Origin of the sequence: Pseudomonas phoenicis (assembly GCF_047302395.1) — a bacterium.
Taxonomy (GTDB): Bacteria; Pseudomonadota; Gammaproteobacteria; order Pseudomonadales; family Pseudomonadaceae; genus Aquipseudomonas.
Map to the genome: position 1 here is coordinate 4,619,089 of NZ_CP154852.1, position 115,343 is coordinate 4,734,431.

Below are 115,343 nucleotides of genomic sequence, written 5' to 3' on the forward strand. Positions count from 1 at the left end.
TACAACCAATAGAGACCACCGTGTTCGATAAAGCTCCGCGCAGTCAACCGGATTTTTTCGCAACATCTGGATGCGGTTACCAGAAATGATACTCCAGCGATGGGGCCTTTGCAGAGGGATGTAGGTATGGCGACCGGGAAAGTCAAGTGGTTCAACAACGAAAAGGGTTACGGCTTCATTAATGAAGACGGACGCACCGAGGACCTGTTCGTTCATTATTCGAAGATTCAGATGGACGGTTTCAAGACATTGCGGGCAGGCCAGCAAGTGAAATTCGACATCATTCAAGGACCCAAAGGCCTGCACGCCCAGAACATTCAGCTGAGCGTGAGTGATGCTGGCACCCCCGAACAAGCGAAATCCCCCGTTCGTTTACACTTCTTCGAGGTGTAAGGCTTTATGCCCCCTTGAGGGCAGGCCGATCTCCGGCGGTGCGCTCGTACCGCCCCCTTGCCGAGCGCCCTCAGCCCATGCGGCAATCGACCACATTGCCCCTACGTCTTTGGTCTTATATGCAGGCCGATAGCGCTTGGCCTTGCTGATTAGGCCGAAGGGTTTGATATACTCCGACGCTGACCGCAGGGTCACCGGGGCGAACCCTAGGAATATGCGGCTCGCTCCACCACCAGAGTCGGTCTGCAACGGCCGCATATCTGGCATAAGCCTGGCGTGTTACCGCCCGCCAGCATTGACACTCGATTGATGCATCCACCATCACCGCTCGCGGCCGCTCGACCACGCCTTTACTGGGCGCTGCGCCTACCCAGCGCATTTCGAGACTCGGGCTCGCGCAGCAACACAGAGAGTTAACCCGCATGCCCACCCGTTCCAAGATCATCTATACCTTCACCGACGAAGCGCCAGCCCTGGCCACCTACTCCTTGCTGCCGGTCGTCGAAGCATTCACCGCTTGCGCCGACATTGCTGTCGAAACCCGCGACATCTCCCTGGCAGGCCGTATCCTCGCGGCATTCCCGGAGCAGTTGGGCGCCGAGAAACAGGTAGGCGATCACCTGGCGGAACTGGGCCAACTGGCGACCACCCCCGAAGCCAACATCATCAAACTGCCGAACATCTCCGCTTCGGTACCCCAGCTCAAGGCCGCGATCAAGGAATTGCAGACCCAGGGCTACGACATTCCCGATTACGCCGACGAGCCCGCCACCGACGCCGAGCAGGAATCGCGCGCGCGCTACGACCGCATCAAGGGCAGCGCCGTGAATCCGGTGCTGCGCGAAGGCAACTCCGACCGCCGCGCGCCCCTGTCGGTCAAGAACTACGCCCGCAAGCACCCGCACAAGATGGGCGCCTGGGCCGCCGATTCGAAATCCCACGTCGCGCACATGAGCACGGGTGATTTCTACGGCAGTGAAAAAGCCGCACTGATCGAAGCCGACGGCAGCCTGCGCATCGAGCTGGTGGGTAAAGACGGCAACACCACCGTGCTCAAGGACAAGACCTCGGTCAAAGCCAAGGAAGTGATCGATTGCGCCACCATGAGCCGACAGGCGCTGCAAGCCTTCGTCGTCGAGCAGATCGCCGATGCCAAGGCCGCTGGCGTGCTGTTCTCGGTGCACCTCAAAGCCACCATGATGAAAGTCTCCGACCCGATCATGTTCGGCATCATCGTCGAAGCCTTTTACGGCGAAGTCCTGAAGAAATACGCCTCAGCCCTGAGCGAAGTCGGTTTCAACCCGAACAACGGCATCGGCGACCTTTACGCCCGCATCAAGGACCTGCAGGCCGATCAGCAAGCGCAGATCGAAGCCGATATCCAGGCCCTGTACGCCGATCGCCCGGCGCTGGCGATGGTCAACTCCGACAAAGGCATCACCAACCTGCACGTACCGAGCGACGTGATCGTCGACGCCTCCATGCCCGCGATGATTCGCGACTCGGGCAAGATGTGGAACGCTGCCGGCGAGCTGCAAGACGCCAAGGCCATCATTCCGGACCGTTGCTACGCCGGCATCTACCAGGCCACCATCGACGACTGCAAGGCCAACGGCGCCTTCGACCCCACCACCATGGGCAGCGTGCCGAACGTCGGTCTGATGGCGCAGAAAGCCGAAGAGTATGGCTCCCACGACAAGACCTTCCAGATCAAGGCTGACGGCGTGGTCCGCGTGACCGACGGCAATGGCCAGGTGATCCTGGAGCAGAACGTCGAAGCCGGTGACATCTTCCGCATGTGCCAGACCAAGGACGCGCCGATCCAGGATTGGGTGAAACTGGCCGTCAACCGCGCCCGCCTGAGCGACACCCCCGCGGTGTTCTGGCTCGACCCGGCCCGCGCTCACGACGCGGTGATGATCGAGAAGGTCGAACAGTACCTGAAGGACCACGACACCAACGGCCTGGACATCCGCATCCTCGCTCCGGTCGAGGCCATCAAGTTCTCTCTGGCCCGCATCCGCGAAGGCAAGGACACCATCTCGGTGACCGGCAACGTGCTGCGCGACTACCTGACCGACCTGTTCCCGATCATGGAGTTGGGCACCAGCGCCAAGATGCTGTCGATCGTACCGTTGATGAGCGGTGGCGGCCTGTTCGAAACCGGCGCTGGCGGCTCGGCGCCCAAGCACGTGCAGCAGTTGGTGGAAGAAAACTTCCTGCGCTGGGATTCGCTGGGTGAATTCCTCGCCCTCGCCGCTTCCCTGGAACACCTGGGCAATACCTATGACAACGCCCAGGCCAAGGTACTGGCCGACACCCTCGACCAGGCGACCGGCAAGTTCCTCGACACCAACAAGTCGCCTTCGCGCAAAGTCGGCGGTATCGACAACCGTGGCAGCCACTTCTACCTGACCCTGTACTGGGCCGAAGCACTGGCGGCGCAAACCCAGGACGCGGCGCTGCAAGCGCGCTTCGCTCCACTGGCCAAGGCCCTGGCCGACAACGAAGCGACCATCGTCGCCGAGTTGAACGCCGTGCAGGGCAAGCCGGCCGACATCGGCGGCTACTACGCGCCGAGCCCAGAGCTCACCGCCAAGGTGATGCGCCCGAGCCAGACCTTCAACGGCGCCATCGCCGCGCTGTAAGGGTTAGCTGAAGCGTTACCACGAACCCCGGCCACGCACCGGGGTTCGTGCTATCAGGCACTGGCCGAAAGCCTCGCCAGTCGTCCAAGCTGGGCTGGAAACAGTCAGGATGCCAGTTAAGACGCCGTACGCCTTCACAATGCCCACGCCTTACAGTAGCCCTTGCCCGTGCAGGCTGTTGAGCCTTTACTGACGTTCGGCTCAAAACTTTCCGGACGCCCCCGATAGGCACTTTCTTGCATTCGAGTGAACCAACACTCATATGAATGATATTTTGCCAACTGCAATACATGCGTCAAAAAACATTCATTATTTTTTTGCAGTCAATTGCGACTCACACTAAATAATTAATTGTCGCCTGGACGACCGCTCTAACAAGGGATCTGTCGTGCGTACGGCCGCCGCTCTCTAACTTTACCCGCCACACCGCACATACCTATTCCCGTCATGGCTCTTGCGCCGCCCGATAAAATGCTCCAGTCTCATTGCGCACTTCACGTCCGGCGAATGGAACAGCGGATCAGTTTTTGCCATGGAGGCAACACCATGCGGTATGTCGCAATCGTCGACCCTTATTCCAGCGGTCAATTCCTGGCAGCGGAATTCCTCAGCCGAGGTTTCAACTGCCTGGCCATACATAGTCACTCTCCCCTTCCGTCGGCCTACGCCAACTCTTATTATCCCGACAACTTCCAAGCCGAGTTCATTGCCCAGGGCGAGGCGCTGGCACCCCTGTTGGCCGCGCTGGGCGATTATGCGTGCGCTGCGGTCGTGGCGGGCACCGAGAGCGGTGTCACATTGGCCAACCGTCTGGCGCACGCGCTCGGTCTGCCGAGCTGTGATCCCGACAAGATTGGGATGCTGCGCGACAAGTTTCAAATGCAGGAGCAAATTCGACGCGACGGTCTGCGCGCCATCGGACAATTGCGCGCCACCTCCGTTGCTCAAGCGCTCGCGCAGGCCCCAAGCCTGGATAGCCAACGCATTGTGGTCAAGCCGATGAGCTCTTGCGGGACCGATGGAGTCAGTTTCTGCGAGCGGCCCGAACAGCTGCAAGCCGCTGTCGAGCGCGTCCTGAACCAGCCCAATTGCCTGGGTCAGCACAACGATGCCGTCCTGCTGCAAGCGTACATCGACGGTGTGGAATATGTGGTCGACAGCGTTTCGCTCGACGGTAAGCACTACGTGACCAACACCTCGCGCTACCAGAAGAAGGCCATGAACGGCTCGTTCGTTTATGAACAGGAAGACTTCATTCACCCTAGCGCCACGCACATGCAGGACCTGATCGACTATGCGATGAAGGTACTCGACAGCCTGGGCATTCGCTTTGGTGCGGCGCACATGGAGATCATGCTGGATCGCCACGGCCCGGTTCTGATCGAGGTGGGTGCGCGCCTGCATGGCGCCAAGGCACCGCGCAATGCGCAATTGTTCGCCAATGTCTCGCAAATCGATCTGCTGGTGGATGCGGCCATCGACCCGCAGCGGTTCGCGCTTCGCACGCAGCGCCCACCGGTGTACCACAAGCACTCGCGCGCCGTGTCTTTGATCAATGGGCAGCGTGGCACGGTCACAGCGCTGCCCGGCAAGGAATGGGCGACCACGCTGGCCAGTTACACCACGGCCTTCTGGAACATTGCCGAAGGCGATTCGATCGAGCCGACCCGCGGGCTGTTCGATAGCCCAGGCGGCATCTTCCTCGCCCACGAAAACGCCGAGGCGCTGGAATCGGATACGCGGCTGATCCGCAAGATGGAGCAGGAGGGCAAGTTGTGGACCGTGGCATGAGCAACGGGCTGCTGCTGGTAATGGTGTTCGACGTGCTTTCAGCGGCCCAGTCGGTCTGGTTGGGTCGGCTGCTGCAAGGCGTGACAGTGGAGCACTCGCTGCTGGCGATATTTTCTATAGTTGCGGTTTTTTTCCTGCTGGTCACGCTGTATCGCCGCGACCCGTGGCCGGTGCTCACCGTACGTAACGCGTTGCTGTTCGCTGGCCTCAACGTGGGTACGCTAGCGACCTGGCTGTTCCTGTACCAATCGTTACAGTTCATCGAACCGGCCATGACGGCAGCGGTGCTGTACGGGGTCAACCCCATCGCCACCCTGCTTCTGGGCCTCTTGTTGGCGGGTAGCCTGCAAGGCCTGAGCAAAGGCCGCGTACTGGTAGGTCTGGCAACGGTGGCCAGCATGTGGCTGGTCGCGCATACCGTTCTGCAAGGCAACTCCAGTCTGGGCACACAGCAGGGTGACAGCGGGCCGTACGGGTTGGCGATGGCGGTCATGACCGGCTGCGCCATGGCTGCGGTCAACCTGATTTCCAAACGGATCTACGAACAGGGCTATCAACTGCATCAACTGATGTCCATGCGCTTCTTCTTGCTCATCCTGGTCTGCGCGTTTCATGCCAGTGGCTTCGAGCAGAGTGCGCGCGACAACGGCGGTGCGTTCTTGATGATTGCCGTGCTCGGCAATATCGTCCCTTTATACTTCTTGCAAAAAGGCATTAGCCGCAGTGAGCCTTCGCAAGTGGCGTACGTCCTCTTGCTCACACCGATATTGGTCTTCGCCTTCCAACTGTTCGACCATCGACTTCAACTAAGTCTTTATTCGATTGCGGCGATCACCGTGGTATTGGGTTTTGCCATGCTGGGTTTGAAAATAGAACAAAGCGCCACCCGAAACTCATAATTCCCTCCATAGGAAACTCCGCCCTTTTCAAAAGGGCGATCCTAGGGGCGTGCCCCCGCTCATTGCAATCAGGAGCTAACATGGAAGTTTTCGAGCAGCACGAGTCGGTCGTGCGTGGTTATTGCCGTTCGTTTCCCGTCTTATTCGACACGGCGGACGGAAGTTACTTGAACAGCGCAGACGGCACCCGTTATCTGGACTTCTTCTGCGGTGCGGGGACCCTCAACTATGGGCATAACGATCCGGACATGGTCGAGGCGTGCATCGACTATCTACGTCGCGGAGGTCTGCTCCATTCGCTGGACCTGTATTCCCAGAGCAAGGCGCAATTTCTTCGAGCCTTCCACGCCCGCATCCTAGCGCCGCGCCAGTTCGACCACAAAATCCAGTTCACTGGCCCGACCGGCACCAATAGCATCGAGGCGGCCATCAAACTGGCCCGCAAAGTGACCGGCCGACATGCCATCGCCTGTTTCACCGGCGGCTACCACGGCATGTCTCTGGGCGCATTGGCCATCACCGCCAATCCGGCGAAGAAACAGTCCATGGGTGTTCAGGTGCCCGGCGTGATCCGCCTGCCCTACGACGGTGTGCACTTGCAGGATGTGGCGACGCAGTTACAGATGCTCGAAGACATGTTCTGCCGCCCCGGCTACGGCAACGATCTGCCCGCCGCATTCGTGCTCGAAGCGATTCAAGGCGAAGGCGGCATCAATTGCGCCAGTGACGAATGGCTGCAAGGGGTGGCTGCGCTGGCGCGCAAGGTCGGCGCCCTGCTCATCGTCGACGACATCCAGGCGGGCAATGGTCGCAGTGGGCCGTTCTTCAGCTTCGAATCGTCAGCCATCGTGCCTGACATCATCTGCCTGTCGAAATCCTTGAGCGGGCTGGGCCTGCCGTTTGCCGTCACCTTGTTGCGTCCTCAATACGACATATGGTCCCCGGCCGAGCACAACGGCACGTTTCGAGGCAACAACCTGGCCATGCTGACGGCAACCGTAGCGCTCGAAAAATTTTGGCAGAACGACGACTTGACCCAAGCGGTTCACGCCAAGGGCCAGCAATTGCGTCAGCAACTGCAGGAAGGCCTGTCGGGCCTGCCCATCGGCGCGCACATTCGCGGCCGCGGTCTGATGCTGGGCATCGCGTTCGACGACGACAGTTTTGCCAAGCGCCTGTCTGCCGCCCTGTTCGAGCGGCACATGGTCGCCGAAACCTGCGGTCCGGCCAGCCAAGTGCTCAAGTGCATGCCTGCCTTGACCATGGACACCCGCGATTTGCTCGAGGGTGGTGAACGGATCATCCAAGTCGCCCACGCACTTTCACGCTGAAGGAACAGCCTCATGAACGAAATCTTCGATGTCATCGGTGTCGGCTTCGGGCCGGCGAACATTGCCCTGGCGATTGCGCTTGAGGAAAAGACGCTGGGCGGTCGCTACCTGTTTCTGGAAAGCAATACCGCACCGGACTGGCAGCCCGAAACGCTGATCGACGGCTCGGACACCCAGCACAATCCGCTGCGCGACTTTGTCACTCCGCGCAACCCCGTGAGCCCCTATGGATTTCTCAGCTACCTGAAAGCCAAGGACCGCTTGTTCGACTACTTGAACCTGGGGCTGGAGTTTCCCTACCGCCTGGAATATGCCCGTTACGTGCGCTGGGTGGCGCGGCAGTTCGATCGCTGGGTCAGTTACGGCGAGCGGGTCACTGCCATCAGCCGGGCCGGCAGCGCCGGTGAACTGATCCAGGTGCGCACCTCGCTGGGGCGTACGCTCCTGGCGCGCACTCTGTCGTTCGGACCGGGACGCACACCGTTCGTGCCGGAAGTGTTCAGCGGCGAATTCGCCGGACGGGTCGCGCACTTCACCCAGTACCTGACCGCCAATGCGCGCTGGTGCAGCGAAGGCGAGCCTCGTTCCATCGCCGTGGTCGGCAGCAGCCAGAGCGCGGTGGAACTGACCCTCGACCTGTCGGCGCGCTACCCGAACGCACAGATCCACAATGTGTTCCGTAGCTTCTCCTATCAGCTCAAGGACACCAGCCCGTTCACCGAGGGCGTGTATTTCCCCGAGTTCGTCGACGACTTCCACGCCGCGCCCATCGAGCTGCAGAAGAGACTCACCGCCGAAGTGTTGCGCAGCAACTACAGCTCAGCCGACCTGGACGTCATCAAGACGCTCTATCACAAGCTTTACGTACAAAAGCTCGACGGTCGCGAGCGTATCCACCTATACAACATGAGCGAAATCAAGGAAGCCGTGCTCGACCAGGGCCAGGTTCGCCTGACGCTGCACAACGCCCTCAAGGGGCAGGACAAGCAGCTGAAGGTCGACAGCGTGGTATTGGCCACCGGTTTTCGCAACCTGGGCAACGCCAGCAACGATGAATTCCTCCCTGAGCTTCTGCGCGACGTGGCCGCCAAGGCCTGCCGACGCAGCGACGGCTCGGTGAAGGTCGAGCGGGACTACCTGATCGCTTCGCAGGATCCGAATTTTCCACCGATCTTCCTCAACGGCCTGTGCGAGTCGACCCACGGTTTCGGCGACGCAGGCTCGTTCAGCCTGCTTTCGCTGCGTTCCTGGATGATCGCCGAAAAGGTCGAGGCCCTGACCGCCGCGCCTACCCTGCGACTCGCCCCCCCTCTCCAGCACGAAGCGATCCTCTGATGAATGCCATTACCAAACCCAAAGCGTTGCCCATCGAATCGTACATTCGCCGATACGCGGACCTGACCTTCACCGACGAATACAACTGCAAGCTGCGCCGCTTGTTCCCGTGGGCCGGGCAAGTCAACACCAAGCGCCCGCTGACCGAGTTCGGCTGCATCTGGGTGCAGGTCGAACCGCATACCGATGTGGACCGCCACGCCCATGACGAAGAAGAGACATTCATCGTCGTCAGCGGTGAAGCCGAGCTGGCCATCGAGTCGCAGGTGACCACCATCGGCTTCGGCGATGTGGTCTATCTGCCACGCCACATGCACCACCAACTGCGCAACCGTAGTCACTTGCCCTTTGTGATGATCGACATCTATTGGGACTGGGGCGGCCAATCCGACAGTTCGCTGTGAACCGCCCCTGAACCGACCAAAAGGACATGGACATGCCTGCCACTCCCCGTTACGTCATTACGCTGCCGCCGCCCACACCCAATGGCGGTTTGCACCTGGGCCACCTGAGCGGCCCGTTCCTCGCCGGGGACATCCTGGCCCGTGCCGCGCGCCTGCAAGGCATCGACAGCTTCGTCACCTGCTACAGCGACGTTAACCAATCCTACGTGCGGGTGACCGCCGGGCGTCTGGGCGTCGAGCCGCAAGCATTGGCCGCGCAGTGGACGGAAAACATCGGTGCGACCCTGCAACGCTGCGCCATCGCCGTAGACGACTATTACGCGCCCGATGCCGAAGCCAATCGCTACGTGCGTCAGCTGTTTCTCGACCTCTACGAGCGTGGGGTGCTGGTGCGCAAGCCCTATCCCTTCATGCGCGACCGCAGCAGCCAGCAACTGCTCGACGAAGCCGGGGTCTCGGGTTACTGCCCCGCGTGCCTCGCCGCCTGCAAGTGCGGCATTTGCGAAGCCTGCGGCAAGCTGACCCATGCCCGTAATCTGCTCGATCCGCGCAACACCCTGAGCGGCTCACGGGACTTGGAGGTGGTCGAAGTGGAGGTCATGGTGGTGGAGCTCGAGCGCTGGCGCGCCGATATCGAACGCTTCTACGCGCAGGACCGACCCTGGCGCCAACGCTACTTATGGCTGGCACAGGATGCACTGGGCGGCGCGCTGCCCGACTACCCGGTCACTACGCCCTCCTCCTGGGGCATCGCTGTGGATCTGCCGGGATTCGAAGGGCAGATGTTCAACCCCTGGCCCGAAATCATGGCGCAGCTCATCCACTCCTACCGCCGGGCGCAGCGCTTGCAGCCGAGCGAGACGCAGAACCGCTACGTCAACTTCTTCGGTTTCGACAATTCGTACTTCTACGCCATCCTGCACATCGCTCTGCTGGGGCAGATCGACAACGGCCAATGGCTACCCTACGTCAGCCTGATCAACGAGTTCTACAACCTCGACCATGCCAAGTTTTCCACCAGCAATGGCCACGTGATCTGGGCCGACGACAGCATCGCACGCTTCAGCGCCGACGAACTGCGCTTCTATGCGGCCCTAAACTGCCCGGGCCTGGAAAAGGCCAACTACAACGAGCAGGCCATGGTGGCGGCCTTGGACGGCTCGCTGCATCGGGTTTGGCACAAGGTAGCGGGCAGGTTCAACGCGGCACTGGCCGAGCTGCCGGCCGGCCGCGGTGTGCTGGGTTGCAGTCAAAGCACGCGCGACGTCGCCGCCAGCGCTGCAGCGACGATCCTGCGCAGCATGTCGGTGGAACGTTTCCATGTGCGCCAGGCGGCCGAGGACTGCTTGCACCTGCTGGGCTGGATCGAGCATGGATTCGAGCAGCCAGGTGCCGAATTCGATGACCACGTGCATCTGCTGGCGACCTTCGCCCGAATGTGCTCGCCGCTGATGCCAGAGGCCTGCGAGCGGCTGCACCAGGCACTGTGCGGCACTTCACTGGCCCAGGGCGCGCCGCTGGAAGAAACCCGACCGCAACCGTTGGACACCGACCTGTTCCGTTTCGACGCGACGCACACAGGAGGTCGGCATGCCTAGAGTCTGCCTGATGACCTATTCGGTGCTGCGCGCGCCCTATGGCGACCCCTTGGTGCAGGACTTCGACGACCGCACGCCGGACGTGTTCGCCGAAGCCGAGGCCTCGCCGGGGTTCATCGCCCGCGCCAGGCAACAGGACGACCAGGAATGGCTCAGCAACCACCAGCGCGAATGGGGCCCCTGGGGGCCGTTCGCGGTGCCACGGTTCTACAACGACGGCATTCTCAACGGCCACTCCACCCAGGCCCAGACCGTGTCGGTCTGGGAAGACCTCAAGTCGGTGTTCGACTTCACCTACCGTGGGCCCATGCACCGGCAGGCCTTGCAACTGCGCAAAGGGTGGTTCCTCGACCAGCGCTGGCCGATCTATGTGGTCTGGTGGTCGCCCGACGACGTGCTGCCCACCTGGCGTCAGGCCTGCGAGCGCCTCGAGCATCTGCACGACCATGGCGCCACGGCCTACGCGTTCACCTTCCGGCGCCCGTTCGCTGCCGACGGGCAACCTGTGCAGATGAGCGACCTATGAAAGCACTGCACGTACCGCAGTGGTTGCTCGCAGCTGGCTGGCTTCGGCACAAAGGTGCGGTGAAGGTCGCAGCGTGCGAAAGCGCTGGCGAAAATGCCATCGACCTGTTCGCCGCGCTCTACCTGACCACCCGCCGCTATGCCATCGCCCTCGACCTCAGCTGTCATGACGACCGGCGCGACGCCGAAGTCGCCGCCCGCCTCGCGCGATCGCTCTGCGAGACCCAGCACGCAGTGGTGGTCGGGCATTTTGGCGCGGTCACCGCGTTGAGCGCTTGTGCGGTCTATGACCAACATCCGACGTTGTTTCTGGCGCCAGGTTGCTCGGACCCTCGCCTATGCTCGGGAAGCGGGCCGGGACGGCATGCCGTGCGTTTGTTCGGCAATGACGACGAGCAGGTCGATTGCCTGCTCGCCGGCATCGAGCCCGGTGCGCGCGTGAGCATCTTCGCCCAGCGTGCCAACTACGGTTACCGCCTGGGTAAGACCTTGCACCAGCGACTGATCGGCCAGGCGTCCACTGCGGCAGTCACCTTCCTGGCCTTGGGCGAGCGGCCAGGCCAGCAGCACTGCCGGGAAGGCGAGTTCGTCGTAATCGCCGGCTCGTGCGAGTTCGCCCAACGCCTGGCGCCTCAATTGGCATTACGCAGCGGCCAAAAGCTGCTGTTGAGTGACGATTGCCGGCCGGACAAAGCCGCCCAACTGGGCTTGCGCAACGAAATATCCGTCGCGTCCCTGGCATACGACTGGTCCGGCGCGCATTACGCGGAGCTGGCCGAACGGGTCGAACAGGCCCGGGTTCTCACGGGCCGGCCACCGGGGCCTTACTTTGTGAGCTGCCTGCTCGCCTGCCAGGCCCTGTGCCTGGCGCTACTGGCCCATCCTGGCGCAACGCCCGCACAGTTGCGCGCGCACATTCTCGGGCAACGGCTCGAATCACCGTTGGGCCGGCTGAGCTTCGATCCCGCCGGCGGCCTGCGCGGCCACCGCTGGGCGCTGAGCCCTGTACCCATGCCCGCCTGCCCCCCTCGGTCAGATTGCCATGCCCTATCCATCGTTTGACTTTTGCATACTGGGCAACGGCCCGTTGGGCGCGGCAGCGGCCGCCCATCTGGCAGGCCTCGGCGCAACGGTCTGTCTGGTGGGCGCTCGTCCTGCCGAGCGCTGGAGCGGCCATCAGGACCATTCGCGCCTGTACCGGACACTGCATCAGGACGCCTACTGGACGCGTCTCGCCCAAGCCAACCTGCCCTTGATGCAAGCGCTGGGCGCACGCACGGGCATCCACTTCCTTCGGCCGGCGCCGGTCTACTACGACCAGCGCGTCGCCGGCGCCTGCGCGCAGGGCCATCCGAGCACCAGCGAGTTGATCGCCACCGATCCCTGCGGTGGGGTCCTCGACCCCTTGGCCTACATCGCCGCGCTCAACCAGCAGGCCCAGGCCTGGGGCGCGGATCTGCGAGCCGACGTGGCGAGCATCGGGCGCTGGCTGGACGGGCAGCATGAAGTGGCCATGGCGGCGAATGGCACGATTCGCTGTCGCCATCTCATGGATTTTCGAGGGTTTTACGCCATGCCTACGCCAGGCGGAGCAACCATCGCGCGTACCACGTTGCTGGTGCGCCATCCTCCCCAGCATCGGTTGCACGGCTTCATCCGCACCGAGCTGGACAACCCTGACGTAGCGGAATTTTTCGCCTGCTGCGAACTGGAGGCAAACGACGAACTGCAGACCAGCAAGTTCGTCATTGCCGATGCGCGATCGGTGTTGCTGGAAAGTACGCAGGCGCTGCAGGACTGGTTCACCGGCGGCTTTAGCCAACATCCCCAGCTGCCGTGGGCGGTCGAAGAGATTCGCCGCATGGGCTATGACATCCACAGCCTGCACCTGGCGCCTTGCGCCTTCACCCGCACCCCCAGTGGGCGGCCTGAGGTGCGCGTGTCGCAGAACCATCTACGGTTCTATGGCTGCAACGGCTCGGCGGCCAAATGCGCCCAAAGCCTGGCGCGCGATGTGATCGAGCCCTATCTGGGCGCTTGCCAACCGTAAACCAAGGACGAGAACCATGACCGTTTCGGATTTTTTGAAACTCGACGAGCAGCAGGCCGCGGCGCGCCTCAAGGCCTCGGACGAGGTGTTTCATGTGCTGTTCGAGCGCGGCGATTTTTCCATGGAACTGTTCGCGCCATGCGAAGTGGACACGCAAACGCCCCATGCCCAAGACGAGGTGTACGTGATCAGTGGCGGTCACGCCTGGTTTCGGCGTGAGCAGGAAGTCGTCAGCGTGCGCGCCGGCGATGCGTTGTTCGTCCCGGCAGGTGTCGAGCACCGCTTTTTCGATTTCAGCGACGACTTCCGCACGTGGGTGATCTTCTTCGGTGAGCGCAAGCCGCTGTAAGGCCATGGCCTGCGCGGGCCACCCCATGTACACCGGGTGAAGAAATTCGGCTAGGGTGGGCCTCACAGCCCAAGCGCACGAGAGCACCGTCATGACCTGGCAACCCCACATCACCGTCGCCACCGTCGTCGAACACGCAGGCAAGTTCCTGTTCGTCGAGGAGTTCAAAGCCGGCAAGCACGTGTTCAACCAACCGGCCGGCCATCTGGAGCCGAACGAAAGCCTGCGCCAGGCGGCGCTGCGCGAAACCCTGGAAGAAACCGCCTGGGAAGTGGAGCTGACCGGCGTGGTGGGCATCTACCTGTACACCGCCCCCAGCAACGGCGTGACCTACCAGCGCGTCTGCTTCGCCGCCCGTGCGCTGCGCCACCACGCCGAGCGCCCGCTGGACAGCGACATCCAGCGGGCATTGTGGCTCAGCCGTGACGAACTGCTGGCCGACCCTGCACGCTGGCGCAGCGAACTGGTGCCGCGCTGCCTCGACGATTACCTGGCCGGCCCCTTGCACAGCCTGGACCTGCTGCGCGACTGACGCGCGGCCGGCAGCCTGATAGAATCGGCATTTTTTCCCTGATACACGCCGGTAATCATGACCAACCCAGCACGTAAAGACCCCGCCCAGACCCGCGTCATCGTCGGCATGTCCGGCGGCGTGGACTCGTCCGTTTCCGCCGTCCTGCTCATGCAGCAGGGCTATCAGGTGGAAGGGCTGTTCATGAAGAACTGGGAAGAGGACGACGGCACCGAGTACTGCACCGCCCGCGAAGACCTGGCCGACGCCCAGGCCGTGTGCGACCGCATCGGCATCAAGCTGCACACCGCCAACTTTGCAGCCGAGTACTGGGACAACGTGTTCGAGCACTTCCTCGAAGAGTACAAGGCCGGTCGCACGCCCAACCCGGACATCCTCTGCAACCGGGAAATCAAGTTCAAGGCCTTCCTCGACTATGCCCTGTCGTTGGGCGCCGACCTGATCGCCACCGGCCATTACGTACGCCGGCGCGACACCGGTGCCGTGACCGAGCTGCTCAAAGGCCTGGACCCGAACAAGGACCAGAGCTACTTCCTGCACGCGGTCGGCGGCAGCGAAATCGCCCGCACGCTGTTCCCGGTCGGCGAGCTGGAAAAACCGGCGGTACGCGCCATTGCCGAGCAGCATGGTCTGGCCACGGCGAAGAAGAAGGATTCCACCGGCATCTGTTTCATCGGCGAGCGACGCTTCAGCGATTTTCTCAAGCAATACCTGCCTGCCCAGCCGGGGGAGATCCAGACCACCGAGGGCGAGCTGATCGGCCGCCACCATGGCTTGATGTACCACACCATCGGCCAGCGTCAGGGCCTGGGCATCGGCGGCTTGAAAGACGCCGGCGACGAACCCTGGTACGTGCTGGAAAAAGACCTGGCGCGCAACGTGCTGGTGGTGGGCCAGGGCAATGAGCACCCATGGCTGTTCTCCCGCGCGCTGTTGGCATCGGAGATTTTCTGGGTCAACCCGGTCGACCTCGCGGCGCCACGCCGCCTGACCGCCAAGGTGCGCTATCGCCAGGGCGATCAAGGCTGCACCCTCGAGCGCAGCGAAGCCGGCTATCGCGCCGTGTTCGACGAGCCACAACGCGCCGTCACGCCCGGCCAGTCGGTGGTGTTCTACGACGGCGAGGTGTGCCTGGGCGGTGGCGTGATCGAAGCGGCCGAGCCCTGGAGCCCGCGTCCATGAGTACGCTCAAGGAGCAATTGATCGCATTGGGCGGGGTGTTCCAGGCGGCCGTACTGGTCGACCAACTGGCCCGCACCGGCCAGGCGAGCGAGGCGAATCTGGGCTGCATGTTGGGCAGCCTGCTGGTGCGCGACCCCAAGGACACCCTCGAGGTGTTCGGCGGCGACGACCTGAACCTGCGCGAGGGATACCGCGCGCTCGTCGGCGCCCTGGAGCGCGACCCGGCCATCCTGCAACGCGAACCGCTGCGCTACGCGCTGTCGATGCTGGGCCTGGAGCGGCAGTTGGCCAAACGCGGCGACATGCTCGAACTGATCGGCAAGCGCTTGCCGCAGATCCAGTCACAGGCCGACCACTTCGGCCTGGTGCACGACAACGTCATCGCATCCAGCGGCGCGCTGTACCAGGACACCCTCAGCACTTTGCGCCAACGCATCCAGGTGCATGGCGACTCGCGCTTCCTGCAACAGGCCAACAACGCCTCGAAGATCCGTGCACTGCTGCTGGCCGGCATCCGCGCAGCGCGCCTGTGGCGGCAGCTGGGTGGGCATCGCTGGCAACTGGTGTTCAGCCGTCGCAAGCTGCTCAACGAGCTGTATGACCTGATGCGTGCGCCTTGACCTCCTGAACACCCAAGCGCTGTGCAGAGGCCTGCAATGCCAGGCAATCCACAGCGCCGGCCGCCGGCTCGCAGCTGCATATCCGCTTCCAGCGCTGGGTCGGCCGCACCTGCTACCTTCGGTCCGCCACAAGACGCGGGGAGCAAATTCGTGTACGATGTGCGCCCTCCAAAAGCCCGACTGTCCGAGAACACCCCATGCAGCTCTCCTCGCTCACTGCGGTTTCCCCTGTAGACGGCCGCTACGCCGGCAAAACCCAGGCCTTGCGCCCCATCTTCAGCGAGTACGGCCTGATCCGTTTCCGCGCCCTGGTCGAGGTGCGCTGGCTCCAGCGCCTGGCCGCCCACCCGCAGATCGCTGAAGTCCCGGCCTTCTCCGCCGAAGCCAACGCCGTGCTCGACGCACTGGCCAACGACTTCCAGCTGGAGCACGCCGAGCGCGTCAAGGACATCGAGCGCACCACCAACCATGACGTCAAGGCCATCGAGTACCTGCTCAAGGAGCAGGCCGCGAAATTGCCGGAACTGGCCAAGGTCAGCGAATTCATCCACTTCGCCTGCACCAGCGAAGACATCAACAACCTCTCCCACGCCCTGATGCTGCGCGCCGGCCGGGACGAGGTGCTGCTGCCGCTGATGCGTCAGATCGCCGACGCCATCCGCGCCCAGGCCCACGCCCACGCCGAAGTGCCGATGCTGTCGCGCACCCATGGCCAACCGGCTTCGCCGACCACCCTGGGCAAAGAGCTGGCCAACGTCGTCTACCGCCTGGAGCGGCAGATCGCGCAAGTGGCCGCCGTGCCGCTGCTGGGCAAGATCAACGGCGCCGTGGGCAACTACAACGCCCACCTCTCGGCCTATTCGCAGATCGACTGGGAGGCCAACGCACGCGCCTTCATCGAAGACGAGCTGGGTCTGCAGTTCAACCCCTACACCACGCAGATCGAGCCGCACGACTACATCGCCGAGCTGTTCGACGCCATCGCGCGCTTCAACACCATCCTCATCGACTTCGACCGCGACGTCTGGGGCTACATCTCGCTGGGCTACTTCAAGCAGAAGACCGTAGCCGGCGAAATCGGCTCCTCGACCATGCCGCACAAGGTCAACCCGATCGACTTCGAGAACTCCGAAGGCAACCTGGGCATCGCCAACGCGCTGTTCCAGCACCTGGCCAGCAAGCTGCCGATCTCGCGCTGGCAGCGCGACCTGACCGACTCCACCGTGCTGCGCAACCTGGGCGTGGGCTTCGCCCATAGCGTCATCGCCTACGAAGCCAGCCTCAAGGGCATCGGCAAGCTGGAAATCAACACCGCGCGCATCGCCGCCGACCTGGACGCCTGCTGGGAAGTGCTGGCCGAGCCGATCCAGACGGTCATGCGCCGCTTCAACATCGAGAACCCCTACGAGAAGCTTAAAGAGCTGACCCGTGGCAAAGGCATCACCCCCGACGCCCTGCTGAGCTTCATCGACGGGCTGGACATGCCTGCCGAAGCCAAGGCCGAGCTCAAGCAACTGACCCCGGCCAGCTACATCGGCAATGCTGTGGCCCAGGCCAAACGCATCTAAGCGGCCCGTCGCGCCTAACGCCCGGCCTTGCCGGGCGTTTTTATTGGCGAACGAAAATCTTATTTTTTCAATAGGTTGAACATGAATTCTGATACTCCACTGCAGTTGCTGGGCGGCTTGACGGCGCGTGAATTTCTGCGCGATTACTGGCAGAAAAAGCCCTTGCTGGTGCGCCAGGCCTTCAGCGATTTCGAAAGCCCGATCGACCCGGACGAGTTGGCCGGCCTGGCCCTGGAAGATGAAGTCGAATCGCGCCTGGTGCTCGAACACGGCGAGCGCCCCTGGGAATTGCGCCGCGGTCCGTTCGCCGAAGAGGCCTTCGCCGATCTGCCCGAGCGCGACTGGACGCTGTTGGTGCAGGCAGTGGACCAGTTCGTGCCGGAAGTGGCCGAGCTGCTGGAGCACTTCCGCTTCCTGCCCAGCTGGCGCATCGACGATGTGATGATCAGCTATGCCGCCCCTGGCGGCAGCGTCGGCCCGCATTTCGACAATTACGATGTGTTCCTGCTGCAAGGCCATGGCAAGCGCAACTGGAAGCTGGGGCAGATGTGCGACAGCGACAGCGCCCTGCTCGACCATGCCGACCTGCGCATCCTGGCCGACTTCGAGCAGTCCGAGGAAATGGTGCTCGAACCCGGCGACATGCTTTACCTGCCGCCACGGCTAGCCCACTACGGCGTGGCCGAAGACGCCTGCCTGACCTACTCGGTCGGCTTCCGTGCGCCGAGCGCTGCAGAAGTGCTGACTCATTTCACCGACTTCCTCAGCCAGTTCCTGCCTGATGAAGCGCGCTACAGCGACGCCGACGCACAGCCGGTCAGCGATCCCCATCAGATCCAGCACGATGCGCTGGACCGCCTCAAAGCGCTGCTGGCCGAGCACATGGGCGACGAGCGTCTGCTGCTGACCTGGTTCGGCCAGTTCATGACCGAGCCGCGCTACCCTGAGCAGGTGATTGGCGAGGTGCTGAGCGTTACCGACCTGCTCGCCGCCCTGGAGCAAGGCGCGCTGCTGATTCGCAACCCCAGCGCACGCATGGCCTGGTCGGAAATGGACGCGGACCTGGTGCTGTTCGCCAGCGGCCAGAGCCGACTGCTGTCCGGTCACCTGCGCGAGCTGCTCAAGCTGATCTGCGCCGCCGACGCCCTGCACAGCGACAATCTGGGGCCATGGCTGCAAGACGAAGAAGCCGCGCAACTGCTGTGCCAGCTGGTCCAGCAAGGCAGCCTGGGGTTCGCCGATGAATAAGATCCGCGTGCGCACAGCCGACTGGCAGCAGGACAACGCCGAGCTGCGCCGTATCCGTGAGGCGGTATTCGTCGCAGAACAGCAGGTGCCGCCGGAGCTCGAATGGGACGCCGACGACCAGGGCGCCGTGCACTTCCTCGCGCTCGAGGGCGACTACCCAGTGGGCACGGCCCGCCTGCTGCCCGACGGCACGATCGGCCGCGTCGCGGTGCTCAAGGACTGGCGCGGCCTGAAGGTCGGCGACGCGCTGATGCAAGCGGTGATCCGCGAAGCCGAGGCGCGTCGACTCGCGCCGCAGAAGCTCAGTGCCCAGGTGCATGCCACGGCGTTCTACGAGCGCCTTGGCTTTCGCGTGGTGAGCGAGGAGTTCCTCGAAGCCGGCATTCCGCATGTGGACATGGTACGCGAGGCAGCCGAGCGAATCGGCTGAACGCCTCCAGGCGTGAGGGGCCGCCAAGCGGCCCCGATCCATGCGCCCTATTCCTGCCGCCACAAAAAGCTGTACATCCATCCAGATAAAACTTGCCTACGCGCTCTGGCTTGCGCATCCTAGCAGCCATGATTTCCTGACGAAGCGTTTCCGGTCATGCGCGTGTTTCTGTGTGAAAAACCCTCCCAGGCCAAGGACATCGCCAAGGTCCTCGGCGCCCACCGTCGTGGCGATGGCTACTGGCAAGGCACCGACCTGTGCGTCACCTGGTGCATCGGCCACCTGCTCGAAACCGCGCCGCCCGACACTTACGACGCCCGCTACAAGCGCTGGGTGCTCGACGACCTGCCGATCATTCCCGAACAATGGAAGATGCTGGTCAAGCCCAAGACCGCCAGCCAGTTCAAAGTGGTCAAGCAACTGCTCAAACAGGCCCGTGAACTGGTGATCGCGACCGACGCCGACCGCGAAGGCGAGATGATCGCCCGCGAACTGGTGGAGCACTGTCGCTACCGCGGTCCGATCAAGCGCTTGTGGCTGTCGGCGCTGGACGACGCCTCCATCCGCAAGGCCCTGGAGCGCCTGCTGCCTGGCGAGGAGACCTTCAATCTGTACCACTCTGCGCTGGGCCGTTCGCGGGCCGACTGGCTGATCGGCATGAACATGAGCCGTTTGTTCACGTTGCTGGGTCGTCAGTCCGGCTACCAGGGCGTGCTGCCGGTCGGTCGGGTGCAAACCCCGACGCTGCGCATGGTGGTCGACCGCGACCGCAGCATCACGCAATTCGTACCGGTGGAGTTCTGGGCCATCGAGGTGCAGCTGGGCCATGCCGGCCAGTTCTTCACCGCCCAGTGGCGCGCGCCGGAAGCAGTCAGCGACGACCAGGGCCGCTGCCTCGACAAGGCGGTCGCCCAAGCCGCGGCGCACGCCATGCAGGCCGCCGGCATCGCCCATGTCAGCAAGATCGACACCGAGCGGGTGCGCGAAGTGGCGCCCCTGCCCTTCGACCTGGGCACCTTGCAGGAGGTGTGCTCGAAAAAGCTCGGCCTGGGCGCTCAGGAAACCCTCGACATCGCCCAGGCGCTCTACGAAACCCACAAGCTGATCACCTACCCGCGCAGCGACTGCGGCTACCTGCCACTCAGCCAGCACAGCGAGGCGGCCGGCATCCTCGCCGCGCTGCAACGTGCCGACACCAGCCTCGCGCCGCTACGGCCTCACCTGGATGCCACACGCCGCTCGCGGGCCTGGAACGACGGCAAGGTCACCGCGCACCACGGCATCATCCCCACGGCCGTAGCCAGCGATCCGTCGCGTCTGCCGAGCAAGCACAAAGCGGTGTACACCCTGGTGCGCGCCCGCTACCTGGCGCAGTTCCTGCCCCACCATGAGTTCGACCGCACCCAGGCCGATTTCGATTGCGCGGGCCATTGCCTGCGCGCGGTGGGCAAGCAGATCGTCGAACTGGGCTGGCGTCGCGCTTTGCCCGAGGCGCTGACGCCGAGCAAAGGCCGCGAGCCGGCGCCTACCCAAGTGCTGCCGGTATTGCGCCAGGGGCAGGCGTGCAGTGTCGAGCAGGTGCAGTTGAAGAACCTCTGGACCCAACCCCCCAAGCCCCTGACCGAAGGCGACCTGATCAAGGCGATGAAAAACGTCGCCAAATTGGTCAGCGACCCTTTGCTCAAGCAAAAACTCAAGGACACCACCGGCATCGGCACCGAAGCGACGCGCGCCAGCATCATCCAGGGCCTGATCGACCGCGGCTACTTGAGCAAGCAAGGCAAGTCGCTGGCCGCCACACCTGCAGCCTACGGCCTGATCGACGCGGTCCCGCGCGCGATCGCCGACCCTGGCACCACCGCCATCTGGGAGCAGGCGCTGGAGATGGTGCAGAATGGCGAAATGACCCTGGAGGCGTTCGTCGAACGGCAATCGGCCTGGATGACCAAATTGGTGCAGCGTTGCGCAGGGTTGCGCGTGGTGATCAACGGCCCACCATTGGGTGCGGCCGGTCAGAGCCCGCGGTGGAAGAAAAAGCGCGGTGCCAAGAGCAAAAGCGCATCGACCGGCACACGCGGTTCATCAGCGCCCTCACGGCCACGCAAGCGCAAGCCGAATGGCGGGGCGTAAAGGGTCGGGGCGGGCATCCCAGGCGCTGGCATGTCGGCCGTGCCGCACCGAGGGGACGTCATCTGCCCAGGCCCGGTTGAGCCGCCTGATGCGCGATGGCTCCCTGATCAGCAGCGCTCGCGCTGGAGCAGACCGGCAACTCGCGACCGCAGTGAGGCTTGCACCTTACAGACCGAGCTCTTCAGGCGTGAGCATGTCGCACTCGAAGGCGATCCAGCCCCCTTCGAGTTCGGCATGGCCGTTGACGATAGGGCCGTAGTAGGCCAAGCCGTTTTCCAGCGTCACGCAGATGTGGGTCGGCGTTTCGGGGGCTGCCAGGGTGTCGACGAAGTGCACTTTCTTCAGGGTTTCGGTGACCGCCTCCAGCCCGATGCGGACATTGGGGTTTTCCGAAGCCTCGACATCACCGGCATAGTTTTCGGTGCTGACGGTGATGGTGGCGATGTGGGGATAAGTGCTCAAGCGGGTCGACCTCGGTGGCAATGGGAAAGCGCTACAGGGCGCGTAGGGTACGGCAGCGCCACGCACTTGTCTCTAGCCCGCCGATGGTCTCGCCTGCCGCGATCTGGTAGGGTGCCCGCCGATCGATGCACCACCTACGAGGACACCCGAGTGAGTACCGAACAACCCATGACCGCCGACTTGTTCGAGACCGACAAGCGCCTGACGCTCAAGCCCGTGGTGGAATTCAACGGCTATCTGCGCAGCGCCTTCGGCGATGGCCCCTGCACCTGCCACCGCTGCGCCGAGAACGGCGGCGAACAGCCTGACTACAGCCATCTGCATACCTTCACCTTCGACGGCAAAACCGTGCATCGGCGCTTCGCCAGCACTGCGGCCAGCGATGTGCTCAATCGCTTGAAGAAAGCCTGGCTGTCCTACACCCAGAAAGACCTGCAACCTTTGGGCGTGCTGGACTTGGACGTGCTCAAGACCTTCACCGAAAGCGCACTGCATGAGCGCGTGCTGACCCTGCTCAGCGCCAGCGGCCTAGCCATCGAAACGCAAGGCCAGTGGCACTTACAGGCTCTGGCGGACTGACCCGTTCGCCCGCAAGGTGCCCCCTAGCGCACCGTGCAGCGCAGTGATCAGTGCCGCTCGCCCGCGCGGTGCAGCAGCTTCTTGCAACGTTCGGACAGGTGTACGACGCGCAGATGCTTGCCGGCTTTGTCGTAGCGTTGGCGCAGGGTCTGCAAGGCCGCCACGGCCGAGTAGTCGACGAAACTCAGGTGTTGGCAGTCCAACGTCACCTGGGCCGGATCGCCTGCCGGATCGAACTGGTTAAGGAACGGTGTGGTAGAGGCGAAGAACAGCGTACCGCGCACGCGATAACGCTTGCTGCCGTCGGTCTCGAGCTGGCTGTCGGCGTACAGTTCGCGCGCATGTTGCCAGGCGAAGTTGATGGCGGCGATGACGATGCCGAACAGTACGGCGGCAGCAAGATCGGTCAGCACGGTCACCACCGTCACCGCAACGATGGCCAGCACGTCGCTGGCCGGCACCTTGTGCAGAACGCGCAGCGAGGCCCAGGCGAAGGTCTGCTGGGCCACCACGAACATCACGCCGACCAGTGCCGCCAGCGGAATGCGCTCGATCAACGGCGAGAGGAACAGCACGAACAGCAGGATCATCACCCCCGCCACGACCCCGGACAGCCGTCCGCGGCCACCCGAGCTCAAGTTGATCACCGTCTGCCCGATCATGGCGCAGCCGCCCATGCCACCGAACAGTCCAGAGACCATGTTGGCCGCACCGAGCGCTACGCACTCGCGGTCCGGAAAGCCACGGCTTTCGGTGATTTCATCGGTCAGGTTGAGGGTCAGCAGGGTTTCCAGCAGGCCGACCATGGCCATCAGCAGCGCATAGGGCGCGATGATCTGCAGCGTTTCCAGGCTCCATGGCACCTGCGGCCAGGCCAGCGCCGGCAGGCCGCCGGCGATCTGCGCCATGTCGCCCAAGGTACGTGTCGGCAAATCCAGCAGGTACACCAACAGGCCGACGCCAAGGATCGCCACCAGTGCTGGCGGCACGCTGCGGGTCAGCTTGGGCAGCACGTAGACCACCAGCATGGTCAAGGCGACCAAGCCTGCCATGAGGTACAACGGCGTACCGCTGAGCCACTGCTCGCCCGTCTTGAAATGCTCGAACTGGGCCATGGCGATGACGATAGCCAGACCATTGACGAAGCCAAGCATGACCGGGTACGGCACCAGGCGGATCAGCTTGCCCAGGCGCAAGAGGCCGAACAGCACCATCAGCGCGCCGCCCAGCAGTACGGTAGCGAGGAAATACTGCACCCCGTGCTGCACCACCAAGGCGATGATCACCACGGCCATGGAGCCGGCCGCGCCCGAGATCATGCCCGGGCGGCCACCGAACAGGGCGGTCAGCGTACAGATGATGAAGGCGCCATACAGGCCCATCAGGGGGTTGAGGTGGGCCACCAGGGCGAAAGCGATGCACTCGGGCACCAGGGCGAAAGCAGTGGTCAAGCCGGCCAGGAGGTCGGCGCGAAGTCGGGCGGGTTTCATGTAGGTCCTGTAATGGCGCAGTGGCGGTCGACGAGCGCGAAGGCCCGGACGCAGGTGCAACGAAGAGCCGCGATGTTACGGAATTTGTCAGCGAACGACCACTACATGCCTCCCTCGCAAGGGCGATGACGGGTCGCGCACGCTGTCGATAAGTTTGCCATCATGCAGCATCGCCCCTGGAGACTCGCGCCATGCCGCTACGACCCCGCCTCGCCCTTCTGCTTCTGGCCGTCAGCCTGTCCAGCCAGGCCGCCACCGAAGTGCTACCGCTGCAACACCGCACCAGCGCGCAACTGCTGCCGACGGCGCAGGCCTTCATCGGCAACGAAGGCAATGTCAGCGCTTTCGAAAACAAGTTGGTGGTCAATGCCAGTCAGACCCGCATCGATGAACTGCGCGCTCTGCTGCAACAGCTGGACACGGCCCCCAAGCGCTTGCTGATCAGCGTCGACACCAACGACAGCAACTACCAGGACAACCGCGGCACCGGCCAGGTCATTCGCTACGCCACGCAGAACCGCGAGGGCGGCCTGCAACAGATCCGCGCCAGCGAAGGGCAGCCGGCGCTGATCCAGGTGGGCCAGAGCATTCCGGTCACCAGCACCTCCAGCGACGCCTACGGGCGTGTGCAGAGCGACACCGAGTACCGCAACGTCACTCAGGGTTTCTATGTGACCCCCAGCATCAGTGGCAACAGCGTTCATCTGCAAATCAGCAACAATCATGACCGCATCAGCCAGGAACGTGCCGATGTAGTGAGAGTTCAGAGCAGCGACACGACGATCACAGGCAACCTCGGCGAATGGATCACCCTGGCCGGTTTCAACCAGCAAAGTCAGGCCGATCAGGGCACTTCGTCGCGCACCTACAGCACGCAACGTGGCGAAAACCTGACTGTACGGGTCAAAGTTGACTTGGCGGACTGAATCTGGCGTCCGTGATACTCGACCGAAGGCTCCGAAACTGACTGGAGAGTCGCATTAGACCAAAGATGTAGTGCACTCAAAAAACCACTACAAAGTCGTTGACAGCGGGTTTTTGCTCTAGGCATGATGGCCCCGCTCCCGCTGATCAGGGGCCTCTGACGGGGCCCTCGCGGCGTGCTTCCAGCATCCGGAAGGCGTCGCGTGTCCATCCAGCCCACAAGGCGGTTCGACGAGATTGTGACTGCACTGAAGAAGTTGTCCCGAGGGACGGAAGCGCACCACCGTAGCCACTGGCACCCACGTCGCGACCGCAGCACGGCATCCACGAGCCAACCTGCCCAGCACGCCAGCCAACCTGCCCTCCTTCCCGACCTCCGCTCAGTCAGCACAATGCCGCGAACGATGCGACCGCCATGCGCCTGAAATACGCGTCGAGCCCAGCACCTATTTCACATGACCGATGCGACGAGGTTTTTTCCATGGCACTGACACGCGAACAGCAAATTGCAGCCCTCGAGAAAGACTGGGCCGAGAACCCGCGCTGGAAAGGCGTGACCCGTACCTATACCGCCGCCGATGTCGTGCGCCTGCGCGGTTCGCTGCAACCGGAACACACCCTGGCCCGCGCTGGCGCGGAGAAGCTCTGGACATTGGTCACCCAGGGCGCCCACCCGTCCTTCCGCCCCGAGAAAGACTTCGTCAACTGCATGGGCGCGCTGACCGGTGGTCAGGCCGTGCAGCAGGTCAAGGCCGGTATCCAGGCGATCTACCTGTCGGGTTGGCAAGTGGCGGCCGACAACAACTCGGCCGAATCCATGTACCCCGACCAGTCGCTGTATCCGGTCGACTCGGTGCCCACCGTGGTCAAGCGCATCAACAACTCGTTCCGCCGCGCCGACCAGATCCAGTGGAAAGCCGGCAAGAACCCCGGCGACGACGGCTACATCGACTACTTCGCGCCGATCGTCGCCGACGCCGAGGCCGGCTTCGGAGGTGTGCTCAACGCCTACGAGCTGATGAAGAGCATGATCGAAGCCGGCGCTGCCGGGGTGCATTTCGAAGACCAGCTGGCCTCGGTGAAAAAATGCGGCCACATGGGTGGCAAAGTGCTGGTGCCCACCCAGGAAGCCGTACAGAAACTGGTGGCCGCGCGCCTGGCAGCGGACGTAGCCGGGGTGCCGACCATCATCCTGGCGCGCACCGACGCCAACGCCGCCGACCTGCTGACCAGCGATTGCGACCCGTACGACCAGCCGTTCGTGGTCGGCGAGCGCACCCGCGAAGGCTTCTATAAAGTGCGTGCCGGTCTCGACCAGGCCATTGCCCGCGGCCTGGCCTACGCGCCCTACGCCGACCTGATCTGGTGCGAGACGGCCAAGCCGGATCTGGACGAAGCCCGCCGCTTCGCCGAAGCGATCAAGAAGGAGTACCCGGACCAGCTGCTGTCCTATAACTGCTCGCCGTCGTTCAACTGGAAGAAGAACCTCGACGACGCCACCATCGCCAAATTCCAGCGCGAGCTGTCGGCCATGGGCTACAAGCACCAGTTCATCACCCTCGCCGGCATCCACAACATGTGGCACGGCATGTTCAACCTGGCCCACGACTACGCACGCAACGACATGACCGCCTACGTCAAATTGCAAGAGCAGGAGTTCGCCGACGCCAGCAAGGGCTACACCTTCGTGGCGCACCAGCAGGAAGTGGGCACCGGCTACTTCGACGATGTGACCACCGTGATCCAGGGGGGCGCCTCGTCGGTCACTGCCCTCACCGGCTCCACCGAGGAAGAGCAGTTCCACTGAGTGCCTGTGTTACACAAAGCCCGGACCGCGTGAGCGCTCCGGGCTTTTCCGTGCCTGGGCTGAGGCTCGACACTGAAGGCCGAGCCCTAGAACCCGCGCATACCCACCTTGGCCAGGCAGGCTTGCCAATAGCAGCTATGCTTGGTCCAGGTTGGTCGGGCGCAACGGGCCTCCCTCGAAACGATCGGTTGGTTGGAGCCTTGCGCTCAACCCCGTTCTATCAGCCCGTTCATTGATCTGAGGCGGGATGCCATCGAACGTTTTCCGCTAAAACGTGCGGTCGTCACACGAAACCGGATTATTCGATGAAACGAACTTACTCAGATAAAGACCAACTAAAACAATCAGGCTTGCACAGATGATATTAATTATCATTACAAATTAGCAAGTATTGCAACTGCCAAAAAAGATCATTGGCAAAAACACGGCCAATGCCCGCCACACAAGGGCTACAGCCCATCAAGAGTGATTTTTGTTCTTAATCCTACGAATAAATTTGCCGGGGTAAATTTACTTGCATAGGGTTTACCCATAAAATCAGCCGAATTGATCCAGCTGCGACATTTCGTCACTGCTTGCGCGACATCAAGTCGCCGCTTAACACGTCGCCGCTCACACTATTTTCAGTTTGCAGGGCCGAGGGCTCTGTATAAGGATTTCCAGCATGCCCGATTCGACAGGACTGATCGCCCACAACTGGGGCCTGGCCATCTTCCTTCTGGGTGTCGTCGGTCTGTGCGCCTTCATGCTGGGCCTGTCCAGCCTGCTGGGCAGCAAGGCCTGGGGCCGTGCCAAGAACGAGCCTTTCGAATCCGGCATGCTGCCTACCGGCAGCGCCCGTCTGCGCCTGTCGGCAAAATTCTATCTGGTCGCGATGCTCTTCGTGATCTTCGACATCGAAGCCCTCTTTCTCTTTGCCTGGTCTGTGTCCGTCCGTGAAAGCGGCTGGACCGGATTCGTCGAAGCACTCGTTTTCATAGCAATTCTGTTGGCAGGCCTTGTCTACCTTTGGCGCGTGGGGGCCCTTGACTGGGCACCGGAAGCGCGTCGCAAGCGGCAAGCGAAGCTGAAACAATGAGGCTTTGGCAATGCAATACAATCTCACCAGAATCGACCCGGATGCGCCCAACGAGCAGTATCCGGTCGGCGATCGGGCAACCGTCACCGACCAGCTGCTAGAGGATCAGGTCCACAAGAACATCTATATGGGGAAACTCGAAGATGTCTTGCGTGGTGCCGTCAACTGGGGTCGCAAGAACTCCCTTTGGCCGTACAACTTCGGCCTGTCCTGCTGCTACGTGGAAATGACCACGGCCTTCACGGCACCCCACGACATCGCCCGCTTCGGCGCCGAAGTCATCCGGGCCTCGCCGCGCCAGGCCGACTTCATGGTCATCGCCGGTACCTGCTTCATCAAGATGGCGCCGATCATCCAGCGTCTCTATGAGCAGATGCTCGAACCCAAGTGGGTCATCTCCATGGGTTCGTGCGCCAACTCCGGCGGCATGTACGACATCTACTCGGTCGTTCAGGGGGTCGACAAGTTCCTCCCCGTGGACGTCTACGTGCCGGGCTGCCCGCCTCGCCCCGAAGCGTTCCTGCAAGGCTTGATGCTGCTGCAGGAATCGATCGGCCAGGAGCGACGCCCGCTTTCCTGGGTCGTGGGCGACCAAGGTATCTACCGTGCCGAGATGCCGGCGCAGAAAGACCTGCGCCGCGAACAGCGCATCGCGGTAACCAACCTGCGCAGCCCCGACGAAGTCTGATCCAGCGACCTGCCGCCCGTTCCCCTTGGAGCCGGCGGCCTGGCTTCATTCTCTACGTTGACCGAAAGCGACCGAGACCATGACAGCGGACACCGCTATTTTCATTCCGCCTTACAAGGCTGACGACCAAGATGTGGTCGTCGAACTGCACAACCGTTTCGGCGCCGACGCCTTCGTCGCGCAGGAGACGCGCACCGGCATGCCGGTGCTATGGGTCAAGCGCGCCCAGCTCAAGGAGATCCTGAGCTTCCTGCGCGGCGTGGCCAAACCCTACAGCATGCTCTATGACCTGCACGGCGTGGACGAGCGCCTGCGCACCCAGCGCCGTGGCCTGCCCGCGGCCGACTTCAGCGTGTTCTACCACCTGCTGTCGATCGAGCGTAACAGCGACGTGATGATCAAGGTCTCGCTCAGCGAGGGCGATCTGAACCTGCCGTCGATCACCAGCATCTGGCCCAACGCCAACTGGTACGAGCGCGAAGTGTGGGACATGTTCGGCATCGATTTCGCCGGCCATCCGCATTTGAGCCGCATCATGATGCCCCCGACCTGGGAAGGTCACCCGCTGCGCAAGGACTACCCGGCGCGCGCCACCGAGTTCGACCCCTACAGCCTGACCCTGGCCAAGCAGCAGCTCGAGGAAGAGTCGGCGCGCTTCAACCCCGAAGCCTGGGGCATGAAGCGTCAGGGCGCCAACGAGGACTACATGTTCCTAAACCTGGGCCCGAACCACCCTTCGGCCCACGGCGCGTTCCGCATCGTGCTGCAACTGGACGGCGAAGAGATCGTCGACTGCGTCCCCGACATCGGCTACCACCACCGCGGCGCCGAGAAAATGGCCGAGCGCCAGTCCTGGCACAGCTTCATCCCCTACACCGACCGCATCGACTACCTGGGCGGGGTGATGAACAACCTGCCCTACGTGCTGGCGGTGGAGAAACTCGCCGGCATCCAGGTGCCGCAGAAGGTCGACGTGATCCGCATCATGCTCGCCGAGTTCTTCCGCATCACCAGTCACCTGCTGTTCCTGGGTACCTACATCCAGGACGTGGGCGCCATGACCCCGGTGTTCTTCACCTTCACCGACCGCCAGCGCGCCTACACCGTGATCGAGGCCATCACCGGCTTCCGTCTGCATCCGGCCTGGTACCGTATCGGCGGTGTGGCCCACGATCTGCCGCGCGGTTGGGACAAGCTGGTCAAGGACTTCGTCGACTGGCTGCCCAAGCGCCTCGACGAGTACACCAAGGCCGCCTTGCAGAACAGCATCCTCAAGGGCCGCACCATCGGCGTGGCGGCCTACAACACCCAGGAAGCGCTGGCGTGGGGCACCACCGGTGCCGGCCTGCGCTCCACCGGTTGCGACTTCGACCTGCGCAAGGCACGCCCCTACTCGGGCTATGAAAACTTCGAGTTCGAAGTGCCGCTGGCGCACAACGGCGATGCCTACGACCGCTGCATGGTGCGTGTGGAGGAGATGCGCCAGAGCATCCGCATCATCGACCAATGCCTGCGCAACATGCCCGAAGGCCCGTACAAGGCGGACCACCCGCTGACCACGCCGCCGCCCAAAGAGCGCACCCTGCAACACATCGAGACCCTGATCACGCACTTCCTGCAAGTGTCGTGGGGCCCGGTCATGCCGGCCAACGAGTCGTTCCAGATGATCGAAGCGACCAAGGGCATCAACAGTTACTACCTGACGAGCGACGGCGGCACCATGAGCTACCGCACCCGTATCCGCACCCCGAGCTACCCGCACCTGCAGCAGATCCCTTCGGTGATCAAAGGCAGCATGGTCGCCGACCTCATCGCGTATCTGGGCAGTATCGACTTCGTTATGGCTGACGTGGACCGCTAAGCATGAACAGCACGCTTATCCAGACTGACCGTTTCGCCCTGAGCGAAGCCGAGCGCTCGGCCATCGAGCACGAGATGCACCACTACGAGGACCCGCGCGCGGCGTCCATCGAAGCCTTGAAGATCGTGCAGAAGGCCCGTGGCTGGGTGCCCGACGGCGCCATCTATGCCATCGGCGAGGTGCTTGGCATTCCGGCCAGCGACGTCGAGGGTGTGGCCACCTTCTACAGCCAGATCTTCCGCCAGCCGGTCGGCCGCCACATCATCCGCGTCTGCGACAGCATGGTCTGCTACATCGGCGGCCATGAATCGGTCGTCGGCCAGATCCAGAGCGAACTGGGCATCGGCCTGGGCCAGACCACCGCAGACGGGCGCTTCACCCTGCTGCCGGTGTGCTGCCTGGGCAACTGCGACAAGGCCCCGGCGCTGATGATCGACGACGACACCTTTGGCGACGTGCAGCCTGCTGGCGTCTCCAAGCTGCTGGAGGGTTACGCATGACCATCACTTCCTTCGGCCCGGCCAACCGCATCGCGCGCAGTGCCGAGACCCATCCGCTGACCTGGCGCCTGCGCGACGACGGCGAACCGGTCTGGCTCAGCGAATACCAAAGCAAGAACGGCTATGCCGCCGCGCGCACCGCGCTGGCCCAGCTGTCGCCCGACGAGATCGTGCAGAACGTCAAGGACTCGGGCCTCAAGGGCCGCGGTGGCGCCGGCTTCCCCACCGGGGTGAAGTGGGGCCTGATGCCCAAAGACGAATCCATGAACATCCGCTACCTGCTGTGCAATGCGGACGAAATGGAACCCAACACCTGGAAAGACCGCATGTTGATGGAGCAACAGCCCCATCTGCTGATCGAAGGTATGTTGATCAGCGCCCGTGCGCTCAAGGCCTACCGCGGCTACATCTTCCTGCGCGGCGAATACACCACCGCAGCGAAGAACCTCAATCGCGCCATCGACGAAGCCAAGGCCGCCGGCCTGCTGGGCAAGAACATCCTCGGCTCGGGCTTCGACTTCGAGCTGTTCGTGCACACCGGTGCCGGGCGCTACATCTGCGGTGAAGAAACCGCGCTGATCAACTCCCTCGAAGGTCGCCGCGCCAACCCCCGCTCCAAGCCGCCCTTCCCCGCCGCCGTCGGCGTATGGGGAAAGCCGACCTGCGTGAACAACGTCGAGACCCTGTGCAACGTGCCGGCCATCGTCGCCAACGGCAACGACTGGTACAAGGCACTGGCACGCGCCGGTAGCGAAGACCACGGCACCAAGCTGATGGGCTTTTCCGGCAAGGTGAAGAATCCGGGCCTGTGGGAACTGCCGTTCGGCATCACTGCCCGCGAGTTGTTCGAAGACTACGCCGGCGGCATGCGCGACGGCTTCACGCTCAAATGCTGGCAGCCCGGCGGCGCCGGTACCGGCTTCCTGCTGCCCGAACACCTCGAAGCGCAGATGTACGCCGGCGGCATCGGCAAGGTCGGCACGCGTATGGGCACAGGCCTGGCCATGGCCGTGGACCACACCGTCAACATGGTCTCGCTGCTGCGCAACATGGAGGAGTTCTTCGCCCGCGAGTCGTGCGGCTGGTGCACCCCCTGCCGCGACGGCCTGCCCTGGAGCGTGAAGATGCTGCGTTCGCTGGAGCGTGGCCAAGGCCGCGCCGAAGACATCGAGACGCTGCTGGGCCTGGTCAACTTCCTCGGCCCTGGCCGGACCTTCTGCGCGCATGCACCCGGTGCCGTCGAGCCGTTGGGCAGTGCCATCAAATACTTCCGCGAAGAGTTCGAGGCCGGTGTCGCCCCTGCATCCCCAGGTGCCGCCTTGAGCCCGAACCTGGCCAAACCTCTGCCGGCTGGGCCGGTGGTGGTCGGCGCATAACAAGATGAAGTGCGGGCGGCCCGTGCCGTCCGCCTGCCCGTTGGCCGACCCGAACGATTCGCGGCAGGCCGCGGGCAAACCGATTTCCATTAGCCACGCCTGCTCACGCGGGCCAACGAAGAACTTTGAACCATGGCCACTATCCACGTAGACGGCAAAGCGCTCGAAGTCAACGGTGCGGACAACCTGTTACAGGCGTGTCTGTCGCTCGGCCTCGACATCCCCTATTTCTGCTGGCACCCGGCGCTCGGTAGCGTCGGCGCCTGCCGGCAATGCGCGGTCAAGCAGTACACCGACGAGAACGACACCCGCGGTCGTATCGTCATGTCCTGCATGACCCCCGCCTCCGACGGCACCTGGATCTCCATCGAAGACGATGAGTCCAAGGCGTTTCGCGCCAGCGTCGTCGAATGGCTGATGACCAACCACCCGCACGACTGCCCCGTGTGCGAAGAAGGCGGTCACTGCCACTTGCAGGACATGACCGTGATGACCGGTCACAACGAGCGCCGCTACCGTTTCACCAAGCGCACCCACCAGAACCAGGACCTCGGCCCGTTCATCGCCCACGAGATGAACCGCTGCATCGCCTGCTACCGCTGCGTACGCTATTACAAGGACTATGCAGGCGGCACCGACCTGGGTGTGTACGGCGCGCACGACAACGTGTACTTCGGCCGGGTCGAGGACGGTGTGCTGGAAAGCGAGTTCTCCGGCAACCTGACCGAGGTCTGCCCGACCGGGGTGTTCACCGACAAGACCCACTCCGAACGCTACAACCGCAAGTGGGACATGCAATTCGCGCCGAGCATCTGCCACGGTTGCTCGAGCGGCTGCAACATCAGCCCCGGCGAGCGCTACGGTGAACTGCGGCGCATCGAGAACCGTTTCAACGGCTCGGTGAACCAGTACTTCCTCTGCGACCGTGGCCGCTTCGGCTACGGCTACGTCAACCGCAAGGACCGGCCACGCCAGCCGCACCTGGCCGACGGCAGCAAGCTGTCGCTCGACGCGGCCCTCGACCAGGCCGCCGATCTGCTGCGCGGTCGCACCATCGTCGGCATCGGCTCGCCGCGCGCCAGCCTTGAGAGCAACTACGGCCTGCGCGAGCTGGTCGGGGCCGAGTACTTCTACTCGGGTATCGAGGCGGCCGAGCTCGAGCGCATCCGCCTGGTGCTGGACGTGCTGAACAACAGCCCCCTGCCCGTGCCGACCCTGCGCGACATCGAAGACCACGACGCCGTGTTCGTGCTCGGCGAAGACCTGACCCAAACCGCCGCCCGTGTGGCGCTGTCGGTGCGCCAGGCGACCAAGGGCAAGGCCGAGGCCATGGCCGAAGGGATGAAAGTGCAGCCGTGGCTCGACGCTGCGGTGAAGAACATCGGCCAGCACGCGCTGTATCCGCTGTTCATCGCCTCGCTGACCGACACCAAGCTGGACGACGTCGCCGAGGAATGCGTGCACGCCGCACCTGTCGACCTGGCCCGCCTGGGCTTTGCCGTGGCCCACGCCATCGACCCGAGCGCGCCTGCCGTCGCCAACCTCGACGAAGAGGCCTCGGCCCTGGCGCAACGCATCGCCGACGCCCTGGTCGCTGCGCAGCGCCCGCTGGTCATCGCCGGCACCTCGCTGGCCGAGCCTGCCCTGATCGAGGCCGCCGCCAACATCGCCAAGGCGCTGAAGCAGCGTGAGAAGAACGGCTCGCTGAGCCTGGTGGTGCCCGAGGCCAACAGCCTGGGCCTGGCCATGTTCGGTGGCGACAGCGCCGATGCCGCGCTGGACGCCGTGATCAGCGGCAAGGCCGACGCCATCGTGGTGCTGGAGAACGACCTGTACACCCGCCTGCCGGCTGCCAAGGTCGATGCCGCCCTGGCCGCTGCCAAGGTGGTGATCGTCGCCGACCACAGCAAGACCCCGACCACCGACCGCGCCCACCTGGTGCTGCCGGCCGCGTCCTTCGCCGAAGGCGACGGTACCCTGGTCAGCCTCGAAGGCCGCGCCCAGCGCTTCTTCCAGGTATTCGATCCGCAGTACCTGGACAGCAGCATCAAGGTCCACGAAGGCTGGCGCTGGATGCACGCGCTGCGTGCCACTTTGCTGAACAAGCCCATCGACTGGACGCAGTTGGACCACGTTACCGAGGCCTGTGCCCAGGTCGCTCCGCAACTGGCCGGCATCGTCGCCGCCGCGCCGAGCGCCGCCTTCCGCATCAAGGGCCTGAAACTGGCCCGCGAGCCGCTGCGCTACTCCGGTCGTACCGCCATGCGCGCCGACATCAGCGTGCACGAACCGCGTACCCCGCAAGACAAGGACACCGCCTTCGCCTTCTCCATGGAAGGCTACTCGGGTTCGGCCGAACCGCGCCAACAGGTGCCGTTCGCCTGGTCGCCGGGCTGGAACTCGCCACAGGCCTGGAACAAGTTCCAGGACGAGGTCGGCGGTCACCTGCGCGCTGGCGATCCGGGCGTACGCCTGATCGAATCCCAGGGCGACGGCCTGACCTGGTTCAGCGCCATCCCGGGCGCCTACAACCCGGCGCGTGGCACCTGGACGGCGGTGCCGCTGTTCCACCTGTTCGGCAGCGAAGAGAACTCTTCGCGCGCAGCCCCCGTACAGTCGCGCATTCCAGAAGCCTACGTGGCCTTGGCCAAGTCCGAAGCGGACCGCCTGGGCGTCAACGAGGGCGCCCTGCTCAGCTTGAGCGTGGGCGGTGTCGCGCTGCGTTTGCCGCTGCGTATCCATGAAGCGCTGGGCGCGGGCCTGGTCGCCCTGCCGAAAGGCCTGGCCGGCATTCCGCCGGCCATCTTCGGCGCCACCGTCGAAGGCCTGCAGGAGGCAGCACAATGAGTTGGTTCACCCCCGAAGTGATCGAGGTGATCCTCACGGTCGTGCGCGCCATCGTGGTGCTGCTGGCCGTGGTGGTCTGCGGCGCGCTGCTCAGTTTCGTCGAGCGGCGCCTGCTGGGCTGGTGGCAGGACCGCTACGGTCCGAACCGCGTCGGCCCGTTCGGCATGTTCCAGATCGCCGCCGACATGCTGAAGATGTTCTTCAAGGAGGACTGGAACCCACCGTTCGTGGACCGTTTCATCTTCACCCTGGCGCCGGTGGTGGCCATGAGCGCGCTGCTGATCGCCTTCGCGGTGATTCCGATCACCCCGGTGTGGGGCGTGGCGGACCTGAACATCGGCCTGCTGTTCTTCTTCGCCATGGCGGGGCTATCGGTGTATGCCGTGCTCTTCGCCGGCTGGTCGTCGAACAACAAGTATGCCCTGCTCGGCAGCCTGCGGGCCTCGGCGCAGACCGTGTCGTACGAAGTGTTCCTGGGCCTGGCGCTGATGGGCGTAGTGGTCCAGGTGGGCTCGTTCAACATGCGCGACATCGTCGAGTACCAGGCGCAGAACCTGTGGTTCATCATTCCGCAGTTCTTCGGCTTCTGTACCTTCTTCATCGCCGGCGTGGCCGTGACGCACCGTCACCCCTTCGACCAACCCGAAGCCGAGCAGGAACTGGCCGACGGTTACCACATCGAATATGCCGGCATGAAATGGGGCATGTTCTTCGTCGGCGAGTACATCGGCATCATCCTCGTGTCGGCGCTGCTGGTGACGCTGTTCTTCGGCGGCTGGCACGGCCCGTTCGATCTGCTGCCGCAAGTGCCGTTCCTGTGGTTCGCGCTCAAGACCGCGTTCTTCATCATGCTGTTCATCCTGCTGCGCGCCTCGATTCCGCGCCCACGCTATGACCAGGTGATGGATTTCAGCTGGAAATTCTGCCTGCCGCTGACCCTGATCAATTTGCTGGTGACCGCTGCGATCGTGCTCTACAACACGCCAGCCGTCGCGGCCCAGTGAGGATTTGACCCATGTTCAAATATATCGGCCACATCGTGAAAGGCACCGGCACCCAGCTGCGCAGCCTGGCGATGGTGTTCTCCCACGGGTTTCGCAAGCGCGATACCCTGCAGTACCCCGAAGAAGCCGTGTACCTGCCGCCGCGCTACCGCGGCCGCATCGTGCTCACCCGCGATCCGGACGGCGAAGAGCGTTGCGTCGCCTGCAACCTCTGCGCCGTGGCCTGCCCGGTCGGCTGCATCTCGCTGCAGAAAGCTGAGACCGACGACGGCCGCTGGTACCCCGAGTTCTTCCGCATCAACTTCTCACGCTGCATCTTCTGCGGCCTGTGCGAGGAAGCGTGCCCGACCACCGCGATCCAGCTCACCCCGGATTTCGAGATGGCCGAGTTCAAACGTCAGGACCTGGTCTACGAAAAGGAAGATCTGCTGATCTCCGGCCCCGGCAAGAACCCTGACTACAACTTCTACCGTGTTGCCGGGATGGCGATCGCAGGCAAGCCCAAGGGCGCCGCGCAGAACGAAGCCGAGCCGATCAACGTGAAGAGCTTGCTCCCATAAGGACAGAAAGATGGAATTCGCGTTCTACTTCGCATCCGGGATCGCCGTGGTCTCCACCCTTCGGGTGGTGACCGGGACCAATCCCGTGCACGCGCTGCTGTACCTGATCATCTCGCTGATTTCCGTGGCGATGATCTTCTTCTCCCTGGGCGCACCGTTCGCCGGCGCCCTGGAAGTGATCGCCTACGCCGGCGCCATCATGGTGCTGTTCGTCTTCGTGGTGATGATGCTCAACCTGGGGCCGGCCTCGGTCGCCCAGGAGCGTGGCTGGCTCACCCCGGGCATCTGGGCCGGCCCTGTGCTGCTGGGTGCGCTGCTGCTGATCGAGCTGCTCTACGTGCTGTTCGCCGCGCCGAGCGGTGCCGGCATCAGCGGCGCGACGGTCGATGCCAAAGCCGTAGGCGTGAGCCTGTTCGGCCCTTACCTGCTGGTGGTCGAGCTGGCGTCGATGCTGCTGCTGGCCGCGGCGGTCACCGCCTTCCACCTGGGCCGCAACGAGGCGAAGGAGTAAATCATGGGTGCTATCCCTCTCGAGCACGGTCTGGCGGTCGCCGGCGTGCTGTTCTGTCTAGGACTGGTCGGCCTCATGGTCCGGCGCAACATTCTCTTCGTGCTCATGAGCCTGGAAGTCATGATGAACGCGTCTGCCCTGGCGTTCATCGTCGCCGGGGCCCGTTGGGTGCAACCCGACGGCCAGATCATGTTCATCCTGGTGATCAGCCTGGCGGCCGCCGAGGCCAGTATTGGCCTGGCGATCCTGCTGCAGCTGTATCGCCGCTTCCACACCCTCGACATCGATGCTGCCAGTGAGATGCGCGGATGAACCTACTCTTTCTGACTTTCGTCTTCCCCCTGATCGGCTTCCTGCTGCTGTCGTTCTCCCGCGGGCGCTTCTCCGAAAACCTGTCGGCGCTGATCGGCGTCGGCTCGGTCGGCCTTTCGGCGGCCGTGGCCGCCTACGTGATCTGGCAGTTCAACGTCGCTCCGCCCGCCGGCGGCGCATACAGCCAATTGCTGTGGCAGTGGATGTCGGTGGACGGTTTCGCACCGAACTTCACCCTGTACCTGGATGGCCTTTCGGTCACCATGCTGGGCGTGGTCACCGGCGTGGGCTTCCTCATCCACCTGTTCGCCTCTTGGTACATGCGCGGCGACACCGGCTATTCGCGGTTCTTCTCCTACACCAACCTGTTCATCGCCAGCATGCTGTTCCTGATCCTGGGCGACAACCTGCTGTTCATCTACTTCGGCTGGGAAGGCGTGGGCCTATGCTCGTACCTGTTGATCGGTTTCTACTACAGCAACCGCAACAACGGTAACGCCGCGCTCAAGGCGTTCATCGTCACCCGCATCGGCGACGTGTTCATGGCCATCGGCCTGTTCATCCTGTTCGCCCAGCTGGGCACCTTGAACGTGCAGGAACTGCTGGTGCTGGCACCGCAGAAATTCCAGGCCGGCGATACCTGGATGGTGCTTGCCACACTGATGCTGCTTGGCGGTGCGGTCGGCAAGTCCGCGCAGTTGCCGCTGCAAACCTGGTTGGCCGACGCCATGGCCGGCCCGACGCCGGTCTCGGCACTGATCCACGCCGCGACCATGGTCACGGCCGGCGTCTACCTGATCGCCCGCACCAATGGCCTGTTCCTGCTGGCCCCGGACATCCTCCACCTGGTGGGTGTGGTCGGCGGTGTGACCCTGGTGCTGGCCGGCTTCGCCGCGCTGGTGCAGACCGACATCAAGCGTATCCTCGCCTACTCGACCATGAGCCAGATCGGCTACATGTTCCTGGCCCTGGGCGTCGGCGCCTGGCAGGCGGCGATCTTCCACCTGATGACCCACGCCTTCTTCAAGGCCTTGCTGTTCCTCGCTTCGGGCTCGGTGATCAACGCCTGCCACCACGAGCAGAACATCTTCAAGATGGGCGGCCTGTGGAAGAAGCTGCCGCTGGCCTACGCCAGCTTCCTGGTCGGTGGCGCGGCGCTGGCGGCCTTGCCGATCATCACCGTGGGCTTCTATTCCAAGGACGAAATCCTCTGGGAAGCGTTCGCCAGCGGCAACAGCGGTCTGCTGTATGCCGGTCTGGTCGGCGCATTCATGACCTCGCTGTATACCTTCCGCCTGATCTTCATCGCCTTCCACGGCGAAGCCAAGACCGAGGCCCATGCCGGTCACGGTCTGGCCCACGGTTTGCCGCTGGGTGTGCTGATCGTGCTGTCGACCTTCATCGGTGCCTGGATTCATCCGCCATTGGCAGGCGTCCTGCCGGAAAGCGCCGGGCATGCCGGTGGTGAAGCGCAACACAGCCTGGAAATCGCCTCGGGCGCCATCGCCATCGCCGGTATCCTGCTGGCGGCCATGCTCTTCCTCGGCAAACGCCGCCTGGTCACCGCCGTGGCCAACAGCGGCATCGGGCGCTTCCTCTCGGCCTGGTGGTACGCCGCGTGGGGCTTCGACTGGCTGTACGACAAGCTGTTCGTCAAACCCTACCTGTGGATCAGCCATGTCCTGCGCAAGGACCCGGTCGACCGCACCATCGGTCTGGTACCGCGCCTGGCGCGTGGCGGACACGTGGCCATGAGCAAGACCGAGACCGGCCAGCTGCGCTGGTACACCGCTTCCATCGCCGTGGGCGCCGTACTGGTGCTCGGCGCTATCCTGGCGGCGGCGGTATGACCCTGAATCTTGCGAACCTTGCGACTCTGCGAAAGGAAACGAACCCGTCATGATTCTGCCTTGGCTGATCCTGATCCCCTTCATCGGCGGCCTCCTGTGCTGGCTGGCTGAGCGCTTCGGCGCCACCCTGCCGCGCTGGATCGCGCTGCTGACCATGTCCCTGCTGCTCGGCATCGGCCTGTGGCTGTGGGCCCACGGCGACTACACGCTCGCCCCCGCCCCCGGCGCGGAACCGGCCTGGGCCCTGGAATTCAAGGTCCAGTGGATCCAGCGCTTCGGCATCAGCGTGCACCTGGCGCTCGATGGCCTGTCGCTGCTGATGATCCTGCTGACCGGTCTGCTCGGCCTGCTGTCGGTGTTGTGTTCCTGGAAAGAGATCCAGGCCCACGTCGGCTTCTTCCATCTCAACCTGATGTGGATCCTCGGCGGCGTGGTCGGCGTGTTCCTGGCCCTGGACCTGTTCCTGTTCTTCTTCTTCTGGGAAATGATGCTGGTGCCGATGTATTTCCTCATCGCGCTCTGGGGCCACAGCTCGGCGGACGGCAAGAAAACGCGCATCTACGCGGCGACCAAGTTCTTCATCTTCACCCAGGCCAGCGGCCTGATCATGCTGGTGGCGATCCTGGGCCTGGTGTTGTTCAACTACAACGCCACGGGCGTGCTGACCTTCAACTACAGCGACCTGCTCAAGGCCGAACTGCCATCCGGCGTCGAGTACCTGCTGATGCTGGGCTTCTTCATCGCCTTCGCGGTGAAGCTGCCAGTGGTGCCCTTCCACTCCTGGCTGCCCGACGCCCACGCCCAGGCGCCGACCGCAGGTTCCGTGGACCTGGCCGGTATCCTGCTCAAGACGGCGGCCTATGGCCTGCTGCGCTTCGCGCTGCCGCTGTTCCCCAACGCTTCGGCCGAGTTCGCGCCGATCGCCATGACCCTCGGCCTGATCGGCATCTTCTACGGCGCCTTCCTGGCCTTCGCACAGACCGACATCAAGCGCCTGATCGCCTTCTCCAGCGTCTCGCACATGGGCTTCGTGCTGATCGGCATTTACTCGGGCAGCCAGCAAGCGCTGCAAGGCGCGGTGATCCAGATGCTCGCCCACGGCCTGTCGGCGGCGGCGCTGTTCATCCTTTCCGGCCAGCTCTACGAGCGTTTGCACACCCGTGACATGCGCCAGATGGGTGGGCTGTGGCATCGCATCGCCTACCTGCCGGCCATTAGCCTGTTCTTCGCCGCCGCGTCCCTGGGGTTGCCGGGCACCGGCAACTTCGTCGGCGAGTTCCTGATCCTGATCGGCAGCTTCGCCCAGGTGCCATGGATCACCGTGATCGCCACCACGGGGCTTGTGTTCGGTTCGGTGTACTCGCTGATCATGATCCACCGCGCCTACTTCGGCCCGTCCAAGGGCGATACCGTGCTGGCTGGCATGGATGGCCGCGAGCTCACCATGGTGCTGGGCCTGGCGGTCCTGCTGATCGTGCTTGGCGTGTATCCGCAGCCGTTCCTCGACACTTCTGCCGCCACCATGAGCGGTGTGCAGCAGTGGCTCGGTTCCGCTTTCACTCAACTCGCTTCGGCCCGGTAAGAGCGTTATGGAATTCACCACTCAACACTTCATCGCACTGGCGCCGATGCTGATCACTACCATCACCACCGTCGTGGTGATGCTGGCGATCGCTTGGAAGCGCAACCATTCACAAACCTTCCTGTTGTCCACCATCGGTTTGAACCTGGCGCTGCTGTCGATCATTCCGGCCATGAAGGTCGCGCCTTTGGCAGTGACCGGCCTGATCACCATCGACTACTTCGCCTGCCTCTACATGGCCTTGATGCTGGTGGCGACCCTGGCGTGCGTGACGCTGGCGCATGCCTACTTGGGTGAAGGCGCCACCGGTTATCCCGGCAACCGCGAAGAGCTGTACCTGCTGCTGTTGATGTCAGCCTTGGGCGGTCTGGTGCTGGTCAGCGCCAACCATCTGGCAGGGCTGTTCATCGGCCTCGAGCTGCTGTCGGTGCCGGTCTATGGTCTGGTGGCCTACGCGTTCTTCAACAAGCGTTCGTTGGAAGCGGGTATCAAATACATGGTGTTGTCGGCGGCTGGCTCTGCGTTCCTGCTGTTCGGTATGGCGCTGCTGTATGCCGATGCCGGCAGCCTGAGCTTCGCCGGGATCGGCAAGGCGCTGGCGAGCACCGGCATGCCGAGCCTGCTGGCGCAACTGGGCTTGGGCATGATGCTGGTGGGCCTGGCCTTCAAGCTGTCGCTGGTACCCTTCCACCTCTGGACCCCGGATGTCTACGAAGGCGCTCCGGCGCCGGTGGCAGCTTTCCTTGCAACCGCCAGCAAGGTAGCGGTGTTCGCCGTGGTGGTACGCCTGTTCATGTTGTCGCCAGCCGCCAGCAGCGGTGTGCTGAGCACCGTCCTGGCCGTGATCGCGGTGGCGTCGATTCTGATCGGCAACCTGCTGGCCCTGACCCAGAGCAACCTCAAGCGTCTGCTCGGTTACTCGTCGATCGCCCACTTCGGCTACCTGCTGATCGCCCTGGTGGCGAGCAAGGGCCTGGCCGTGGAAGCGATGGGCGTGTACCTGGTCACCTACGTGATCACCAGCCTGGGTGCGTTCGGCGTCATCACGTTGATGTCTTCGCCTTACGCCGGCCGCGACGCCGACGCGCTGTACGAATACCGCGGCCTGTTCTGGCGCCGGCCGTACCTGACCGCCGTGCTGACCGTAATGATGCTGTCGCTGGCCGGCATTCCGCTCACGGCGGGCTTCATCGGCAAGTTCTACATCATCGCCACTGGCGTACAGTCGCAGCTGTGGTGGTTGACCGGCGCCCTGGTGGTCGGTAGCGCCATCGGTGTGTACTACTACCTGCGGGTAATGGTGACCCTGTACCTGGCCGAACCCAATCTGCGTCGCCACGACGCGCCGCTCAAGTGGGAGCAGCGCACCGGTGGCGTGATGCTGCTGGCCATCGCCATTCTGGCCTTCGTTCTGGGCGTCTACCCGCAGCCGTTGCTGGACCTCGTCCAACAGGCCGGGCTGCCGCTACTGGGCTGAGTCCCAGACGCACTACGCAAAACACCCCGCCTCGGCGGGGTGTTTTTTTTTGATTTCAGCGTCCGTTGCCAGCGCCTTCCGCGTCTTTGATCAAGGCCGCCTGACGCAGCGCGCGGTCGGCTTTGGGCAGACTGACATCGGGGTTGGGCATCCCGCTGGGGGACAGCTCGTGGGTCATCTCGAACTCGGCACGCACCGACCAACCACAGGCTTCTGCCGAGCATTGCAGATAGGCGATACGCAAGAAGATATGTTTCCCCTCACTGGTGCGAATCCTCATGCGGCTGTGGCAATGCGGGCAAACCAGACGGTACCCGCTCACGAATGGCTCCACCGACGATCGGTCGATGCCATTGCATATAAGTTATTTCCGCAATTTGTGTCAGTATTCTTGAATAGTGCGAGTTCAAGGCTCGGATCTTTGATGCGCATAGCAGCGGTTCCCGACTCAATTGTGAGAGAAGTATTTGTAACGAGTAGTTTACGCTCAGGAAAAGCCGTTAACTAGTCATGGATATTCAAAATGAGTAATACCTCAGTAAGTCTCTTGCTCGTACGACTGAAAGTTCTGACCCAATCAGACAGCGATGCTCAGCTATCGAAAGCGCTCAAGATCAGTCCTCAGACCCTGAGCAGCTGGAAAGTGCGCGACAGCATTCCATACGCATTTTGCGTAGATATCGCGCGTGCCTACGCATGCTCCTTGGACTGGCTGCTGTTGGGCGAGGGAGAGCCGCAACGCGCCCCCAGCGGCCTCGATGAGTGGGAAAGCACGTTGCTGGCACAGTTGCGCACCCTCACCCAGCCTGACCGCCAGGCAATTTTGATTCAGGTTCAAGACAAGCAACGCTTGCAGCAACTGGAACGACAGGTGCAGTCGCTGCATGCGCAGTTGAGTGAAATGCGTGCCTGATCGACACCCTTGCGCCGCTGTGTAAGACCGGCAGCTGCGCGACTCACCCTGGGCGCTTCCCGCTTCAGCTTCGACGCCGTAGCCGTTGCAACAGCTCGTGCAGATCCAGACCATCGAGCCACACCATGACCTTCAAGCTGATCGGAATCACCACCACCGCTGCCGAAAACGCGGCCATGCCGCTGGACAGCATCGGCGCAAAACCTTGAATCAACGGCTCGAACAGGCATCCCACACCCGCACTGAGCACCATCAGTACCAGGCTTTTGCGCACCGAGCGCCGTGAGCCCGCACCGAGCATCAACCACACCTTCATGCGTCCTCTGGCCAGACTGACCAACAATGCGCCCAGTGCAGCGCCGAACACCACGCGCGGATCGACATCCAGCAAGGCCACGGCTTGCTTACAAGCCTGGACCAGCGATTCATCAGCCATGGCTCACCTCCGCACGGTTTCGGCCCGGATGGGATACGACACACAAAGCGCGCCGGGTCGCTCGTTCCAGGTACTGCAAGTAGCAGCGCGACAGCGCCCGGCCCGTGGCGTGTCCGGCAAGGTCGTCCAGGCGCTTGAAGCCGCGAGCGCGCAGTGCTCGACGCCATTCGGCGAACTCTTGGGCCGCAGTGATGGCCGCGCTGCACGCGGCCAGGTGCAGCTGCGCGTCGCTGACCGACGCGTGCAACGCCAGCCGCGCGCGCAAGGTGTCGAGGTCCACCCGTGGCCAGAACGGGTCGTGGTGATCGGCATAGCGCTTGATGCCATCGACAGACGGATCGGGCGGGCCTGCTTCAGCGCTCATCATGCGTCTCCTCGGGATCGCCCAGCAGCTTGTAGCGGATGGCCTTGATCACAGCAGCTACCCGCGTCTCGACATCGAATTTGCGCAGGATGTTGCCGACATGGAAATTCACCGTCGACTCCTTGCAGCCCAGGATCTGGCCAATTTCCCAGGAGGTCTTGCCGTAGGCACACCAAAGCAGAACTTGCTGCTCACGCGGCGTCAGACGGATGGTCGGTTCAGGCTGCCGGTTTGTCTGGAGAGTGGATGCACTGTGCATGGTCGAGCTCCGCAAGCGTAAGGCCATCCCATAGCGGGACAGCGAGGCAGCCAGCTTACGAAGCCGACGAGCCAAGGCTCCATCGTCAGCGCTTGTAGAAGCCGCGCTCACAAGCATGACTTCACCTGTACTGCGCGATCGCCGAAAAAGCCGTGCTTCGACGGCGCTTTCGCGCGTCTCAACGCCACTGCCCGCTTGCCATCGCTTGGAGTTGCATGATGCGCCCCGCCCTACCCCTGTTCCTACTCGCCCTGCTGCCCGTTGCGGCCGGTGCCGCCGATAGCGTCCCCCTGGAGCTGGACCAGGTGCTGATCGACGACGCCAGCACTGAGCAGGAACGCGCCGCGGCGCGTCTACAGGCTCAGCCCGGCGCCAGCAATCTGGTCGATCTGGAGCACGTGGAGCAGGGCCGCGTTTCGACCAACCAAGACGTACTGGCCTACCAGCCAGGGGTGTTCGCCCAATCGGCCGGCAACGAGGGCATCAAGCTGTCGATTCGCGGCTCCGGCATCAACCGCGCACCGGGCGCGCACGGTTCGGGTGTGTACGCGATGTTCGACGGTCTGCCGCTGACCGGCCCCGGTGGCACCCCTTACGAACTGCTCGAGCCGCTGTGGCTGAACCGCGTAGAGGTGCTGCGCGGTGCCAACGGCATGCAACGCGGTGCCCTGGCCCTGGGCGGCGCGGTGAACTACATCACCCACACCGGCTACGATGCCGCGCCTTTGCAGGTGCGCTACGAGGTCGGCAGCCGCGGCTACAGCCACCGCCAGATCAGCTCGGGGCAGGTGCTGGGCGACCTCGACTATTACGTGGCGTTGACCGACATGCACTATGACGGCTACCAGACCCACAGCGAGGGACGCGCCAAGGGCGTAGCCGCCAACCTCGGCTATCGGTTCAACGCCAACCTGGAGACGCGCTTCTATCTGCGCTACCGCGAGACCGACAACCAACTGGCCGGACGCCTGACCCAGGCGCAGATCAAGCACGACCCACGTGGCGCCAACCCGGTCTACCTGCGCCGCGACGCCAGCCGCCCACAACCGGGCAGCACGTGGCTGGCGAACAAGACCACTTACACCTTCGACGACGATTCGAGCCTGGTGGCAGGGCTGGTCTACCACGATTTCCCCATGGACCTGCGCGAAGGCCCCAATCGCCTGAAGGTGGCCTACAGCGATGTCAGCGGCACCCTGGACTATCACCGCCGCGACACCCTCGCCGGGCATCAGAGCAACACCACCTTGGGCTGGCGCACCAGCAAGCATCTGCCCAATACCGGTGCTTCGGAATTCGTCCGCGTACCGGAAGCGTCCAACGGCTTGCGCCCGATAGGCACACGCACGCGCGATTTCAGCTACCAGGGCTCGGACACCGTCCTGCACCTGAGCAACGATCTGGAGTTGCGTCCCGACCTGTGGCTGTCCACGGGTCTGGCCATGATCTACACGCGGCGTGAAAGCGACGTCAGCTATCCGGCCGCAGGCGGCAAGGTCAGCCAGCATGACTGGGACTATGCGCCACGCATCGGCCTGCGCTACGACATCGACCCCGATCTGCAGGTGTTCGGCAATCTCAGCCGCTCGGTCGAGCCGCCGCATCCGTGGTCGTTGATCTGGAGCTCTCCGCCGGTAGCCGGCGGGCAGATCCAACCCATCGAAATGCGCAACCAGACAGCCACCACCTTCGAGCTGGGCGCGCGTGGCGACGCGGCCTTTGGCCGCTGGGACCTGGCCTGGTACTACGCCCAAGTGCGCCACGAACTGCTCGCGGTAGAGTTGGTGCCCAATATCAGCACGGCCGAGTTCAATGCCAGCCCCACCGTACACCAGGGCGTGGAAGCCGGCCTCGACAGCACGCTCTGGCAGCGTGCCGACGGTGGCCGTCTGGGTTTACGCCAGGCATACACCTACAGCGACTTCCATTACCGCAACGACGCGCGCTTTGGCAGCAATCGCTTGCCAGGACTGCCCATGCACTACTACCAAGGCGAACTGCGCTACGACTGGCCGAGCGGCTTCTTTGCGGCGGCCAACACGCAGTTGGCCTCCAAGGTTCAGGTGGACTACGCCAACAGCCGGCATGCCGAGGCCTATGCCGTGTTTGGCGCACGCTTGGGCTGGAATTCGCCCAAGCAGGATTGGCAGACCTGGCTCGACCTGCGCAATGTGGGTGGCGAACGTTATTCGGCTACGGTGACGCCAGGTTTCGACGACAACGGTCAGGACGTGGCCCGCTCGACACCGGGTGAGGGTCGAGCGGCCTATGTGGGAGTGTCCTACAGCTTCAGATGAACGAGGCGGAAGGCAATTGGCTCCGGCATCGGAATGCCGACCACCCGCGGCTTAGTCGGGCAGGTTCACCTTGGGCTTGTGCGAAGAGAAGATTGCCCAGCTTGAGATGAACAGTGCTGCGATCAGCGGCCCGATCACGAAGCCGTTGAGACCGAACACCGCCATACCGCCCAAGGTCGAGACCAGAATCAGGTAGTCCGGCATGCGTGTGTCTTTGCCCACCAGGATCGGGCGCAGTATGTTATCGACCAGACCGATCACCAGCACACAGAAGGCCGTCAGGACGATGGCCTGCCAGTACATGCCCACGGCCAGGAAATACAGCGCCACCGGCCCCCAGACGATGCCTGCGCCGACTGCGGGCAGCAGCGACAGGAAGGCCATCAGCACGGCCCAGACCAGCGCGCTGGGAATGTCGAGCAGCCAGAAGATCACGCCGCCCAGGGCGCCCTGGGTGATTGCCACCACCAGGTTGCCTTTGACGGTGGCACGCACTACGCGATTGAACTTGAGTTGCAGGCGACGCTTCTGGTCTTCGGGCAGGGGCACAGCCTGACGGATCTTGCGCGCGGTTTCCGGTCCTTCGCGCAGAAAGAAGAACAGCACATAAAGCATGATGCCGAAGCTGACGATGAAGTCGAACGTGCCCTGGCCAAAGCTGAAGGCCTGGGTCGCGAAGTATTGGCTGCCCTGGCTGGCGAACTGCGTGATCTTCTGCCGCAACCCGTCTAGGTTGCCTACACCGAGGCGGTCCAGGCCGTTCTGCGCGAAGCTCGGCAACATGTGCTTGCCTTGCTCGATATAACCGGCGATGTCCAGGTTGCCGCTCTGGATGCGCTGGTACAGCGAGGCCCCTTCCTGCACCAGCAGGCCGCTGATGACGATCACCGGCAAGACGGCGATGGTCAGGCAGATCGCCAATGTGGCCCCTGCCGCCAGGTTGCGGCGCTTGTTGAAACGCATGAGCATTCTGCGCTGCATCGGGGCGAAGATGACCGCCAGCACTACGGCCCAGAACATGGCGCCATAGTACGGCAGCAGAATCCAGATGAAGGCGATGGTGACTGCGGCCAGCAGTACGGTCAGCGCCTTGTTCTGCAACAGGGTTTCGTTCATGAAGATTCCTCGAGAATTCACCCCATTAGTGCATGGCGCGCGGGCAAAAGTGCCGTTGATGCAGATCAATACTCTGGCCTCTGGCCAGCCTTAGCATTCGCGCCTTTTGCCAGGTGCGCCATGACCCTCCCGACCAAGCCCGAATTGCTGGCGCCTGCCGGCAGCCTGCAGACCTTGCGCTATGCCTTCGCCTACGGTGCCGACGCCGTGTATGCCGGCCAACCGCGCTACAGCCTGCGGGTGCGTAACAACGATTTCGACCACCAGACGCTGGCTCAGGGCATCGCCGAGGCCCACGCGCTGGGCAAGCGGCTGTATGTGGTGGTGAACATCGCGCCGCACAACGCCAAGCTCAAGACGTTCCTCAAGGACCTGGCGCCGGTAATCGCCATGGGGCCGGATGCGCTGATCATGTCCGATCCCGGCTTGATCATGCTGGTGCGCGAGCACTACCCGCAGGTGCCGGTGCACCTGTCGGTGCAGGCCAATACGGTGAACTGGGCCAGCGTGCGGTTCTGGCAGGGCCTGGGATTGACGCGGGTGATCCTGTCGCGCGAGCTGTCGCTGGAGGAGATCGAAGAGATCCGTCAACAGGTGCCGGATATGGAACTGGAAGTCTTCGTGCACGGTGCTTTGTGCATGGCCTATTCCGGGCGCTGCCTGCTGTCTGGCTACCTCAATCGGCGTGACGCCAACCAAGGTAGCTGCACCAACGCCTGTCGCTGGAAATACCAGGCCAGCGCTGCGAGCGAAAACGTCACCGGCGAGATCGTGCGTCAGGTCGAACCCACCCTGGGCCTGGGCGCCCCCAGCGAACAGGTCTTTCTGCTGCAGGAGAGCAATCGCCCCGACGAGGCCATGCCCGCCTTCGAGGACGAACACGGCACCTACATCATGAATGCCAAGGACCTGCGCGCCGTGCACCATGTGGCTCGCCTGGCTGCAATGGGTGTGCATTCGCTGAAGATCGAGGGTCGTACCAAGTCGCACTTCTACTGCGCCCGTACCGTGCAGGTCTACCGCCGGGCCATCGACGACGCGGCCGCCGGCAAGCCGTTCGACCGCAGCCTGATGGACGACCTCGAATCGCTCGCCCAGCGCGGTTACACCGAAGGCTTTCTACGCCGCCATGTACATGACGAATACCAGAACTACCAGCGTGGCAATTCGGTATCCGAACGCCAGCAGTTCGTCGGCGAGCTGACTGGCCTGCGGGTCGAAGGGCTGGCCGAGGTCCGGGTGAAGAACCGCTTCGCCTTGGGCGACCACCTGGAACTGATGACGCCTGGCGGCAACTACCACTTCGACCTGTACCACCTACGCGACAAGCAACGACACGCCATCGAAGTCGCGCCCGGGGACGGCCACGTGGTGTATCTGCCGATTCCGGAGCAGGTGCCGCTGGCGTTCGGCTTGTTGCTGCGCGATTTGCGTACCTGACAATTCGGTCATCTGGCGCTCAGCTGGCTGACATCCTGGTCCAGTGACAATGCCCCGGCTGGGCCCTATGCTCGCCACCGATTCGGTGACCCCAAGACCTGCGTCGGGAGGCGCTTCGACCATGCTGCGCAAACACCTGTTCACCCTCGCCCTGCTCGCCGCCGCCGGAGTCGCTCAGGCGGCGCAGACGGTCGATGTCCACCGCGATCCCAACTGTGGCTGCTGCAAGCAGTGGATAGACCATCTGCGCGCCAACGGCTTCAGCGTCAACGACCATGTGCAGCCGCAGATGAGCGAGCTCAAGCATCGCCTGGGCGTGGCGCCGCGCCTGGCTTCGTGCCACACGGCGGTGATCGACGGCAAGTTCGTCGAGGGCCATGTGCCGGCCGAACAGATCCACGCATTGCTGGCCCGCGACGACCTCAAAGGCATCGCCGTACCTGGCATGCCGGTTGGCTCGCCAGGCATGGAGATGGGGGAGCGCAAAGACGCCTACCAGGTGATCGGCCTGACCCACGACAGCAAGGACGTGACGGTCGCCGAATACTGATGCTGGCCTGGGCCGCGCTGTTCTTCAGCGCTTTCGGCGCAGCCACCCTGCTGCCATTGCAGTCCGAGGCCGTGCTGGCAAGCCTGCTGCTGCGCGAGCCGCAGGCATGGATAGGCCTGCTGCTGGTGGCCACGCTCGGCAATGTGCTGGGGTCGCTGGTGAACTGGTGGCTGGGGCGGATCATCGAGCGCCTGCGCCACCGCCGCTGGTTTCCATTCGACGCAGGCCAGCTCGAACGCGCACAACAGCGCTATCGGCGCTGGGGCGCCTGGTCGCTGCTGTTGAGCTGGGTGCCGGTGATCGGCGACCCGCTGACCTTGATCGCCGGTATCCTGCGCGAACCGCTCTGGCGCTTCGTGTTGCTGGTGACCCTGGCCAAGGGCGGCCGTTACCTGCTAGTCGCGCTGCTGACCTTCGGCGTATTCAAGGCTGGTTGACTGTGCAGGGAAAACGTTGCAGTTGCATTTCGCGCAGCCGACTCAGGGTGCGCTGGTAGGGAAAGGCCAGATAGCCTTCGGTATAGAGCTGGTCCAACGGCACGGCGGCTTGCAGATACAGCGCCACACGGCGGTCGTAGCACTCGTCGACCAAGGCGATGAAGCGGCGCACGCTGTCGTCCTTGGGCGCCAGGGCGGGTAGATGGCGGTCGCCTGCCGCGACCTTCTCGACCCCGTCCTCTGTACCACGGGCAATGCGCCCGGCTCGCTGAGTGCCGCTCAGGCAGGGCACGCCTTCGACCAGGAGCGTCGCGAACTGGTCGCACAGGGCCATGAAGTCGGTCGCGGCCAGTGGCTGCGCGCACACGGCGTCGAAGTGACACCAAAGCACGCTGCCGCTGCGCCGGAGCACTTCGAGGCGTCGGGTGCCGATGCTCACCGCAGCGCTACTCACTGGTTGGTCCTCACTCAAGCGGTCGAACACATGCTGCAGCGCCCTGTCCTTCCCAGGTTCGGCAACCCAGTAGCGCTGAAGAGGAGTGCCGGGATGCAAGCGGTGATCCTGCCCTCCCGCCACCTGCACGACCTGCATGTGCCGCTGCATGGCGGTGATGGCGGGCACGAATCGCTGGCGGTTGAAGCCGTCGCTGTACAGCTGTTCGGGCGGCTGGTTCGACGTGGCGACGATCACCACACCCTCGTCGAACAACGCCTGGAACAGCCGACCCAACAGCATGGCATCACCGATATCGCTGACGAACAGTTCGTCGAAGCACAGCACGCGAATGTCGCGGGCCAAGGACTCGGCCAGTGCTGCCAACGGGTCAGCGGTGCCACTGAGCTGAAACAGGCGCTGATGCACCCAGGCCATGAAATGGTGAAAGTGCTGGCGCTGTGCGGGTACGGCCAAGGTGCGATGGAACAGGTCCATCAGCCAGGTCTTACCGCGCCCCACCGGTCCCCACAGATATACGCCCTGAACCTGGCGGCCCGAGTGCAGCGCTTCGAAGCAGGCTTGCAGCGCCTCGACGGCGCTCGCCTGGGCAGCGTCCGCCACGATTTCGCCCTGCGTCAGCGCGTTGCGGTACTGGGCGAGCGGGCTTTGTTGGGGCATGCCAGGGGCCTTGGGGAAAGTGCTTGATGTCACCACACCTGTATCGCGACCACAGGCATCAAAAAAAGCGGACGCAAAAAAACCCACCATCAGCTGTGGCTGTGGCGAGCAGGAAACATTGGAAAAATGGCAGGGGCGGCTGGATTCGAACCAACGCATGGCAGGATCAAAACCTGCTGCCTTACCGCTTGGCGACGCCCCTGTATCGATTCGACGGTGCTGCACTGTCGGATTGATCATTCCTGCTGCTGACAACCTTCGTTGTCCAGGAATGCGTGGCACTTTAACAGCGACGTCTCGATCTGTGAAGCCTCAATCACGAAAATATTTCCAAAAAACAGCGAGTTACCGGAACGGCAGGCATAGCGTGACAAGCCTAGTACCGTTCATCGGTTTTTCTGTCCGCTTCGCTTAACAACGGCGTGATTGTCCATTCCAACACTGTGAATGACTTCAGTGCTCATCAGGAGGATGCCATGCCCGTTTCACACGATCTGTATCAGGATCTGCAATACCCGCGCGAGATCGTCCAGCAGCGCCGCCAGCAGGACGCCCAGTTGGACCGCCTGCTGGACGAATACATGGACATCGACAACCAGGTACTGGCTGCCGAGTCCATTTCGGCCGGCAACTTCGTCGACGAGGATCTGCGCCACCTCAAAGAACGCCGCCTTGCCGTCAAGTACATGATCGAGAGCCAGCTGGAACGTAAAGACCTCCAGGTACGCAGCTGACCCTGCACACCCGACATTTACGTCTCCTGAGCATGTTTGCCCGTTCGCTTGGCCGTCGCGGTGGCGCCCCGGTATCATGCCGGTCCCACCGCGATCTGGCTTCTGGCTCATGCACACCCTCGACGATCTTCACGCCGGCCGCCTGCACGGCGTGACACGCCTCGACCTCAGCGCCCAGCTGAGCGAATTTCCGCCCGAGATCTTCGAGTTGGCCGACAGCCTGGAAGTGTTGAACCTCACGGGCAACCAGCTGAGCAGCCTTCCGCACGACCTGCATCGCCTCAAGCGGCTCAAAGTACTGTTCTGCTCGCACAACCGCTTCATCGAACTGCCCCACGGGCTGGACCAATGCACCCAACTGCACACCCTGGGTTTCAGAAACAACCGCATCGCCCACGTCGACGAGCAGGCCCTGCCCCCTGGATTGCGCGCCCTGATCCTTACCGACAATGCGCTGACCACCTTGCCCGATGCCCTGGGCGCGTGCCGACACCTGCAAAAGCTGATGCTCACCGGCAATCGGCTGGAAGCGTTGCCAGAAAGCCTTGAACGATGCCAAGGCCTGGAGTTGCTGCGCATCGCCAACAATCGCTTGCCTGCCCTACCCGACTGGCTGCTGCGCATGCCCCGTCTGGCCTGGCTGGCCTATGCCGGCAATCCGCTGCCAGTGCGCTCGCAGACCCCAGCCGCGGACAAGGACTACCCGCAGATCCCGTGGTCGGCGCTGACCCTGCAAGCGGAACTGGGACGGGGCGCCTCCGGCGTCGTTCATCAAGCCAGCTGGGCAGGTCGAACCGCTCCTGTGGCGGTCAAGCTCTACAAGGGTGCGATCACCAGCGACGGCTCGCCCCAGGCGGAGATGGACGCGTGCCTGGCCGCCGCCGACCATCCGAATCTGGTAGAGGTGCTCGGCCGCGTCGTCGACCACCCCGAACAGGTGCCAGCCTTGGTCATGCACCGCATAGACAGCCATTGGCGCAACCTGGGCGGCCCTCCGAGCCTGGACAGTTGCACCCGCGATCGCTACGACACGGCACTGCGCCTGGGCTTGCCGGCGCTGCTACGGCTGCTCGCAGGTGTGGCTTCTGCCGCCGCCCACCTGCACGCTCAAGGCCTGCTGCACGGTGACCTGTATGCCCACAATATTCTGTTCGCACCGAACGGGCAGTGCCTGCTCACCGACTTTGGCGCTGCCTCGTTCTACCCTGCAGGCGAAGCGTCGGGCCAAGCATTGGAAGCGTTGGAAGTGCGCGCGTTCGGCATTCTCATGCAGGAATTGCTCAGTCTGGAGCAGCCGCTGGACGCCGAGTTGCACGCCTTGACCGAGCGCTGCATGCAGGCTACGGGCGCACAGCGTCCACGCTTTGCGCACCTGGCCGCAGCGTTGAGCCAACGTGCGGCCAGCGCCCAACACTGATCTGCCCACGAGCACCCTATGGACATCGAACAGGCCCGAACCTTTCTGGAAATCATCCGCTGCGGCAGCCTGGTGGCCGCCGCCGAACGTCTGTTCGTGTCGCAAACGGCGATCACTGCGCGGGTGCAACGCCTGGAACGGCACCTGGGCTGCACGCTGTTCCAGCGCAACCGCAACGGTGTCAGCCTGACGCCGGACGGCGAGGCCTTCGTGCCGTACGCCAATCAGTTGCTGCAAACCTGGGAGGCGGCCCGCCGCGACCTGCCCTTGCCGGCGGGTCGCCGGCAGCTGTTGCAGGTGGGAGCCGAGATCAGCCTGGGCAATCCTTTGTTGCTGGAGTGGGTCAGCGCTTTGCACGATGCATTGCCCGCCCATGCCATTCGCAGCGAAGTCGGCGACGACGAAGCGCTGCTGCGCAAGGTCGAGGTGGGCCTGCTCGACGCCGTACTGGTCTATCGCCCCCATTACGGGCCTGGGTTGCAGGTCGAACAGGTGCTGGAAGAAAAACTGGTGCGGGTCCGCCGCGTCGATCGCCACGAGCCCTATCTGTACATCGACTGGGGTGAAGCCTTCCGCCGCCAGCACGACGCCGCCCTGCCGGACTGCGCCCGCGCCGCGCTGTCGTTCAACCTGGGCCCGCTGGCCCTGCAGTTCATCCTGCAACGCGGCGGTAGCGGCTATTTTCGCACCCGCGTCGTGCAGAGCTACCTCGACAGCGGCGTACTGGAACGTGTGCCGCAGGCGCCCGAGTTCACCTACCCCACCTTCCTGGTCTATCCGCGCAAAGACGACGATGCAGCCTTGCAGCAAGCGCTGGCCGTGTTGCGTCGTCTGCTGAGCGACGCCACCAGCGACTGGTCACAGCGCTGGGATGCGCTGATCTGAATGCGCAGGACTGTGGCTGAGCAAGTGCCGTTCCAGGCCGGCGATCAGGTCGGTCTGGGTGATCACGCCCACCAAGGTCTGCCCTTCCAGCACCGGCAGGCAGTGCAAACCCTGCTCGCAGAGTAATGGCAGCACCTCGTGCAGGGGCTCTTCGCGCGCAACGCTGACCACACGGCGACTCATGATCTGCGCCAGCCGCACAGGCTGCCGGGCGAACGGCGCACGCCAACTGAAACGCGCACGCGCCATGGCCGGCGCCACCAGGTCGCTGAGGCTGACGATGCCGACCAACTGGCCGGCCTCCAGCACCGGAAGCGTCTTCAGGCGGTGCGCAGACAACAGTTTCCAGGCCTGTTCGAGCGTAGTGTCGGGGCTGGCGAACTGTACGTCGCGCGCCATCACCGAGCCTGCGCGTATGCCGCCCAGGCTGCGCCGTAGCGCCTGCCGTTCGGTCGCCTGGATGATGCGTTCGAGTTCGTCGCGGGTCACGTCGACGTATTCACCCAGCGCCTCCAGCGCCTGGTCCAGGTCGTCCGCGGTCACTCCGAGCCGTTCGCTGGGCAGCGGGTCGTCGGTGTGGTGCAAGTCGTTGCGCGGCGCCGCAGCCTTGGGATAGCGCACCCCGGTCAGAGCGTTATAGGCCACGCCAACGGCCAGTAGCACCAGAACATTGAGCAGCACAGGCTCGAGCAGGTGGTCGCCAAGCGCGACCAGCCCCGGGTCGGCCAGCACCGCAGTGACCGCCACTGCCGCACCGGGCGGATGCAGGCAGCGCAAGAGACACATCAACACCAGCGAGCCGCCGAGCGCAACGGCGGCTACCCACAGCTCGCTACCCAGCCCATGGCGCAGCAGCAGGCCCAGCAGACACGCCGAGGCGTAACTGCCCAGCACCGGCCATGGCTGCGCCAGGGGGCCGGAATGCACAGCGAAGATCAGCACCGCCGAAGCGGCCAACGGACCGAGCAGGTGCAAAGCGATCTGCGTGCCGAACGCCAGGCTGCATACATGACCGGCGATGAGCAGCGCCAGCGCGGTACCGAGCGCAGCGCGCAGCCATTGGCGAGGGGGGATGTGCAACGAAGGGGGAATGAGGCGGTGCAGCATGCGGGGCACTTTGGTCATGGGGGTAGGAATCTGGATATCCGGGCAATTGTAAGAACTTGCGCAGGCGAACTGCGCGTGGCCTGGCGGTCACCTTTGGAGCTGGCGACACCGTGCGAGCGCCAGCCAGTCTGACCGATCGAGCCAGGGGCGGCCAATTCAAAGGGTTGCAGGCTCGATGCAATATTTTTGCAGTACCCCCAGGTGCGCAGTCGGGTCGGCAGGCCTAGTGCGCTCTGCGCGGCAGTTCGATCTCGACCCGCAGCCCGCCCAGCGGGCTTTGCAGCAGTGCGATGCGTCCACCCCAGGCCTCGACGATGTCGCGGACGATGCCCAGGCCCAGGCCATGACCGGCCACCTGTTCGTCCAGACGCGAGCCGCGTTCGAGCACGTGCTGACGGGCCGTTTCCGGAATGCCCGGTCCATCGTCGTCCACCCACAGCCGATAGCCTGTGGCGCACTCGACGATGTCCAGGCGCACTTCGCTGTCGGCCCATTTGCAGGCGTTGTCGAGCAGATTGCCCAACAGTTCCAGCATGTCTTCGCGATCCCATGGCAACAACAGCCCGCAGGCTTGGTCGCAGTGCAACTGCAAGCCATCGCCATGCACCATGCCCAAAGTCGCCACCAATTCTGGCAGCTCGGCATCGCAGTCGAAGTGCACACCCGGCAGCGCATCGCCCGCCAGGCGTGCGCGATTGAGCTCCCGGGTCAGCCGTTGGTGGATCTGCTCCAACTGCGCCAGCATCTGCGCACTGACCTCGGGCGCATCGCCCAGCCGCTCGCTGCTGGCCAGGCTGACCAGCACCGCCAATGGCGTTTTCAGCGCATGCCCCAGGTTGCCGAGCGCGTTGCGCGAACGCCGCAGGCTGTCCTCGGTGTGCGCCAGCAAGTGGTTGATCTGCGCCACCAAAGGCTCCAGTTCCACCGGCACCTGGCTGTCCAACTGCGAGCGCTGACCCTGCTGCAACTGGGCGATCTGCCGGCGTGCCCGCTCCAACGGCCGCAGCGAGCGGGTCACGATGATGCGTTGCAACACCAGAATCAGGATCAGGGCAATCAGGCCCAGACCTAGACCAATCTGCTGCATGTGCCGGAAGCCTTGGCGCACCGGCGTATAGTCTTGGGCCACGCTGATGGAGATGTCCCGCCCCAGGCGCCGGTAGTCGGCGCGGTAAACCAGCAACTGCTGCCCTTCCGGCCCCAGTTCCTGCTTGTCTTCCAGGCCCACTTCACTGGGCTGGAGCATGTCCAGGTCCCACAGCGAGCGGGAGCGCCAGCTGCCTTCGGGAAAGTCGATGCGGAAGTAGTAGCCCGAGAAAGGCCGGTGGTAGGCGGCGGAAATGCGACGTTCGTCCAGTTGCAGGCCGGTCGACCCCCGCACCAGCGCGGCCAGCAGGTTTTCGCTTTCCTTGCGCAGCCCCGCTTCCAGGTAACGTTGCAGCCCTGCTTCGAACAGCCACAGCGTCGATTGGGCGAGCACCAGGCCGACCATGACCAGCACCGCGACCAAACCAAGGCTCAGGCGCCCTTGGATCGACTTCAATCGCCGCTCCCGGCATACAGATAACCCTGGCCACGTCGGGTTTCGATGACGCTGCGGCCCAATTTGCGCCGCAAGTGGTTCACATGCACTTCCAGCACGTTGGAGTCGCGCTCGGTCTCACCGTCGTACAAGTGTTCGGCCAGATGGCTTTTGGAAAGGATCTGCTTGGGGTGCAGCATGAAGTAGCGCAACAGGCGGAACTCGGCGGCAGTCAAGGCGATGTCGACGCCGTCGCGGCTGACGCACTGACGGCGCTCGTCCAGTTGCAGGCCGGCGGCTTCCAGGCTCGGCTGATTGGCCAGGCCACGGGCGCGGCGCAGCAGCGACTGGATGCGCAGTTGCAGTTCTTCGGGATGGAAAGGTTTGCTCAGATAGTCGTCGGCGCCGGCCTTCAAGCCTTCGATGCGCTCGGCCCACGAGCCGCGGGCGGTGAGGACCAATACCGGCGTGGCCAGACTGCCGGCACGCCATTGCGACAAGACCTCGAGCCCCGGCAAGCCGGGCAGGCCGAGGTCGAGGATGATCAGATCATAGGGTTCGCTCTGCCCTTGGTAGACGGCGTCGCGGCCATCGGCCAGCCAGTCGACGGCATAGCCTTGGCGTTGCAACGCAGCAGTGAGTTCGTCGGCCAGGGGAACGTTGTCTTCGACCAGCAACAGACGCATTCAGTCGTCTTCCTCATCTTTGAGCAGCTCACCTGTCGCGGCGTCGAACTTGATTTCGCGCACGATGCCTTGCGGGGTGAGGATTTCCACTTCGTATTCGTAACGACCATGTTCCTGCTCGAGTTCGGCTTCCAGCAAGCGCGCCCCGGGGTGACGCCCCAGGGCGGCTTCGAGCAATCGCTCGAGGGGCACGATGGTGCCCCGGTGCCGCAGTTCGAGCGCTTCGTCCTGATCGAGGTCCCGGCCGGCCGCCAGCGTACTGACGGCCAGCAGGCACAAGGCCAGATAGCGGACAGGCCGGGCCAGGGCTCGCATCAGCGGTCCTGTTCGTCCTTCAGGACTTCACCGGTCTTGGCGTCGAGGGCTACGTCCCATTCCACGTTCTGGCTATCGCGCAGCTCGACCTTGTAGATGTAGCGACCGTATTCGTCTTCCAGCTCACTGTCGGTGACGGTCGCGCCGGGATGCTTGGCGACGGCGGCCGCCTTGAGCTCGTCGAGGGACTTGATGGTCTTGTTGCCGACCAGCTTGACCACTTCGTCAGGCTGGATGTCCTTGGCGAAAGCAGCGGCGCTGGCGAAGGTCAGGGTGGCGGCGGTGAACAGGGCAGTCAAAGTTTTCATGGTGTACCTCATTGGGTCTGGAAGTTGTCTACGCAATCAAGACTACTGCCGGGGGCTTAACTGAACCTGAAAAACGCCGGCGCCATCTTAACCCAGCGCCAAGCCCCCGGACCAAAAGCTCTGACCGCTGCGTTGCGAGAACGACTCGGCTTTTGTCCGCAAGTGCTAGAGCGTCGGCGTGGAGAACGGCGGCAGCCCGTCGCAGAATACGCAGGCCGTCGGATCAAAACAGGTTAAGATAGCGCCAATTCGGTCGCCTGGCGCCAGTCCGACATCACCCAGTGGATGACCTCACCGAGCCCCAGCGACGACCAATCAGTACATTGAGCAGTACACTGGAAAGCCAGATCGCGCTCAAGCTCATACCCCATCAGCTTTACAGGTCCACCCGTGGAAATCTTCAAAGAATTCACCTTCGAATCGGCCCATCGTCTGCCCAACGTACCCGCCGGCCACAAATGCGGGCGTCTGCACGGTCATTCGTTCAAAGTCGCTCTGCACCTGACCGGCCCGCTCGATCCGCACACCGGCTGGATTCGCGACTTCAGCGAAATCAAAGCAGTGTTCAAGCCGATCTACGAACGGCTCGACCACAATTACCTCAACGACATTCCCGGCCTGGAAAACCCTACCAGTGAAGTGATCGCACAGTGGATCTGGAATCAGGTCAAGCCGCTGCTGCCGGAGTTGTCCAAAGTGCGGATTCATGAAACCTGCACTAGCGGGTGCGAATACACCGGCGACTGACGGCTCTATCCACAAACCCCGGCCGGGGTCAGGCCGGGTTTGCGTTCATGGGCGGGCGACGCCTACTTTGAGAATGTTCAACAATAGCCAGCCTGCCTCTCCGTCGTTTTCATTGAGATAGGGAAAGCCGTCCTCCTCGAGGCGTTTGATGCTCTTGCCATGCAGGCTGACCAGTTGAACGGGGCCATAGGCTTTATCAGACGCGATTCCATCGGTTGGAAAACCCTCCAGGCGCCATACCATGCTGCCGGCGATCAGCACGTCGTGGCCTGGCTCGTCAGCGGTTGGATAGACACCTAGGTAGCCGTTGCGGCTGACATCCAGCCGATGGTTCGCGTAGACCCAATGATGGTGCCCGTCATCGACGCCAGCAGCACGGATCTCGTAATCGTGCTGGCCATCCGTTTCATAGCAACCGAACCAGAACTGCGTCAGAAACTTACGCCGAGAGATCACATAATCGGGCGCGCGCCGGTCGGTGAAATCATCGACATCCGCATGCAGCCAGCCTTCTGAGGCCCAAGGTGCGGTGCGATCGCGCACCGCTCCGATCCGGGGTACTTCGCTCGACGTGAAGGACGTTCGTGTGGCGCCTGTACTGTCCCAGTAAAGTTGGGCCAGGAAGCTGTTCTGCGGATTGAAACGGTAATGGCTCATGGTTGCGCTCCTTCGAGTGGGTTATCGAAGGTCAACTTACGCAACCATGCTCGGGCACATCAGCCGGAAATACGCCACTGAACAAGGCGATTCGAGAACCTTCGGGCACTGTGACGTTGCGCGAGGGCGACCGACGCCATGGATCAGCGCCGGTCTGCCCCGCCGCCCAGCGCAGGATGGGGTGGGACGGTCACACTGACCACTTCGATGGCCAGGCTACCGCGCCGGCCATCGCTCACGTTCAAATAGGCTCTGCCCTTTTCGTTCAGGCGCCGCACGACACGTCCGTTAGGCCCGAACAACGCGAGCCCCGTTCGGATCTCGCCGTCCTGCAAACCACTCGGGTCTAGCCCCTCCAGAATCCAGAGCGGCGTGACCTTGCCTTTGCGATAACCGAATAACAACCCTCTGCTTTCCACGGGAAGATCAACGTTGGGTAGATCGATGTGCAGCGAAGGAACAGGGTCGGGCATCTCCAGTTCTGCCCTCGGCGGCACCTGCAAGGGTGAGCTGCCTGCAGGCGTATCGGTCGGATACATGCCCAGATAGCCACCGCGGCTGACATCCAGCACGTACTCAAGCTCAGGCCAGCGTTGGACGTTGATCCCTGCGTAGGCCGGACGAATTTCATAGACGTACAGCTCGCCGATCCGATAGACGCCGAACCAGAAGTATTCGCAGTAGATGCGTTGACGAGGGCCTGCGAACGGCAGGTGGTCGCGCAGGAACGATTGGATCTCTTCGGGCTGGTAGTCGCGCCCGGACATCAACCAGCCGTCGTCGCCGTTCCAATCGTTGAACTCCACCCAGATCGGCATGACTCGATCGCCGCGCAACTCGAGCAGCCGGCGTGGGCTGACAGGCTGTTCGTCGAGCTGCCAGTAGCACCTGGCATTGAAGGACAACAATGGCTGAAAAACGTATTCGCTCATGATTCCACCGCAGGTCGAAAGGCCTGGCGGCGACTGTAGAGCGGCGGTACCGGACCCGACAGCCGGAACGGGTTCTACCGCAATGCCTCGTCGAGAAACGCCGGCGCGATGTACCGCTCGTAGTGGGCTTCGGACAACAGGAAGAATTCGCGGTCGATGGCGTCGCGCAGCTCGGGCAGCTCCCAGTCGCGAAACTCCGGCAACAGGGCCACGCCATAGGCGTCCAGGTCGCGGATCATGCGCGCGCCTCGGGCGATCAGCTGATACGCCCAGCAATATTCGGACTGCCGGGCAAGAAAACGGATCGAGCGTTGCTCCAACTGCTGACGCAGCCGCTCCTTGTCGAACACCTCGAGCTTGGCCATCATCACCTGCCCGAGCAATTGCTCAAGACGCAGCCAGACCGCCCGCTTGGCCTCTTCGTCGTAGCTGTTCCAGTGGATCACCTCATGGTGAAAACGCTTGCAGCCGCGGCACACCAGATCGCCGTAAACGGTGGAACACAGGCCGACGCAGGGAGTTTTGATGGACTTGCTGGACATGGGAAAACGACAGCTGGGCGGTGGCACACCGCGCCATGTTAGCCCTTTGTCTAATCAGGGTCACCCGTTAAAGTCCTGCACGGCGCCTTACCATCGGAGAAGTTTTGCCGTAGAATCATTCGGCCTTTTCCAAGGCAACCATGTCCGTTGGAAGCTGTTTTCAAAGCGTCACGAGCACAGTCATCCGGTAGAACGGCGTTGGCCCGGCACATGCCCTGCATGCACGGCGCCAACCCCTCATCAGCCTTCCGTTCTACAGGCGTAAAACTTTGAAAACAGCTTCTGCAAGGATTTCCGGCACCCTGGCATGACGGCCCACAACGCCGTCGCTGCGCAGCCTTGCCGGAAGCCTGGATGAGCGTCCCGGACTCCCTTTTGGGACCACTGATGAGGGTAATAACTGTGCTTGAAGCCTACCGCAAACACATCGAAGAGCGTGCCGCTCTGGGTATCGTGCCCCAGCCGCTGAACGCCGAACAAACCGCAGGCCTGGTCGAGCTGCTGAAGAATCCTCCCGCCGGCGAAGAAGCCTTCCTCCTCGAACTGATCACCGACCGCGTGCCGCCAGGCGTCGACGAAGCCGCCTATGTCAAGGCCGGCTTCCTCTCCGCCGTGGCCAAAGGCGAAGTGCAGTCGCCGCTGATCGACCGCAAGCGCGCCACCGAACTGCTCGGCACCATGCAAGGCGGCTACAACATCGCGACCCTGGTCGAGCTGCTGGACGACGCCACCCTTGGCGCCGTCGCGGCCGAACAGCTCAAGCACACCCTGCTGATGTTCGACGCCTTCCACGACGTGGCGGAAAAAGCCAAGGCCGGCAACGCCAACGCCAAGGCCGTGCTGGAATCCTGGGCCGCCGGCGAGTGGTTCACCAAGCGTCCGGCCATCGCCGACAAGTACACCCTGACCGTGTTCAAGGTGCCCGGCGAAACCAACACCGACGACCTCTCCCCCGCTCCTGACGCCTGGTCGCGCCCGGACATCCCGCTGCACGCCCTGGCCATGCTGAAAATGGCCCGCGACGGCATCGAGCCCGAGCAACCCGGCTCGGTCGGCCCGCTCAAGCAGATCGCCGACATGCGCGCCAAAGGCTTCCCGGTCGCCTACGTCGGTGACGTGGTCGGTACTGGCTCCTCGCGTAAATCGGCCACCAACTCGGTGCTGTGGTTCTTCGGCGACGACATCCCCAACGTGCCGAACAAGCGCGCCGGCGGTTTCTGCTTCGGCACCAAGATCGCCCCGATCTTCTACAACACCATGGAAGACGCCGGCGCCCTGCCGATCGAGTTCGACTGCACCGACCTGAACATGGGCGACGTCATCGACGTGTACCCTTACAAAGGCGAAGTGCGTCGGCATGGCAGCGACGAGCTGGTCACCACCTTCACGCTGAAAACCGAAGTGCTGCTCGACGAAGTCCGTGCCGGCGGCCGGATTCCGCTGATCGTCGGCCGTGGCCTGACCGACAAGGCTCGCGCCGAGCTGAACCTGGGCGCCACCGACTTGTTCAAGCTGCCCGAGGCGCCGGTCGATACCGGCAAAGGCTACACCCTGGCGCAGAAGATGGTCGGTCGTGCTTGCGGCCTGCCGGAAGGCGAAGGCGTGCGCCCTGGCACCTACTGCGAACCGAAGATGACCACCGTCGGCTCGCAGGACACCACCGGCCCGATGACCCGTGACGAACTCAAAGACCTCGCCTGCCTGGGCTTCTCCGCCGACCTGGTGATGCAGTCGTTCTGCCACACCGCGGCCTATCCGAAGCCGATCGACGTCAACACCCATCACACCCTGCCCGACTTCATCCGCACCCGTGGCGGCGTGTCGCTGCGCCCAGGCGACGGCATCATCCACAGCTGGCTGAACCGCATGCTGATGCCCGACACCGTCGGCACCGGCGGCGATTCGCACACCCGCTTCCCGATCGGCATCTCGTTCCCGGCCGGCTCCGGCCTGGTGGCCTTCGCCGCCGCCACCGGCGTCATGCCGCTGGACATGCCCGAGTCGATCCTGGTGCGCTTCAAAGGCAAGCTGCAGCCTGGCATCACCTTGCGCGACCTGGTGCACGCCATCCCTTACTACGCCATCCAGAGCGGCCTGCTGACCGTCGAGAAGAAGGGCAAGAAGAACGCCTTCTCCGGCCGCATCCTCGAGATCGAAGGCCTGGACGAGCTGACCGTCGAGCAAGCCTTCGAGCTGTCCGACGCCTCGGCCGAGCGTTCGGCGGCCGGCTGCACCATCAAGCTGCCGGAAAAGGCCATCGCCGAGTATCTGCAGTCCAATATCACCCTGCTGCGCTGGATGATCGGCGAAGGTTACGGCGACCCACGCACCCTGGAACGCCGTGCGCAAGCCATGGAAGCCTGGCTGGCGAACCCTGAGCTGCTGTCGGCCGACGCTGATGCCGAGTACGCCGAAATCATCGAAATCGACCTGGCCGACGTCAAAGAGCCCGTGCTCTGCGCGCCGAACGACCCGGACGACGCGCGCCTGCTGTCGAGCGTCCAAGGCGAGAAGATCGATGAAGTGTTCATCGGTTCGTGCATGACCAACATCGGCCACTTCCGCGCCGCCGGCAAGCTGCTGGACAAGGTCAAGGGCGGCATCCCCACCCGCCTGTGGCTGGCGCCGCCGACCAAGATGGATGCCCACCAGCTCACCGAAGAAGGCTACTACGGCATCTTCGGCAAAGCGGGCGCGCGCATGGAAATGCCAGGCTGCTCGCTGTGCATGGGTAACCAGGCGCGTGTACAGACCGGCTCCACCGTGGTCTCGACCTCGACCCGCAACTTCCCCAACCGCCTGGGCGACGCCACCAACGTCTACCTGGCTTCGGCGGAACTGGCGGCGGTGGCCTCGATCATCGGCAAGCTGCCGACCGTCGAAGAGTACATGCAGTACGCCCAGAGCATCGACAGCATGGCGGCCGACGTCTACCGCTACCTGAGCTTCGACCAGATCGCCGAATTCCGCGACGCGGCAGAAGCTGCGAAGATCCCGGTAGTCCAGGCGTAAGCCAAAGGTTGTAACGCAGCACAAAAGCCCCGGCAGCGATGCCGGGGCTTTTGCGTTGTCAGGGGATCGAAACGGTTGTCTTGCGCCAATGGCGTCATGCAGGATGGTAGCTCCACTGCGCAACAACGATGCAGTCGATATCGGAACGGCCCGCACACCCCGGCCAACGCACCGAGCACAGGCACCCTTTCATGGATGAAATCACCGTCACGCCCGAGCTGTCGCTGGTCAAGGCCACGCCAGCCCATGCAAGCGCGCTGTACCGCTTGATCCTGCGCAACAAAACGTCTTTCGCCGAACACCTGCACTGGCCCCGCTACATCCATGCGCAAGCGGACGTCGAGCGATTCCTCGCAGGATGCGCCGCAGACCACCAGCAGGACCTCAGCAAGACTTACGTACTGCAACGACAAGGCGAACCCTGCGGCGTGCTGTCGTTCAACACCATCGACAAAGCCAACGAAACCGCTTATCTGGGCTACTGGCTGGATGTTGACGCCCAGGGCAGCGGCCTGCTCAGTCAGGCAGTCAATGCGCTGGTCGCAACTTATGCAGAGCGCGCAATCCTGCGCCGCTTCGTCATCAAGGCCGCGGTGCGCAACGAGAGGAGCAACAGGTTGGCGCTGCGCTGCGGCTTCCAGCACGAAGGTGTGCTAAGGCAGGCGGAGCGGATCGGCGACGAGTACCTGGATCAGAACATCTACGGCCTGATCGTCTGACGAGCGAGGCTGAGAAGCAGCAAGGCCAGGCCCGCACGGCGGACCTGACCACAGAGGGCGACGACTGAAGCCGTCAGTGTGCACCCATCACTCGTAGCGCAGCGCCATCGCAGGCTCCACCTGGGACGCACGGTACGCCGGGTACAGCGTCGCCAGGAAGCTCATCACCAACCCCGCCGTGCAGATCAGCGCCACATCGCCCCATTGCAGCTCCGAGGGCAGGCTGCTGATGAAGTACACGTCCGAGGTGAAGATGTGCTGGCCGCTGATGCGCTCCAGCCAGCCGACGATCTGACTGACGTTGAGCGCGGCGACCACGCCCAGCGCGCCGCCGATCAGGGTGCCGACGATACCGATCAACGAACCCTGGACCATGAAGGTGCCCATGATCTGCGCTGGAGTGGCGCCGATGGTGCGCAGGATTGCGATGTCCGCGCCCTTGTCGTTCACCACCATGATCAAGGTGGCGATGATGTTGAAGGCCGCTACGGCGATGATCATCATCAGCAGCAAACCGATCATGGTCTTTTCCATTTTCATCGCGCTGAACAGGCTGCCCTGGGTGTGCGACCAGTCGTCCGCGCGATAGGCAGCGCCCAGTTCTGCGGCAATGGCTTTGGACACCTGCGGTGCGGCGTAGAGGTCGTGCAGCTTGAGGCGCACGCCTTGCACGCTACCCGCAGGCCAGTGCTGCATCTCGGCGGCGTCCGCCACGTTGATGTAGGCCTGCGCACCGTCCAACTCGGCACCGACCTTGAAGATGCCGACCACGGTCAGGCGCTGCATGCGCGGGGTGATGCCACCCGGCGCCTTGCTGATCTCGGGCACGATGAGGGTCAGTTTGTCGCCTGTGTTGAGGCGAAAACGCCGTGCCGTGAGTTCGCCGATGACCACGCCGAATTCGCCGGGCACCAGATCCTGCAGGCGGCCCTGGACGATGTGCTGGCCGACGATGGACACCTTGCCCTCCTCGGCCGGCTCGATGCCGCTGATCTGGATCGGCTGCATGGCGCCCTTGTACGAGAGCATGCCTTCCATGTCGGTGATCGGCGCTGCCGCCATCACTGCCGGGTTGCGCAGCGCGGTATCGGCCAGGGCGCGCCAGTTCTGCACGGGCTCCACGCCCAGCAGGCTGGCATGGGGCACGAGGCCGAGGATGCGCGAGCTCATCTCGCGCTGGAAGCCGTTCATCACCGACAGCACCACGATCATGGCCAGCACGCCCAGCGAGAGGCCGATCATCGAGGTCATGGAGATGAACGAAATGAAGTGGTTGCGGCGCTTGGCGCGGGTGTAGCGGGCGCCGACGAACAAGGGCAAGGGTCTGAACATGGACGGGAATACCCAGTGAAGAAGTGAACGAGGGGCCGTGGCCGGCCCCCTCCAAAGCCTAGGCTCTGCCTGAACAGTCCTGAGACTCGTGCATGCTGCGTTGAAAACCGGCCGGAATGCTCATGTACTCCAGTACAGTCGGACGCGACCCCGGCCGTTCCTCGCCGGTTTTCGCGGGGCCACCTTGGCGGGGCCGCCTTCGGCCTTGCGTGGCCTTCGTCTCAGAACTTTCCAGACAGAGCCTAGATCGGCACCAGGTGACCGTCTTCCAGGCGCAGCACGCGGTCCATCTGGCGTGCCAGGTTGAGGTCGTGGGTGACTACCAGGAAGGCGGTGCGCGACGAGGCCGACAATTCGCGCATCAATTCCTGGATGCCCTGGGCGGTGTGGTGGTCGAGGTTGCCGGTCGGCTCGTCGAGCATCACCAGGCCCGGCTGGTTGACCAGCGCCCGGGCGATGGCCACCCGTTGGCGCTCGCCACCGGACAGCTCGGCCGGCTTGTGGCTCAGGCGATGGCCCAGCCCCACGCGTTTGAGCAATGCGGTGGCGCGCTCACGCGCCTCGGGAATCGGCGTGCGGCCGATCAGCAAGGGCATGCACACGTTTTCCAGCGCGGTGAACTCGGCCAACAGGTGGTGGAACTGATAGACGAAGCCCAATGCCCGGTTACGCAGCAGGCCACGGGCCCGCTCGCCCAGGGCCGAAAGCTCTTCGCCCGCCAGCCAGACGCTGCCCTGGCTCGGGGTGTCGAGGCCACCGAGCAGGTTGAGCAAGGTGCTTTTGCCCGACCCCGAACTGCCGACGATGGCGACGCGCTCGCCCGGTAGCAGTTCGAGCTGCAGGTTGGCCAGCACCTGCACCGATTCAGGGCCTTCCTCGTAGGATTTGCCCAGGTTGCGGCAACTCAGTACGGCTTTATCACTCATGCGCGACTCACTCATAACGTAGCGCCTCTGCCGGCTGGGTGCGCGCCGCGCGCCAGGCCGGGTACAGGGTGGCGAGGAAACTCAGGGCCAGGGCCGCGCCGCAGATCATCCAGACGTCCTGGGGCAGGATCTGCGAGGGCAGGTAATCGATGAAGTACACGTCGGCGTTGAGGAACTTGTGCCCGATCAGGCGCTCGATGCCGGCGATGGCGGCACTGACGTTGAGCGCCGCGAGAATGCCGACCACCGCGCCGATCAGGGTGCCTACCACGCCGATCACCGTGCCCTGGACCATGAAGATGGCCATGATCTGCCGAGATGTGGCGCCCAGCGTACGCAGGATGGCGATGTCGCCGCGCTTGTCGTTGACCACCATGACCAGGGTGGAAATGATGTTGAACGCAGCCACCGCGACGATCAGCAGCAACAGCAGGCCGATCATGGATTTCTCCATGCGGATGGCTTGGTAGAGGTTGCCGTGGGTCCGGGTCCAGTCCCGCGAGTAGTACTCGCCGTCCAGGTGCTGGGCGATGTCGTAGGCCACGCGCGGCGCTTCGAACAGGTCGTCGAACTTGAGCCGCAACCCCTGCACCTGGTCGGCCTTCCAGCGGTGCAGACGCGACAGGTCGGAAATGTTGGTCAGCCCCAGGTAGCCGTCGATCTCGCCGGCCCCCACATGGAAGGTGCCGACCACGGTGAAACGCTTCATGCGCGGGAACATGCCGGCCGGGGTGATGCTGACTTCCGGAGCGACGAAGGTCAGCTTGTCGCCGATGCCCACGCCCAGCTTGGCCGCCGCCTTGTCGCCGATCATGATGCCCCACTCGCCTGGCGCGAGCTTGTCGAGCCCGCCTTGCAGGGTGAAGCGGTCGATGATCGAGACCTTGCGCTCCAGGCTCGGATCGACGCCGTTGAGCAGCACCTTCTGCACCTTGCCGTCATGGGTCAGCAAGCCCTGCATCTGAGTGAACGGCGCCACTTCCAGCACCTGGGTGTTCTGCCTGACCCGCTCGGCCACCGCCGGCCAGTTGTCGATCGGCTGGCTCGACTCGAGGGTGGCGTGTGGGATCATGCCCAGCACGCGGGTACGCATCTCATGGTCGAAGCCGTTCATCACCGACAGCACGACGATCATCACCACCACGCCAAGGGCGAGGCCGATCATCGAGGTCAGGGAAATGAACGAGACGAAATGGTTGCGACGCTTGGCACGGGTGTAGCGCGTACCAATGAATACGAAGAGAGGTCTGAACATGTCTGGGCTTGTTCGGATGAAAGGGGACGTCTTTGTGGCGGGGCGTGCTAGGCAGCTTTACACTCCGACCATTGCCGCCACCATGGGTTCACCATGACGACTCCAGACGCAGAAGAACGCCGCGAATACTACCGCATCGAAGACTGGATCGCACTGCAAATCCGCCCCCTGAGCGCCGCCGAGCTGAGCGACGCGGCGCTGGCGCAGAGCGCCTCGCCGCTGATGGGGCTGCTTGGCGAACTGCACTTGGCCGACTTCGAGAGCCAGCACCTGCTGCGCCAACTCAGCGACAAGGACCGCGTCCTCGCCGCCTTCCTGCGCGCGCAGAACAAACGCATCGACCTGCTCAGCGCCGTGGTGGCGCAGAGCATGCTGGGGCAACTGGGCGAGCCGCAAGCCGTGATGCTTTCGGAGGGCGGGCTCGATTCGATCAGCGCCGAGCCCTTCGCCGTGGGCACCCGCGTCGCCTTGCAGATGGTGCTGCTGCCCCGGGGCCACGGCTTGCTGTTGCGCGGGCGGATCAGCCACTGCGAACCCAGGCCCGCCGGCGACTATGCCCTGGGCACCGAATTCACCGACCTGACCGACGCCGAGCGGCAACTGCTGGCTCGCCACATCCTGCAACATCAACAACAGCAGCGGCGCCAGACGCTGGAACAGCAAGACCCGACTTGAGCCCATTCCCAACATGAAGGAACGACCGTGACACTCATTTATGGCCACCGCGGCGCCAAAGGCGAAGCCCCCGAGAACACGCTGAACAGTTTCCGCCAGTGCCTGTCCCACGGCGTCGATCGCTGCGAACTCGACTTGCACCTGTCAGCCGACAACGAACTGATGGTCATCCACGACACCACCCTCAAGCGCACCACCGGTCGGCGCGGCAAGGTGGTGGAGCACACGGCGGCGGAACTGGTGACCTACGACGCGCGCCAGGGCGGTCCGAACTGGGTGCAGCCCTGCCCCATCCCGACCTTGCAGACGCTGTTCGAGCAGTGTGCCTTCGAGCACTGGCAACTGGAGGTCAAGAGCGCGTCGCGCACCCGCGCCGCCAGCACCGTGCTGGCCATTCGCGAACTGGCCCAGGCCCATGGCCTGCTGGACAAGATCACCATCACCTCCAGCTCCCGCGAGGTGCTGGGTGCGGCACAGGAGCTGGTACCGGACGTGGCGCGCGGCCTGGTGGCCGAGTATGCCTGGCTCGACCCGCTGAAGGTCGCGAAGAACTACGGCTGCAATCTGCTGGCACTGAACTGGACGCTGTGCACACCGGAACGCCTGCACAAGGCTCAGGCGCAGGATTTGCACGTGTCGGTGTGGACGGTCAACGAACCGGCGCTGATGCACCGGCTGGCTGATTTTGGCGTAGACAGCCTGATCACAGACTTTCCCGGTTTGGCCAGGACCACCCTCGGAACAGACTGAAACCACTCTCCCCGACCGGCTCAGGCGACCGGCCGGAGCCGGTCAAAAAAGCCGGTTCAGGCCGTCGTAGGCGGCTACCCGATAGGCTTCGGCCATGGTCGGGTAGTTGAAGGTGGTGTTGACGAAGTACTTGAGGTTGTTCAACTCGCCAGGCTGGTTCATCACCGCCTGACCGATGTGCACGATCTCCGACGCCTGATAGCCGAAGCAGTGCACGCCCAGCACTTCCAGGGTTTCGCGGTGGAACAGGATCTTCAGCATGCCTTGCGGCTCACCGGCGATCTGCGCACGGGCCATGCTCTTGAAGAAAGCCTTGCCCACTTCGTAAGGCACCTTGGCCTGGGTCAGCTCCTGCTCGTTCTTGCCGAGCGAGCTGATCTCCGGAATGGTGTAGATACCGGTCGGCACATCGTCGACGAACCGCCAGCTGCCATTGTCGACGATGCTGCCTGCCGCCGAGCGGCCTTGGTCGTGGGCAGCACTGGCCAGGCTCGGCCAGCCGATCACGTCGCCCGCGCCGTAGATGTTGCCGACCACGGTGCGATAGGCCTCGTCGACCTCGATCTGGCCACGGCTGTTGACCTTGATGCCGATGTTTTCCAGGCCCAGCTTGTCGGTGTTGCCGGTCCGGCCGTTGCACCAGAGCAAGGCGTCGGCCTTGATCTTCTTGCCCGACTTGAGGTGCAGCACCACGCCGTTGTCCAACCCCTCGACCCGCTCGTAGTCTTCGTTGTGGCGTACGGTGATGTTGTTATTGCTGAAGTGGTAGCTCAGCGCTTGGGAAATTTCCGAGTCGAGGAAGCTCAGCAACTGGCCACGGTTGTCGACCAGCTCGATCAGCACGCCCAGACCGCTGAAGATCGAGGCGTATTCGCAACCGATCACGCCGGCACCATAGATGATCAGCTTGCGTGGGGTATGGCTGAGGCTAAGGATGGTGTCGCTGTCGTACACGCGCGGGTGGCCGAAGTCGATGTCGACCGGGCGGTACGGGCGCGAACCGGTGGCGATGATGATGTCCTTGGCCACCAGTTTTTCCACCACGCCATTGGGGCAGACCACTTCGATGGTCTGCTCGTCGGCGAAGCTGCCGGTGCCGAAGAACAGGTCCACCCGGTTACGCGCGTAGTAGCCGGTGCGCGAGGCGACCTGCTTGGCGATGACCTTCTCGGCGCTCTTGAGCACGTTGGGGAAGGAGAACCAGCGCGGCTCGCCGATGGCGCGGAACATCGGGTTGGTGTTGAACTGCATGATCTGCCGCACCGAGTGACGCAGGGCCTTGGACGGGATGGTGCCCAAGTGGGTGCAGTTACCGCCGACCTGGCGACGGCTGTCGACCATCGCCACCTTGCGCCCCGCCTTGGCAGCGTTCATCGCCGCGCCTTCACCGGCCGGGCCGGAACCCAGCACCACCACGTCGTAGTTATAGACAGCCATGCGTACTCCTTCAGAACGGGCCCGGCGGCCGACTCGGCGGCAGGGCTTGGCCATGTCGCCGCAGCGCCATGGAAAAATTCGGGTTGCAGTCTAAACAAGCCTGAACGCCGCGCACATTAACCCTTGGTCGCGTCGTAGGCCAATTCTGCCTGCACTACATGTTCAGCGGGCGCCTGTTCCGTGGCGACCTTTCTTACTCTGGACGCGCCGCCGCAATCCAGGCCCGGGCAACGCGCGCCGCACGAAAAACGGGAACCTTGGGGCTGATGCCCGTCAATAAGCAATTAGGGCCGCCTGGCGGCCCATCGCGGCTGAAGCCGCTCCTACACAGGATTGCGCCTGTTTGTAGGAGCGGCTTCAGCCGCGATGGGCTGCAGAGCAGCCCCAATTAACACTATTTCGGCTCAACGACCGGTATCCACCATGGATTCACGTACCGTTGATGCGCTAGACGCCGATCAACGTGGGAAGGCTGGCGGGTTGACCCCGGCCATGTCTTCCATCACGCGTACGACCTGGCAGCTGTAGCCGAACTCGTTGTCGTACCAGACGTACAGCACGACGCGGTTGTCGTTGGCGATGGTCGCCTCGGCATCCACCACACCGGCGTAGCGCGAGCCGACGAAGTCGGTGGAGACCACTTCCTGCGAGCTGACGTAGTCGATTTGCTTGTGCAGCTCGGAGTGCATGGCGGTCTGACGCAGGTACTCGTTGATCTCCTCGCGGGAGGTCGGGTTTTCCAGGTTCAGGTTGAGGATGGCCATGGACACGTTCGGCGTCGGCACGCGGATGGCGTTACCGGTCAGCTTGCCCTTGAGCACCGGCAGCGCCTTGGCGGCAGCCGTGGCGGCGCCGGTTTCGGTGATGACCATGTTCAGTGTGGCGGCGCGGCCGCGACGGCTGCCTTTGTGGAAGTTGTCGATCAGGTTCTGGTCGTTGGTGAACGAGTGAACGGTTTCGACGTGGCCATTGACGATGCCGTACTTGTCGTTGACCGCCTTGAGCACCGGCACGATGGCGTTGGTGGTGCAGGAGGCGGCGGAAACGATCTTGTCTTCCGGGGTGATGTCGCCGTGGTTAATGCCGTGCACGACGTTCTTCAGCGCGCCTTTGCCAGGTGCGGTGAGGATCACGCGGGCGGCGCCCGGGCAGGCCAGGTGCTGGCCCAGGCCGTCGGCGTCACGCCAGACACCGGTGTTGTCGACGATCAGGGCATCCTTGATGCCGTACTGGGTGTAGTCGACGTCGCTCGGGTTCTTGGCGTAGATCACCTGGATCAGGTTGCCGTTGGCGGTGATGGTGTTGTTGGCTTCGTCGATGACGATGGTGCCGTCGAACGGGCCATGCACCGAATCGCGGCGCAGCAGGCTGGCGCGTTTGGCGAGGTCGTTCTCGGCGCCCTTGCGCACGACGATGGCGCGCAGACGCAGGCCGTCGCCGCCACCGGTCTTCTCGATCAGGATGCGCGCGAGCAGACGGCCGATACGGCCAAAGCCGTAGAGCACCACGTCGGTGCCTTTGGCTTCGCCGGCGCCCTGCTTGCCGACCACGTCGGCCAGTTCTTCACGCACGAAGGCTTCGGCGCTGCGGCCGTTGCCTTGCTGCTTGAACTTGTTGGCCAGCTTGCCCAGGTCGACCGAAGCCGCGCCGAGCTTGAGCTCGCTCATGGCCTTGAGCAATGGGAACGTCTCGTGCACGGACAGCTCGCATTCGTCGCTCTGACGATGGCGGGCAAAGCGGTGCGCCTTGAGGATCGAGATCACCGAACGGTTGATCAGGCTGCGGCCATAGATCGAGCTCACCACGTTGTTGTTGCGGTAGAGCTGACCAATCAGCGGAATCATCGCCTCGGCGAGCGCTTCACGATCGATCCACTCACCAAGGCACTGGTCGGGCTTCTGAGTCACGGGAACCTTCCACATGTAGGGACAGAAAAAAGGGGCTACATTATGCAGCGCTCGGGGCTATCGGGCAATCGGCGACACGTGCGCAGGGTGGTAGCCAGGTAATACCACGCATGATCCTGACAGCACTGCCCGCCCTCGGTACAATCGACCTCTTTGCCGCAACGCTTGGAGCCCGATCTCCCGTGTCAGTTCTGCGCCTCCCGAAAATGTCGGCCACGGCCGGCAAGCAAACCTGGGGCAATCTGCAGGGCGCCGCCCTGAGCCTTGCCATTGCCGAAGCCGCCAGCAGTGCCGGCCGCTTCACCTTGCTGCTGACCGCCGACAGCCAGGCCGCCGACCGTCTTGAACAGGAGCTGCGTTTCTTCGCGCCAAACCTGCCGGTGCTGCCGTTTCCCGACTGGGAGACCCTGCCCTACGACCTGTTCTCGCCGCACCAGGACATCATTTCCCAGCGCATCGCCAGCCTTTACAGGCTGCCGGAGCTGGACCACGGCATTCTCGTGGTGCCCATCACCACGGCGCTGCACCGCCTGGCGCCGACGCGCTTCCTGCTGGGCAGCAGCCTGGTGCTGGACATCGGCCAGAAGATCGACGTCGAGCAGATGCGCGCGCGCCTGGAGGCCAGTGGCTATCGCTGTGTCGACACGGTCTACGAGCATGGCGAGTTCGCCGTGCGCGGCGCATTGCTCGACCTGTTCCCGATGGGTAGCAAACAGCCCTACCGCATCGACCTGTTCGACGACGAGATCGAAACCCTGCGCACCTTCGACCCGGAAACCCAGCGTTCGGTGGACAAGGTCGATTCGGTCCGCCTGCTGCCGGCCCGCGAATTCCCCATGCAGAAGGACGAAGTTACCCGCTTCAAAGCGCGCTTTCGCGAACGCTTCGACGTCGACTTCCGCCGCAGCGCGATCTTCCAGGACCTGGCCAGCGGCATCATCCCCGCCGGCATCGAGTACTACCTGCCGCTGTTCTTCGAAGACACCGCGACCCTGTTCGACTACCTGCCGAGCGACACCCAGGTGTTCTCGCTGCCGGGCGTCGAGCAGGCGGCGGAAACCTTCTGGAACGATGTGCGCGGCCGCTACGAAGACCGTCGTGGCGATCTGAGCCGCCCGCTGCTGCCTCCGGCCGAGTTGTTCCTGCCGGTCGAAGACTGCTTCGCCCGGCTCAAGCAGTGGCCGCGGGTGGTGGTCAGCCCTGAAGACGTGGGCAGCGGTAGCGGGCGCGAGCACTTCCCGACCCAGCGCCTGCCGGATCTGGCCATCGAGGCCAAGGCCAACCAGCCGCTGGCGGCGCTGTCGCAGTTTCTCGAACAGTTCCCCGGCCGGGTGCTGTTCACGGCAGAATCGGCAGGCCGCCGCGAGGTGCTGCTGGAACTGCTCGAACGTCTCAAGCTGCGACCCAAGACGGTCGACAGCTGGGAAGACTTCCTCACCCACACGGCGCGCCTGGCCATCACCATCGCGCCCCTGGACGAAGGTTTGCTGCTCGAGCAACCGGAGCTGGCGCTGATCGCCGAAAGCCCGCTGTTCGGCCAGCGCGTGATGCAGCGCCGGCGCCGCGAGAAACGCGGGGAAACGGCCAACGATGCGGTGATCAAGAACCTCACCGAGCTGCGCGAAGGCGCGCCGGTGGTGCACATCGACCATGGCGTGGGGCGCTACCTGGGCCTGGCCACTCTGGAAATCGACGGCCAGGCGGCCGAGTTCCTGACCCTCGAATACGCCGAGAACGCCAAGCTCTACGTGCCGGTGGCCAACCTGCACCTGATCGCCCGCTACACCGGCAGCGACGACGCCCTGGCGCCGCTGCACCGGCTCGGCTCGGAAACCTGGCAGAAGGCCAAGCGCAAGGCCGCCGAGCAGGTGCGCGACGTCGCCGCCGAGCTGCTCGACATCTATGCCCGCCGTGCCGCACGCAAGGGCCATGCCTTCGCCGATCCGGCCGCCGACTACGCAAGCTTCAGCGCCGGCTTCCCCTTCGAGGAAACCCCGGACCAGCAGTCGGCCATCGAAGCGGTGCGCCAGGACATGCTCGCCGCCAAGCCCATGGACCGCCTGGTGTGCGGCGACGTCGGCTTCGGCAAGACCGAAGTGGCCATGCGCGCGGCGTTCATCGCCGTGCACAGCGGTCGTCAAGTGGCGCTCCTGGTGCCCACCACCCTGCTCGCCCAGCAGCACTACAACAGTTTCCGCGACCGTTTCGCCGAATGGCCGGTGAAGGTCGAGGTGATGAGCCGCTTCAAGACCGCCAAGGACATCACCGCCGCCGCCGAGGCGCTGGCCGAGGGCAAGATCGACATCCTCATCGGCACCCACAAGCTGCTGCAGGACGACGTCAAGTTCAAGGACCTGGGCCTGGTCATCATCGACGAAGAACACCGTTTCGGCGTACGCCAGAAAGAACAGCTCAAGGCCCTGCGCAGCGAGGTCGACATCCTCACCCTCACCGCCACGCCCATTCCGCGCACGCTGAACATGGCCGTGGCCGGCATGCGCGACCTGTCGATCATCGCCACCCCGCCGGCGCGACGCCTGTCGGTACGCACGTTCGTCATGGAAGAAAACAACAGCACCATCAAGGAAGCGCTGCTGCGCGAACTGCTGCGCGGCGGCCAGGTGTATTACCTGCACAACGACGTCAAGACCATCGAGAAGTGCGCCGCCGACCTGGCTGCATTGGTGCCCGAAGCGCGCATCGGCATCGGCCATGGGCAGATGCGCGAGCGCGAGCTGGAACAGGTGATGAGCGACTTCTATCACAAGCGCTTCAACGTGCTGGTGGCCTCGACCATCATCGAGACCGGGATCGACGTACCCAGCGCCAACACCATCGTCATCGAGCGCGCCGACAAGTTCGGCCTGGCCCAGCTGCACCAGTTGCGCGGCCGGGTCGGGCGCAGCCACCACCAGGCCTACGCCTACCTGCTCACCCCGTCGCGTCAAGGCATCAGCAGCGATGCCGAAAAACGCCTGGAAGCGATCGCCAACACCCAGGACCTGGGCGCAGGCTTCGTGCTGGCCACCAACGACCTGGAGATCCGCGGCGCCGGCGAGCTGCTCGGCGAAGGCCAGAGCGGGCAGATCCAGGCGGTCGGCTTCACCCTGTACATGGAAATGCTCGAGCGTGCGGTGAAGGCCATCCGCAAAGGCACCCAGCCCAATCTCGAGCAACCCTTGGGCGGCGGTCCCGAGATCAACTTGCGCCTGCCGGCGCTGATCCCCGAAGACTATCTGCCCGATGTGCACGCGCGGCTGATCCTGTACAAGCGCATCGCCTCGGCGGTCGACGAAGAAGGCTTGAAGGACCTGCAAGTGGAAATGATCGACCGCTTCGGCCTGTTGCCCGAACCGACCAAGAACCTCATGCGCCTGACCCTGCTCAAGCTGCAGGCGGAAAAGCTCGGCATCAAGAAACTCGACGCCGGCCCCAATGGCGGCAAGATCGACTTCGAGGCAGAGACTGCGGTGGAGCCGATCACGCTGATCAAGTTGATCCAGAGCCAGCCCAAGCGCTACAAGTTCGAGGGTGCCACGCAGTTCCGCTTCACGGTGCCCATGGAGCGTGCCGACGAGCGTTTCTCGACCATCGAGGCGCTGCTCGAGCGCCTTACCCCACCGACTGCCTGAAGGAAGATCCATGCGTGCCATTCGTCACCTGAGCGTGCTCGCGGCGCTGTTCGTCCCACTCGCCAATGCCGAGGGCTTGTACCAGGTCGAGATGATCCTGATCAGGCAGAACGCCGAGCCTGCGCTGTACCACGCCCCCGCCCCGGAAGACTGGCGCGCGGGCGCCACTGCGCTGGCTGCCGACGCCGAGCGCCCGGCGCGCCTGAGCGACACCCTGCAACGTCTGCAAGCCAACGGCGACTACAGCGTGCTGCTGCACAAGGCCTGGGAGCAGACGTTGAGCGACGAGCCGAGCCGTGTGGCCCTGAGCGCCGGCGAGCAGGCCTATGGCCGCTCGCCCATCGAGGGCACGCTGAGCCTGACCGAAGGTCGCTTCATCGCCGCGCAGGCACGCTTCTGGGTCAACCAGCTCGACGGCAACGGCAGCGTGCTGCGCAGCGAACAATTCAAGCAAAGCAACAGCAACATGAAACGCGGCCAGCTGAATTTCCTCGACGGCGGCCATCTGGCCTTGCTGATCAAGGTCACCCCGGCCGGCATGCGCAAACTGCCTGAACCAGACCCCGAACTGATGGAGCAGTGAATGGACGCGGACGAGTTCGGCAGTCTGCTGCAGCAATATCCGAAATGGACCGAGTCCTTCAGCCAGGCTGCGCTCGAGCGCGGCCGGCGCTATGCGCGGCAGGACCGGGTCAGGTTGCTGCGCTGCACTGGGTTGCAGCTCGAGGCGGCCTGTCAGGGCAGTGACGAGCATCCTTATCGCCAGCACATCACCGCCTACCCCCAAGGGCCGATGATCCGCATGCAAGGCAGCTGTACGTGCCCGGTCGGGTCCAACTGCAAGCACTGCGCGGCGGTGCTGGTGCATGTCGCCCAGCGCCACCGAGCGCAGGACGGCTCCGAGCAGCTGCCGGGCGAGCTGCAGCACTGGCTGCAGGGCCTGGCCGCAACGCCCACGCCACCGGGCGAGGACAAGCAAGGGCGGCTGGTCTGCTATCAGCTGTTGCTCGACCAGGGTTGCGGACTGCGGGTGCGCAAGGCGGTGGCGCGCAAGGACGGCCTGGAATTCAAGCGCCTGCACTCGCTGTATGACTTGCTGTACCAACCCGGACGTTACGTACGCGACGACGACCTGCGCATCCTGCGCCTGCTGTCGACCTTGCAGGACCCGGTCGGCGCCGAATACGGCTACGCGCTCAAAGGCCAGGAAGGCGGCGAGCTGTTGCAGCGCGCGCTGGACACCGGGCGCCTGGTGATCGAGCCGCACCTGCCGTTCTTGCGCCAGGGCGCCGAGCGCACTGCCGAGTTTCGCTGGATACGCCAGGACAGCGGCAGCTATCGTGGTCGCTGGATGGTCGGCGAACAGCCGCTGGACTGGGTGCTGCCGCTGCTGCCGCTGTACTACTACGACGCCTCGACCCTGGAGGTGGGCCTGGTCGACCACAACCTCGACCCGCACACGGCGCAGCACCTGACCCTGGCCCCTGACGTACCGGAGCACCTGATCGTTCCGCTGAGCCACAAGCTGAACACCTTGAACCACCAGTTGCCGACTCCGACCGTGCTCGAACATGAAGTCATCGATGATTTGCAGCCAAAGGTGCAGCTGACCTTGGGCAGCGTCGAGTTCAGCGCCTACGCGCCCAAGACCGGGCGCATGCAGCGCCAGCTGCAGCACCGAGCGGCGCTTGCGTTCGACTATGCCGGCCTGCGGGTCAGCGGCAGCGACGAGCGCCCCCTGAACCGACTGGCCGGCACGACCAGTCAGCGCATCACCCGCCAGGTCGAGACCGAACGCGCCTGGCGCAAGGCCTTGCGCGACTGGGGCTTCAAACCGGCGACCCGGCAGAGCAAGGCGTTGCCCGACAACGCAGGGGAAATGCACGAACTGCCTGACGACCACGCCTGGCTGCATTTCGTCCGGGTTGGCATGCCGGCCCTGCGCGAGGCAGGTTGGAGCGTCGAGCTGCAGCGCGACTTCGCCTTCAATCTGAGCGAGGTCGACGACTGGTACGCCAGCGTCGAGGACGGCCCGGGGCATGAATGGTTCGACCTGGAGGTCGGCATCGTGGTCGATGGCGAACGCCACAGCCTGCTGCCGATCGTGTTGTACCTGCTGCGCAGCAATCCGGAGCTGCTGCGTAGCCAGGAGCTGGCCAAGCGTGGCGACGACGAGCACCTGGTCATCGACCTCAACGCTGCGCGCTACGATGCGCCGGCCGTACGCGTGGCCCTGCCCTACGGGCGCATCCGCGCGGTCATGGCCACCCTTGGCGACCTCTACCTGCACGAAGAGCAAACCGGGCCCAGCGTGCGTCTGGAGCGCGCCGACGCCATGCGCCTCAATGACATCGACGGTCTGCCGCTGCAGTGGCAAGGCGGCGAGCAGTTGCGCGACCTCGGCCGCCGCCTGCGCGATGCCCGCGAACTGTCGGTGGCGCCGCCGAGCGGCCTGAATGCCACCTTGCGCCCCTACCAGCAGCAAGGGCTGAACTGGCTGCAGGCGCTGCGCGACATGGGTACCGGCGGTATCCTTGGCGATGACATGGGCTTGGGCAAGACGCTGCAGACCCTGGCCCACCTGCTACTGGAAAAGCAGGCCGGGCGCCTCACCCAGCCTGCCTTGGCGGTGATGCCGACCAGCCTGATTCCCAACTGGCTCGACGAAAGCGAACGCTTCGCCCCGGGCCTGCGTGTGGTGGCCTTGCATGGGGCCGGGCGCAGCGAGCATTTCGCCCATCTGAGCGAGTACGACCTGGTCCTGACCACCTACGCCTTGCTGCCGCGTGATCTGCAGACCCTCAAGGCACACGCCTGGCACGTACTGGTGCTCGACGAAGCGCAGAACATCAAAAACCCCGTCAGCAAGGCCGCCCAGGCCGCCCGCGAGCTGGACGCCCACCAGCGTCTGTGCCTGACCGGCACGCCGATGGAAAACAACCTGGGTGAACTGTGGTCGCTGTTTCATTTCCTCATGCCTGGCTGGTTGGGCGACAGCAAGCACTTCAGCAAGGAGTACCGCACGCCGATCGAGCGCCACGGCGACAGCGAGCGCCTGGCCTACCTGACCAAGCGCATCCACCCCTTCCTCCTGCGCCGCACCAAGGAAGCCGTCGCACGCGACCTGCCGCCGAAGACCGAACTGGTGCACTGGGTCGATCTCAGCGATGCCCAGCGCGATGCCTACGAAACGGTGCGGGTGGCGATGGACAAGAAAGTTCGCGAAGAGATCGCCCGCAACGGCGCGGCGCGCAGCCAGATCGTCATCCTCGACGCGCTGCTCAAGCTGCGCCAGGTGTGCTGCGACCTACGCCTGGTCAAAGGCCTGGAGGTCAAGGTGCCGCAGCAGAACAAGGGCAAGCTGGGTAGCCTGCTGGACATGCTCGAGGAACTGCTCGGCGAGGGACGGCGGGTGCTGCTGTTTTCCCAGTTCACCTCGATGCTGGCGTTGATCGAGGAGGAACTGATCCAGCGCGGTGTGCGCTACAGCCTGCTGACAGGCGATACCCGCGACCGGCGCACGCCAGTGGTGCAGTTCCAGGCTGGCGAAAGCGAGGTGTTCCTGATCAGCCTCAAGGCCGGCGGCACCGGTCTGAACCTGACGGCGGCAGACACTGTGATCCACTTCGATCCCTGGTGGAACCCGGCCAGCGAAAGCCAGGCCACCGACCGCGCCTATCGGATCGGCCAGGACAAACCGGTGTTCGTGTTCAAGCTGATCACCCGCGGCACGGTGGAGGAAAAGATTCAGCAATTGCAGCAGGACAAGGCCGCTCTGGCAGCCGGCCTGCTGGGCGATGGCCAGGCCGGGCAGTGGCGCATGGCTGACGAGGACATCGAGGCGCTGTTCGCCCCCCTGCCTGCCAAACGCGGGCGTTGAGAGCCGGGCAAGGGGCGTGGGAGCGGCCGGTTCGGCGCTCCGGTTAGCCGCGATGGCCGGCGATGGCCTGCAACGCAGGCCTGTAGAAGCGGCCGGCCGGCGCACCGGTTCAGCCGCGTTAGCCTGCCATGCAGACGTGTAGGAGCGGCTTCAGCCGCGATGGCCTGCAACGCAGGCCCAATCCAGATACCGCGATCTGAAAGGGAAACGCTATCTAAAGTAACAGGCCCGCTTTGCTGGCCTTAGCGGCAGAACCAGACCTACGGCCGGCTGCTTCCCTGGCAAATGGATTCAGCAGGTTCGGATCCCCCAAGATCAGTCGATCAACTGCGCCTCGCGCAACGCGCTCAACGCTTCAAGCCAACGCGGTTGCTCGCGATGATCGGTCCGCGCAAAGCCACGCCCGCGCATGCTGGCGATGCGCGGCGAAGGGCTGACCTTCATGCGTTGCGCGGCGCTCAGAGCCAGTTCGGCGGCTGCGCGATCGTTGCACACCAGCCCCATGTCGCAGCCGGCGCTCAACGCGGCTTCGATACGATTGGCGGCATCGCCCACCACATGGGCCCCGGCCATCGACAGGTCGTCGCTGAAGATCACGCCGTCGAAGCCCAGTTCACCGCGCAGGATGTCTTGCAGCCAGCGGCGCGAAAAGCCCGCGGGCTGGTTATCGACCTGGGGATAGATGACGTGGGCCGGCATCACGGCAGCCAGTCGTTTGCTCAAGCTGCGGAACGGCAGCAGGTCGGCTTGGCGCAGCTCGTCCAGACTGCGCTCGTCGGTGGGGATCGCCACGTGCGAGTCGGCCTCGGCCCAACCGTGCCCTGGGAAATGTTTGCCACAGGCCGCCATACCGGCGGCGTTCATGCCGCGGATGAAGGCGCCGGCCAGTTGCGTGGCCCGCTGCGGATCGCCTTCGAAGGCGCGGCTACCGACCACCGCGCTGCGCTGATGGTCGAGGTCCAGGACCGGGGCGAAACTCAGGTCCAGGCCCACGGCGAGCACCTCGCTGGCCATCACCCAACCGCAGTGCTCGGCCAGCCCTTCGGCATTGGCGTTGTCGGCCAGTGCGCGCATGGCCGGCAAGCGGACGAAGCCCTCACGCAGGCGCTGGACGCGACCGCCCTCTTGATCGACGGCCAGAATCAGGTCCGGGCGGATGGCGCGGATGGAGGCACACAGCTCGCGCACCTGGCGCGGGCTTTCGATGTTGCGGGCGAACAGGATCAGGCCGGCGACTTGCGGCTGGCGCAGCAGCGCACGGTCTTCGGCGGTCAGCCAGGTGCCGGCGATATCCACCATCAGGGAGCCTTGCAGGCAGGCAGTCATAGGAAATCCTTCGGATACGGGGAGGGCAGCCTCAGGCTTTGGCCGGGACGCCCTGGACGGAGGGTTTGCTGCGTGGACGCAGTTGGGCGTCGGCCATTTGCGGATCGGTGACACCACTGTCGGCGCGCATGCCGGCCGCGAGGAACGGCACCATCAGGCGCATGACCTGCTCGATCGAGGTGTTGAGGCCGAAGTCGTTCTCCGCGATGGCGCGCAGAGCCTTGATGCCCGACATGCTGAAGGCCGCCGCGCCGAGCATGAAGTGCACGCGCCAGAACAGCTCCAGCGGCGGAATGCGCGGCGCGGCTTCGTTGACCAGCAACATGTAGCGGCGGAAGACCTTGCCGTACATGTCTTCGAGGTAGCGGCGCAGGTGCCCCTGGCTTTCGCTGAAGGCCAGGCCCAACAGGCGCATGAAGATGGACAGGTCATTATTGCTGCGCGGCTGCACGGCCAACGCCTGGTCGACCAGCATTTCCAGGAGCTCTTCGAGGCTCGGTTTGAGCTCGGGCTGGGCCTGGCGGCGCTCCAGTTCACGTTCCAGGCTGGCGCAGAACGGGCCGAGAAAGCGCGAGAAAACCGCCTGGATCAGGGCTTTCTTCGAACCGAAGTGGTAATTTACCGCCGCCAGGTTGACCCCGGCCTTGCTGGTGATCAGACGCAGCGAGGTCTCGGCGAAGCCTCGTTCCGCGAACAGCTGCTCGGCAGCGTCGAGAATGCGTTCAACGGTTTCGGATTGGGCCATGACTTACCTATTCGCCAGACAAACAGTTGTTTGAAACATACGTTTCAGGCCCGCCGCTGTCAAGATCGTGTGACCTGCCGGTCGCATTTCGACAGCGGCGTCTCGATCATTGCCACAACCCGCATCCTCGCTGGCCTGCGACGCGAACGCCGAGACCGACGAGCGAGGGCGTTCGCATGGAAAGCTTGCAGCGGGACTACTACTGTATATAATCCCAGTCACTGGATAAAAAAACAGAGCGCATGCCATGTTGAAACTGACGCCACGCCAAGCCGAAATCCTCGCCTTCATCAAGCGCTGCTTGGAAGACAACGGTTTCCCGCCCACCCGCGCGGAAATCGCCCAGGAACTGGGCTTCAAATCACCCAATGCCGCCGAAGAACACCTCAAGGCCCTCGCCCGCAAAGGCGCCATCGAGATGACACCAGGCGCTTCGCGCGGCATTCGCATCCCGGGCCTTGAAGCCAAGCCCGAGAGCGCCACCCTGCCCATCGTCGGACGGGTCGCTGCAGGGGCGCCGATTCTCGCCGAACAGCACATCGAGCAATCGTGCAACATCAACCCGGACTTCTTCAATCCTCGCGCCGATTACCTGCTGCGCGTGCATGGCACCAGCATGAAAGACGTCGGCATCTTCGACGGTGACCTGCTGGCCGTGCACACCTGCCGCGAGGCCCGCAATGGCCAGATCGTGGTCGCGCGCATCGGTGACGAAGTTACGGTCAAGCGCTTCAAACGCGAAGGCAGCAAAGTCTGGCTGATCGCCGAGAACCCCGAGTTCGCGCCGATCGAAGTCGATCTCAAGGATCAGGAACTGGTCATCGAAGGTTTGAGCGTCGGCGTCATTCGCCGCTGACCCAGGAGGCGCCATGCATACGTCCACCCACGCATCCGAGCATATTCAGTTGTCACTGTTTGAGGCTTTTCTGGCCCAACCCGTGCTGCCTGGTCTGAAGGCCCGTGAACCGTCAGCAGACTACTGCCGGCCCGAACTGTTCAGCGAGCTGAGCCTGCGGGGTGCGTCTGGCCATTGTCACAGCCTGCTGGCGCCCGTCCTGCGAGAGTTGAGCGAAAAAGACGACACCCGCTGGCTCACCCTGATCGCCCCGCCCGCCAGCCTGACCCAGGCCTGGCTGCGAGACGCAGGTTTGAACCGTGAGCGCATCCTGCTACTGCATCCCCGCGGTACGCAGAGCGCACTGCACCTGGCCGGCGAAGCGCTGCGCCTCAAGCGCAGCCACACCGTGGTCAGTTGGTTGGGTAGCCTCAACGCCAGCGCTCGGCATCTGTTGATCCGCGCCGCCAGCGCCGGTAATGCACAAAGCCTGAACATCCGCATCGGCTGATGTTCAGGCTTTGCCTGCAACGCTCGCCTTCGAAGGCGAGCTAGGGGTAGTCCGTCTGAGTCAGTGCAACACGCGCGGCCCTTCGTCACGCTCCAGTTCGCCTTCGGCCAACCGCCCCGCCATTTGCACCCCTACGCTAAGCATGGCCTTGGCCACTTCGACATGCTGTCCTTGCAGAAATACCTTGGCATCCTCCGAGAAATTCAAGGTCACCAATGACCCTTCATCCTCTGCGCGGCGCAGCTCGATGCGACCATCAGGCAACTCGACAATTTCCAGAAACGACGTTGACATAAAGGATTGTTCTCCACGAAAGGCCATCATTGTAACAGCCACTTCGTGGATCAGCACTCACTCAGCGCGTCACGGAAACGTCTGGCCACGTCTTTCAGATGGGCGCGCCAGCTTTGCAACTCTTCATAGCCAAGCGCCGGCGTTTCGGGCGCGTCCAAGTTCACAGCCTGGATCAGTGGCTGGGTGACATCGGTCTTGGGCGCCTTTTTCGCCACCGGCGGCCGAAACAGGTCGGCATGGGCTTTGAGCAGCTGCGCCAACCAGCTCTGCGGATTGCCTGCCAGCTCCAACAGCTCCGCCATCTCCGGAATCGCGACTTCGCGCAGTATGTCCTGGTTGAGCAACGCTTCAGCCTGGGTGGCGTTGGCCTGCGGGAGTCGGTAGAACCCGGCGATCTCATGGCACAGACCCAACAAACCGCCGTACAGGTGGAACAGCGCCGCCTCGCGCTCGGCCTGGAGCAAACCCTGGGCGTTCATGGCCCGGCTTTCCTGGGCGTTCTTCATTGACTCCAGGGCCAGTCCTGCGAAAAACAGCTTCTGATTGGTGCGGGTATACAGTTCCTGAGCCATGGCGCGAGGCGTCCTCGAAAGTGGGGCGAACCGCTGTTGTAACGGCAGGTTGCCTTTAGCGCAAGCCAAATGCGGCGGGGGCAAGTCGGTCACCCGTCTTGCCCCGTCGTTCCCACTTGAATCAGCGCCTCATGCCGAGTGCCTCCTTGCAGAGCGCCACCTTGCAGAGCGCCACCTTGCGGTGCGCCACCCTCAACGCTTGTCTTCGACCTTCCAGGCCGAGCCGTCGTAGAACGCCTTCCAGCCAGTCGGCTTGCCTTCCACTTCGGTCTGCACGTACTGCTCCTTGGTCTTGCGGCTGTAGCGAATCACGGTTGGACGACCTTCCGGATCCTGCTGCGGCGCTTCGCACAGGAAGTGGTACTTGGGATCGATCTCGGCTTTATGCGGCACGATCTCCTTGACCAGTGGCGCGCGGGTTTCACGGTTCTTGGGGAACTGGCTGGCGGCCAGGAACAAGCCCGAGGCACCGTCGCGCAGCACATAAGTGTCGTCGACCTTCTCGCACTTGAGTTCGGGCATTTCCACCTTGTCCATCTTCGGCGGCGCGGCTTCACCATTCCTCAGCAGTTTGCGGGTGTTCTTGCAGGCTGGGTTGGTACAGCCGAAGAACTTACCGAAGCGACCGGTCTTGAGCTGCATTTCGCTGCCACACTTGTCGCACTCCAGGCTCGGACCTTCGTAGCCCTTGATGCGGTAGCTGCCCTCTTCGATCTCGTAGCCCGGGCAATCCGGATTGTTGCCACAGATGTGCAGCTTGTGCTTCTCGTCCAGCAGGTAGGCATCCATGGCCGTTGCGCAGATCGGGCAGCGGTGCTTGCCACGCAGTACGCGCGATTCCGATTCACCTTCGTCGTCGGCCGCGATTTCGTCGCCCGGAACCAGGTTGACCGTGGCCTTGCAACGCTCTTTGGGCGGCAGGGTATAACCCGAGCAGCCGAGGAACACGCCGGTGGACGCCGTACGGATCATCATCGGTCGGCCACATTCCTTGCAGGGAATGTTGGTCATGGTCGGCTGGTTGGCACGCATGCCGTTCTCGGCCGCTTCGGCGGTCAGCAGTTTCTTGCTGAAATCGCCGTAGAACTCGTCGAGCACGTTCTTCCAGTCGCGTCCGCCCTGGGCGACGTCGTCCAGGTGCTCTTCCATGCCGGCGGTGAAGCCGTAGTCCATGAGGTTGGAGAAGCTCTCCGAGAGCCGCTCGGTGACGATGTCGCCCATCTTTTCCGAATAGAAGCGACGGTTGTGCAGGGTCACGTAACCGCGGTCCTGAATGGTGGAAATGATGGCGGCGTAGGTCGATGGGCGACCGATACCGCGTTTTTCCATTTCCTTGACCAGGCTGGCTTCGGTGAAGCGTGCCGGCGGCTTGGTGAAGTGCTGGCTCGGATCGAGTTCGACCAGCTGCAACGCTTCGCCCTGAGCCATTTCCGGCAGCACGTCGTCTTCGCCCGGCTTGCTCTGTTGCGGCAACACGCGGGTGTAACCGTCGAATTTGAGAATCCGGCCTTTGGCCCGCAGCTCGAAGTTGCCGGCCACTGCCGTGATGCTGGTGGACAGGTACTGGGCAGGTGGCATCTGGCAGGCCAGGAACTGACGCCAGATCAGCTCGTACAGACGCTCGGCGTCGCGCTCCATGCCACTGAGCTTGCTGGGGTGCGTATTGACGTCCGAAGGCCGGATGGCTTCGTGCGCCTCTTGCGCGCCTTGCTTGCTGCCGTACACCACCGGCGATTCGGGCAGGTATTGCTTGCCGAATTCGTGCTCGATGTAGCTGCGTGCCATCTCGACCGCGTCTGTGGACAGGTTGGTCGAGTCGGTACGCATATAGGTGATGTAGCCCGCCTCGTACAAGCGCTGCGCCATCATCATGGTCTTCTTCACGCCATAGCCGAGGCGATTGCTCGCCGCCTGCTGCAGGGTGGAGGTAATGAACGGCGCCGAAGGCTTGCTGCTGGTCGGCCGGTCTTCACGCTTGCTGACGCTATAGCTGGACGCCTTGAGCTGCTCGAGTGCCGCCATGGCCTGGGCCTGGTTCAGCGGCTTGAACGCCTCGCCGTTCTGGCGCGCGACCTCGAAACGCACGTTGGCGTTCTTGGCGCTGCTCAGGTCGGCATGGATCTCCCAGTACTCTTCGGGGTTGAAGGCGCGGATCTCACGTTCGCGCTCCACCACCAGCTTGACCGCCACCGACTGCACACGGCCCGCCGACAAGCCACGGGCGATCTTGGCCCACAGCAGTGGCGAGACCATGTAGCCGACCACGCGATCGAGGAAGCGCCGCGCCTGCTGGGCGTTGACCCGTGCGATATCCAGCTCGCCCGGCTGCGAAAACGCTTCCTGAATGGCTTTCTTGGTGATCTCGTTGAACACCACGCGCTTGTAGCGGCTGTCGTCGCCGCCGATGGCTTCGCGCAGGTGCCAGGCGATGGCCTCCCCTTCACGGTCCAAGTCGGTCGCGAGATAGATGGTGTCGGCATCCTTGGCCAAGCGCCGCAGCTCGTCGATGACCTTTTCCTTGCCGGGCAGAATTTCGTACTTGGCCTTCCAGCCGGCGTCGGGGTCGACGCCCATGCGCGCCACCAGCTGGCGGCGGGCCTTCTCTTTCGGCGGCAGCACCGGCGCATCGGCGGCGGCCTTGCCACGCTTGGCCGCCGGCTCCTTGGAGGCGCTGGCCGAACCGCTGGTGGGAAGGTCGCGGATATGGCCGATACTCGACTTCACCACGTACTGGTTGCCCAGGTACTTGTTGATGGTCTTGGCCTTGGCCGGGGATTCCACAATGACCAGCGATTTGCCCATGGATCGGTGTATTCCTGAATCTGGAGATGAATAACGCGCCAGGTGCCGGACGCGGCACCGCTATATATAGTGGCGACAAGATGAGGTCAAGCGCAGTCGCCCAAGCCGTGTACGAAATCTGCCTGCGGTGCGGTCGGCCCGGACGGCTCGCGGATCGGGCTGGGGCCCAATGCCCGCGATGCCTTCACCCTAGCCCATATCCGGTAACGTTCGACGACGTCACCCCTCCCGCAAACCCATTTCGTCCAAGGCCTAGAGGCCCGATGCGCCCATTTCGCCAAGCGTTTGTGCCTCGGCCTTGCGCAAAGCGAAGCGTGGTACCTGCTGCCCATCGATCTCGACAGTTTCGAGGAACATCGACAACGGCCGCACCCACAGACCGAAATCGCCGTACAGGCATTGGTAGACCACGACCCACTCTTCGCTTTCCGAATGCCGGGCCGTACCGAACACACGGTACTCAGGCCCTTTGTAATGCTGGTAGATGCCTGCTTGGACCTGCATGTCACATGCTCCTGGATACATGAAAAACAAAAGCCGGGGCACTGGGCCCCGGCTGCTGTGACAACGAAACGATCAGCGCCGTTCGAACACAGTGGTGATGCCCTGGCCGAGGCCCACGCACATGGTGGCGACCCCGAGGGTGCCGCCCTTCTGCTTCATCACGTTGAGCAGAGTCCCGGAAATCCGGGCGCCCGAGCAACCGAAAGGATGGCCGAGGGCGATCGCGCCGCCGTGCAGGTTAACCTTCTCATTCATCTTGTCGAGCACTTTCAGATCTTTCAGTACCGGCAAGGCTTGTGCGGCGAAGGCTTCGTTGAGCTCGAAATAGTCGATGTCGGCGATGGTCAGACCCGCGCGCTTGAGCGCTTTCTGCGTCGACGGCACGGGGCCGTAGCCCATGATCGCCGGATCTACGCCGGCCACCGCCATGGAGCGGATCACCGCCAGCGGCTCGATGCCCAGGTCCATCGCGCGCTGGCCGGACATGACGATCATGCACGAAGCGCCATCGGTGATCTGCGAGGAACTACCGGCCGTCACGGTACCGCCCTTGGGGTTGAACGCAGGCTTGAGTGCGGCCAAACCTTCGAGGGTGGTTTCCGGACGAATGGTTTCGTCGAAGTCGAAGACCTTGAGGAAACCGTTCTCGTCATAACCCTGCATGGGAATGATTTCGTCCTTGAAATTGCCCTCGACCGTGGCCTTTTGCGCCAGCTGGTGCGAGCGCAGGGCGAACTGGTCCTGCTGCTCGCGGCTGATGCCGTGCATCTTGCCCAGCATCTCGGCGGTCAGGCCCATCATGCCGGAGGCCTTGGCCGCGTGCAGCGACAGGTGCGGGTTGGGATCGACGCCGTGCATCATGCTGACGTGGCCCATGTGCTCGACGCCACCGATGACGAACACATCACCGTTGCCGGTCATGATCGCCTGGGCGGCGGTGTGCAGCGCGCTCATCGACGAACCGCACAGGCGGCTGACGGTCTGCGCCGCCGAGGTGTGCGGGATGGGCGTCATCAGCGAAGCCATGCGTGCCACGTTCCAGCCCTGTTCGAGGGTCTGGTTGACGCAGCCCCAGATCACGTCCTCGACTTCTTTCGGATCGACCTTGGCGTTGCGCTCGAGCAGTTTCGTGATCAGGTGCGCCGACATGTCCTCGGCGCGGGTATTGCGGTGCATGCCACCCTTGGAGCGGCCCATGGGCGTGCGACCGAAGTCGACGATCACCACGTCTCTTGGATTCAGGCTCATATCAAATCTCTCGCTCTAGCTCGTGGACCGCTCAGTTGAAGAAACGCTGGCCGCTCTTGGCCATTTCGCGCAGCTTGGCGGTCGGGTGGTACAGCGGGCCCAATTCGGCGTACTGGTCGGCCAGGGCGACGAACTCGGCGACCCCGATCGAATCGATGTAGCGCAGCGCCCCGCCACGGAAGGGTGGGAAGCCGATGCCGTAGACCAAGCCCATGTCCGCTTCGGCGGCGCTTTCGACGATACCGTCTTCCAGGCAGCGCACCACTTCCAGGCACAGCGGGATCATCATCCAGTTGAGGATGTCGTCGTCGCTCAGCTCGCGCTGCTCGTAGATCACCGGTTGCAGCACTTCGAGCACGGCAGGGTCGGCGACTTTCTTCGGCTTGCCGCGCTTGTCGGTTTCATAGGCGTAGAAGCCCTTGCCGTTCTTCTGCCCCAGACGCTTGGCTTCGTACAGCGCGTCGATGGCCGAGCGACGGTCGTCCCTCATGCGATCGGGGAAGCCTTCGGCCATCACGTCGCGGCCATGGTGGCCGGTGTCGATGCCGACCACGTCCATCAGGTAGGCCGGGCCCATGGGCCAGCCGAACTTCTCCATGACCTTGTCGATGCGCACGAAGTCGATGCCGGCGCTGACCAGACGGGCGAAACCACCGAAATAAGGGAACAGCACGCGGTTGACCAGAAAGCCCGGGCAGTCGTTGACCACGATGGGGTTCTTGCCCATTTTCTTGGCGTAGGCCACGGTGGTGGCGACGGCTTCGTCACTGGACTTTTCACCGCGGATCACTTCCACCAGCGGCATCATGTGCACGGGGTTGAAGAAGTGCATGCCAACGAAGTTCTCCGGGCGCTTGAGCGCCTGGGCCAGGAGGTTGATGGAAATGGTCGAGGTGTTGGACGCCAGGATCGCATCGTCCTTGACCTGCCCTTCCACTTCCGCCAAAACCGCCTGCTTGACCTTGGGATTTTCCACCACGGCTTCGACGACGATGTCGACCGTGCCGAAATCGCCGTAGGAGAGCACCGGGCGAATGGCATTGAGCGATTCGGCCATTTGCGCAGCGGTCAGACGGCCTTTCTCGACCCGGCTGCCAAGCAGCTTGGAGGCTTCGCTCAGGCCCAGTTGGATGGCCTCTTCGCGAATGTCCTTCATCAGGATCGGCGTGCCTTTGACGGCCGATTGGTAGGCGATGCCGCCACCCATGATGCCGGCACCCAGCACGGCCGCCTGCTTCACGTCGCGGGCGATGCGGTCGTAGGCCTTGGCCTTGCGCTTGAGTTCCTGGTCGTTGAGGAACAGGCCGATCAGGCTTTGCGCGACTGCGGTCTTGGCCAGTTTGGCGAAGCCCGCCGCTTCGACTTCCAGTGCTTTGTCGCGGCCGAAGTTGGCGGCTTTCTGGATGCTCTTGATGGCCTCGACCGGCGCCGGATAGTTCGGCCCGGCTTGCCCGGCGACGAAGCCCTTGGCGGTTTCGAAGGCCATCATCTGCTCGATGGCGTTGAGTTTGAGCTTGTCCAGCTTGGGCTGGCGCTTGGCCTTGTAGTCCAGCTCGCCGCCGATGGCGCGCTTGATCAGGTCGAGGGCCGCGGCCTGCAGCAGTTGCGGGGCGACCACAGCGTCGACGGCGCCGAGTTTCAGCGCGTCTTCGGCACGGTTTTCCTTGCCCGAGGCGATCCACTCGATGGCGTTGTCCGGACCGATCAGGCGCGGCAGACGCACGGTGCCGCCGAAGCCTGGGTAGATGCCCAGCTTGACTTCCGGCAAGCCGATCTTGGCATCGCTGGACATGACTCGGTAATCGGCTGCCAGACACATTTCCAGGCCGCCACCCAGGGCGATGCCGTTGATGGCCGCGACGGTGGGCACGTGCAGGTCTTCGAACGCATTGAAGATGCGATTGGCCTGCAGGCTGCCGGCGACCAGCTCGGCTTCGGGCAACTTGAAGTTGTCGACGAACTCAGTGATGTCGGCGCCGACGATGAACACGTCCTTGCCGCTGCTGACGATCACGCCCTTGACCGAGGCGTCGCTGGCGATGGCCTCGACGGCCTGACGCAGTTCTTCGAGGGTGAGGCGGTTGAACTTGTTGACGGACTCACCCTTGAGGTCGAACTGCAATTCGACGATGCCGCTTTCAAGAGCCTTAACCGTGATGGCTTTACCTTCGTAAATCATCAACTGATCTCCATGGGATGGAAGCTGAACGGTACCTGCCGGTCGCCGGACACAGGCGCGATTGGCCGCATGTTCCGGGCACACCCGCCAGCAGGCTGTTCGGGATTCTGTAGAAGCGTTCGGACATCTAAACGCTCAATTCATACGCCCGTTTGATTTGGGTGCGCACACATTCTCCGAAAAGATCGAGGTTGTCAAATGCCCGCAAGCATTCGCTCAAACCGACCGTTCGGTCATTCTGCACCGCCTGGGTCGAGGCCGTGATGCGCGTGATCGGCGATCATTCATGCCAGGTATACAGGCTCCGTCGACACAGGCTCGCCACACGTGTGCGCACTGGACTATAGTCAAGTCGTTTCCCGGCCTGCCTGGCCTTTTCTGCGGCAGCAGAACGCATCGCGGGGCCGTGCCCGTTTCGTTCGACTGGTCGATCCAGCCATCGAAACGGGCACGGCCCCGCGATGTCGTTTCAGCGTCTGTGGGTGGCGGGCTCGCGTCAAGCGAGCGTATCGAGCGCCCCCTTGACGGTCTCCACCACCCCCTCCTCGCCGCGCTCGCCCCAGTACAGCGCGAGCATGCGCGAATCGGCTTCGACCTTGTAGACGCTCTCCGGCAGCTCGGCAAAGACCGCCACCAGCCGCGCTTCGCCGCATACCTCGCGCCACTGGTTCCACCACACGCCCGGGCTCACCTGCCAATAGCTCCACGTGTCGACGCGTCCGGCACGGCGTGCGCGGTAGTACTGCGGGCAAGGGCTGGGCGGCTGCTTTTCCAGCCAGTGCGGCCACTGCTGCGGCGCCAACTGCATGGCCAGCCCTGCGCGGCGCGCTTGCAGGCGCAGGTCCATCTGCCGGCTCTGCTTGCGCGAGGGCCGCAGCCAGGCGAGCGGGCTGAGGATCAGCGCAAGGATTGACACAACCAGCCATACCGTCATATCTGTACGTCCCTCGAAGCGTTGCACATGAGCGTGTCAGTCCGTTTTACGGCGAGCGTCTCGAAAGCGACCATACTTCCCTTACCCGATCCCAAGGAGTGCCGCTCATGCCCTACATTCATCTTCTGGTCGCCGTCGACCTGACGGAAGAGTGTGACCCCGTGATCAAGCGTGCCATGGACATCGCCACGCCGAACAACGCCAAGGTGTCGCTGGTGCACATCGTCGAACCCATGGCCATGGCGTTCGGTGGCGATGTGCCGATGGACCTCTCGCAGTTGCAGCAACAGCAGCTCGACCAGGCCAAAGAGCGCATGAACCGTTTGTTCACCAAGTACGCGGGCATCCAGCGTGGCGATTCGCACCTTGCTTATGGCCAACCCCGCCAGGAGATCCACAAACTGGCCGAACAAGCGCAGTGCGACCTGATCGTGGTCGGCAGTCACGGTCGCCATGGCTTGGCCCTGCTGCTCGGCTCCACCGCCAACGACGTGTTGCACGGCGCGCCGTGCGACGTGCTGGCGGTGCGCCTGGCGAAAAAAGACAGCTGACGCAGTCGCGGCGCCCCCAGGGGCGCCGCGCGCATGACCGGGCCGTTCGGCCCGGCTTCAACCCTCCAGTTCGGCCCAGCGCTCCACCAATACGTCCAACTCGCCCTGCAACTGCTCCAACTGCGCCAGCACGGCCGCGGTTTCGGCGGCAGGCCGCTGGTAGAAACCGGCGTCGGCGATGGTTTCCTGCACCTTGGCCATCTGCTGTTCCAGGGCGTCGATCTGCTGCGGCAGGAGTTCCAGCTCGCGCTGCAGCTTGTAGCTGAGCTTCTTCTTCGCAGGTTCCGCACCCGGCTGGGCCACCGGTGCCGGCTGCGCCTCGGCGACCTTTTCCACCACGGCGCTGTTGAGCTCGGACTTGCCGCCCTTGCTCTCGGCCACGCCCAGCAGGCGCGGCGAACCGCCTTGGCGGATCCAGTCCTCGAAGCCGCCGACGTACTCGCGCACCCGGCCCTCGCCTTCGAACACCAGCGTGCTGGTGACCACGTTGTCGAGGAAGGCCCGGTCGTGGCTGACCATCAGCACCGTGCCCTTGTAGTTGCACAGCACTTCTTCGAGCAGTTCCAGGGTCTCGACGTCGAGGTCGTTGGTGGGTTCGTCGAGCACCAGCAGGTTGGCCGGCTTGCTGAACAGTTTGGCCAGCAACAGCCGCGCGCGTTCGCCGCCCGACAGCGCCTTGACCGGCGTACGGGCACGCTGCGGGCTGAACAGGAAGTCACCGAGGTAGCTCAGCACATGGCGGTTCTGGCCATCGATCTCGATGAAGTCGCGACCTTCGGCGAGGTTGTCGATCACCGTCTTTTCCAGGTCTAGCTGATGACGCAACTGGTCGAAGTAGGCCACTTCGAGTTTGGTGCCACGGTCGACCTTGCCGGCGCTCGGCTCAAGATCACCGAGCATCATCTTCAGCAAGGTGGTCTTGCCGGTACCGTTGGCGCCCAGCAGACCGATGCGGTCCTGGCGCTGCACGACCATGGAGAAGTCCTTGACCAGCAGCGGGCCGCCGGGGTGGGCAAAGCTGACGTTTTCCAACGCCATGACCTGCTTGCCGGACTTGTCCGCCGATTCGATGACGATGTTCGCCTTGCCCTGGCGTTCGCGGCGCTCGCCGCGCTCGACGCGCAGGGCCTTCAAGGCGCGCACGCGGCCTTCGTTACGGGTGCGGCGGGCCTTGATGCCCTGACGAATCCACACCTCCTCCTGGGCCAGGCGCTTGTCGAACAGCGCATTGGCGGTTTCTTCGGCGGCCAGGGCCGCTTCCTTGTGCACCAGGAAGCTGGCGTAGTCGCCGTTCCAGTCGATCAGCCCGCCACGGTCCAGTTCGAGGATGCGTGTGGCCAGGTTCTGCAGGAAGGAACGGTCGTGGGTGATGAACAGCACGGCACCGGTGAAGCCCTTGAGCGCCTCTTCGAGCCAGGCGATGGCGCCGATGTCCAAGTGGTTGGTCGGCTCGTCCAGCAGCAGCAGGTCCGGCTCGGAGACCAGTGCCTGGGCCAGCAGCACACGGCGACGCCAGCCGCCGGAGAGCTCGGCGAGGGTCTTGTCGGCCGGCAGTTGCAGGCGGCTCAGGGTGCTGTCGACCAGCTGCTGCAAGCGCCAGCCGTCGCGCGATTCCAGTTCGTGCTGGACATGCATGAGCTTGTTCAGGTCTTCGTCGGTGACGATGTTCTGGCTCAGGTGGTGGTACTCGGCCAGCAACGCACCCACGCCGTCGAGGCCTTCGGCAACCACGTCGAACACCGAGCGGCCGTCGGCCAACGGCAATTCCTGCGGCAGCTCGCCGATCTTGAGCCCCGGGCTGCGCCAGATATCGCCGTCGTCGGGGCGCTGCTCGCCCTTGACCAGGCGCAGCATGCTGGATTTGCCGGTGCCGTTGCGGCCGATGATGCACACCCGCTCGCCGCGGCCGATCTGCCAGGACACCTTGTCCAACAGCGGCATGGCGCCGAAGGCGAGGGACACATCGCTGAATTTGAGAAGGGTCATGGTGGTCTCCAGAAAACGGGCGCGCAGTCTACCCGGTTTGGCGCGGCGCGGCATCAAGCGCCGGCTCTGTCGCGCCCCGCTCGTCCGCAATCGGCCAATCGCTGCGCGGCGCTTTCGCCGCCCTTGGGCAACGGCTAAGCTAGGGCGCTCATTCCACAGTGCTGGCCACGCCGTCACTTTCCATGGTTCAACTGCACGGACGTATCATGCGCAGCCGCCTGTTCCAGATCGTTTCCTGCCTGCTGCTCGGCGCTGCCGCCACCGGCGCGGCCCAGGCCACCGACCTCATCCAGCAACGTCAGTACTACGACGAAGCCAAGCGCGCCCTGGCCAAGGGTGACAAGGGCCCGTATCTGCGTTACGCCCAGGCCTTGAGCGATTACCCGCTGACGCCGTACCTGGCCTACGACGAACTCACCGCGCGGCTGAAATCGGCCAGCAATGCCGAGATCGAGGCATTCCTCAAGGAACACGGCGACCTGCCCCAGGCCAACTGGATGAAACTGCGCTGGTTGCGCTGGCTGGCCGAGCGCGGCGAGTGGGACACCTTCGCCCGCTACTACGACCCCAAGCTCAACTTCACCGAACTCGACTGCCTCAACGGCCAGTATCAGCTCAGCCACGGCCTGCACGCCGAAGGCCTGGCCAGCGCCGAGAAGTTGTGGCACACCGGCAAGTCGCAACCGGCGGCCTGCGACGTGCTGTTCGGCATGTGGTCGGCCGAGGGCCAATTGACCGAAGCGCGGCGCTGGGAACGTCTCAAGCTCGCCGCGCAAGCGCGCAACTACGGCCTGGCCAACGCCTTGGCCAAGACCCTCACCACGCTAACGGCCCAGGGCCAGTTGCTCATCGATGTGGCGCAAAAGCCCGAGCTGCTGAACCAGCCCTCGCGCTTCGCCCCGCCCAGCGAGGCGATGTCCGACATCGTCAGCCTGGGCCTGCGCCGCCTGGCCCGGCAAGACCCGGAACGGGCCATGTCGATGCTCGACGACTACGCCCAGCGCATGCACTTTTCCCGCGACGAGCAGGTGGCCATCGCCCGTGAGATCGGTTTGAGCCTGGCGCGCCGCTACGACCCGCGCGCCCTCGACCTGATGACCCGCTACGACCCGGAGCTGCGCGACGACACCGTCAGCGAGTGGCGCATGCGCCTGCTGCTGCGCCTGGGCCGCTGGCAGGACGCCTACGACCTGACCCGCCGCCTGCCCGCAGACCTGGCCAACAGCAACCGCTGGCGCTACTGGCAGGCGCGCAGCCTGGAACTGGCCAAACCCAACGACCCGCAGGTTCCTCAGCTGTACAAGGCTGTGGCCCGCGAGCGCGACTTCTATGGCTTCCTCGCCGCCGACCGTGCGCAAACGCCCTACCAGCTCAACAACAAGCCGCTGGTGCTGAGCCAGGCACTGGTCAACAAGGTGCGCAACACCCCCGGCGTGCGCCGCGCCCTGGAATTCCACGCGCGCGGGCAGATCGTCGACGGGCGCCGCGAGTGGTACTACGTCAGCCGTCATTTCAGCCGCGACGAGATGGTCGCCCAGGCGCGCCTGGCCTACGAGCTGCGCTGGTACTTCCCGGCCATCCGCACCATCAGCCAGGCGCAGTACTGGGACGACCTGGACATCCGTTTCCCCATGGCCCACCGCGACACCCTGGTGCGCGAAGCCAAGGTGCGCGGGCTGCATTCGAGCTGGGTGTTCGCCATCACCCGTCAGGAAAGCGCGTTCATGGACGACGCCCGCTCCGGGGTCGGTGCCAGTGGCCTGATGCAACTGATGCCGGCCACCGCCAAAGAGACGGCACGCAAGTTCAGCATCCCGCTGGCCTCACCCGCGCAGGTGCTCAACCCCGACACCAACATCCAGCTCGGCGCCGCCTACCTCAGCCAGGTGCACAGCCAGTTCAACGGCAACCGGGTACTGGCCTCGGCCGCCTACAACGCCGGCCCCGGCCGCGTGCGGCAGTGGCTGCGCGGTGCCAAGCACCTGAGCTTCGATGTGTGGGTGGAGTCGATCCCGTTCGACGAGACGCGCCAGTACGTGCAGAACGTGTTGTCCTATTCGGTGATCTACGGGCAGAAGCTCAATTCGCCGCAGCCTCTGGTCGATTGGCACGAGCGTTATTTCGACGACATGTAAGGGCGAAAGCGGCGCGGCCGACCGGCCCGCCGCGCCTCGCACAGCGTTAACTCCCCGTTAATCACCCCTCGCCAGGCTACGCGCTCCTTCACCGTCAGCAAGGCAACCGTGATGCGCGTTCTCCTTCTCTTCGCCAGCTTGTTGCTGAGCACCCTGCTCAGCGCCAATCCCTTCGCCAGCAAAGCGGATTTCCTGCCGGTGGAGCAGGCCTTCGACGTGACCCACGCGCGTCAGGCCGACGGTCGATGGCTGATCGATGTGCGCATCCAACCGGGCTATTACATGTACCAGAAACGGCTCAAGTTCGACGGCCTGCCTGCCGAACAGCACCCTGCCCTGCCATCTGCGCTGAACCACCACGATGAGTTCTTCGGCGACAGCCCGGTGTACCGCGAGCAGTTGCGCCTGCAGCTTCCGGCCGGTGCGCACGGCACGCTGCGGCTCGGCTGGCAGGGCTGCGCCGACGCGGGGTTGTGCTATCCGCCGCAGACCAGCGTGATCGACCTGGACGAGGGCGCGACACGCTCGGCTGACGCGACGACGTCGACGGTGGGTATCGCGGCGCAAACGCGTGCAGGAACGGACGAAGTCGCGAACGCGGACGCCGACCGGGCCGCTGACCAAGCCTTGGCCGGCGGCCTGCTCGACGGCTCCCTGGCCTGGAGCCTGCTGGCGTTCTTCGGCCTGGGGCTGCTGTTGGCCTTCACGCCGTGCTCGCTGCCGATGCTGCCGATCCTCGCCGGCCTGGTGCTGGGCAACGGCGCAAGCGTCCGGCGCGGCTGGCTACTGGCCGGCAGCTACGTGGGCAGCATGGCGCTGGTCTATGCCGCATTGGGCGTGCTGGCCGCGGCCCTCGGCGCCAGCCTGCAAGCCTGGCTGCAACAGCCCTGGCTGCTGGGCGCGCTGGCGGCATTGTTCGTACTGTTGGCGCTGCCGATGTTCGGGGCGTTCGAGCTGCAACTGCCGATGGCCCTGCGCGACCGCCTCGACCGCGCCGGGCGCAACACCCAGGGCGGCAGCCTGTCGGGCGCGGCATTGCTGGGCGCGTTGTCCGGCCTGCTGCTCGGGCCCTGCATGACCGCGCCCTTGGCCGGCGCGCTGCTGTTCATCGCGCAGAGCGGCGATCTGCTGCAAGGCGGCCTGGTGCTGTTCAGCCTGGGCCTGGGCATGGGCGTACCGCTGTTGCTGCTGGTGACCCTGGGCAATCGCTTCCTGCCGCGTCCAGGGGCATGGATGGACCGAGTCAAAGCGGTGTTCGGCTTCGTCTTCCTGGCGATGGCCTTGTACATTCTGCGCACTGTGCTGCCGGCCCCGCTGCTGTTGGGGCTGGCCGCAGCCTGGCTGCTGAGCCTGGCCTGGAGCGCTTGGCAGGTGCTGGGCGCACGGCCGCTGCTGCGTGCGTTGCCGGCACTGGCCGGGCTATGGGGCGGGCTGATGCTGGTCGGCGCCGCCGCCGGCGGCGGCGACCCGTGGCAACCGCTGCGGCCGTTCGCGGCACAGCCTGTGGCCATGGCCGCGCAGCCCGCGACGCAGACCTTCAGCACGGTGACCTCGCCGAGCCAACTGCAGACCTCCCTCGACGCCGCCAAGGCAGCGAAGCAGTGGGTCATGCTCGACTACACGGCCGACTGGTGCGTGGCCTGCAAGGTCATGGAGCAGCAGGTCTTCGCCCGCGCCGACGTGCAGGCCAGCCTCGCGGCCGTGCGCCTGATCCGTGTCGACGTCACCCGCGATTGCGCCGACAGCCGCGCGTTGTTGCAGCGGTATCGAGTGCCAGGCCCACCCAGCCTGCTCTGGATCGGCCCCGACGGCGAGGAGCGCCGCGCACGGCGCATCACCGGGGCCGTCGACGCCGTCGATCTGCTCGAGCATTGGGCGCTGACCAGGAGCCAGGGCTGATGCTGACCGTCACCCTCGGACCGCTGACCATGGCCCTCAACCACCTGCTGTTGCTCGCCGCCCTGGGCCTGGCCAGCCTGCTCGGCTGGGCCGTGGGCAGGCGACGCGGGGCGAACCCCGAGTCGGCACTGTTCAACCTGTTTCTGTTGGGACTGCTGGGCGCACGTATCGGCTTCGTGGCGGCCTACTGGCCTTTGTACTGGCAAGACCCCGCGCAGATCGTCGACATTCGCGACGGCGGATTCCAGCTCTGGGGCGGTGTGCTCGGTGTCGCACTGGGTGGCCTGTGGTACGGACAGCGGCGCCCGGCGCTGCGGCGGCCCTTGGCCTGGGCCCTGGCCAGCGGCGCCGTGTTCTGGTGCCTGGCGTCGCTGGCCAGCCACCTCTACGACAAGGGCACCGAGCTACCGGCGATCAGCCTACGCGATGCCCAGGGTCAGGCCGTGGCCCTGCACAGCTACCGCGGCCGCCCACTGGTGGTCAACCTATGGGCCACCTGGTGCCCGCCGTGTCGCCGGGAAATGCCGGTCTTGCAAGAAGCGCAGCATGACTACCCACACGTGACGTTCCTCTTCGTCAACCAAGGCGAAACGCCGGCCAGCGTGCGCACATTCATAACTACCACTGGCCTGTCCCCCTCCCACGTACTGTTCGACGGCACGGGCGAGCTGGCTCGCAGCGTCGGCTCCATGGCCCTGCCCACCACGCTGTTCTACAGCGCCGAAGGACGGCTGATCGGCAGTCACCTCGGCGAGCTGTCGCGCGCCAGCCTGCGACATGCCCTCGAACGCTTCGACGCCACCCCCTCCGAACAAGGAAATTGACCATGCGCCTTTCCCTTCTGCCGCTCACCCTCGCCTTGCTTGGCGCTTCGCTGGCACAGGCCGCCGAACTGCCCGCGCCCATCCAACAGATCGAAGCCAAAGGCGCCGTGATCAAAGGCCGCTTCGACGCGCCCGGCGGCCTCCAAGGCTACGCCGCCGAGTACCAGAATGACGCCTTGGCGCTCTACCTCAGCGCCGATGGCGAACACGTGCTGGTCGGCAACCTGTTCGACGCCAAGGGCAACGACCTGAGCGCCAAACCCCTGGACGAACTGGTCCACCAACCCATGAGCAAGGCGGCCTGGAGCCAGCTGGAGCAGACCACCTGGATCGCCGACGGCAAACCCGACGCGCCGCGCATCCTCTACGTGTTCAGCGACCCGAACTGCCCGTACTGCACGATGTTCTGGGAGCAGGCTCGGCCCTGGGTCGAGGCAGGCAAGGTGCAACTGCGCCACATTCCGGTCGGCATCATCCGCCCCGACAGCCCAGGCAAGTCGGCCGCGCTGCTCGCCGCGAAAGACTCGGCCCAGGCGCTGCACGACCACGAAGCGGCCGGCAAGAAGAGCACGCTAAAGCCACTGGCGCAGATTCCGGCACCGATCGAAAAACAATTGCAGGCCAACCTGCGCTCGATGGAGGCACTGGGTCTGCACGCCACGCCGGCCATCTTCTACCTCGACGACGAAGGCCGGCTGCAACGCCAGCAAGGCGCGCCGCAGGCACAAATGCTGGAGAAGATGTTGGGTGAACGCTAGGACTCACAGCCTTGCACTTAAAGCGGACTACGGATGCCGGAAATGAAACCTGGTCGATATGCTGGGCAAATGCGTCTGAGGTTAACGTCGTGCGTTTGACCTGACAGCGTTGAGGCGTCCTTCGATCTGAAACGCAGCGCCGCTCGGCGAGGGCTGCACTGTATGCGGCCGATAATCGAACAGCGCGTAATTGGGATCTTCAGGGTCCATCTGATCAATGATTTTGAACCAGTAATTGTCGAACGTACCATTCGCCAAAATAGGTGCATTGTCATCCACCCAGAGCACACCTCGATAGCCTGTAACGGGTGCTTTTGTGAACGCAGTCATCTGTTCGATAAATGACGGGCCGCCCTCCTCAGTCCGGTCCGCGGAATGACAGGCCAGCACATGGACTTCCTTCCCTGCAACTTCGATACCCTTGCGCTTCAACGCGTCCACCACCGCAAACGCCTTGAGCTTGACTGTGCGCATTCCAATTCGGCCGGGCGCGCCATGCGCCCCGATGTTGAGAACCTGCCTGCCCGGTTCGGGTTCGGTGTTGAAGACGCGCATGTTATCGACGACCTGGATCGGCCCACGATAATAGAAACCAGGACGAGGCGTGGGATGGGGCGCGTTACCGCTTGGATCGCTGAGGTTGATCGGATCGCCCTTCACAAAGGCGTAAGCATTGATCCCACCCATGCCGAAAGGCGAGAAGACGTCGTCAGATAAGAAACGCATGAGTACAGGACTGTAGAAACGCCGACCGGCCCCAAGCGGGTAGCATTGGCTGTAATCGTTGAAATGTTCTCCTTTGAACTTGAACATCGCGGACTTGCCATTACCGAAACCGTAAGGGGTGTATGCCGATCGTGTCGCATTGTGAGAAGTCATTATTATCTCCCTGGCTGGACAGGCGAGATTTTCAAGGCAAGGTAAACGCTCGCGAAACTGATAAATCTGTCAGGCCCATGCAAACCGACGGCGAGGTCTATGACACTTCTCCTGCCCTGGAACCTTATGCGATCGTCCGGTGCGCTTCATTGAATCTATACGTGTGATAAGGCCGCAGCGCGGCCCTATGCATATCGACCCTGGACTACAACCCCTCCAACTCCGCCATCAGGTCACTCAACCGATCCACCTTGTCATCGTCCAGCACGCTGCCCTGCAACCCGCGCACATACTCGGCCAACGCCTCCACCGTGCTGCACTCGAACATCGCCCGCAGCGGCACATCGAGCTGCAACTGCTTCTGCACCCGCGAAGCGATCTGCGTCGCCAGCAGCGAATGCCCGCCCAAGGCGAAGAAGTTGTCGCGCACGCCCACCCGCTCGGCGCCGAGCACCTCGGCCCAGATGTCGGCCAGGGACTGCTCCAACGCATCGCGCGGCGCCACGAATTCCTCGCCTTGGGCCACACCGATCTCCACCGGCGGCAGCGCCTTGCGGTCGAGTTTGCCGTTGGCGTTGTGCGGCAGTTCGCTCAGCCAGGCGAAGTGCAGCGGCACCATGTACTCGGGCAAGGCCGCGCGCAGGCGCTGCTTGAACCGTTCCACCAGCGCCGCATCGGCCGCCACGCCTTCGCGCGCCACCAGATGACCGACCAGGTGACGCCCGGTAGCGCCGTCCTGCACGCCGACGGCCACGTCGCGCAGCTCGGGCTGTTCGTGCAGGCGGGCTTCGATTTCGCCCAGTTCGATGCGATAGCCGCGGATTTTGACCTGATGGTCGATGCGTCCCACGTACTCCAGCACGCCATCGGCACGCCGCCGCGCCAGGTCGCCGGTGCGGTACAGGCGCTCGCCCGGCGCGCCGTGCGGGTGCGGCACGAAGGCCAGCGCCGTGCGCTGCGGGTCGCCCACGTAGCCGCGGCCGACGCCGGTGCCGGCCACGCTCAGCTCGCCCACCGCACCGAGCGCCACCAGCGCTTGCTCCCCGTCGTACAGGTACAGGCGGTTGTTGTCGGTCGGCGTGCCGATGGGCAGGTAGCTGCCTTGGGTGGACGCGACGTCGACGCGGAAGAAGGCCACATCGTCCGAGCACTCGGCCGGGCCGTAGGCGTTGACCAGGCCAATGCCCGGGTAGCGCTGCAACCATTGCGCCGCCAGCTCAGGCGGCATGGCCTCACCGGTCGGCAACATCCAGCGCAACCCCGCCAGCGCCACCGGTTCAGCCGCGAGCATGCCTTGGATCAGCGACGGTACGCTCTCCAGCACGCTGATGCCGGTCTGCGCCACGTGCGCCAGCAAGCCCTGCGGATCGTGGGCGATGGCATTCGGCACGATCTCCACACAGGCGCCGAACAGAGGCGCTGCGAGGAACTGCCAGACCGAGATGTCGAAGCTTTGCGACGCGGTCTGGGCGATCACGTCGTCAGCGCTCAGGCCAAGGTAGGGCACCTTGCTCAACTGGTTGTTGAGCATGCCGCGTTGCTCGACCATCACCCCTTTGGGCTGGCCGGTGGAGCCGGAGGTGTAGATCACGTAGGCCAGATTGTCCGGCCCGCTGTAGACGCCCGGATTGTGGCTGGGCACGGCGCTGGCCTGGACCTCTTCCCAGATCAACAGACGTGGGCGGACCGCGCCTGCGAGCTCATCCAGCAAGGCGCTGGCTTGTTCGGCGCAGGCCGCGCTGCACACCAGCAGCGGTGTGCGGCTCAACTCGACGATGCGTTGCAGGCGCGCGCCGGGCAGGCCCGGGTCGAGCGGCAGATAGCCGGCGCCGGCCTTGAAGCTGCCGACCATCATGCCGAGCAGCGGCAGCCCGCGCTCGGCGAGCAGGGCCACCGGCTGATCGATTTCCACCCCGGCCGCCAGCAAGGCATGGCCCAGGCGGTTGGCCGCCAGGTTCAACCCGGCATAGTCGAAGCTCGCCTCCAGGCAGCGGGCCACGGTGCGCTGCGGCTGGGCCGCGACCTGCGCCTCGAACAGACGCACGTAGCCCTGCTCCAGCGGATAGGCGCGCGCCGTCTGGTTGCAGTCGTGCAACAGGAACTGCCGCTCGGCCTCGCCGAGCAGCGGCAAGGCGCCCATGTCGGCGTCGAAGTGCTCGGCCAGGGCCAGCAGCAGGCGCTTGAACTCGCCCAACAGACGTTCGACCGTGCTGGCGTCGAAATAGCGTTGGTCGTAGGACAGGTGCAGGCCCAGGTCGTCGCCGGGGTAGCACACCGCCGTCAATGGGAAGTTGGTGTGCGTGCGACCCGAATCGGATCGGGCGTTGAGCTGCTGGGCATGGTCGAGCACCGCGCTCTGCACCGGTGCGTTCTCGAACACGAACAGGCTGTCGAACAGCGGCTGGCCCTTGGGCAGCTCGCTGCACGCCTGGATCGCCACCAGGGGCAGGTATTCGTACTCGCGCAACTCCAGGTTGCGTTCCAAGAGGCCTTGCAGCCACTGGCGCACGCTCAGGCGCTGCCCGGGTGCCGGCAGTTGCACGCGCAGCGCCACGCTGTTGATGAACAGGCCGACGGTCTGCTGCATCTGCGGCAGGCTCACCGGACGGCCGGCCACGGTCACGCCGAAGGCCACGTCGCGCTCGCCGCTGTAGCGCGCCAGCACCAAGGCCCAGGCCGCCTGGGCGAAGGTGTTGACGGTCAGCTGATGGGCCTGGGCCAGTTCGCGCAGGCGTGCGCCCTGCTCCGCTTCCAGGCGGGTGTAGCAATCGCCCACCTGCATGCCGTCGCCGGCATGCTCGTTGCGCAGCGGCCGATCGCTGGGCAGCGCAGTGGCGCGCTCGAAGCCGGCCAGGTTGCGTTGCCACCACTGGCGCGCTTCGTTCAGGTCCTGGTGCTGCAACCAGCCGATGTAGTCGCGGTAGCGCGGCGGCGGCGGCAACTGCGCCGCCTGGCCGGCGCCCAGGGCCTGGTAGAGGACGAAGAAGTCGTTCATCAGCAACGAGCGGCACCAGGCGTCGATGAGGATGTGGTGGTTGCTCATCATGAACCAGTAGCGCGCTTCGCCTACGCGCACCAGGCGCAGGTGGAACGGCGGGGTTTCCAGCAACGCGAAGCCGGCCTCGCGCTCGGCCTTGTGCAGCGCTTGCAGGCGCGTTTCCTGAGCGTCGGCGTCGAGCTCGCGCCAGTCCTGATAGTCGACCTGCACCGCGCCGGGTTTGTGGATGATCTGCAGCATGGCCTCGCCGGCGTTCCAGCTGAACGAAGCGCGCAGCGCCTCGTGGCGGGCCACCACGGCCTGCCAGGCGGCGGCGAAACGCGGCTGGTCCAGGGCGCTGTCGATGCGGTAGCGGTCCTGCATGTAGTAGATGCCGGTGCCGGGCTCGAGCAGGGTGTGCAGCAGCATGCCTTCCTGCATCGGCGTCAGCGGATAGACGTCTTCGATCTCGGCGGCGGGCACGGGCAATTGGTCGATCTGCGCCTGGGTCAGGGCTGCCAGGGCGAAGTCCGACGGTGTGAAGCCACCCTGGCCCGGCGTCAGGCAATGCCCGACCAGCGCCAGCAGTTCGTCGCGATAGGCCTCGGCCAGCCCGCGTACGGTGGCTTCGGCGTAGCGCTCGGCGCTGTAGGTCCAGCGCAGTTGCAAGGCGCCGGCATACACCTGGCCGTCGACGCTGAGCCAGTTGGGCAGCGGCGCGTCGAGGTCATGGGCCAGACCTGCCGGGGCGTCGAGCGGTTGGAACAGGGCGGCGGCGGCGAACTGCTGGTCGAACTGGCCCAGGTAGTTGAAGGTGATGCGCGCCTGGGGCAACGCCGCCATCTGCTCGCGCACAAGTGGTTCGGCCAGGTAGCGCAGCACGCCATACCCCAGGCCCTTGTGCGGCACCTGGCGCAGTTGTTCCTTGATGCGCTTGAGCGACGCGCCACGGGCCGCCTCGTCGGTGCCCGCGACCGGGCTCAACCGCAGCGGGTAGGCGTTGGTGAACCAGCCGACGCTGCGGGTCAGGTCGATGTCGTCGAACAGCCCGTCGCGGCCATGCCCTTCCAATTGCACCAGTGCCTCGGGCGCGCCGGTCCAGCGGCACAGCACACGGGCCAGGGCCGTCAGCAGCAGGTCGTTGACCTGGGTGCGGTAGGCGGCAGGCGCCTGTTGCAGCAGCTGCTGCGTCTGCTCGGGCGCCAGGTGGATGACCACGCTCTGCGCATGGCGCTGCAAGTTGCCGCCTTGCGGGTGGTCGCAAGGCAGCTCCTGGCCGACCGCGCGCAACTGGGTTTGCCACCAGTGCAGTTCGTCGCGCAGCGAATCGCTGCCGGCGTACTGCGCCAGGCGCGCGCTCCAGTCACCCAGGGCGTGGGTCTTGGCTGGCAGCGGCTGGCCGCGATACAGCGCCTGCAAGTCTTCGAGCAGCACGCGCCAGGACACGCCGTCCACCACCAGGTGATGGATCGCCAGCAGCAAACGCTGCTCGCCGCGTCCATCGCCGACCAGCAGGCCGCGTAGCAGCGGCCCTTCGGCCAGGTCCAGACTGCGCTGCACGTCGCTGTACAGCGCCTGGCAGTCGTCCAGGTCGGCGACTTCGGCGTGCCACAGCAAGGTCTGTTCGGTGATGGCGGCATAGCTGGCCTGCCAGCGGCCCGCCGTCTCGGTGAAGCGCAGGCGCAAGGTGTCGTGGTGGGCCACCAGCGCATGCAGCGCGCGCTGCAACGTGTCGGCATCCAACGCTTGGCGGGTCTGCAAGAGGATCGCCTGGTTCCAGTGCTGCGGCGCGGGCACGTCGCTGTCGAAGAACCAGTGCTGGATCGGTGTCAGGGCGCTGCCGCCCTGGCGCGCGCCCTGCTCGACCTGGGTCGCCTCGGCGCCCTGGGTGACCACAGCGGCCAGGGTCTGGATGGTCTGGTGCTGGAACAGGTCACGCGGGGTGAACTGCAAGCCCAGTTGCCGCGCACGGCTGACCACCTGGATCGACAGGATCGAGTCGCCGCCAAGTTCGAAGAAGTTGTCCTGTACGCCCACTTGGGCGAGGTTGAGCACCTCGCCCCAGACCTGCGCGAGCTGCGTTTGCAACGCATCGCTGGGCGCCTGGTAGCCCTGCTGGGCCTGTTGCAGGTCGGGCGCGGGCAAGGCGCGGCGGTCGAGCTTGCCGTTGCCCATCAAAGGCAGCCGACCGAGCAGCACCAGGTGCGCCGGCACCATGTGCTCGGGCAGTTGCTGGCGGGCATGGGCCTTGACCGCGTCGCGCAGCGCCGCCTGGGTCGCCGCGTCGGCCTGGGCGAGGTCGCTGACCAGATAGCCCACCAGTTGTTTGCCGCCCGGCAGGTCGAGGGCCACCACCACCGCCTCGTCGACTGCGCCGTGGTCTTGCAGACGGCTTTCGATTTCGCCGAGTTCGATGCGAAAGCCACGGATCTTCACCTGCTGGTCGGCGCGACCGACGTATTCCACCAGGCCGTCGGCGCGTAGCCGTACCAGGTCGCCAGTGCGGTACAGGCGCCCGCCTGCGTCGCCGAACGGATCGGCGACGAAGCGCTCGGCGGTAAGGCCCGCACGTGCGTGGTAACCCTGGGCCAGGCCTGCGCCACCGATGTACAGCTCACCGATGCCGCCCTGCGGCAGCAGCGCCAGGTCTTCGTCGAGCACATAACCGCTGCGCGCACCGATCAGGTGGCCGATCGGCACGCTGCCGGCATCGCTCGGCAGCGACGCAGGTGCGCTGCAGGCCAGCGGCATGACCACGGTTTCGGTCGGCCCATAGGCGTTGAACAGCTCCGCAGGCTGGAAGGCTTCGCGCAAGCGTTGCAGGTGCTCGCCGGTCAGCGCCTCGCCGCCGGTGATGACCAGGCGTACCGGCAGCGTCTCGCCGCGAGCGAGCAGGTGCTGCGCCAACTGGCTGCCGTAGCTGGGGGTGAAGCCCAACACGCTGACCCGCTGTTCGCGGATCAACTGGCAGATCTCCTCGGCGCCCCACTGGCCCTGGGCGCGCAGCACCACGCGAGCGCCACTGAGCAGCGGTACCAGCAGGCGTTCGCTGGCGGCGTCGAAGTTGATCGAATAGAAGTGCAGCTCGCAGTCGTCGCTGCGCATGCCGAAGGCGCGGATCACCGCCTGGCAGTGCATGGCGATCTGACCGTGCTCGACCACCACGCCCTTGGGCTGGCCGGTCGAACCGGAGGTGTAGATGACGTAGGCCGGATGCTGCGCCAAGCTCGCCACGTCGGGCGCTTGGATCGGGTATTCGGCCAGGGCCGCGTGGCCCTCCTCCGGGCTCCATGGACGTACGTTCGCCGGCAGTTCGCCCAGGCGCTCCAATAGCGCTTGCGGGGCGATCAGCAGTTCCAGGCGGCTGTCGCGGATCAGGTAGTGCAGGCGCTCGAGCGGGTACTCCGGGTCGAGCGGCACGTAGGCGCCGCCGGCCTTGAGGATGGCCAGCAACCCGACCACCAGGTCCAGCGAGCGCTCCAGGGCCAGGCCCACGCGCACGTCGGGGCCGACGCCTCGGGCACGCAGCGCGTGGGCCAGACGGTTGGCGCGCTGCTCGAGCTCGGCATAGCTCAGGTGCTGGCCGGCGAAGGTCAGCGCCAGGGCGTCGGGGGTGCGGGCCGCCTGGGCGGCGAACAGGCCATGCACGGTCTGGGTCAGGTCCGGATCGGGCTCGCCTTGCAGTTGGCCGAGCAGGCGCTGGCGCTCGTCGCCGGTCAGCATCGGCAACTCGGCCAGGCGCTGCTGCGGATCGTCCAACAGGCCTGTCAGCAGGCGTTGCAGGTGTTCGGCCAGGCGCGCGATGCGCGGCTCGTCGAACAGGTCGCGGCTGTAGGTCAGGCAGCAGCCCAGGCGGCCGTCGAGGTCGGTGACCTCCAGGTACAGGTCGAACTTGGTGGCGCTGGCGTCGTTGACCAGGTAGTCGACCTGCATGCCCGACAGCTCGCGGCTTTGCTGGAAGGTCCAGCGCTGCACGTTGCACATCACTTGGAACAGCGGGTTGTAGGCGCTGCTGCGCGGCGGTTGCAGGGCGTCGACCAGCTGCTCGAACGGCAGGTCCTGGTGCGACTGGCCGTCGATGACCGTGTCGCGCATCTGCTCGAGCAGCGCGAGGGCGCTCATCTGCCCGTCCACCTCGCAGCGCAGCACCTGGGTGTTGAGGAAGGCGCCGATCAGCGCTTCGCTTTCCGGGCGGATGCGGTTGGCCACCGGCGCGCCGATGCGCAGGTCGCGCTGGCCGCTGTGGCGGTACAGCAAGGCGGCCAGGGTGGCGGTCATGGTCATGAACAGGGTCAGGCCATGCTGGCTGTTGAAGGCGTGCACGCGCTCGACCAGGGCGGGCGGCAGGTCGAAGCGGTAGAGCCCGCCACGGTGGCTCTGCACCGCCGGTCGCGGCCGGTCGCTGGGCAGCGCCAGCACGGGGTGCTCGTCGCCCAGACGGGCCTTCCAGTAGTCCAGTTGGCGCTGGCCTTCGCCGGCTTCGAGCCACTGGCGATGCCAGACGCTGTAGTCCAAGTACTGCACCGCCAAGGGCGGCAGCGGCGAGTCGCGCTCGTCGACGAAGGCTTCGTACAGCTCGCCCAGCTCGCGGGCGAAGATATCCATGGCCCAGCCTTCGGTGACGATGTGGTGCAGGGTGAGCACGAAATGGTGCTCGCGCTCGCCGGTCTTGGCCAGGCAGGCGCGCAGCAAGGGGCCGCGCTCCAGGTCGAACGGCAGGTGCGCCTGCTGGTCGGCCAGCCGTTGCAGCTGGCGTTCGCGCACGGCCGGGTCGAGGTCGGAGAAATCGTGCCAGCCGAGCGTCAGGCCGGCGTTGTCGGCCACGCACTGGAACGGCTTGCCGTCGATGCTGGGGAAGGTGGTGCGCAAGGCTTCGTGGCGCACCAGCAGCGCCTGTACAGCGCGCTCGAAGGCGTCCACGTGCAAGGCGCCACGCAAGCGTGCCATGCCACCGACGTTGTAGGCCGGGCTCTCGGGCTCCATGTGCCAGAGGATCCACATGCGTTGCTGGGAGTGCGACAGCGGCACGGCCTGGCGGCGGTCGACGCGGGCGATGGCGCCCTGCCGATTGCGCAGGCCGCTGGCCTGGACGCGCGCGATCTCGGCGCAGAACGCGCCCAGTTCGCTGGCCTCGAACAGTGCCTTGAGCGGCAGCTCGACGTCGCACGCCTGGCGGCTGCGCGAGACGATCTGGGTAGCCAACAGCGAATGGCCGCCGAGGGCGAAGAAGTCGTCCTGCAAGCCTACCTGGGCCACGCCCAACACTTCGCACCAGATCGCCGCGACCTGCTGCTGCAAGGGCGTCTGCGGCGCGACGTGCGCGCGCTGCTGCCAAGTGGGTGCCGGCAAGGCGCGACGCTCGACCTTGCCGCTCGGGCCCAAGGGCATCTGCGCCAGGTGCAGCAGTTGCGCGGGCACCATGTAGGCCGGCAATTGCGCGGCCAGGGCAGCGAGCAGTTCGGCGCTGCGCTCGCGGCCGCTGTAATAGCCGACCAACTGCGCACCGACGGCGTCTTGATGGATCAGCACCACGGCCTGCTCGACGCCGGCCTGGGCCAGCAGCTGCGCCTGCACTTCCTCGGGCTCGACGCGGAAACCGCGCACCTTCACCTGCTGGTCGAGGCGCCCGAGGTATTCCAGCGCCTGCACGCCGGCGTTCCAGCGGGCGCGGTCGCCGCTGCGGTACAGACGCTGGCCGTCGCCGGCGGGGTCGGGCAGGAAACGCTCGGCGGTCAGCCCAGGCCGGCCCAGGTAACCCCGGGCGAGCCCGGCGCCGCCCAGGTACAGCTCGCCGGGTACGCCCAGGGGGCTCAGCTGCAGGTCGGCATCGAGCACCTGGCAGCGCACGTTGGCCAGCGGCCGGCCGATGGGTGACAACGTGCCGTCGCTGGCCTGGCAGCGCCAGTGGGTGACGTTGATCGCGGTTTCGGTAGGACCGTAGCGGTTGTCCAGCAGCACCTGCGGCAATACCTGCATGGCGCGCTCGCGCAGCGCCGCGGGCAGCGCTTCGCCGCCACAGAACAGGCGACGCAGCGTGTGACAGCGCGCGGCCTCAGGCTCTTGCAGGAACACCTGCAGCAGCGGTGGCACGAAGTGCAAGGTGGTCACGGCGAACTGCTGCACCAGGCGGGCGATGCGCTGCGGGTCGCGGTGCTCGCCAGGCCCGGCGAGCACCAGCGAACAGCCGCTGAGCAATGGCCAGAAGCACTCCCACACCGATACGTCGAAACTGATCGGTGCCTTCTGCAAGAGCACGTCGCTGGCGTCCAGGGCGTAGTGCGCCTGCATCCATTGCAGGCGCTCGGCCAGGGCGGCATGGGTGTTGCCTACGCCTTTCGGCCGACCGGTGGAACCGGAGGTGTAGATCACATAGGCGAGGTGTTCGCCGTGCAAGTGCAGGCGCGGGGCCTGGCACGGCCAGTTGTCCAGGTGCAGTTGGTCGAGGGCGATGACGCTGAGCCCGTCGCGCTGCGGCAGGCGGCCCAGCAAGTCGCTATGGCTGAGCAGCAGCTCGGCGCCACAGTCGTCGAGCATGTAGGCCAGGCGCTCGGCCGGGTAGTCGACGTCGAGCGGCACGTAGGCACCGCCTGCCTTGAGGATCGCCAGCAAGCCGACCAGCAGTTGCGGCGAGCGCTCCAGGGCGATGGCCACGCAGGTGTCCGGGCCTACGCCCTTGTCGCGCAGGTAATGCGCCAGGCGGTTGGCCTGCTGGTGCAAGGCGGCGTAGCTCAGGCTGCCGCCGTCCCATTGCACGGCGATGCGCTCGGCGCAGGCGCGGGCCTGCTCGTCGAGTTGCTCGGGCAGCAGGCGTGCGGCCGCCGCGGCCGGCGCCTCCCCCCAGGCCAGCAGCTGCGCTTGCTCGGCGGCGCTCAACAGGTGCACGGCATCCACGGCCAACTGCGGCTGCGCGCAGACCTGTTCGAGCAAGGCCAGCAGGTGCCCGGCCAGGCGTTCGACGGTGCTGGCGTCGAACAGCGCCGAGGCATAGTCGAAGGCCAGGCTCAGACGGCCCTGGTGGTCCTGCTCGCTGTGCAGTTGCAGATCGAACTTGGCCTCACGGCTGTGCCAGGGCAGCTCTTGGGCCAGCAGCCCAGGCAGCCGGCGCAGCGCCGAGAGGTCGCGTTGCTGGTGGTTGAACATGACCTGGAACAGGCCCTGTTCGCGGGCCTCGGGCAAGGCTTCGAGCAGCTGTTCGAAGGGCAGGTCCTGGTGTGCCTGGGCGTCCAGGGTGTGGCTGCGCACCTGGTCGAGCAGCGTGCTGAACGGCAGTCGCGCGTCGAGCTCGCTGCGCAGCACCTGAGTGTTGATGAAGAAACCGACCAGCCCTTGGGTGTCGAGCCGAGGGCGGTTGGCGTTGGGTATGCCGACGCGGATGTCGCTCTGGCCGGTGTAGCGGTACAGCAACGCCTGCCAGCCGGCCAGCAGCACCATGAACAGGCTGGCGCCCTGGTCGCGGGCCAGCCGCTCCAGCGCGTGGCACAGTGGCGCCGGCACCTTGACCTGCACGCGCGCGGCACGGCGATCCTGGGCGCTGCCGCGCGGATGATCGGTGGCCAGGTCGAGCACCGGCAGCGCGTCACCCAGACGCTGTTGCCAGTACGCCAGTTGCCGTGCGGCCTCGCCGTCGGCCAGCCATTGCCGCTGCCATTGTCCATAGTCGGCATACGCCAGCGGCAACGCAGGCAACTGCCCTGCGCTGTCGGGCGCGGCATACAGACGAGCGAATTCGTCGAGCAGGATGTTCAGCGACCAGCCGTCGGCGACGATGTGGTGTAGGGTCACCCACAGCTGGTGCTGCTCGTCGTCCAGGCGTACCAGGGTGACCCGCAGCAGCGGGCCTTGGCGCAGGTCGAAGGGTCGCTGGGCTTCGGCCTCGCGCTGGGCGGCGACTTCGGTGTCGCTCAGCCCTTGCAGATCGCGATGGTCCAGCACGAAGGGTCGTTCGCCATGGACGTGCTGGAGCGCTTGACCCTCCACTTCACTGAACAGGGTGCGCAGCGATTCGTGGCGCGCCACCAAGGCCTGGAAAGCACGCTGCAGCGCATCGACGTCGAGTTCGCCGCGCAGGCTCAAGCCGGCCGGTACGTTGTAGGCGGCCGACTCGGGCTGCAGCTGCCACAACAGCCACAGGCGGTTCTGCGCCAGCGACTGCGGCACGGCCTGGCCTTGCGCCTGGCGTGCGATGGCGGTCGGCGCCTGGGTGCCGCCGGCGAGCTGCTCGCCGACCGCCGCGCTGTAGGCAGCGAGGGTCGGCGCCTCGAACAGCAGGCGCAGGCCCAGGGCTACGCCCAGCTCGTCGGCCAGACGTGCGGTGAGCTGGGCAGCGGCAATGGAATTGCCGCCCAACAGCAGGAAGTGGTCGTCGGCGGCTACCGTCGTGAGCTTGAGCTGCTCGCACCACAGCGCGGCGATGCGCCGCTGCAGGGCGTCGTGCTCGGCCGCCGCTGCCTGTCGGGCCTCCACGGGTGCGGGGAAGCGGGCATAGCAATCCAGGCTGCCGTCGTCCATGCGCTGGCGGCAGGCCGAGCGCTGCAACTTGCCGCTCGAGGTCTTGGGCAAGGCGCCGGGGTTGAGCAACAGCACCACGGCCGGCGCCTGGTCGCAGGCCTCGGCGACTGCTTGGCGCAGGCGCGCGATCAATTCGTCGGCCGGCAGGGATTTCTGCACGCTGCGGCCCACTTCCACGGCCACACCGATGCCCTCCTCGCCCTGCTGCTCGACCGTGAACACTGCCACCCGGCCTTTGCGCAGGCCCTCGACTTCGCGTTCGAGGGTCTGTTCGATGTCTTGCGGGTAGAGGTTCTGACCGCGGACGATGAGCAAGTCTTTCAAACGACCGCTGACGAACAGCTCGCCGTCGCGTACGAAGCCCAGGTCGCCGGTGCGCAGCCAGGTCCGGCCGTCGCGGGCGACGAAGGTGCGCGCGCTGGCCTCGGGGTTGCGCCAGTAGCCGTGGGCGATGCTCGGCCCGGCCGCCCAGATTTCGCCGACCTGGTTGTCGGCCAGCACGGCCAGGCTGTGCGGTTCGACGATCTGCACGGCGTGGCCGGGCTGGGCGAAGCCGCAGCTCATCAGTACGCTGCCTTGGCCCGCTTCGATGCGGTGCGCGGCCAACGCCTGGGCATCGACCCGCAAGGCCGGGATGCCGCCACCGCGGCGGCTGCCGCTGACGAACAGCGTGGCCTCGGCCAGGCCATAGCTGGCGAAGAAGCTCGAAGCGTCGAAGCCGGTCGAGCGGAAACGCTCGGCGAAGCCGGCGAGGCTGTCCTGGCGGATCGGCTCGGAGCCCGAATAGGCCACCCGCCAGCGGCTCAGGTCGAGGCCGGCCAGGGCCGCGTCGCTGACCCGCTCGCTGCACAGCCGATAGGCGAAGTCCGGGCCGCCGCTGATGGTGCCGCCATAGTCGCTGATGGCCTGCAGCCAGCGCTGCGGCCGGGCGAGGAAATAGCCGGGCGACATCAGCACGCACGGCACGCCACTGTAGATCGGTTGCAGCAGCCCGCCGATCAGGCCCATGTCGTGGTACAGCGGCAGCCAGCTGACGATCACGTCGTCCGGGTTGAGGTCGATGCCGAAGCCGTGGCGAATCAACGCTTCGTTGGCCACCAGGTTGCCGTGGCTGACCTGCACGCCCTTGGGCAGTGCGGTGGAGCCGGAGGTGTACTGCAAGAACGCGATGTGCTCGTCGGCCAGCACCGGCGCTTGCCAGGCTTCGGCCCAGGCGGGGTCGAGGCGGTCGACGGCCAGCAGGGTCGGCGCATCGGTGCGCTGCAACGCTTCCAGGCCTTGCAGGCTGTCGTTCAGGGCCTGGACGGTCAGCAGCAGCCGCGGCTGGGCGTCGTCGATGATCGACAGCAGGCGCTGCTGGTGGTGCGGACGCGAGGATTCGGGGGGATAGGCCGGGACGGCGATGATGCCGGCATACAGGCAGCCGAAGAACGCCGCGACGTAGTCCGGGCCGCTCGGGAACAGCAGCACTGCGCGCTCGCCAAAGCCCGCGCGGGCCTGCAAGGCGGCGGCGATGGTGCGGGCGCGCCGGTCGAGTTCGCGGTAGCTGAGTACGGCCTGGTCGCCGGGCTGGTCGGCGAGAAAGCGCAAGGCGACCTGCTCGGGGCTGCGCGCGGCGCGCTGCGCCAGGGCCTGGACCAGCGTGGGCGGGCGTTCGAAGGCGTCCATCATGGAATGTTCCTGCCAGAGTCTGGGGAGATCGCGCCAGCGCAACCGCGCAGAGCGCGGCGCCGGACGGCGATGGGATACCCAAGAAACGGACGGAGCACTGCGGAAATTAACGTCCTCTGGTCAGCGGCGTTCGGGGCCTGAGCTCGTTCGCGAAGGCTCACGTGGGGGCGACTGCGGTCAGTGACACGATGCGGGCCGCCTAGCGGCTCATGAAAGCCATCGGAGCGCCGAACCGGCCGCTGCGACACAGATGGGACAATGCCAGCCAGCCGAGCCGGCATAGTATCGACCGGCGCTGCTCCTGCAGCCCGTCGCGCTGATCGCAACCCCGAACCGGCCGCTCCTACAGGATTTGGAGCGGCCGGTTCGGGGTTTCGATCAGCCGCGATGGCTTGCTTGGGACTTTCGTTCGGCTTGGTCAGGAGCCTTGAGCCGTTCTTGTGAGTCCCTGCAGCGCCATGGACCACTTCCCCAAACGCACTCGCCCGGGACGGTCGGGTCGCAAGCCGCAATCATGACGAATCAGAAAAATTCCGAAACTTATTAACTTTCGCAATTGACAATCATTATCATCTTGCATAATTTGTCGTCCGTCTTGGGACATGCCTTACAGACCGCATGTTCTTTTCCTCTTGAGACCAGGTGATTTCCATGGCGGAACAACTATCCACAAGTAAGTGCGATTCACCATTGCTCCAAGCATTCGTCGACAACCGCAACATCCTCGTGAAGATCGCCGCGCGCATCACCGGCTGCCGCTCGCGCGCCGAAGACGTGGTGCAGGATGCCTTCTTCCGGCTCGCGGCCGCGCCGCAGATCACCTCTTCGTTCAAGGCCCAGCTCAGCTATCTGTTCCAGATCGTGCGCAACCTGGCCATCGACCACTACCGCAAGCAGGCCATGGAGCTGAAGTATTCCGGCCCCGAGGAGGAAGGCCTCAACGTCGTCCTGCTCAATGCCT

Annotated in this window: 92 protein-coding genes and 1 tRNA gene (1 of these 93 running past the window's edge); 59 read left to right on the forward strand and 34 right to left on the reverse strand. The window is 64.4% G+C overall.

Features of this window, described 5'->3' with window-relative positions; genetic code table 11:
• Positions 1–126 precede the first annotated feature (126 nt).
• From cspD to AA0Z93_RS21050, 19 genes are all read left to right on the forward strand, one after another.
• Positions 127–393 (forward strand): cold shock domain-containing protein CspD, encoded by a 267-nt coding sequence (gene cspD / locus AA0Z93_RS20960; RefSeq protein WP_413047077.1) that lies wholly within the window; start codon positions 127–129, stop codon positions 391–393.
• A gap of 422 nt (positions 394–815) precedes the next feature.
• Entirely contained in the window at positions 816–3,041 is a 2,226-nt protein-coding gene (locus AA0Z93_RS20965; RefSeq protein WP_413047076.1) for an NADP-dependent isocitrate dehydrogenase, read from the forward strand.
• 507 nt (positions 3,042–3,548) lie between these two features.
• Positions 3,549–4,832, forward strand: coding sequence for an ATP-grasp domain-containing protein (locus AA0Z93_RS20970; protein WP_413047075.1), 1,284 nt, complete (start codon positions 3,549–3,551; stop codon positions 4,830–4,832).
• Complete coding sequence (locus AA0Z93_RS20975) at positions 4,829–5,731, forward strand: hypothetical protein (RefSeq protein WP_413047074.1); 903 nt, start codon at positions 4,829–4,831, stop codon at positions 5,729–5,731. Before AA0Z93_RS20970 ends, AA0Z93_RS20975 begins: the two co-directional genes overlap by 4 nt.
• A gap of 80 nt (positions 5,732–5,811) precedes the next feature.
• Positions 5,812–7,062, forward strand: coding sequence for an aspartate aminotransferase family protein (locus tag AA0Z93_RS20980; protein WP_413047073.1), 1,251 nt, complete (start codon positions 5,812–5,814; stop codon positions 7,060–7,062).
• 12 nt (positions 7,063–7,074) lie between these two features.
• Entirely contained in the window at positions 7,075–8,397 is a 1,323-nt protein-coding gene (locus AA0Z93_RS20985) for a SidA/IucD/PvdA family monooxygenase (RefSeq protein ID WP_413047072.1), read from the forward strand.
• Entirely contained in the window at positions 8,397–8,801 is a 405-nt protein-coding gene (locus AA0Z93_RS20990) for a cupin domain-containing protein (RefSeq protein ID WP_413047071.1), read from the forward strand. Before AA0Z93_RS20985 ends, AA0Z93_RS20990 begins: the two co-directional genes overlap by 1 nt.
• A 32-nt stretch (positions 8,802–8,833) precedes the next feature.
• Complete coding sequence (locus tag AA0Z93_RS20995; RefSeq protein ID WP_413047070.1) at positions 8,834–10,399, forward strand: class I tRNA ligase family protein; 1,566 nt, start codon at positions 8,834–8,836, stop codon at positions 10,397–10,399.
• Positions 10,392–10,925 (forward strand): DUF3291 domain-containing protein, encoded by a 534-nt coding sequence (locus AA0Z93_RS21000; RefSeq protein ID WP_314490024.1) that lies wholly within the window; start codon positions 10,392–10,394, stop codon positions 10,923–10,925. Before AA0Z93_RS20995 ends, AA0Z93_RS21000 begins: the two co-directional genes overlap by 8 nt.
• Positions 10,922–11,986: an ABC transporter substrate-binding protein gene (locus tag AA0Z93_RS21005; protein ID WP_413047069.1), complete on the forward strand. Its 1,065-nt coding sequence runs from the start codon at positions 10,922–10,924 to the stop codon at positions 11,984–11,986. The genes AA0Z93_RS21000 and AA0Z93_RS21005 overlap by 4 nt, the downstream gene beginning before the upstream one ends.
• Before the next feature lie 79 nt (positions 11,987–12,065).
• Positions 12,066–12,974 (forward strand): hypothetical protein, encoded by a 909-nt coding sequence (locus tag AA0Z93_RS21010; RefSeq protein WP_413047068.1) that lies wholly within the window; start codon positions 12,066–12,068, stop codon positions 12,972–12,974.
• A gap of 16 nt (positions 12,975–12,990) precedes the next feature.
• Positions 12,991–13,323, forward strand: a complete 333-nt coding sequence (locus AA0Z93_RS21015) for a cupin domain-containing protein (RefSeq protein ID WP_413047067.1) — start codon at positions 12,991–12,993, stop codon at positions 13,321–13,323.
• Positions 13,324–13,414: 91 nt separating this feature from the next.
• Entirely contained in the window at positions 13,415–13,855 is a 441-nt protein-coding gene (locus AA0Z93_RS21020; RefSeq protein WP_413047066.1) for an NUDIX hydrolase, read from the forward strand.
• A 57-nt stretch (positions 13,856–13,912) separates the two neighbouring features.
• Positions 13,913–15,037, forward strand: a complete 1,125-nt coding sequence (gene mnmA / locus AA0Z93_RS21025) for a tRNA 2-thiouridine(34) synthase MnmA (RefSeq protein ID WP_413047065.1) — start codon at positions 13,913–13,915, stop codon at positions 15,035–15,037.
• Positions 15,034–15,657 carry a high frequency lysogenization protein HflD gene (gene hflD / locus AA0Z93_RS21030; RefSeq protein ID WP_413047064.1) on the forward strand — a complete coding sequence of 208 codons (624 nt, stop codon included), beginning with the start codon at positions 15,034–15,036 and terminating at the stop codon, positions 15,655–15,657. The genes mnmA and hflD overlap by 4 nt, the downstream gene beginning before the upstream one ends.
• Before the next feature lie 197 nt (positions 15,658–15,854).
• Positions 15,855–17,225, forward strand: coding sequence for an adenylosuccinate lyase (purB, locus tag AA0Z93_RS21035; protein ID WP_413047063.1), 1,371 nt, complete (start codon positions 15,855–15,857; stop codon positions 17,223–17,225).
• Positions 17,226–17,306: 81 nt separating this feature from the next.
• A complete protein-coding gene (locus AA0Z93_RS21040) occupies positions 17,307–18,473 on the forward strand; it encodes a JmjC domain-containing protein (RefSeq protein ID WP_413047062.1) in 1,167 nt (388 codons plus the stop codon).
• Positions 18,466–18,903, forward strand: coding sequence for a GNAT family N-acetyltransferase (locus AA0Z93_RS21045; RefSeq protein WP_413047061.1), 438 nt, complete (start codon positions 18,466–18,468; stop codon positions 18,901–18,903). Before AA0Z93_RS21040 ends, AA0Z93_RS21045 begins: the two co-directional genes overlap by 8 nt.
• A gap of 156 nt (positions 18,904–19,059) precedes the next feature.
• Positions 19,060–21,033: a DNA topoisomerase III gene (locus tag AA0Z93_RS21050; RefSeq protein ID WP_413047060.1), complete on the forward strand. Its 1,974-nt coding sequence runs from the start codon at positions 19,060–19,062 to the stop codon at positions 21,031–21,033.
• 165 nt (positions 21,034–21,198) lie between these two features.
• On the opposite strand, the gene AA0Z93_RS21055 is transcribed toward AA0Z93_RS21050, so the two are convergent.
• Positions 21,199–21,495: a hypothetical protein gene (locus AA0Z93_RS21055; protein ID WP_313741374.1), complete on the reverse strand. Its 297-nt coding sequence runs from the start codon at positions 21,493–21,495 to the stop codon at positions 21,199–21,201.
• A 150-nt stretch (positions 21,496–21,645) separates the two neighbouring features.
• Between AA0Z93_RS21055 and AA0Z93_RS21060 the strand changes: the two genes are divergently transcribed.
• A complete protein-coding gene (locus AA0Z93_RS21060; RefSeq protein ID WP_413047059.1) occupies positions 21,646–22,074 on the forward strand; it encodes a hypothetical protein in 429 nt (142 codons plus the stop codon).
• 47 nt (positions 22,075–22,121) lie between these two features.
• Here the strand turns inward: AA0Z93_RS21060 and AA0Z93_RS21065 are convergent, their stop codons facing one another.
• Positions 22,122–23,564: a SulP family inorganic anion transporter gene (locus AA0Z93_RS21065; RefSeq protein WP_413047058.1), complete on the reverse strand. Its 1,443-nt coding sequence runs from the start codon at positions 23,562–23,564 to the stop codon at positions 22,122–22,124.
• 191 nt (positions 23,565–23,755) lie between these two features.
• On the opposite strand from AA0Z93_RS21065, the gene AA0Z93_RS21070 reads away from it, so the two are divergent.
• The 15 genes from AA0Z93_RS21070 (at position 23,756) to nuoN (ending at position 41,941) form a co-directional block, all read left to right on the forward strand.
• Complete coding sequence (locus tag AA0Z93_RS21070; RefSeq protein WP_413047057.1) at positions 23,756–24,490, forward strand: secretin N-terminal domain-containing protein; 735 nt, start codon at positions 23,756–23,758, stop codon at positions 24,488–24,490.
• Between the two features lie 479 nt (positions 24,491–24,969).
• A complete protein-coding gene (aceA, locus tag AA0Z93_RS21075) occupies positions 24,970–26,295 on the forward strand; it encodes an isocitrate lyase (protein ID WP_413047056.1) in 1,326 nt (441 codons plus the stop codon).
• A 664-nt stretch (positions 26,296–26,959) separates the two neighbouring features.
• On the forward strand, positions 26,960–27,373 hold the full coding sequence (locus tag AA0Z93_RS21080) for an NADH-quinone oxidoreductase subunit A (protein ID WP_028693710.1): 414 nt from the start codon (positions 26,960–26,962) through the stop codon (positions 27,371–27,373).
• 10 nt (positions 27,374–27,383) lie between these two features.
• On the forward strand, positions 27,384–28,061 hold the full coding sequence (locus AA0Z93_RS21085; protein WP_296268572.1) for an NADH-quinone oxidoreductase subunit B: 678 nt from the start codon (positions 27,384–27,386) through the stop codon (positions 28,059–28,061).
• Positions 28,062–28,140: 79 nt separating this feature from the next.
• Positions 28,141–29,922 (forward strand): NADH-quinone oxidoreductase subunit C/D, encoded by a 1,782-nt coding sequence (nuoC, locus tag AA0Z93_RS21090; protein ID WP_413047055.1) that lies wholly within the window; start codon positions 28,141–28,143, stop codon positions 29,920–29,922.
• A gap of 2 nt (positions 29,923–29,924) precedes the next feature.
• Positions 29,925–30,422, forward strand: coding sequence for an NADH-quinone oxidoreductase subunit NuoE (nuoE, locus tag AA0Z93_RS21095; RefSeq protein ID WP_413047054.1), 498 nt, complete (start codon positions 29,925–29,927; stop codon positions 30,420–30,422).
• Positions 30,419–31,798, forward strand: coding sequence for an NADH-quinone oxidoreductase subunit NuoF (nuoF, locus tag AA0Z93_RS21100; protein ID WP_413047053.1), 1,380 nt, complete (start codon positions 30,419–30,421; stop codon positions 31,796–31,798). Before nuoE ends, nuoF begins: the two co-directional genes overlap by 4 nt.
• A gap of 132 nt (positions 31,799–31,930) precedes the next feature.
• Entirely contained in the window at positions 31,931–34,645 is a 2,715-nt protein-coding gene (nuoG, locus tag AA0Z93_RS21105) for an NADH-quinone oxidoreductase subunit NuoG (RefSeq protein ID WP_413047052.1), read from the forward strand.
• Positions 34,642–35,649: an NADH-quinone oxidoreductase subunit NuoH gene (nuoH, locus tag AA0Z93_RS21110; RefSeq protein WP_296268577.1), complete on the forward strand. Its 1,008-nt coding sequence runs from the start codon at positions 34,642–34,644 to the stop codon at positions 35,647–35,649. The genes nuoG and nuoH overlap by 4 nt, the downstream gene beginning before the upstream one ends.
• A gap of 11 nt (positions 35,650–35,660) precedes the next feature.
• A complete protein-coding gene (gene nuoI, locus AA0Z93_RS21115) occupies positions 35,661–36,209 on the forward strand; it encodes an NADH-quinone oxidoreductase subunit NuoI (RefSeq protein WP_296268578.1) in 549 nt (182 codons plus the stop codon).
• Positions 36,210–36,219: 10 nt separating this feature from the next.
• Entirely contained in the window at positions 36,220–36,720 is a 501-nt protein-coding gene (gene nuoJ, locus AA0Z93_RS21120; RefSeq protein ID WP_413047051.1) for an NADH-quinone oxidoreductase subunit J, read from the forward strand.
• Positions 36,721–36,723: 3 nt separating this feature from the next.
• Positions 36,724–37,032 (forward strand): NADH-quinone oxidoreductase subunit NuoK, encoded by a 309-nt coding sequence (gene nuoK, locus AA0Z93_RS21125; RefSeq protein ID WP_296268580.1) that lies wholly within the window; start codon positions 36,724–36,726, stop codon positions 37,030–37,032.
• Positions 37,029–38,882 (forward strand): NADH-quinone oxidoreductase subunit L, encoded by a 1,854-nt coding sequence (nuoL, locus tag AA0Z93_RS21130; protein ID WP_413047050.1) that lies wholly within the window; start codon positions 37,029–37,031, stop codon positions 38,880–38,882. The genes nuoK and nuoL overlap by 4 nt, the downstream gene beginning before the upstream one ends.
• A gap of 49 nt (positions 38,883–38,931) precedes the next feature.
• Positions 38,932–40,464, forward strand: coding sequence for an NADH-quinone oxidoreductase subunit M (gene nuoM / locus AA0Z93_RS21135; protein WP_413047049.1), 1,533 nt, complete (start codon positions 38,932–38,934; stop codon positions 40,462–40,464).
• Between the two features lie 7 nt (positions 40,465–40,471).
• Positions 40,472–41,941 carry an NADH-quinone oxidoreductase subunit NuoN gene (nuoN, locus tag AA0Z93_RS21140; RefSeq protein ID WP_413047048.1) on the forward strand — a complete coding sequence of 490 codons (1,470 nt, stop codon included), beginning with the start codon at positions 40,472–40,474 and terminating at the stop codon, positions 41,939–41,941.
• A gap of 55 nt (positions 41,942–41,996) precedes the next feature.
• Here nuoN and AA0Z93_RS21145 read toward each other — a convergent pair whose 3' ends face one another.
• Positions 41,997–42,263, reverse strand: a complete 267-nt coding sequence (locus tag AA0Z93_RS21145) for an ogr/Delta-like zinc finger family protein (protein WP_413047047.1) — start codon at positions 42,261–42,263, stop codon at positions 41,997–41,999.
• Between the two features lie 201 nt (positions 42,264–42,464).
• Here AA0Z93_RS21145 and AA0Z93_RS21150 point away from each other — a divergent pair, with 201 nt between their 5' ends.
• The gene (locus tag AA0Z93_RS21150) at positions 42,465–42,854 is read left to right on the forward strand and encodes a helix-turn-helix domain-containing protein (protein WP_413047046.1); all 390 of its coding nucleotides are present in this window, start codon (positions 42,465–42,467) and stop codon (positions 42,852–42,854) included.
• A 64-nt stretch (positions 42,855–42,918) separates the two neighbouring features.
• Here the strand turns inward: AA0Z93_RS21150 and AA0Z93_RS21155 are convergent, their stop codons facing one another.
• Genes AA0Z93_RS21155 through AA0Z93_RS21165 form a run of 3 tightly spaced genes read right to left on the reverse strand, consistent with a single transcriptional unit; the run spans position 42,919 to position 43,913 of the window.
• Positions 42,919–43,290: a hypothetical protein gene (locus AA0Z93_RS21155; RefSeq protein ID WP_413047045.1), complete on the reverse strand. Its 372-nt coding sequence runs from the start codon at positions 43,288–43,290 to the stop codon at positions 42,919–42,921.
• The gene (locus AA0Z93_RS21160; protein ID WP_413047044.1) at positions 43,283–43,654 is read right to left on the reverse strand and encodes a head completion/stabilization protein; all 372 of its coding nucleotides are present in this window, start codon (positions 43,652–43,654) and stop codon (positions 43,283–43,285) included. Before AA0Z93_RS21160 ends, AA0Z93_RS21155 begins: the two co-directional genes overlap by 8 nt.
• Positions 43,644–43,913: a helix-turn-helix domain-containing protein gene (locus AA0Z93_RS21165; RefSeq protein WP_413047043.1), complete on the reverse strand. Its 270-nt coding sequence runs from the start codon at positions 43,911–43,913 to the stop codon at positions 43,644–43,646. The genes AA0Z93_RS21160 and AA0Z93_RS21165 overlap by 11 nt, the downstream gene beginning before the upstream one ends.
• A 218-nt stretch (positions 43,914–44,131) precedes the next feature.
• Between AA0Z93_RS21165 and AA0Z93_RS21170 the strand changes: the two genes are divergently transcribed.
• Positions 44,132–46,210 (forward strand): TonB-dependent receptor family protein, encoded by a 2,079-nt coding sequence (locus AA0Z93_RS21170; protein ID WP_413048386.1) that lies wholly within the window; start codon positions 44,132–44,134, stop codon positions 46,208–46,210.
• A gap of 51 nt (positions 46,211–46,261) precedes the next feature.
• Here the strand turns inward: AA0Z93_RS21170 and AA0Z93_RS21175 are convergent, their stop codons facing one another.
• Complete coding sequence (locus tag AA0Z93_RS21175; RefSeq protein WP_413047042.1) at positions 46,262–47,326, reverse strand: AI-2E family transporter; 1,065 nt, start codon at positions 47,324–47,326, stop codon at positions 46,262–46,264.
• A gap of 120 nt (positions 47,327–47,446) precedes the next feature.
• On the opposite strand from AA0Z93_RS21175, the gene yegQ reads away from it, so the two are divergent.
• The 3 genes from yegQ to AA0Z93_RS21190 all read left to right on the forward strand — a co-directional run bounded on the left by yegQ (position 47,447) and on the right by AA0Z93_RS21190 (position 49,753).
• Complete coding sequence (yegQ, locus tag AA0Z93_RS21180) at positions 47,447–48,766, forward strand: tRNA 5-hydroxyuridine modification protein YegQ (protein WP_413047041.1); 1,320 nt, start codon at positions 47,447–47,449, stop codon at positions 48,764–48,766.
• A gap of 121 nt (positions 48,767–48,887) precedes the next feature.
• The gene (locus tag AA0Z93_RS21185; protein WP_413047040.1) at positions 48,888–49,316 is read left to right on the forward strand and encodes a DUF411 domain-containing protein; all 429 of its coding nucleotides are present in this window, start codon (positions 48,888–48,890) and stop codon (positions 49,314–49,316) included.
• Positions 49,316–49,753: a YqaA family protein gene (locus AA0Z93_RS21190; RefSeq protein WP_413047039.1), complete on the forward strand. Its 438-nt coding sequence runs from the start codon at positions 49,316–49,318 to the stop codon at positions 49,751–49,753. The genes AA0Z93_RS21185 and AA0Z93_RS21190 overlap by 1 nt, the downstream gene beginning before the upstream one ends.
• Here the strand turns inward: AA0Z93_RS21190 and zapE are convergent.
• Together zapE and AA0Z93_RS21200 are read right to left on the reverse strand one after the other, a co-directional pair.
• Positions 49,740–50,867, reverse strand: coding sequence for a cell division protein ZapE (gene zapE / locus AA0Z93_RS21195; RefSeq protein WP_413047038.1), 1,128 nt, complete (start codon positions 50,865–50,867; stop codon positions 49,740–49,742). The genes AA0Z93_RS21190 and zapE overlap by 14 nt on opposite strands.
• 127 nt (positions 50,868–50,994) lie before the next feature.
• Positions 50,995–51,069 (reverse strand) — tRNA-Gln (locus tag AA0Z93_RS21200).
• A 274-nt stretch (positions 51,070–51,343) separates the two neighbouring features.
• Here AA0Z93_RS21200 and AA0Z93_RS21205 point away from each other — a divergent pair.
• The 3 genes from AA0Z93_RS21205 (at position 51,344) to AA0Z93_RS21215 (ending at position 53,903) form a co-directional block, all read left to right on the forward strand.
• Positions 51,344–51,601 carry a hypothetical protein gene (locus AA0Z93_RS21205; protein WP_413047037.1) on the forward strand — a complete coding sequence of 86 codons (258 nt, stop codon included), beginning with the start codon at positions 51,344–51,346 and terminating at the stop codon, positions 51,599–51,601.
• A 109-nt stretch (positions 51,602–51,710) separates the two neighbouring features.
• A complete protein-coding gene (locus tag AA0Z93_RS21210) occupies positions 51,711–53,018 on the forward strand; it encodes a protein kinase (RefSeq protein ID WP_413047036.1) in 1,308 nt (435 codons plus the stop codon).
• 18 nt (positions 53,019–53,036) lie between these two features.
• Complete coding sequence (locus AA0Z93_RS21215) at positions 53,037–53,903, forward strand: LysR family transcriptional regulator (protein ID WP_413047035.1); 867 nt, start codon at positions 53,037–53,039, stop codon at positions 53,901–53,903.
• On the opposite strand, the gene AA0Z93_RS21220 is transcribed toward AA0Z93_RS21215, so the two are convergent.
• The 5 genes from AA0Z93_RS21220 to AA0Z93_RS21240 all read right to left on the reverse strand — a co-directional run bounded on the left by AA0Z93_RS21220 (position 53,877) and on the right by AA0Z93_RS21240 (position 57,841).
• Positions 53,877–55,028 carry an HPP family protein gene (locus tag AA0Z93_RS21220; protein ID WP_413047034.1) on the reverse strand — a complete coding sequence of 384 codons (1,152 nt, stop codon included), beginning with the start codon at positions 55,026–55,028 and terminating at the stop codon, positions 53,877–53,879. The two genes, AA0Z93_RS21215 and AA0Z93_RS21220, sit on opposite strands and share 27 nt — an antisense overlap.
• Positions 55,029–55,233: 205 nt before the next feature.
• Positions 55,234–56,553 (reverse strand): sensor histidine kinase, encoded by a 1,320-nt coding sequence (locus tag AA0Z93_RS21225; protein WP_413047033.1) that lies wholly within the window; start codon positions 56,551–56,553, stop codon positions 55,234–55,236.
• On the reverse strand, positions 56,550–57,218 hold the full coding sequence (locus tag AA0Z93_RS21230; RefSeq protein WP_413047032.1) for a response regulator transcription factor: 669 nt from the start codon (positions 57,216–57,218) through the stop codon (positions 56,550–56,552). The genes AA0Z93_RS21225 and AA0Z93_RS21230 overlap by 4 nt, the downstream gene beginning before the upstream one ends.
• Positions 57,219–57,533, reverse strand: coding sequence for a PepSY domain-containing protein (locus AA0Z93_RS21235; protein ID WP_413047031.1), 315 nt, complete (start codon positions 57,531–57,533; stop codon positions 57,219–57,221).
• Positions 57,533–57,841 (reverse strand): PepSY domain-containing protein, encoded by a 309-nt coding sequence (locus tag AA0Z93_RS21240; protein WP_413047030.1) that lies wholly within the window; start codon positions 57,839–57,841, stop codon positions 57,533–57,535. Before AA0Z93_RS21240 ends, AA0Z93_RS21235 begins: the two co-directional genes overlap by 1 nt.
• A gap of 390 nt (positions 57,842–58,231) precedes the next feature.
• Between AA0Z93_RS21240 and queD the strand changes: the two genes are divergently transcribed.
• Positions 58,232–58,588, forward strand: a complete 357-nt coding sequence (gene queD / locus AA0Z93_RS21245) for a 6-carboxytetrahydropterin synthase QueD (RefSeq protein WP_413047029.1) — start codon at positions 58,232–58,234, stop codon at positions 58,586–58,588.
• A gap of 45 nt (positions 58,589–58,633) precedes the next feature.
• On the opposite strand, the gene AA0Z93_RS21250 is transcribed toward queD, so the two are convergent.
• The 3 genes from AA0Z93_RS21250 to AA0Z93_RS21260 all read right to left on the reverse strand — a co-directional run bounded on the left by AA0Z93_RS21250 (position 58,634) and on the right by AA0Z93_RS21260 (position 60,719).
• Complete coding sequence (locus tag AA0Z93_RS21250) at positions 58,634–59,245, reverse strand: hypothetical protein (RefSeq protein ID WP_413047028.1); 612 nt, start codon at positions 59,243–59,245, stop codon at positions 58,634–58,636.
• Between the two features lie 143 nt (positions 59,246–59,388).
• On the reverse strand, positions 59,389–60,177 hold the full coding sequence (locus AA0Z93_RS21255; protein WP_413047027.1) for a hypothetical protein: 789 nt from the start codon (positions 60,175–60,177) through the stop codon (positions 59,389–59,391).
• A gap of 74 nt (positions 60,178–60,251) precedes the next feature.
• A complete protein-coding gene (locus tag AA0Z93_RS21260) occupies positions 60,252–60,719 on the reverse strand; it encodes a DUF1289 domain-containing protein (RefSeq protein WP_413047026.1) in 468 nt (155 codons plus the stop codon).
• A 402-nt stretch (positions 60,720–61,121) separates the two neighbouring features.
• On the opposite strand from AA0Z93_RS21260, the gene acnB reads away from it, so the two are divergent.
• Together acnB and AA0Z93_RS21270 are read left to right on the forward strand one after the other, a co-directional pair.
• Positions 61,122–63,731: a bifunctional aconitate hydratase 2/2-methylisocitrate dehydratase gene (acnB, locus tag AA0Z93_RS21265; RefSeq protein WP_413048385.1), complete on the forward strand. Its 2,610-nt coding sequence runs from the start codon at positions 61,122–61,124 to the stop codon at positions 63,729–63,731.
• A 191-nt stretch (positions 63,732–63,922) separates the two neighbouring features.
• Entirely contained in the window at positions 63,923–64,450 is a 528-nt protein-coding gene (locus AA0Z93_RS21270; RefSeq protein ID WP_413047025.1) for a GNAT family N-acetyltransferase, read from the forward strand.
• A gap of 87 nt (positions 64,451–64,537) precedes the next feature.
• Here the strand turns inward: AA0Z93_RS21270 and AA0Z93_RS21275 are convergent, their stop codons facing one another.
• From AA0Z93_RS21275 to AA0Z93_RS21285, 3 genes are all read right to left on the reverse strand, one after another.
• On the reverse strand, positions 64,538–65,782 hold the full coding sequence (locus AA0Z93_RS21275) for a lipoprotein-releasing ABC transporter permease subunit (protein ID WP_413047024.1): 1,245 nt from the start codon (positions 65,780–65,782) through the stop codon (positions 64,538–64,540).
• A gap of 242 nt (positions 65,783–66,024) precedes the next feature.
• Positions 66,025–66,708: a lipoprotein-releasing ABC transporter ATP-binding protein LolD gene (lolD, locus tag AA0Z93_RS21280; RefSeq protein ID WP_296268608.1), complete on the reverse strand. Its 684-nt coding sequence runs from the start codon at positions 66,706–66,708 to the stop codon at positions 66,025–66,027.
• Between the two features lie 7 nt (positions 66,709–66,715).
• Positions 66,716–67,963 carry a lipoprotein-releasing ABC transporter permease subunit gene (locus tag AA0Z93_RS21285; protein WP_413047023.1) on the reverse strand — a complete coding sequence of 416 codons (1,248 nt, stop codon included), beginning with the start codon at positions 67,961–67,963 and terminating at the stop codon, positions 66,716–66,718.
• Between the two features lie 93 nt (positions 67,964–68,056).
• On the opposite strand from AA0Z93_RS21285, the gene AA0Z93_RS21290 reads away from it, so the two are divergent.
• Both AA0Z93_RS21290 and AA0Z93_RS21295 read left to right on the forward strand, forming a co-directional pair.
• Positions 68,057–68,638, forward strand: coding sequence for a PilZ domain-containing protein (locus AA0Z93_RS21290; RefSeq protein WP_413047022.1), 582 nt, complete (start codon positions 68,057–68,059; stop codon positions 68,636–68,638).
• A 27-nt stretch (positions 68,639–68,665) separates the two neighbouring features.
• Positions 68,666–69,388, forward strand: coding sequence for a glycerophosphodiester phosphodiesterase (locus tag AA0Z93_RS21295; protein WP_413047021.1), 723 nt, complete (start codon positions 68,666–68,668; stop codon positions 69,386–69,388).
• Between the two features lie 42 nt (positions 69,389–69,430).
• Here AA0Z93_RS21295 and sthA read toward each other — a convergent pair whose 3' ends face one another.
• Together sthA and AA0Z93_RS21305 are read right to left on the reverse strand one after the other, a co-directional pair.
• Positions 69,431–70,825: a Si-specific NAD(P)(+) transhydrogenase gene (gene sthA, locus AA0Z93_RS21300; RefSeq protein WP_413047020.1), complete on the reverse strand. Its 1,395-nt coding sequence runs from the start codon at positions 70,823–70,825 to the stop codon at positions 69,431–69,433.
• 458 nt (positions 70,826–71,283) lie between these two features.
• On the reverse strand, positions 71,284–72,747 hold the full coding sequence (locus AA0Z93_RS21305; protein WP_413047019.1) for a glyceraldehyde-3-phosphate dehydrogenase: 1,464 nt from the start codon (positions 72,745–72,747) through the stop codon (positions 71,284–71,286).
• A 167-nt stretch (positions 72,748–72,914) separates the two neighbouring features.
• Between AA0Z93_RS21305 and mfd the strand changes: the two genes are divergently transcribed.
• Genes mfd through AA0Z93_RS21320 form a run of 3 tightly spaced genes read left to right on the forward strand, consistent with a single transcriptional unit; the run spans position 72,915 to position 80,244 of the window.
• Complete coding sequence (gene mfd, locus AA0Z93_RS21310; RefSeq protein WP_413047018.1) at positions 72,915–76,364, forward strand: transcription-repair coupling factor; 3,450 nt, start codon at positions 72,915–72,917, stop codon at positions 76,362–76,364.
• 10 nt (positions 76,365–76,374) lie between these two features.
• Positions 76,375–76,947: a CsiV family protein gene (locus AA0Z93_RS21315; protein ID WP_413047017.1), complete on the forward strand. Its 573-nt coding sequence runs from the start codon at positions 76,375–76,377 to the stop codon at positions 76,945–76,947.
• On the forward strand, positions 76,948–80,244 hold the full coding sequence (locus AA0Z93_RS21320; RefSeq protein WP_413047016.1) for an SNF2-related protein: 3,297 nt from the start codon (positions 76,948–76,950) through the stop codon (positions 80,242–80,244).
• Between the two features lie 315 nt (positions 80,245–80,559).
• Here the strand turns inward: AA0Z93_RS21320 and nagZ are convergent, their stop codons facing one another.
• Together nagZ and AA0Z93_RS21330 are read right to left on the reverse strand one after the other, a co-directional pair.
• Positions 80,560–81,558 (reverse strand): beta-N-acetylhexosaminidase, encoded by a 999-nt coding sequence (nagZ, locus tag AA0Z93_RS21325; RefSeq protein WP_413048384.1) that lies wholly within the window; start codon positions 81,556–81,558, stop codon positions 80,560–80,562.
• 43 nt (positions 81,559–81,601) lie between these two features.
• Complete coding sequence (locus AA0Z93_RS21330; protein WP_413047015.1) at positions 81,602–82,315, reverse strand: TetR/AcrR family transcriptional regulator; 714 nt, start codon at positions 82,313–82,315, stop codon at positions 81,602–81,604.
• Positions 82,316–82,562: 247 nt separating this feature from the next.
• Between AA0Z93_RS21330 and lexA the strand changes: the two genes are divergently transcribed.
• Complete coding sequence (gene lexA / locus AA0Z93_RS21335) at positions 82,563–83,171, forward strand: transcriptional repressor LexA (RefSeq protein ID WP_413047014.1); 609 nt, start codon at positions 82,563–82,565, stop codon at positions 83,169–83,171.
• A 13-nt stretch (positions 83,172–83,184) separates the two neighbouring features.
• Positions 83,185–83,661, forward strand: a complete 477-nt coding sequence (gene sulA, locus AA0Z93_RS21340) for an SOS-induced cell division inhibitor SulA (protein ID WP_296268619.1) — start codon at positions 83,185–83,187, stop codon at positions 83,659–83,661.
• A gap of 60 nt (positions 83,662–83,721) precedes the next feature.
• On the opposite strand, the gene AA0Z93_RS21345 is transcribed toward sulA, so the two are convergent.
• The 7 genes from AA0Z93_RS21345 to AA0Z93_RS21375 form a co-directional block, all read right to left on the reverse strand.
• Positions 83,722–83,955 carry a hypothetical protein gene (locus AA0Z93_RS21345; RefSeq protein ID WP_296269022.1) on the reverse strand — a complete coding sequence of 78 codons (234 nt, stop codon included), beginning with the start codon at positions 83,953–83,955 and terminating at the stop codon, positions 83,722–83,724.
• A 50-nt stretch (positions 83,956–84,005) separates the two neighbouring features.
• Entirely contained in the window at positions 84,006–84,527 is a 522-nt protein-coding gene (locus AA0Z93_RS21350; RefSeq protein ID WP_413047013.1) for a DUF6586 family protein, read from the reverse strand.
• A gap of 192 nt (positions 84,528–84,719) precedes the next feature.
• Complete coding sequence (gene topA, locus AA0Z93_RS21355; protein WP_413047012.1) at positions 84,720–87,329, reverse strand: type I DNA topoisomerase; 2,610 nt, start codon at positions 87,327–87,329, stop codon at positions 84,720–84,722.
• Between the two features lie 252 nt (positions 87,330–87,581).
• Positions 87,582–87,833, reverse strand: a complete 252-nt coding sequence (locus tag AA0Z93_RS21360) for a DUF1653 domain-containing protein (RefSeq protein WP_413047011.1) — start codon at positions 87,831–87,833, stop codon at positions 87,582–87,584.
• A gap of 72 nt (positions 87,834–87,905) precedes the next feature.
• The gene (gene fadA / locus AA0Z93_RS21365) at positions 87,906–89,081 is read right to left on the reverse strand and encodes an acetyl-CoA C-acyltransferase FadA (protein ID WP_413047010.1); all 1,176 of its coding nucleotides are present in this window, start codon (positions 89,079–89,081) and stop codon (positions 87,906–87,908) included.
• Positions 89,082–89,112: 31 nt separating this feature from the next.
• Entirely contained in the window at positions 89,113–91,260 is a 2,148-nt protein-coding gene (gene fadB / locus AA0Z93_RS21370) for a fatty acid oxidation complex subunit alpha FadB (RefSeq protein ID WP_413047009.1), read from the reverse strand.
• A 496-nt stretch (positions 91,261–91,756) separates the two neighbouring features.
• Positions 91,757–92,194: a hypothetical protein gene (locus AA0Z93_RS21375; RefSeq protein WP_413047008.1), complete on the reverse strand. Its 438-nt coding sequence runs from the start codon at positions 92,192–92,194 to the stop codon at positions 91,757–91,759.
• Between the two features lie 107 nt (positions 92,195–92,301).
• Between AA0Z93_RS21375 and AA0Z93_RS21380 the strand changes: the two genes are divergently transcribed.
• Entirely contained in the window at positions 92,302–92,745 is a 444-nt protein-coding gene (locus AA0Z93_RS21380; RefSeq protein WP_413047007.1) for a universal stress protein, read from the forward strand.
• A 57-nt stretch (positions 92,746–92,802) separates the two neighbouring features.
• Here the strand turns inward: AA0Z93_RS21380 and AA0Z93_RS21385 are convergent, their stop codons facing one another.
• Complete coding sequence (locus AA0Z93_RS21385; protein WP_413047006.1) at positions 92,803–94,731, reverse strand: ATP-binding cassette domain-containing protein; 1,929 nt, start codon at positions 94,729–94,731, stop codon at positions 92,803–92,805.
• 206 nt (positions 94,732–94,937) lie between these two features.
• Between AA0Z93_RS21385 and AA0Z93_RS21390 the strand changes: the two genes are divergently transcribed.
• The 4 genes from AA0Z93_RS21390 (at position 94,938) to dsbG (ending at position 100,347) form a co-directional block, all read left to right on the forward strand.
• Positions 94,938–96,866, forward strand: coding sequence for a transglycosylase SLT domain-containing protein (locus tag AA0Z93_RS21390; protein ID WP_413047005.1), 1,929 nt, complete (start codon positions 94,938–94,940; stop codon positions 96,864–96,866).
• Between the two features lie 111 nt (positions 96,867–96,977).
• Positions 96,978–98,765 (forward strand): protein-disulfide reductase DsbD, encoded by a 1,788-nt coding sequence (gene dsbD / locus AA0Z93_RS21395; RefSeq protein WP_413047004.1) that lies wholly within the window; start codon positions 96,978–96,980, stop codon positions 98,763–98,765.
• Positions 98,765–99,589 carry a prolipoprotein diacylglyceryl transferase family protein gene (locus tag AA0Z93_RS21400; RefSeq protein ID WP_413047003.1) on the forward strand — a complete coding sequence of 275 codons (825 nt, stop codon included), beginning with the start codon at positions 98,765–98,767 and terminating at the stop codon, positions 99,587–99,589. Before dsbD ends, AA0Z93_RS21400 begins: the two co-directional genes overlap by 1 nt.
• A 2-nt stretch (positions 99,590–99,591) precedes the next feature.
• A complete protein-coding gene (dsbG, locus tag AA0Z93_RS21405) occupies positions 99,592–100,347 on the forward strand; it encodes a thiol:disulfide interchange protein DsbG (RefSeq protein ID WP_413047002.1) in 756 nt (251 codons plus the stop codon).
• Positions 100,348–100,428: 81 nt separating this feature from the next.
• Here dsbG and AA0Z93_RS21410 read toward each other — a convergent pair whose 3' ends face one another.
• Together AA0Z93_RS21410 and AA0Z93_RS21415 are read right to left on the reverse strand one after the other, a co-directional pair.
• Positions 100,429–101,226, reverse strand: coding sequence for an RHS repeat-associated core domain-containing protein (locus AA0Z93_RS21410; RefSeq protein ID WP_413047001.1), 798 nt, complete (start codon positions 101,224–101,226; stop codon positions 100,429–100,431).
• Between the two features lie 205 nt (positions 101,227–101,431).
• Positions 101,432–114,382, reverse strand: coding sequence for a non-ribosomal peptide synthase/polyketide synthase (locus AA0Z93_RS21415; protein ID WP_413047000.1), 12,951 nt, complete (start codon positions 114,380–114,382; stop codon positions 101,432–101,434).
• 651 nt (positions 114,383–115,033) lie between these two features.
• On the opposite strand from AA0Z93_RS21415, the gene AA0Z93_RS21420 reads away from it, so the two are divergent.
• Positions 115,034–115,343, forward strand: the 5' portion of a protein-coding gene (locus AA0Z93_RS21420; RefSeq protein ID WP_413046999.1) for an RNA polymerase factor sigma-70. It continues 221 nt past the right edge of the window; the window shows 310 of its 531 coding nt (coding positions 1–310); it begins with the start codon at positions 115,034–115,036; its stop codon lies off the right edge, out of view.

Coding starts and splice junctions, on each gene's coding strand:
- AA0Z93_RS21315 (WP_413047017.1), top strand. CDS start 76,375: ATGCGTGCCATTCGTCACCTGAGCGTGCTCGCGGCGCTGTTCGTCCCA.
- AA0Z93_RS21385 (WP_413047006.1), bottom strand. CDS start 94,731: ATGACCCTTCTCAAATTCAGCGATGTGTCCCTCGCCTTCGGCGCCATG.
- AA0Z93_RS21205 (WP_413047037.1), top strand. CDS start 51,344: ATGCCCGTTTCACACGATCTGTATCAGGATCTGCAATACCCGCGCGAG.
- AA0Z93_RS21190 (WP_413047039.1), top strand. CDS start 49,316: ATGCTGGCCTGGGCCGCGCTGTTCTTCAGCGCTTTCGGCGCAGCCACC.
- AA0Z93_RS21160 (WP_413047044.1), bottom strand. CDS start 43,654: ATGAGCGCTGAAGCAGGCCCGCCCGATCCGTCTGTCGATGGCATCAAG.
- AA0Z93_RS21170 (WP_413048386.1), top strand. CDS start 44,132: ATGCGCCCCGCCCTACCCCTGTTCCTACTCGCCCTGCTGCCCGTTGCG.
- lexA (WP_413047014.1), top strand. CDS start 82,563: ATGTTGAAACTGACGCCACGCCAAGCCGAAATCCTCGCCTTCATCAAG.
- AA0Z93_RS20985 (WP_413047072.1), top strand. CDS start 7,075: ATGAACGAAATCTTCGATGTCATCGGTGTCGGCTTCGGGCCGGCGAAC.
- AA0Z93_RS21020 (WP_413047066.1), top strand. CDS start 13,415: ATGACCTGGCAACCCCACATCACCGTCGCCACCGTCGTCGAACACGCA.
- aceA (WP_413047056.1), top strand. CDS start 24,970: ATGGCACTGACACGCGAACAGCAAATTGCAGCCCTCGAGAAAGACTGG.
- AA0Z93_RS21150 (WP_413047046.1), top strand. CDS start 42,465: ATGAGTAATACCTCAGTAAGTCTCTTGCTCGTACGACTGAAAGTTCTG.
- AA0Z93_RS21360 (WP_413047011.1), bottom strand. CDS start 87,833: ATGCAGGTCCAAGCAGGCATCTACCAGCATTACAAAGGGCCTGAGTAC.
- AA0Z93_RS21250 (WP_413047028.1), bottom strand. CDS start 59,245: ATGAGCCATTACCGTTTCAATCCGCAGAACAGCTTCCTGGCCCAACTT.
- AA0Z93_RS21005 (WP_413047069.1), top strand. CDS start 10,922: ATGAAAGCACTGCACGTACCGCAGTGGTTGCTCGCAGCTGGCTGGCTT.
- fadB (WP_413047009.1), bottom strand. CDS start 91,260: ATGATTTACGAAGGTAAAGCCATCACGGTTAAGGCTCTTGAAAGCGGC.
- AA0Z93_RS21240 (WP_413047030.1), bottom strand. CDS start 57,841: ATGAAAACTTTGACTGCCCTGTTCACCGCCGCCACCCTGACCTTCGCC.
- AA0Z93_RS21380 (WP_413047007.1), top strand. CDS start 92,302: ATGCCCTACATTCATCTTCTGGTCGCCGTCGACCTGACGGAAGAGTGT.
- nuoG (WP_413047052.1), top strand. CDS start 31,931: ATGGCCACTATCCACGTAGACGGCAAAGCGCTCGAAGTCAACGGTGCG.
- mnmA (WP_413047065.1), top strand. CDS start 13,913: ATGACCAACCCAGCACGTAAAGACCCCGCCCAGACCCGCGTCATCGTC.
- nuoI (WP_296268578.1), top strand. CDS start 35,661: ATGTTCAAATATATCGGCCACATCGTGAAAGGCACCGGCACCCAGCTG.
- AA0Z93_RS21220 (WP_413047034.1), bottom strand. CDS start 55,028: ATGACCAAAGTGCCCCGCATGCTGCACCGCCTCATTCCCCCTTCGTTG.
- AA0Z93_RS21165 (WP_413047043.1), bottom strand. CDS start 43,913: ATGCACAGTGCATCCACTCTCCAGACAAACCGGCAGCCTGAACCGACC.
- nuoF (WP_413047053.1), top strand. CDS start 30,419: ATGACCATCACTTCCTTCGGCCCGGCCAACCGCATCGCGCGCAGTGCC.
- AA0Z93_RS21050 (WP_413047060.1), top strand. CDS start 19,060: ATGCGCGTGTTTCTGTGTGAAAAACCCTCCCAGGCCAAGGACATCGCC.
- AA0Z93_RS21330 (WP_413047015.1), bottom strand. CDS start 82,315: ATGGCCCAATCCGAAACCGTTGAACGCATTCTCGACGCTGCCGAGCAG.
- AA0Z93_RS21185 (WP_413047040.1), top strand. CDS start 48,888: ATGCTGCGCAAACACCTGTTCACCCTCGCCCTGCTCGCCGCCGCCGGA.
- cspD (WP_413047077.1), top strand. CDS start 127: ATGGCGACCGGGAAAGTCAAGTGGTTCAACAACGAAAAGGGTTACGGC.
- AA0Z93_RS21080 (WP_028693710.1), top strand. CDS start 26,960: ATGCCCGATTCGACAGGACTGATCGCCCACAACTGGGGCCTGGCCATC.
- fadA (WP_413047010.1), bottom strand. CDS start 89,081: ATGAGCCTGAATCCAAGAGACGTGGTGATCGTCGACTTCGGTCGCACG.
- AA0Z93_RS21210 (WP_413047036.1), top strand. CDS start 51,711: ATGCACACCCTCGACGATCTTCACGCCGGCCGCCTGCACGGCGTGACA.
- nuoN (WP_413047048.1), top strand. CDS start 40,472: ATGGAATTCACCACTCAACACTTCATCGCACTGGCGCCGATGCTGATC.
- AA0Z93_RS21285 (WP_413047023.1), bottom strand. CDS start 67,963: ATGTTCAGACCTCTCTTCGTATTCATTGGTACGCGCTACACCCGTGCC.
- AA0Z93_RS21320 (WP_413047016.1), top strand. CDS start 76,948: ATGGACGCGGACGAGTTCGGCAGTCTGCTGCAGCAATATCCGAAATGG.
- AA0Z93_RS21215 (WP_413047035.1), top strand. CDS start 53,037: ATGGACATCGAACAGGCCCGAACCTTTCTGGAAATCATCCGCTGCGGC.
- zapE (WP_413047038.1), bottom strand. CDS start 50,867: ATGCCCCAACAAAGCCCGCTCGCCCAGTACCGCAACGCGCTGACGCAG.
- AA0Z93_RS21345 (WP_296269022.1), bottom strand. CDS start 83,955: ATGTCAACGTCGTTTCTGGAAATTGTCGAGTTGCCTGATGGTCGCATC.
- AA0Z93_RS21290 (WP_413047022.1), top strand. CDS start 68,057: ATGACGACTCCAGACGCAGAAGAACGCCGCGAATACTACCGCATCGAA.
- nuoM (WP_413047049.1), top strand. CDS start 38,932: ATGATTCTGCCTTGGCTGATCCTGATCCCCTTCATCGGCGGCCTCCTG.
- AA0Z93_RS20980 (WP_413047073.1), top strand. CDS start 5,812: ATGGAAGTTTTCGAGCAGCACGAGTCGGTCGTGCGTGGTTATTGCCGT.
- AA0Z93_RS21155 (WP_413047045.1), bottom strand. CDS start 43,290: ATGGCTGATGAATCGCTGGTCCAGGCTTGTAAGCAAGCCGTGGCCTTG.
- AA0Z93_RS21045 (WP_413047061.1), top strand. CDS start 18,466: ATGAATAAGATCCGCGTGCGCACAGCCGACTGGCAGCAGGACAACGCC.
- AA0Z93_RS20975 (WP_413047074.1), top strand. CDS start 4,829: ATGAGCAACGGGCTGCTGCTGGTAATGGTGTTCGACGTGCTTTCAGCG.
- sthA (WP_413047020.1), bottom strand. CDS start 70,825: ATGGCTGTCTATAACTACGACGTGGTGGTGCTGGGTTCCGGCCCGGCC.
- AA0Z93_RS21235 (WP_413047031.1), bottom strand. CDS start 57,533: ATGCGAGCCCTGGCCCGGCCTGTCCGCTATCTGGCCTTGTGCCTGCTG.
- AA0Z93_RS21275 (WP_413047024.1), bottom strand. CDS start 65,782: ATGTTCAGACCCTTGCCCTTGTTCGTCGGCGCCCGCTACACCCGCGCC.
- purB (WP_413047063.1), top strand. CDS start 15,855: ATGCAGCTCTCCTCGCTCACTGCGGTTTCCCCTGTAGACGGCCGCTAC.
- AA0Z93_RS21350 (WP_413047013.1), bottom strand. CDS start 84,527: ATGGCTCAGGAACTGTATACCCGCACCAATCAGAAGCTGTTTTTCGCA.
- AA0Z93_RS21065 (WP_413047058.1), bottom strand. CDS start 23,564: ATGAAACCCGCCCGACTTCGCGCCGACCTCCTGGCCGGCTTGACCACT.
- AA0Z93_RS21000 (WP_314490024.1), top strand. CDS start 10,392: ATGCCTAGAGTCTGCCTGATGACCTATTCGGTGCTGCGCGCGCCCTAT.
- AA0Z93_RS21305 (WP_413047019.1), bottom strand. CDS start 72,747: ATGTGGAAGGTTCCCGTGACTCAGAAGCCCGACCAGTGCCTTGGTGAG.
- AA0Z93_RS21175 (WP_413047042.1), bottom strand. CDS start 47,326: ATGAACGAAACCCTGTTGCAGAACAAGGCGCTGACCGTACTGCTGGCC.
- AA0Z93_RS21070 (WP_413047057.1), top strand. CDS start 23,756: ATGCCGCTACGACCCCGCCTCGCCCTTCTGCTTCTGGCCGTCAGCCTG.
- AA0Z93_RS21415 (WP_413047000.1), bottom strand. CDS start 114,382: ATGATGGACGCCTTCGAACGCCCGCCCACGCTGGTCCAGGCCCTGGCG.
- dsbG (WP_413047002.1), top strand. CDS start 99,592: ATGCGCCTTTCCCTTCTGCCGCTCACCCTCGCCTTGCTTGGCGCTTCG.
- hflD (WP_413047064.1), top strand. CDS start 15,034: ATGAGTACGCTCAAGGAGCAATTGATCGCATTGGGCGGGGTGTTCCAG.
- AA0Z93_RS20965 (WP_413047076.1), top strand. CDS start 816: ATGCCCACCCGTTCCAAGATCATCTATACCTTCACCGACGAAGCGCCA.
- AA0Z93_RS21230 (WP_413047032.1), bottom strand. CDS start 57,218: ATGCGTCTGTTGCTGGTCGAAGACAACGTTCCCCTGGCCGACGAACTC.
- nuoH (WP_296268577.1), top strand. CDS start 34,642: ATGAGTTGGTTCACCCCCGAAGTGATCGAGGTGATCCTCACGGTCGTG.
- AA0Z93_RS21015 (WP_413047067.1), top strand. CDS start 12,991: ATGACCGTTTCGGATTTTTTGAAACTCGACGAGCAGCAGGCCGCGGCG.
- AA0Z93_RS21255 (WP_413047027.1), bottom strand. CDS start 60,177: ATGAGCGAATACGTTTTTCAGCCATTGTTGTCCTTCAATGCCAGGTGC.
- AA0Z93_RS21390 (WP_413047005.1), top strand. CDS start 94,938: ATGCGCAGCCGCCTGTTCCAGATCGTTTCCTGCCTGCTGCTCGGCGCT.
- AA0Z93_RS21375 (WP_413047008.1), bottom strand. CDS start 92,194: ATGACGGTATGGCTGGTTGTGTCAATCCTTGCGCTGATCCTCAGCCCG.
- topA (WP_413047012.1), bottom strand. CDS start 87,329: ATGGGCAAATCGCTGGTCATTGTGGAATCCCCGGCCAAGGCCAAGACC.
- nuoJ (WP_413047051.1), top strand. CDS start 36,220: ATGGAATTCGCGTTCTACTTCGCATCCGGGATCGCCGTGGTCTCCACC.
- AA0Z93_RS20995 (WP_413047070.1), top strand. CDS start 8,834: ATGCCTGCCACTCCCCGTTACGTCATTACGCTGCCGCCGCCCACACCC.
- sulA (WP_296268619.1), top strand. CDS start 83,185: ATGCATACGTCCACCCACGCATCCGAGCATATTCAGTTGTCACTGTTT.
- AA0Z93_RS20990 (WP_413047071.1), top strand. CDS start 8,397: ATGAATGCCATTACCAAACCCAAAGCGTTGCCCATCGAATCGTACATT.
- nuoK (WP_296268580.1), top strand. CDS start 36,724: ATGGGTGCTATCCCTCTCGAGCACGGTCTGGCGGTCGCCGGCGTGCTG.
- AA0Z93_RS21040 (WP_413047062.1), top strand. CDS start 17,307: ATGAATTCTGATACTCCACTGCAGTTGCTGGGCGGCTTGACGGCGCGT.
- dsbD (WP_413047004.1), top strand. CDS start 96,978: ATGCGCGTTCTCCTTCTCTTCGCCAGCTTGTTGCTGAGCACCCTGCTC.
- nuoE (WP_413047054.1), top strand. CDS start 29,925: ATGAACAGCACGCTTATCCAGACTGACCGTTTCGCCCTGAGCGAAGCC.
- nuoC (WP_413047055.1), top strand. CDS start 28,141: ATGACAGCGGACACCGCTATTTTCATTCCGCCTTACAAGGCTGACGAC.
- AA0Z93_RS21085 (WP_296268572.1), top strand. CDS start 27,384: ATGCAATACAATCTCACCAGAATCGACCCGGATGCGCCCAACGAGCAG.
- nuoL (WP_413047050.1), top strand. CDS start 37,029: ATGAACCTACTCTTTCTGACTTTCGTCTTCCCCCTGATCGGCTTCCTG.
- AA0Z93_RS21410 (WP_413047001.1), bottom strand. CDS start 101,226: ATGACTTCTCACAATGCGACACGATCGGCATACACCCCTTACGGTTTC.
- yegQ (WP_413047041.1), top strand. CDS start 47,447: ATGACCCTCCCGACCAAGCCCGAATTGCTGGCGCCTGCCGGCAGCCTG.
- AA0Z93_RS21400 (WP_413047003.1), top strand. CDS start 98,765: ATGCTGACCGTCACCCTCGGACCGCTGACCATGGCCCTCAACCACCTG.
- lolD (WP_296268608.1), bottom strand. CDS start 66,708: ATGAGTGATAAAGCCGTACTGAGTTGCCGCAACCTGGGCAAATCCTAC.
- AA0Z93_RS21260 (WP_413047026.1), bottom strand. CDS start 60,719: ATGTCCAGCAAGTCCATCAAAACTCCCTGCGTCGGCCTGTGTTCCACC.
- AA0Z93_RS21270 (WP_413047025.1), top strand. CDS start 63,923: ATGGATGAAATCACCGTCACGCCCGAGCTGTCGCTGGTCAAGGCCACG.
- AA0Z93_RS20970 (WP_413047075.1), top strand. CDS start 3,549: ATGGAACAGCGGATCAGTTTTTGCCATGGAGGCAACACCATGCGGTAT.